101 protein-coding genes, 2 tRNA genes and 1 riboswitch (1 of these 104 only partly in view) are annotated in these 115,343 nt (G+C 66.5%); of the genes, 51 read left to right on the top strand and 52 right to left on the bottom strand.

Translation table 11 applies throughout. From position 1 onward, the window contains the following. From ACOOHP_RS20815 to ACOOHP_RS20790, 6 genes are all read left to right on the top strand, one after another. Positions 1–532 carry the final stretch of an ABC transporter substrate-binding protein gene (locus tag ACOOHP_RS20815; protein ID WP_420468389.1) on the top strand. Its footprint begins 869 nt before the window's first position, so the window shows 532 of its 1,401 coding nt (coding positions 870–1,401); its start codon lies off the left edge, out of view; it ends in the stop codon at positions 530–532. A gap of 181 nt (positions 533–713) precedes the next feature. Beyond that, positions 714–2,528: a hypothetical protein gene (locus ACOOHP_RS20810; protein WP_420468388.1), complete on the top strand. Its 1,815-nt coding sequence runs from the start codon at positions 714–716 to the stop codon at positions 2,526–2,528. Further along, a complete protein-coding gene (locus ACOOHP_RS20805; RefSeq protein ID WP_420468387.1) occupies positions 2,525–5,425 on the top strand; it encodes a tetratricopeptide repeat protein in 2,901 nt (966 codons plus the stop codon). Before ACOOHP_RS20810 ends, ACOOHP_RS20805 begins: the two co-directional genes overlap by 4 nt. Continuing rightward, positions 5,409–6,119: a tetratricopeptide repeat protein gene (locus ACOOHP_RS20800; RefSeq protein WP_420468386.1), complete on the top strand. Its 711-nt coding sequence runs from the start codon at positions 5,409–5,411 to the stop codon at positions 6,117–6,119. Before ACOOHP_RS20805 ends, ACOOHP_RS20800 begins: the two co-directional genes overlap by 17 nt. Continuing rightward, on the top strand, positions 6,116–6,430 hold the full coding sequence (locus ACOOHP_RS20795; RefSeq protein ID WP_420468385.1) for a hypothetical protein: 315 nt from the start codon (positions 6,116–6,118) through the stop codon (positions 6,428–6,430). Before ACOOHP_RS20800 ends, ACOOHP_RS20795 begins: the two co-directional genes overlap by 4 nt. 24 nt (positions 6,431–6,454) lie before the next feature. Further along, complete coding sequence (locus ACOOHP_RS20790; RefSeq protein ID WP_420468384.1) at positions 6,455–6,772, top strand: hypothetical protein; 318 nt, start codon at positions 6,455–6,457, stop codon at positions 6,770–6,772. 81 nt (positions 6,773–6,853) lie between these two features. On the opposite strand, the gene ACOOHP_RS20785 is transcribed toward ACOOHP_RS20790, so the two are convergent. From ACOOHP_RS20785 to ACOOHP_RS20760, 6 genes are all read right to left on the bottom strand, one after another. Next, a complete protein-coding gene (locus ACOOHP_RS20785) occupies positions 6,854–7,855 on the bottom strand; it encodes an FAD:protein FMN transferase (RefSeq protein ID WP_420468383.1) in 1,002 nt (333 codons plus the stop codon). A gap of 102 nt (positions 7,856–7,957) precedes the next feature. Beyond that, positions 7,958–8,215 (bottom strand): hypothetical protein, encoded by a 258-nt coding sequence (locus ACOOHP_RS20780; protein WP_420468382.1) that lies wholly within the window; start codon positions 8,213–8,215, stop codon positions 7,958–7,960. Between the two features lie 105 nt (positions 8,216–8,320). Further along, positions 8,321–9,187: a PepSY domain-containing protein gene (locus tag ACOOHP_RS20775; RefSeq protein WP_420468381.1), complete on the bottom strand. Its 867-nt coding sequence runs from the start codon at positions 9,185–9,187 to the stop codon at positions 8,321–8,323. 7 nt (positions 9,188–9,194) lie between these two features. Then, positions 9,195–9,731: an FMN-binding protein gene (locus tag ACOOHP_RS20770; protein WP_420468380.1), complete on the bottom strand. Its 537-nt coding sequence runs from the start codon at positions 9,729–9,731 to the stop codon at positions 9,195–9,197. 228 nt (positions 9,732–9,959) lie between these two features. Then, positions 9,960–10,430 (bottom strand): group I truncated hemoglobin, encoded by a 471-nt coding sequence (locus ACOOHP_RS20765; RefSeq protein ID WP_420468379.1) that lies wholly within the window; start codon positions 10,428–10,430, stop codon positions 9,960–9,962. 54 nt (positions 10,431–10,484) lie between these two features. Beyond that, on the bottom strand, positions 10,485–11,546 hold the full coding sequence (locus ACOOHP_RS20760; RefSeq protein ID WP_420468378.1) for a DUF3034 family protein: 1,062 nt from the start codon (positions 11,544–11,546) through the stop codon (positions 10,485–10,487). Positions 11,547–12,291: 745 nt separating this feature from the next. Between ACOOHP_RS20760 and ACOOHP_RS20755 the strand changes: the two genes are divergently transcribed. The 3 genes from ACOOHP_RS20755 (at position 12,292) to ACOOHP_RS20745 (ending at position 14,810) form a co-directional block, all read left to right on the top strand. Beyond that, positions 12,292–13,710: an OmpA family protein gene (locus ACOOHP_RS20755; protein ID WP_420468377.1), complete on the top strand. Its 1,419-nt coding sequence runs from the start codon at positions 12,292–12,294 to the stop codon at positions 13,708–13,710. A 303-nt stretch (positions 13,711–14,013) separates the two neighbouring features. After that, a complete protein-coding gene (locus tag ACOOHP_RS20750) occupies positions 14,014–14,316 on the top strand; it encodes a BON domain-containing protein (protein ID WP_420468376.1) in 303 nt (100 codons plus the stop codon). A 299-nt stretch (positions 14,317–14,615) separates the two neighbouring features. Continuing rightward, positions 14,616–14,810, top strand: coding sequence for a hypothetical protein (locus ACOOHP_RS20745; protein WP_420468375.1), 195 nt, complete (start codon positions 14,616–14,618; stop codon positions 14,808–14,810). Here ACOOHP_RS20745 and ACOOHP_RS20740 read toward each other — a convergent pair. Then, positions 14,791–15,708, bottom strand: coding sequence for a LysR family transcriptional regulator (locus ACOOHP_RS20740; RefSeq protein ID WP_420468374.1), 918 nt, complete (start codon positions 15,706–15,708; stop codon positions 14,791–14,793). The two genes, ACOOHP_RS20745 and ACOOHP_RS20740, sit on opposite strands and share 20 nt — an antisense overlap. An 89-nt stretch (positions 15,709–15,797) precedes the next feature. Here ACOOHP_RS20740 and ACOOHP_RS20735 point away from each other — a divergent pair, with 89 nt between their 5' ends. Together ACOOHP_RS20735 and ACOOHP_RS20730 are read left to right on the top strand one after the other, a co-directional pair. After that, positions 15,798–17,030, top strand: a complete 1,233-nt coding sequence (locus ACOOHP_RS20735) for an acyl-CoA dehydrogenase family protein (protein ID WP_420468373.1) — start codon at positions 15,798–15,800, stop codon at positions 17,028–17,030. 4 nt (positions 17,031–17,034) lie between these two features. Further along, positions 17,035–17,715, top strand: coding sequence for a histidine phosphatase family protein (locus ACOOHP_RS20730; protein ID WP_420468372.1), 681 nt, complete (start codon positions 17,035–17,037; stop codon positions 17,713–17,715). Here the strand turns inward: ACOOHP_RS20730 and ACOOHP_RS20725 are convergent. Next, positions 17,687–18,916 (bottom strand): diguanylate cyclase, encoded by a 1,230-nt coding sequence (locus tag ACOOHP_RS20725; protein WP_420468371.1) that lies wholly within the window; start codon positions 18,914–18,916, stop codon positions 17,687–17,689. The genes ACOOHP_RS20730 and ACOOHP_RS20725 overlap by 29 nt on opposite strands. A 355-nt stretch (positions 18,917–19,271) precedes the next feature. Between ACOOHP_RS20725 and ACOOHP_RS20720 the strand changes: the two genes are divergently transcribed. From ACOOHP_RS20720 to ACOOHP_RS20700, 5 genes are all read left to right on the top strand, one after another. Next, positions 19,272–20,303: a DUF6607 family protein gene (locus ACOOHP_RS20720; RefSeq protein ID WP_420468370.1), complete on the top strand. Its 1,032-nt coding sequence runs from the start codon at positions 19,272–19,274 to the stop codon at positions 20,301–20,303. Between the two features lie 371 nt (positions 20,304–20,674). After that, positions 20,675–22,837: a TonB-dependent siderophore receptor gene (locus tag ACOOHP_RS20715; RefSeq protein WP_420468369.1), complete on the top strand. Its 2,163-nt coding sequence runs from the start codon at positions 20,675–20,677 to the stop codon at positions 22,835–22,837. A gap of 2 nt (positions 22,838–22,839) precedes the next feature. After that, entirely contained in the window at positions 22,840–23,136 is a 297-nt protein-coding gene (locus ACOOHP_RS20710) for a hypothetical protein (RefSeq protein WP_420468368.1), read from the top strand. Continuing rightward, positions 23,133–25,049, top strand: coding sequence for a PepSY-associated TM helix domain-containing protein (locus ACOOHP_RS20705; protein ID WP_420468367.1), 1,917 nt, complete (start codon positions 23,133–23,135; stop codon positions 25,047–25,049). Before ACOOHP_RS20710 ends, ACOOHP_RS20705 begins: the two co-directional genes overlap by 4 nt. A gap of 72 nt (positions 25,050–25,121) precedes the next feature. Next, complete coding sequence (locus ACOOHP_RS20700; protein WP_420468366.1) at positions 25,122–25,511, top strand: gamma-glutamylcyclotransferase family protein; 390 nt, start codon at positions 25,122–25,124, stop codon at positions 25,509–25,511. On the opposite strand, the gene ACOOHP_RS20695 is transcribed toward ACOOHP_RS20700, so the two are convergent. The 5 genes from ACOOHP_RS20695 to ACOOHP_RS20675 all read right to left on the bottom strand — a co-directional run bounded on the left by ACOOHP_RS20695 (position 25,505) and on the right by ACOOHP_RS20675 (position 32,514). Then, positions 25,505–27,691: a TonB-dependent receptor family protein gene (locus tag ACOOHP_RS20695; RefSeq protein WP_420468365.1), complete on the bottom strand. Its 2,187-nt coding sequence runs from the start codon at positions 27,689–27,691 to the stop codon at positions 25,505–25,507. The genes ACOOHP_RS20700 and ACOOHP_RS20695 overlap by 7 nt on opposite strands. After that, the gene (locus ACOOHP_RS20690; protein ID WP_420468364.1) at positions 27,688–28,119 is read right to left on the bottom strand and encodes a thiol-disulfide oxidoreductase DCC family protein; all 432 of its coding nucleotides are present in this window, start codon (positions 28,117–28,119) and stop codon (positions 27,688–27,690) included. The genes ACOOHP_RS20695 and ACOOHP_RS20690 overlap by 4 nt, the downstream gene beginning before the upstream one ends. Then, positions 28,116–29,516, bottom strand: a complete 1,401-nt coding sequence (locus ACOOHP_RS20685) for an HTTM domain-containing protein (RefSeq protein WP_420468363.1) — start codon at positions 29,514–29,516, stop codon at positions 28,116–28,118. The genes ACOOHP_RS20690 and ACOOHP_RS20685 overlap by 4 nt, the downstream gene beginning before the upstream one ends. Positions 29,517–29,532: 16 nt before the next feature. Next, the gene (locus ACOOHP_RS20680; protein ID WP_420468362.1) at positions 29,533–30,804 is read right to left on the bottom strand and encodes an imelysin family protein; all 1,272 of its coding nucleotides are present in this window, start codon (positions 30,802–30,804) and stop codon (positions 29,533–29,535) included. A gap of 168 nt (positions 30,805–30,972) precedes the next feature. Then, positions 30,973–32,514 carry a hypothetical protein gene (locus ACOOHP_RS20675; protein WP_420468361.1) on the bottom strand — a complete coding sequence of 514 codons (1,542 nt, stop codon included), beginning with the start codon at positions 32,512–32,514 and terminating at the stop codon, positions 30,973–30,975. A 340-nt stretch (positions 32,515–32,854) separates the two neighbouring features. Here ACOOHP_RS20675 and ACOOHP_RS20670 point away from each other — a divergent pair, with 340 nt between their 5' ends. The 12 genes from ACOOHP_RS20670 (at position 32,855) to cobT (ending at position 45,117) form a co-directional block, all read left to right on the top strand. After that, positions 32,855–33,760, top strand: a complete 906-nt coding sequence (locus ACOOHP_RS20670) for an ROK family protein (protein WP_420468360.1) — start codon at positions 32,855–32,857, stop codon at positions 33,758–33,760. Positions 33,761–33,824: 64 nt separating this feature from the next. Continuing rightward, positions 33,825–34,637 (top strand): adenosylcobinamide-GDP ribazoletransferase, encoded by an 813-nt coding sequence (locus tag ACOOHP_RS20665; RefSeq protein WP_420468359.1) that lies wholly within the window; start codon positions 33,825–33,827, stop codon positions 34,635–34,637. Then, complete coding sequence (cobC, locus tag ACOOHP_RS20660; RefSeq protein WP_420468358.1) at positions 34,634–35,197, top strand: alpha-ribazole phosphatase family protein; 564 nt, start codon at positions 34,634–34,636, stop codon at positions 35,195–35,197. Before ACOOHP_RS20665 ends, cobC begins: the two co-directional genes overlap by 4 nt. Before the next feature lie 73 nt (positions 35,198–35,270). Beyond that, a riboswitch (cobalamin riboswitch) is annotated at positions 35,271–35,508 on the top strand. Positions 35,509–35,645: 137 nt separating this feature from the next. Then, positions 35,646–37,475 (top strand): TonB-dependent vitamin B12 receptor, encoded by a 1,830-nt coding sequence (gene btuB, locus ACOOHP_RS20655; protein ID WP_420468357.1) that lies wholly within the window; start codon positions 35,646–35,648, stop codon positions 37,473–37,475. Positions 37,476–37,538: 63 nt separating this feature from the next. After that, positions 37,539–38,114: a hypothetical protein gene (locus ACOOHP_RS20650; RefSeq protein WP_420468762.1), complete on the top strand. Its 576-nt coding sequence runs from the start codon at positions 37,539–37,541 to the stop codon at positions 38,112–38,114. Beyond that, positions 38,111–38,731: a cob(I)yrinic acid a,c-diamide adenosyltransferase gene (cobO, locus tag ACOOHP_RS20645; protein WP_420468356.1), complete on the top strand. Its 621-nt coding sequence runs from the start codon at positions 38,111–38,113 to the stop codon at positions 38,729–38,731. Before ACOOHP_RS20650 ends, cobO begins: the two co-directional genes overlap by 4 nt. Further along, the gene (locus tag ACOOHP_RS20640; RefSeq protein WP_420468355.1) at positions 38,728–40,020 is read left to right on the top strand and encodes a cobyrinate a,c-diamide synthase; all 1,293 of its coding nucleotides are present in this window, start codon (positions 38,728–38,730) and stop codon (positions 40,018–40,020) included. The genes cobO and ACOOHP_RS20640 overlap by 4 nt, the downstream gene beginning before the upstream one ends. Before the next feature lie 51 nt (positions 40,021–40,071). Further along, on the top strand, positions 40,072–41,007 hold the full coding sequence (gene cbiB, locus ACOOHP_RS20635) for an adenosylcobinamide-phosphate synthase CbiB (RefSeq protein WP_420468354.1): 936 nt from the start codon (positions 40,072–40,074) through the stop codon (positions 41,005–41,007). Next, positions 41,000–41,998, top strand: a complete 999-nt coding sequence (cobD, locus tag ACOOHP_RS20630) for a threonine-phosphate decarboxylase CobD (RefSeq protein WP_420468353.1) — start codon at positions 41,000–41,002, stop codon at positions 41,996–41,998. Before cbiB ends, cobD begins: the two co-directional genes overlap by 8 nt. 61 nt (positions 41,999–42,059) lie before the next feature. Then, positions 42,060–43,529, top strand: a complete 1,470-nt coding sequence (locus ACOOHP_RS20625) for a cobyric acid synthase (protein WP_420468352.1) — start codon at positions 42,060–42,062, stop codon at positions 43,527–43,529. Further along, entirely contained in the window at positions 43,526–44,059 is a 534-nt protein-coding gene (cobU, locus tag ACOOHP_RS20620) for a bifunctional adenosylcobinamide kinase/adenosylcobinamide-phosphate guanylyltransferase (RefSeq protein ID WP_420468351.1), read from the top strand. The genes ACOOHP_RS20625 and cobU overlap by 4 nt, the downstream gene beginning before the upstream one ends. Beyond that, the gene (cobT, locus tag ACOOHP_RS20615) at positions 44,056–45,117 is read left to right on the top strand and encodes a nicotinate-nucleotide--dimethylbenzimidazole phosphoribosyltransferase (protein WP_420468350.1); all 1,062 of its coding nucleotides are present in this window, start codon (positions 44,056–44,058) and stop codon (positions 45,115–45,117) included. Before cobU ends, cobT begins: the two co-directional genes overlap by 4 nt. A 13-nt stretch (positions 45,118–45,130) precedes the next feature. On the opposite strand, the gene ACOOHP_RS20610 is transcribed toward cobT, so the two are convergent. Continuing rightward, positions 45,131–45,508 (bottom strand): glycine zipper family protein, encoded by a 378-nt coding sequence (locus ACOOHP_RS20610; RefSeq protein WP_420468349.1) that lies wholly within the window; start codon positions 45,506–45,508, stop codon positions 45,131–45,133. Positions 45,509–45,974: 466 nt separating this feature from the next. Here ACOOHP_RS20610 and ACOOHP_RS20605 point away from each other — a divergent pair, with 466 nt between their 5' ends. Beyond that, on the top strand, positions 45,975–48,227 hold the full coding sequence (locus tag ACOOHP_RS20605) for an LTA synthase family protein (protein ID WP_420468348.1): 2,253 nt from the start codon (positions 45,975–45,977) through the stop codon (positions 48,225–48,227). Between the two features lie 262 nt (positions 48,228–48,489). Here the strand turns inward: ACOOHP_RS20605 and dcd are convergent, their stop codons facing one another. Together dcd and ACOOHP_RS20595 are read right to left on the bottom strand one after the other, a co-directional pair. Then, entirely contained in the window at positions 48,490–49,056 is a 567-nt protein-coding gene (gene dcd / locus ACOOHP_RS20600; RefSeq protein ID WP_420468347.1) for a dCTP deaminase, read from the bottom strand. A gap of 28 nt (positions 49,057–49,084) precedes the next feature. Further along, complete coding sequence (locus tag ACOOHP_RS20595) at positions 49,085–49,681, bottom strand: hypothetical protein (RefSeq protein WP_420468346.1); 597 nt, start codon at positions 49,679–49,681, stop codon at positions 49,085–49,087. 33 nt (positions 49,682–49,714) lie between these two features. Between ACOOHP_RS20595 and ACOOHP_RS20590 the strand changes: the two genes are divergently transcribed. Together ACOOHP_RS20590 and ACOOHP_RS20585 are read left to right on the top strand one after the other, a co-directional pair. Next, on the top strand, positions 49,715–50,641 hold the full coding sequence (locus ACOOHP_RS20590; protein WP_420468345.1) for a 2OG-Fe(II) oxygenase: 927 nt from the start codon (positions 49,715–49,717) through the stop codon (positions 50,639–50,641). 153 nt (positions 50,642–50,794) lie between these two features. After that, on the top strand, positions 50,795–52,105 hold the full coding sequence (locus ACOOHP_RS20585) for a hypothetical protein (RefSeq protein WP_420468344.1): 1,311 nt from the start codon (positions 50,795–50,797) through the stop codon (positions 52,103–52,105). Between the two features lie 116 nt (positions 52,106–52,221). Here the strand turns inward: ACOOHP_RS20585 and apbC are convergent, their stop codons facing one another. After that, entirely contained in the window at positions 52,222–53,304 is a 1,083-nt protein-coding gene (gene apbC, locus ACOOHP_RS20580; protein ID WP_420468343.1) for an iron-sulfur cluster carrier protein ApbC, read from the bottom strand. 104 nt (positions 53,305–53,408) lie between these two features. On the opposite strand from apbC, the gene ACOOHP_RS20575 reads away from it, so the two are divergent. The 5 genes from ACOOHP_RS20575 to clsB all read left to right on the top strand — a co-directional run bounded on the left by ACOOHP_RS20575 (position 53,409) and on the right by clsB (position 57,279). Continuing rightward, positions 53,409–53,867 carry a flavodoxin family protein gene (locus ACOOHP_RS20575; protein ID WP_420468342.1) on the top strand — a complete coding sequence of 153 codons (459 nt, stop codon included), beginning with the start codon at positions 53,409–53,411 and terminating at the stop codon, positions 53,865–53,867. Positions 53,868–53,956: 89 nt separating this feature from the next. Continuing rightward, complete coding sequence (locus tag ACOOHP_RS20570; protein ID WP_420468761.1) at positions 53,957–54,445, top strand: SET domain-containing protein; 489 nt, start codon at positions 53,957–53,959, stop codon at positions 54,443–54,445. Between the two features lie 80 nt (positions 54,446–54,525). After that, on the top strand, positions 54,526–55,212 hold the full coding sequence (locus ACOOHP_RS20565; RefSeq protein WP_420468341.1) for a TVP38/TMEM64 family protein: 687 nt from the start codon (positions 54,526–54,528) through the stop codon (positions 55,210–55,212). An 88-nt stretch (positions 55,213–55,300) separates the two neighbouring features. Continuing rightward, positions 55,301–56,014, top strand: a complete 714-nt coding sequence (locus ACOOHP_RS20560; protein WP_420468340.1) for an endonuclease/exonuclease/phosphatase family protein — start codon at positions 55,301–55,303, stop codon at positions 56,012–56,014. After that, on the top strand, positions 56,011–57,279 hold the full coding sequence (gene clsB / locus ACOOHP_RS20555) for a cardiolipin synthase ClsB (RefSeq protein ID WP_420468339.1): 1,269 nt from the start codon (positions 56,011–56,013) through the stop codon (positions 57,277–57,279). The genes ACOOHP_RS20560 and clsB overlap by 4 nt, the downstream gene beginning before the upstream one ends. Positions 57,280–57,303: 24 nt before the next feature. On the opposite strand, the gene ACOOHP_RS20550 is transcribed toward clsB, so the two are convergent. Further along, on the bottom strand, positions 57,304–57,753 hold the full coding sequence (locus ACOOHP_RS20550; protein WP_420468338.1) for an acyl-CoA thioesterase: 450 nt from the start codon (positions 57,751–57,753) through the stop codon (positions 57,304–57,306). A 302-nt stretch (positions 57,754–58,055) separates the two neighbouring features. Here ACOOHP_RS20550 and ACOOHP_RS20545 point away from each other — a divergent pair, with 302 nt between their 5' ends. Then, complete coding sequence (locus ACOOHP_RS20545; protein ID WP_420468337.1) at positions 58,056–60,227, top strand: molybdopterin-dependent oxidoreductase; 2,172 nt, start codon at positions 58,056–58,058, stop codon at positions 60,225–60,227. 82 nt (positions 60,228–60,309) lie between these two features. On the opposite strand, the gene ACOOHP_RS20540 is transcribed toward ACOOHP_RS20545, so the two are convergent. After that, positions 60,310–60,612, bottom strand: coding sequence for a hypothetical protein (locus tag ACOOHP_RS20540; protein ID WP_420468336.1), 303 nt, complete (start codon positions 60,610–60,612; stop codon positions 60,310–60,312). Positions 60,613–60,843: 231 nt separating this feature from the next. Then, positions 60,844–60,919, bottom strand: a tRNA-Ala gene (locus tag ACOOHP_RS20535). Between the two features lie 52 nt (positions 60,920–60,971). On the opposite strand from ACOOHP_RS20535, the gene ACOOHP_RS20530 reads away from it, so the two are divergent. Beyond that, positions 60,972–61,700: a TIGR04282 family arsenosugar biosynthesis glycosyltransferase gene (locus tag ACOOHP_RS20530; protein ID WP_420468335.1), complete on the top strand. Its 729-nt coding sequence runs from the start codon at positions 60,972–60,974 to the stop codon at positions 61,698–61,700. 24 nt (positions 61,701–61,724) lie between these two features. After that, positions 61,725–61,955, top strand: a complete 231-nt coding sequence (locus tag ACOOHP_RS20525; protein WP_420468334.1) for a hypothetical protein — start codon at positions 61,725–61,727, stop codon at positions 61,953–61,955. A gap of 21 nt (positions 61,956–61,976) precedes the next feature. Here ACOOHP_RS20525 and ACOOHP_RS20520 read toward each other — a convergent pair whose 3' ends face one another. Continuing rightward, entirely contained in the window at positions 61,977–62,672 is a 696-nt protein-coding gene (locus tag ACOOHP_RS20520) for an LOG family protein (RefSeq protein ID WP_420468333.1), read from the bottom strand. Between the two features lie 53 nt (positions 62,673–62,725). After that, a complete protein-coding gene (locus tag ACOOHP_RS20515; RefSeq protein ID WP_420468332.1) occupies positions 62,726–64,402 on the bottom strand; it encodes an AMP-binding protein in 1,677 nt (558 codons plus the stop codon). Between the two features lie 87 nt (positions 64,403–64,489). On the opposite strand from ACOOHP_RS20515, the gene ACOOHP_RS20510 reads away from it, so the two are divergent. The 5 genes from ACOOHP_RS20510 (at position 64,490) to ACOOHP_RS20490 (ending at position 68,402) form a co-directional block, all read left to right on the top strand. Then, positions 64,490–65,635: an acyl-CoA dehydrogenase family protein gene (locus ACOOHP_RS20510; protein WP_420468331.1), complete on the top strand. Its 1,146-nt coding sequence runs from the start codon at positions 64,490–64,492 to the stop codon at positions 65,633–65,635. Then, positions 65,632–65,784 carry an acyl-CoA dehydrogenase family protein gene (locus tag ACOOHP_RS20505; RefSeq protein ID WP_420468330.1) on the top strand — a complete coding sequence of 51 codons (153 nt, stop codon included), beginning with the start codon at positions 65,632–65,634 and terminating at the stop codon, positions 65,782–65,784. The genes ACOOHP_RS20510 and ACOOHP_RS20505 overlap by 4 nt, the downstream gene beginning before the upstream one ends. Beyond that, positions 65,781–66,005: a hypothetical protein gene (locus ACOOHP_RS20500; RefSeq protein ID WP_420468329.1), complete on the top strand. Its 225-nt coding sequence runs from the start codon at positions 65,781–65,783 to the stop codon at positions 66,003–66,005. The genes ACOOHP_RS20505 and ACOOHP_RS20500 overlap by 4 nt, the downstream gene beginning before the upstream one ends. 141 nt (positions 66,006–66,146) lie before the next feature. Next, positions 66,147–67,844, top strand: a complete 1,698-nt coding sequence (locus tag ACOOHP_RS20495; RefSeq protein ID WP_420468328.1) for an OmpA family protein — start codon at positions 66,147–66,149, stop codon at positions 67,842–67,844. 135 nt (positions 67,845–67,979) lie between these two features. After that, a complete protein-coding gene (locus ACOOHP_RS20490; RefSeq protein ID WP_420468327.1) occupies positions 67,980–68,402 on the top strand; it encodes an SRPBCC family protein in 423 nt (140 codons plus the stop codon). Between the two features lie 44 nt (positions 68,403–68,446). Here the strand turns inward: ACOOHP_RS20490 and ACOOHP_RS20485 are convergent, their stop codons facing one another. Together ACOOHP_RS20485 and ACOOHP_RS20480 are read right to left on the bottom strand one after the other, a co-directional pair. Then, a complete protein-coding gene (locus tag ACOOHP_RS20485) occupies positions 68,447–68,935 on the bottom strand; it encodes a DUF2505 domain-containing protein (protein ID WP_420468326.1) in 489 nt (162 codons plus the stop codon). A 68-nt stretch (positions 68,936–69,003) separates the two neighbouring features. Continuing rightward, positions 69,004–70,374, bottom strand: a complete 1,371-nt coding sequence (locus ACOOHP_RS20480; RefSeq protein ID WP_420468325.1) for a DUF1329 domain-containing protein — start codon at positions 70,372–70,374, stop codon at positions 69,004–69,006. A 162-nt stretch (positions 70,375–70,536) separates the two neighbouring features. On the opposite strand from ACOOHP_RS20480, the gene rfbA reads away from it, so the two are divergent. Further along, entirely contained in the window at positions 70,537–71,412 is an 876-nt protein-coding gene (rfbA, locus tag ACOOHP_RS20475; RefSeq protein WP_420468324.1) for a glucose-1-phosphate thymidylyltransferase RfbA, read from the top strand. Positions 71,413–71,425: 13 nt separating this feature from the next. Here rfbA and ACOOHP_RS20470 read toward each other — a convergent pair whose 3' ends face one another. From ACOOHP_RS20470 to ACOOHP_RS20460, 3 genes are read right to left on the bottom strand one after another with little or no spacing between them, the layout of a single operon-like run. Then, entirely contained in the window at positions 71,426–72,304 is an 879-nt protein-coding gene (locus ACOOHP_RS20470; RefSeq protein ID WP_420468323.1) for a CpsD/CapB family tyrosine-protein kinase, read from the bottom strand. After that, a complete protein-coding gene (locus ACOOHP_RS20465) occupies positions 72,301–73,695 on the bottom strand; it encodes a Wzz/FepE/Etk N-terminal domain-containing protein (RefSeq protein WP_420468322.1) in 1,395 nt (464 codons plus the stop codon). The genes ACOOHP_RS20470 and ACOOHP_RS20465 overlap by 4 nt, the downstream gene beginning before the upstream one ends. After that, positions 73,695–74,555 carry an SLBB domain-containing protein gene (locus ACOOHP_RS20460; protein ID WP_420468321.1) on the bottom strand — a complete coding sequence of 287 codons (861 nt, stop codon included), beginning with the start codon at positions 74,553–74,555 and terminating at the stop codon, positions 73,695–73,697. Before ACOOHP_RS20460 ends, ACOOHP_RS20465 begins: the two co-directional genes overlap by 1 nt. A gap of 190 nt (positions 74,556–74,745) precedes the next feature. Here ACOOHP_RS20460 and clpB point away from each other — a divergent pair, with 190 nt between their 5' ends. Further along, complete coding sequence (clpB, locus tag ACOOHP_RS20455; protein WP_420468320.1) at positions 74,746–77,352, top strand: ATP-dependent chaperone ClpB; 2,607 nt, start codon at positions 74,746–74,748, stop codon at positions 77,350–77,352. 204 nt (positions 77,353–77,556) lie between these two features. Here clpB and ACOOHP_RS20450 read toward each other — a convergent pair whose 3' ends face one another. The 3 genes from ACOOHP_RS20450 to ACOOHP_RS20440 are packed head-to-tail and all read right to left on the bottom strand — an operon-like array spanning position 77,557 to position 80,285. Further along, on the bottom strand, positions 77,557–78,471 hold the full coding sequence (locus ACOOHP_RS20450; RefSeq protein WP_420468319.1) for a phosphatase PAP2 family protein: 915 nt from the start codon (positions 78,469–78,471) through the stop codon (positions 77,557–77,559). 51 nt (positions 78,472–78,522) lie between these two features. Then, positions 78,523–79,332 (bottom strand): metallophosphoesterase family protein, encoded by an 810-nt coding sequence (locus tag ACOOHP_RS20445; protein WP_420468318.1) that lies wholly within the window; start codon positions 79,330–79,332, stop codon positions 78,523–78,525. Beyond that, the gene (locus tag ACOOHP_RS20440; RefSeq protein WP_420468317.1) at positions 79,329–80,285 is read right to left on the bottom strand and encodes a diacylglycerol/lipid kinase family protein; all 957 of its coding nucleotides are present in this window, start codon (positions 80,283–80,285) and stop codon (positions 79,329–79,331) included. The genes ACOOHP_RS20445 and ACOOHP_RS20440 overlap by 4 nt, the downstream gene beginning before the upstream one ends. 117 nt (positions 80,286–80,402) lie before the next feature. Here ACOOHP_RS20440 and ACOOHP_RS20435 point away from each other — a divergent pair, with 117 nt between their 5' ends. Further along, complete coding sequence (locus ACOOHP_RS20435) at positions 80,403–81,233, top strand: UDP-2,3-diacylglucosamine diphosphatase (RefSeq protein WP_420468316.1); 831 nt, start codon at positions 80,403–80,405, stop codon at positions 81,231–81,233. A 132-nt stretch (positions 81,234–81,365) separates the two neighbouring features. Here the strand turns inward: ACOOHP_RS20435 and ACOOHP_RS20430 are convergent, their stop codons facing one another. The 7 genes from ACOOHP_RS20430 to ACOOHP_RS20400 form a co-directional block, all read right to left on the bottom strand. Continuing rightward, positions 81,366–82,769, bottom strand: a complete 1,404-nt coding sequence (locus tag ACOOHP_RS20430; protein ID WP_420468315.1) for an aldehyde dehydrogenase family protein — start codon at positions 82,767–82,769, stop codon at positions 81,366–81,368. A 75-nt stretch (positions 82,770–82,844) separates the two neighbouring features. Continuing rightward, positions 82,845–83,474, bottom strand: coding sequence for a glutathione S-transferase family protein (locus tag ACOOHP_RS20425; protein ID WP_420468314.1), 630 nt, complete (start codon positions 83,472–83,474; stop codon positions 82,845–82,847). A 190-nt stretch (positions 83,475–83,664) separates the two neighbouring features. Continuing rightward, entirely contained in the window at positions 83,665–84,627 is a 963-nt protein-coding gene (locus ACOOHP_RS20420) for an IS5 family transposase (RefSeq protein WP_420464632.1), read from the bottom strand. Positions 84,628–84,730: 103 nt separating this feature from the next. Beyond that, complete coding sequence (locus ACOOHP_RS20415) at positions 84,731–86,002, bottom strand: 6-phosphofructokinase (protein WP_420468313.1); 1,272 nt, start codon at positions 86,000–86,002, stop codon at positions 84,731–84,733. Positions 86,003–86,472: 470 nt separating this feature from the next. Continuing rightward, entirely contained in the window at positions 86,473–88,470 is a 1,998-nt protein-coding gene (gene acs / locus ACOOHP_RS20410; protein WP_420468312.1) for an acetate--CoA ligase, read from the bottom strand. Between the two features lie 116 nt (positions 88,471–88,586). Then, the gene (locus ACOOHP_RS20405; protein ID WP_420468311.1) at positions 88,587–90,197 is read right to left on the bottom strand and encodes an MFS transporter; all 1,611 of its coding nucleotides are present in this window, start codon (positions 90,195–90,197) and stop codon (positions 88,587–88,589) included. 21 nt (positions 90,198–90,218) lie between these two features. Next, entirely contained in the window at positions 90,219–90,353 is a 135-nt protein-coding gene (locus ACOOHP_RS20400) for a hypothetical protein (RefSeq protein ID WP_420468310.1), read from the bottom strand. 72 nt (positions 90,354–90,425) lie between these two features. On the opposite strand from ACOOHP_RS20400, the gene ACOOHP_RS20395 reads away from it, so the two are divergent. From ACOOHP_RS20395 to ACOOHP_RS20385, 3 genes are all read left to right on the top strand, one after another. After that, positions 90,426–91,265: a 23S rRNA (adenine(2030)-N(6))-methyltransferase RlmJ gene (locus tag ACOOHP_RS20395; protein WP_420468309.1), complete on the top strand. Its 840-nt coding sequence runs from the start codon at positions 90,426–90,428 to the stop codon at positions 91,263–91,265. 180 nt (positions 91,266–91,445) lie between these two features. Next, positions 91,446–92,378 carry an aspartyl/asparaginyl beta-hydroxylase domain-containing protein gene (locus tag ACOOHP_RS20390; RefSeq protein WP_420468308.1) on the top strand — a complete coding sequence of 311 codons (933 nt, stop codon included), beginning with the start codon at positions 91,446–91,448 and terminating at the stop codon, positions 92,376–92,378. 149 nt (positions 92,379–92,527) lie between these two features. After that, positions 92,528–92,923, top strand: a complete 396-nt coding sequence (locus tag ACOOHP_RS20385) for a hypothetical protein (protein WP_420468307.1) — start codon at positions 92,528–92,530, stop codon at positions 92,921–92,923. A 138-nt stretch (positions 92,924–93,061) separates the two neighbouring features. Here the strand turns inward: ACOOHP_RS20385 and ACOOHP_RS20380 are convergent. From ACOOHP_RS20380 to ACOOHP_RS20310, 15 genes are all read right to left on the bottom strand, one after another. Next, positions 93,062–93,138: transfer RNA gene (locus ACOOHP_RS20380), tRNA-Pro, on the bottom strand. Between the two features lie 107 nt (positions 93,139–93,245). Beyond that, positions 93,246–93,662 carry a MerR family transcriptional regulator gene (locus tag ACOOHP_RS20375; RefSeq protein WP_420468306.1) on the bottom strand — a complete coding sequence of 139 codons (417 nt, stop codon included), beginning with the start codon at positions 93,660–93,662 and terminating at the stop codon, positions 93,246–93,248. Then, complete coding sequence (ihfA, locus tag ACOOHP_RS20370; protein WP_420468305.1) at positions 93,649–93,942, bottom strand: integration host factor subunit alpha; 294 nt, start codon at positions 93,940–93,942, stop codon at positions 93,649–93,651. Before ihfA ends, ACOOHP_RS20375 begins: the two co-directional genes overlap by 14 nt. 26 nt (positions 93,943–93,968) lie before the next feature. Further along, positions 93,969–96,335, bottom strand: a complete 2,367-nt coding sequence (pheT, locus tag ACOOHP_RS20365) for a phenylalanine--tRNA ligase subunit beta (RefSeq protein WP_420468304.1) — start codon at positions 96,333–96,335, stop codon at positions 93,969–93,971. 13 nt (positions 96,336–96,348) lie between these two features. After that, the gene (pheS, locus tag ACOOHP_RS20360; RefSeq protein ID WP_420468303.1) at positions 96,349–97,377 is read right to left on the bottom strand and encodes a phenylalanine--tRNA ligase subunit alpha; all 1,029 of its coding nucleotides are present in this window, start codon (positions 97,375–97,377) and stop codon (positions 96,349–96,351) included. 130 nt (positions 97,378–97,507) lie between these two features. Further along, positions 97,508–97,864, bottom strand: a complete 357-nt coding sequence (rplT, locus tag ACOOHP_RS20355; RefSeq protein ID WP_420468302.1) for a 50S ribosomal protein L20 — start codon at positions 97,862–97,864, stop codon at positions 97,508–97,510. A gap of 59 nt (positions 97,865–97,923) precedes the next feature. Continuing rightward, positions 97,924–98,121 carry a 50S ribosomal protein L35 gene (gene rpmI / locus ACOOHP_RS20350; RefSeq protein WP_420468301.1) on the bottom strand — a complete coding sequence of 66 codons (198 nt, stop codon included), beginning with the start codon at positions 98,119–98,121 and terminating at the stop codon, positions 97,924–97,926. A 189-nt stretch (positions 98,122–98,310) separates the two neighbouring features. Beyond that, on the bottom strand, positions 98,311–98,847 hold the full coding sequence (infC, locus tag ACOOHP_RS20345) for a translation initiation factor IF-3 (RefSeq protein ID WP_420468760.1): 537 nt from the start codon (positions 98,845–98,847) through the stop codon (positions 98,311–98,313). 204 nt (positions 98,848–99,051) lie between these two features. Beyond that, positions 99,052–100,428, bottom strand: a complete 1,377-nt coding sequence (locus tag ACOOHP_RS20340; protein ID WP_420468300.1) for a serine/threonine-protein kinase — start codon at positions 100,426–100,428, stop codon at positions 99,052–99,054. Between the two features lie 7 nt (positions 100,429–100,435). Next, on the bottom strand, positions 100,436–102,223 hold the full coding sequence (locus ACOOHP_RS20335; protein WP_420468759.1) for a caspase family protein: 1,788 nt from the start codon (positions 102,221–102,223) through the stop codon (positions 100,436–100,438). After that, a complete protein-coding gene (locus ACOOHP_RS20330; protein ID WP_420468299.1) occupies positions 102,223–105,783 on the bottom strand; it encodes a hypothetical protein in 3,561 nt (1,186 codons plus the stop codon). The genes ACOOHP_RS20335 and ACOOHP_RS20330 overlap by 1 nt, the downstream gene beginning before the upstream one ends. After that, entirely contained in the window at positions 105,773–107,239 is a 1,467-nt protein-coding gene (locus tag ACOOHP_RS20325; protein ID WP_420468298.1) for an autotransporter domain-containing protein, read from the bottom strand. The genes ACOOHP_RS20330 and ACOOHP_RS20325 overlap by 11 nt, the downstream gene beginning before the upstream one ends. Before the next feature lie 302 nt (positions 107,240–107,541). After that, positions 107,542–108,537 (bottom strand): YhdH/YhfP family quinone oxidoreductase, encoded by a 996-nt coding sequence (locus tag ACOOHP_RS20320; protein ID WP_420468297.1) that lies wholly within the window; start codon positions 108,535–108,537, stop codon positions 107,542–107,544. Between the two features lie 32 nt (positions 108,538–108,569). Next, entirely contained in the window at positions 108,570–109,640 is a 1,071-nt protein-coding gene (locus tag ACOOHP_RS20315) for an HD-GYP domain-containing protein (RefSeq protein WP_420468296.1), read from the bottom strand. A gap of 14 nt (positions 109,641–109,654) precedes the next feature. Further along, the gene (locus ACOOHP_RS20310) at positions 109,655–114,259 is read right to left on the bottom strand and encodes a response regulator (RefSeq protein WP_420468295.1); all 4,605 of its coding nucleotides are present in this window, start codon (positions 114,257–114,259) and stop codon (positions 109,655–109,657) included. A 102-nt stretch (positions 114,260–114,361) separates the two neighbouring features. Between ACOOHP_RS20310 and pdxH the strand changes: the two genes are divergently transcribed. Beyond that, the gene (gene pdxH, locus ACOOHP_RS20305) at positions 114,362–114,979 is read left to right on the top strand and encodes a pyridoxamine 5'-phosphate oxidase (protein WP_420468294.1); all 618 of its coding nucleotides are present in this window, start codon (positions 114,362–114,364) and stop codon (positions 114,977–114,979) included. Positions 114,980–115,343: the final 364 nt, after the last annotated feature.

Raw genomic sequence — 115,343 nt, 5'->3', positions numbered from 1 at the left:
GGCCGGGCGCTACCCGCAAACCCATCGTGCGGTGATCGTTGCGCTGATGCTCGCCCTGCGCGACCTCGCCACCCAGGACGTCGCCCGCGAACTGGCCGGCCTGCTGATCAAGCGCAAGGTACTGTCGGTGCCCGAAGCCTGGATCGAAAGCGCCTTGCAGGGGCCGGACGCAACCAGCGCACCGCGCTTCGCAGTCGGACTCAACGCATTCCCGAGGCGCTCGCAGATGATGTGGTGCGCGCTGCAGATGCTGCGCTGGCGCCAATGGGCGCGACCGGTTTCTCTGCAATCGGTGACCTCGCAGGTGTGCGACGGCCGCGCGTTCGAGGATGCCGCCAGCGCTCTGAGATTTCCGCTGCCGGCGGTGGATTCGGTACGCGAAGGCGCCGGACCGGTGGCACTGGGAATGGACGGCTCCACCATCGAGACCCGCTTCATCTCCGGTGGCGAACTCGATCCGGCGCACCCTGCGGCGTATCTGACCGAACGCGGCTGGATGCCCGAAGCGGCGGACGCCGCAGTGCGTGGTTAACCGGCGCATTCAGGGTGCCCGTCCGTGGCACGGCCTTTGCAGTTTTGAACTGAAGTTTCCCGGGTCATCGCAGACCTTCGCCTCGCGGCCACCGTCGTCCGCCCCATGGCAGTTCGCTCGCGTGTCGCTCCGGATACCGCCGGACCGGACACGACAAACCGCCCGCGTGGCAGGTCGTCCGATGCAGCTCATCCGTCCTTTCTTTCGCCTGCTTCAACCCGCGTTTCGACCCGCGGCGATCGCGTTGTCGATCGCGGTCGGCGCCAACGCGCTCTGCGTCCCCGCCGGAGCGGCGCTGCCGCCGGAATGGGTCGAGCAGGTGCTGGCGCTGGATCAAAGGGTCTACGCGCTCGAGCGCGACGCCCTGCCCTCGCAGCACATCGACTTCACCGTATTCGTCGGCAACCAGCGCGACGAGCTGCGACTGCGCCGGATCAAGCTGCGCATCGGCGATCAGGCGCCGGTGGCATACGATTACTCGCAGACCGAGTGGGAAGCGCTGGCAGCCGGCGGCGTGCACGCGGTGTGGAGCGGCAGGCTGGCGCCGGGCGAGCATCGTCTGCAAGTGGAGCTCTACGCGCGCGAACTCGATCCCACGCGCAACGACAAGCAGATCATTCATCGCATCGATCAAGCCGTCGCCGTCGGCCCCGCCACTGCGCTGGAATTGTCGTTGGCGCAGCGCCGTTTCGGTTCCAGCGAACTGCAGCAAGTGCCGTGGAGCGACACCGGCGTGCTGACATCGACCACTGAAAACAACGCACATCCTTGGCTGCGCGCCGGCCAGTTCTGGGTGAACGCGCAGAAACCCTACTTGGCCGCGCGGCAGTTCAGGCGTCTGCAGCTGCGCCACGCCGGTGCGCCGTGGTCTTCCGAGGCCAACGCACTGGCCGCCACCGCGGTGCGCGCACTGTCGTCTGCACCGGTTCCCGCGGCTGCGGAGCAGGCGGCAGTGGAACAGCTCAACGCCGCGCTGGCGACGCTAGCCAGCGGCAATGCACAGCCCCTGCAACTGCTCGCGGCGGCCGAGGCGCAGGGCGAAACCGCCTGGATGCGCCGCGATCACGCCAATCTTGCGCTGGGTTACCACGTGCTGGCCGGCGGCGATGGTGAGGGCGCACGCGCCTACCTGGCCCAGGTACGCAGCCCCGGCCCCTACGGCAATCTCGGTTTGCTGGGATTTGGCTGGTCGTTCGTGCAGGTCCCGGCAGAAACCGCAGCCGAGGACGGCGTTGCCGACGCGTCGCTGCTGCCGACCCGGCCACCACCGTCGTTCGTCACGGCGGCCCATGCTCCGCGTCTGCGCCACACCGAAGCGCGGCGCGAAGCCTTGCATCGGGCGCTGGTGCCCTGGACCGAGCTGGTCGGTCGCGACGCGATCGACCCGGCTGCGCAGGAAGGTGCACTGGCGCTGGCCTGGGCGCTGGAAGAACTCGACACCGGCGCTCAGGCGCAGGACTACTACCGCCGCGCCGCGACCCTGCTGGAGCGCGCCCGAACGCAGTTGCAGCAGGCGACGACTCAGGCGCGCAGCGGCGAGCTGGCGCAGATGGTGGCGGTCGGTATGGGCGACAGCACCGGCGGCTGGCGGCACTGGCTATCGGATCTGCTCTACGACGACGACACCCGCTATCTGATGTACCTGCTGCTGGAACCGGAGTTCGTCGAAGCGATGGATCGCTATCGCGGTCCGCGCGCCCTGCAGGAAGCATTGCTGGACAGCCGGCGACGGCTGCAGGGCCTGGGCACCGACGACCCTCGCGGCGCGGCGCTGGATGCCGAATTGCGCGCTGCGCTCGATCGTCACGCCGCGATCGAAGCGGCCGCGCGAACGCAGATGCAGAACGTGGCGCTGACGCTGCTGCAAGCCTGGTCGCTGCGCACCGAGCGCTATCTGGCAGAGGCCCGCTTCGCGCTGGCGCGCCAGTTCGACTACGGCCTGGAACCGGAAGTGGAACTCAAGCGTGAAGCTGCGGCGGCGGAGAAAGCCTCGTGAGCGCGCGGGCATGGAAGTCGGCCGCGGCCAGACGGATCTGCGCCTGTCTGGCGCCGCTATGGCTGATCGGGCTCAGTGGTTCCGCCGATGCCGCGCGCAACACTCCCTCCACCGTGGGGCAGATCGCGGAGAGCAACGGTCTTACCGAGGACGGCTGGTTTCGCGTGCGCACGCCGAGCATCCTGCGCGTGGAAGTCGGCGATCTGGTACCCGGCGACGCCCGTGCCGCCATCGAGCAGTACGACCTGCTGCTGCAACTGCCGCCTGCGGCCATCGAGCCCAACATGCGCGCCGAAGCCCTGCGACGCGCTTCCGATCTGCGCGTGCAGCTGGCCGATCAGGACAGCGCCGACGGCCAGGGCTTTCATGTCAGCGAGGTGCGCCGCGCCATCGCCGACTACCAGCGCCTGCTGCACGATCACCCCGGCTATCCGCACAATGATCGCGCGCTCTACCAGCTCGCTCGCGCGCATCAGCTGGTGCAGGAAACCGAACCCGCGATCATGGCGCTGACCACGCTGGGCACCCGGCATCCGCATTCGCAACGCGCTGCCGATGCCTGGTTCCGCGCCGGCGAGATGCTGTTCGTGCGCAAGCGCTTCGACGAGTCCGAGCGCGCCTATGCCGGCGTGCTGGCGCTGGGACCGCAGGCCGCCTACTACGAACTGGCGCAGTACAAATACGGCTGGTCGCTGTACAAGCGCTCGCAGTTCGAGCGGGCAGCGCAGGTGTTTCTGGCGATCCTGGATCGCGATCTGCCGGCCGGCATCCTGGAAGACGGCGCAGCGGCGCTGGCAGCGGTGGACCGCGACAAGTCGGACCGCGCGCAGGAGTCGCTGCGCATGGTGGCACTGTCGTTCGCGGCGCTCGGTGGCGGTCCTGCGCTGAACCGGCATCTGGCCGACGGCACACCCGGATCGGGGGTGTCGCGCATGGAAAGCCTGCTCTATGCCGAACTCGGGCAGGTGCTGCTGCAGCAAGAGCGCTACACCGAAGCCGCCGGCACTTATCTGGCTTTCACCGAACGGCACCCGGCGCACCCGCGCGCGCCCGAGTTTCACGCCCATGCCATCGGTGCCTTTCGCAGTGGCGGATTCGGCGCACTGGCCCTGGAAGCGCAGGGACGCTACGCAGAATGGTACGCGCCCGATGCCGGCTACTGGGCTCAGCGCGAGCCGGACACCGTGGTCCTGGCCGAGGTGCGTCGCTACCACGATGAGCTCGGCCGTCATCATCAGGCCATCGCGCAACAGGCTCGCGATCCCGCGGCCCGGCAGGCCGGCTATCTGCAGGCGGCGCAATGGTATCGACGCACCTTGCAGCGCTTTCCGCAGGATCCGCAGACGCCGCAGACCAGCCTGTTGCTGGCCGATGCGCTGCTCGAAGGCGGACGCACCGAAGACGCCGCGCGTCAGTACGAGGCCACCGCCTATGAATTGCCCGCGCACGCGCAGGCGCCGGTTGCCGCGTTTGCCGCGGTGCAGACCTGGCATCGCCAGCTGCAGGCCGCTCGGGGTCCTGCCCGCGATCAGGCCCAGGTCGCCGCCATTAATGCCGCGCTCAAGCTCGCCGAAACCTTCCCCGATCATCCGCAACGCGCGCAGGTGCTGATGGCGGCGGCCGAGGGCCAGTTCGCGCGCGGGCACGTCGAGGACGCCATCGCGACCTCGGAGCAGGTGCTGGCCGCGCCGGCCGCGCCCGAGCCGCAGCGCGCTGCGTTGAACCTGATTGGCGATGCGCATTTTTCCCAGGCCCGCTACGCGCAGGCCGAGACCGCGTATGCGCGGCTCGCTGGCACCGCCGGTGCCGGCGCCGGTGCGCGCCAACTGGCGGTCGAGCAGCTCGCCGCCAGCGTCTACAAGCAGGGCGAAGCGGCGCGCAACGACGGCGATCAGCTCGCCGCCGCCGGACATTTCGAGCGGGTGGCACAGGTGGCACCCGGCGCCAGCATCCGCGCAGCTGCCGACTACGACGCCGCCGCCGCCCTGCTGGTGCTGGAGGACTGGCCGCGCGCGGCCGTCGCGCTGGAACGCTTCCGCGAGTTCCATCCGCAGCACCGCCTGCTGGCAGACGCCGACAAGAAGCTGGCACTGGCGTACGAAAAGGGCGAACAGCCGGCGCGCGCGGCGGCGGTGTATCAACGCGTGGCGCAGCGTGCCGACGAACCGCCGGAAGTGCGCCGCGTCGCCGCCTGGACCGCCGCGACGCTATACGAGCAGGCCGGCATGGCGGCGCAATCCTTCAACGCTTATCTGGCCTATGTGAACGGCTACCCGCAGCCGCTGGACCCTGCGATGCAGGCCCGCTTGAAATTGTCGCAACTGGCGATGACCGCGCAGCGCGATCCGTCAGCCCACCAGTACTGGCTGCAGCAGATTGTGACCGCCGACAGCACCGAGGGCGGCGTGCGGTCGGACGCGGTGCAGCGCATTGCCGCACAAGCCAGCCTGGAGCTGGGACGCCTGCAAGCCGCGGCAGCAGCGCGGCTGGCCCTGCGCATGCCGCTGGAGCGCAGCCTTGCCGCGCGCAAGGCCGCCACCGAAACCTCGGTGCGCAGCCTGGAGCGCGCCGCCGCCTACGGCTACGCCGAGATCACCAGCGCCGCCACCTTCGAGCTGGCCACGGTTTACGCCGATTTCGGTCGCGCACTGATGCAGTCCGAGCGCCCGGCGCAACTGGCCGGCGACGCGCTGGAGCAGTACCACGTCCTGCTCGAAGAGCAGGCCTATCCGTTCGAGGAAAAGGCGATCCAGGCGCACGAAGTCAACCTGTCTCGCGTGCGCAAGGGGATATGGAACGACGCCATCGGCAGGAGCGTGGCGGCGCTCGGCCAACTCTCACCCGCCAAGTACGGCAAGCAGGAACGACGCGAGGCCTCGTATGACGAACTCCACTGAACACACCCCCGGCGTGATCCGTCGGGGACTGCGATCCCTTCTGATCGCCGTCGCGGCGCTGAGTCTGGCGGCCTGTGCCGCGCCCGGCCCGGCCAAGCGGGGCGGCGACCAGGTGCGCACCGCGGTACGCGCCGATGCCCCCGCAATTCGCAACGGCGCCGACGACTCCGCCGACGTCGCCGCCAAGGGAGACCCGGATCAGCGCTTCCAGCAGGCACTGGCGCTGATGAAGGCGCGCCAGATCGAGCCGGCACAGGCCGCATTTCTGGAGTTGTCGCGCGACTACCCGGAGTTCTCGGGGCCGCTGACCGATCTCGGCATTCTGTATGCGCAGGGCAGCCAGCTGTCGCTGGCGGTGGCAAGCCTCAGCCGCGCGGTCGCGCTCAAGCCGGATAACGAGATCGCGCACAACTGGCTGGGCACCCTGCATCGCGAGAACGGCGATTTCATGCGCGCCGAGCAGGCCTACCAGGCAGCCATTGCAGCCAAACCGGGTTATCCGCAGGCCCATCTGAATCTGGCGATCCTGTATGACGTCGCCCTGCACCGGCCGCAGCAGGCACTGCAGGGCTATCGCCAGTATCAGCATCTCAGCGGCGGCGACAGCCTGATCGTCGAAGCCTGGATCCGCGAGCTCGAAACCCGACTCGATGCCGCGGCGACCGCCACCGAAGTCGCCGGGGCCGCGCCGTGAAGATCAGCGTTGCGCGTCGCTGCGTGGCGCTGGCCGCAGCGGTGCTGGGCTGCATCGCCGCGGCACCCATTGCTGCCGACGATGCGTCGCCCGCGGCGACGGCCGGCACCACCGTCGTCGGCGAACAGGACGCCGCGGTCGGCCTGTTTCTGGCGCCGTGGAAGAACGAGTCGCGCAGCGAACTGGATCGTCCGCCCGGCTTGCTCGATCCCGACTTCGCGCCGGTGGACGCGGTCGGCTACGCAAGGTCCGCCGAGCACTACGCCAGCGGTCGTGCCTACCGCGCCGAACGCCTGCTGCGCGCTCGCTGATTTTTCCATCCACGAGCACCCGCCATGGCGAACTCGAAGTTCCCGTTACTTTCCGCCGCCTGCCTGACGCTCGGCATCGCAGGCCCCGCGCATGCCGCTTTCGACATTCTCGGCTGCGCCACACGCGCCAGAGAGGCGATCACGCCCAGCGACCCCCTGGACTGTCATGGGAAAGAGGGCGCATTCGAATCCACGTTGGTCGACCTGTACGGCCAGGGCTGGCGCCTGATCGATGCCGAATATTTTGCCGGTGACGAGCCGGTGTTCTACCTCGAGCGCGCCATCCCGGCTGTCGCCGTGCCCGCGCCGACGCAGAAAGACGACCCTGCCGAGCTCCCCTGACCTTGTCCGCGGCGGCCGCTCCCGGTGGATCGGCAGCTGGATTGCCGCCGCGGCGCTGCCCTCGTCAACTCCGGGTCCCGGTCAGCCCACCGAGCGGATCTGCGTGCCGTTTTCGGGGCGGATGCGCTTGGCCAGATGCGCGGTGGCCTCCACCTCGCCGTCCTCGTTGACTGCGAGCACATCGGCCAGACCCAGCTTGCGCGCCATCTGCGGCCAGTGCTGTCGTCCGGCGACATACAGGGCGGCGCCGGCGGCCTCGGCCAGGGTGCCGTCGGCGTGAACCACCGTCAGCGAGCGCAGTCCGCTCGCCGGGCAGCCGGTGGCGGGATCGAGAATATGCGCGTAACGCCGGCCGTCGACCTCGAAGTAGCGCTGATCGTCGCCGTGCGTGTTCACCGCTTCGTCGTGCGCCATCAGGGTAGCGACCAGCCGCGGCGATAGCGGATCGGAACGGGGATCGCGAATGCCGATGCGCCAGGGATTGTCTCCGCGCGCACCGCGCGCAGCCAGGTTGCCGCCGGCGTCGACCACCGCATCCGGGAAACCACGATCGCGCAGCACGTCCAGCGCGGCATCGACGATCCAGCCCTTGCCGATTCCGCCGAAGTCCCACCCGACGTCGGGCGCCGGCCCGTAGGTGGCGCCGCCGTCGTAGGCCGGCGCGGCGCGCAAGGCCTGCAGGTAGTGGCCGACCTGCGCGGGCTCCGGCGGCGTCTGGCGCATCGCCGCCAGATCGTGGAAGCCCCACAGTTGCACCAGTTGTGCGATGCGCGGTTCGTAAAGGCCGCCACTGGCACGACTGATCGCCCAGGCACGCCCGAACAGCACGCGCATGGCGACGGGGATCTCCGCCACCCCACCCTCCGCCAGCCGCCGATTGATCCGCGACAGCTCGCCGTTACCCCACGGCCACCAGTGCTTGCCGAACGTCTGCATCATGCGTTCGACTTCGGCGATGGCCTCGCCGGCCGCTTCGCGACGGCGGCGCGATCCCGGCGCGGACACGCTGACCGAAATCTGCGTGCCCATTGCAAAGAACCCCAGCTTGACCAGGGGCGAGGGCAAGGTCCGCCACATTTTCATCGCGACTTCTCTGCAGCTGGAACCGCGCTCATCGTCGGGGCTGGATGGCGACGGCGTTCATGCTTGCCGCATCCCGCGTGGCGATCCCTTGCCCGTCGTTTTTCAGGGGGCGAAATACTCGTCCTTGCACAGCTTGCCGTCGCCGTTGACGTCACGTGTCGCGAAGCGCTTGTCGAGCTGGCCACCGGGGGTGACTTCGGTCTTGTCCAGACAGCCGTCGCCGTCCTTGTCGACGCCGGGAACGGAGATCTGGTCCAGGGTGATCCGGCCGCTCTGCTCCTGGGCCTGGACCGGGCCTGCCATCCACATCAGCAGGGCGGTGACGATGGCGGAACCTGCAAGGGTCATGTTGCGTTTCATGGTGATGCTCCTTGACTGCATGGACCTACGAAAGAATCGGATCGAACCGCAGTTGCGCGAGCGCCTGGGTTCGGAGAGTTGCCGCCACGGCCCTGGACACGAAGCTCAGGGCTTGCGGCGTCGCTGCGTACGCCACCACATCCATACCCCGCTGACGGCCAGCCAGATCGCCGCAACGCCGACGGCGTTGATCACGTAAACACCGCCGCGACCGAAGATCGCGCCGCTGTGGGCGTCGACCAGAATGTGTTCGAGCGTCACGAACGGCCGCGAAAACGGCAGCAGGCGTTCGCGCTCGGTGGCCGGCAATTCGACCGCTTCCGACCATTGGACCTGCGCCGGGTCCACCGGCGACCAACTGTTGCCACCGTCGGTACTGGCAAAGGCGTCGAGGTCCTGAACCACCAGCGAGCCGGGCTGCGTCGGCAAGCTGCCGATGCGGCGTATCGACGTCAGCGGCAGGATCGGCGCGCGCAGTTCGTCGTAACGCGCGCCGTCTTCGGTCAGCACCGCGACATGCTGGGCGTCGGCGATGAAGATCAACGCCTGGCCTTCGATCGGTCCGGCCACCAGGCCCAGCGGCAGCTTGATCGGCGGCACCACCGGGTTGGCGTCCAGCACTGTGCCCTCGGGGGTCACCGCCATCCAGTGATCGGACGCCTGGAAGCCGGTGGTCGGCGGGGCCGGCTCCAGGCTGTACAACCACATCACCCAACTCCAGTAGATACGGTCGGTGTCGTAGCCCCAGCTCGGGCTCTGGTTGATGAGGATGCCACTCAGCCCCAGCCAGCCCATGAACAGGAAGGCGAACAAACCGGCACGGCGGTGCCAGTCGCGCAGAAACGGCGTCAGGTTGCTGCGCGTCTTGACCGCAGGCACCGGCTTGACCGGCGCGGCTTCAGGCGTTTGCGGCGCGGCGTCGGGCGCGCCGGGGCTGACGGCCTGGGAAGGGGCCATTTCGGTCTTGCTCATCGGCGGATCAGGACGCGATCTGGTCCAGCACCAGCGCCGTCCGCGCCATGCGCTGCATCATCTTCACCGAATAGGTGGCACCGGAGATGTTGTCGACACTGACGTTGAGCGACTCGCCCGCGATGCGTGCGCCCACCAGCTGTTGCAGGAACGAGGGCTGGCCGACCTGTTCGCCGCGCGACTCGCGATAGATCAGCACCTTGGCCTGTTCGATGGCGGCGTCGCGCACCACGAAACCACAGGTGGTCGGCTGATAACCATCCTTGCCCAGTTCGTCGAAGATCCACGCGGTGCGGCCGTCGGCGCGCCAGTAGCGCATGCGCTGCGGCAGCGGCTGGATCAGGCTGGGCACCGCACCGCCCACCGACACCGACTGCGCGACCGGCACATCGGGGCCGAACACTTCCTCCAGGAAAATTTCCGGCCGGATATTGAATTTCCAGAATTGCTCGATTCCGCCACCCACCTGCGCCGACAGGCGCGCGCTGATGCCGGCCAGCGGCAGGGCCAGCAGCGTTTGCAGCAGGCGTCGCCGCGAGGCCATCACGGGCGTCGATGCTTGCGCAATCAGCGCAACAGGAGATGCGGAAGGTTGGGGCCCTGCCATCCACTGGCGGACCCTGCTCGTCAGGGTTCGATTAGTTTTCATGGGGTCATCCGTCAGACAGGTTCGGTCTTGATGTCGGCCAGCCCGCAAACAGAATCGAACCGCTGGGTCGGCGGTCCGATCCTGCCCGTGGCTCGTCCTGGTCGCGGGCCGTACCGTTTCGCCTCAACGCGTGACGATGTCGTCGGTGAACGGGGCCAGGGCGGCAATCACCTGATTGCAGGCGAAGTAATGAATGTTCACCCGCTCGCAAGCGTTGTAGGCGGCCTCGACCACGGCGTTGAACTGCTCCATGTTGATGTTCAGATCCGCGTGCGCGGCGGCCATGCTGGCACCCTGATAGTTGTTGGGACCGCCCAGCACCATGGTTTCCAGCTGCGTGTTGAGAAAGATCTGGCGCTCGGGATTGCCGAACTCCTTGAACATCGGCGCGATGCGCTGATCCAGCAGAATGAAGTGGAACAGCGCCTTGGCCCATTCGTGTACGCCGGCCTCACCGCCGAAATCCTCCAGCGCGCTCGACGACAACCCGAAGATGGGATTGGTCTTCTCCTCGCCGGCGTGCGCGGGCAGCATCGCCGACAGCGCGAGCAGCCCTCCGGCCAGCAAGGGTGCAATCGTTTGCTTGCATGTCATAACAGTCTCCTTTCGATTTGCAGCGGGGAACAACGGGTGCGAGACAACGTTCGATCAGAACGTCAAATGGGTGGACAGATAGAAGCCGTGCTGGTCCGGGGTCAGCGTGATGTCACCGAGGATGGCGTAGGCCAGCACGAACGAAATGCGTTTGTTCGGTGCATAGGCGAAGAACAGATCCACCCAGTCGCTTTCCTTCTGGGTCAGGGTGTCTTCCAGTTGTTCCAGGTTGGTCAGGCCCAGGTTGTCCAGCACGTCCAGGGGCAGCGCCGCCAGGATTCCCTCAAGGTTGATCCCGTTGAGGTTGACGCCGACCTCGTCCAGCGCCTTGCCGTGCTGGGCGTACTCGATGCCGAACACGGTGTTCTTGGCCACCAGCTGGGCGATGGACATCTCGAAGCGGAACTCGCGACCATCATCACGCGGCCCGCCGAAACCGGTCAGGCCGGTCTGGTTGGCACGGGTATAGCGGCCGGTGAAATTGACCAGCGTGCTGAATGGGAAGAACACCTTGGTGGCGCTGACATAGGCCTCCCAGTCCTTGTGGTCCGCGGCCTGCAAGGTATGCAGGAGATCCTGGTTCTTGTTGTCCTTGTAGAACCCACCGATCGCCACCTGCGGAATCCAGCTGTCGGAGGTGTAGACCGCATCGCCGAACAGTCGCAGCTTGGCGCCATACACATCCATCTCGATGGTGGTGTTGAACGGTGCGATACCGGTGTTGTCGGTCACGGTCAGCAGGCTGGCGACCAGACCCACGGTGTCGAAGGTGCTGCCGGTGGGCAGCGTGCTGCGCGTGTAGGACAGCTCGAAGCGGTCGAAGAACCCGAAGGTGGCGCCGTAAGAGTTGAGGCTGTAGTTCGGCAGGTAAGCAAACGTGTAATGCAGACCGCCGTTGACACCGTCGCGCGTGCCGTAGCCGGAGATCGTCGCCCACGGCGTGATACCGCCGCCGCCCGCGCCATCGATGGTCACCACGCCGCCGGTCAGCAGCACCTTGCCGTCGTTGTAGAAGCCCGCGTTGGCGGTACCGCTGAACGCACCGGCGGCCATGATGGCCCCGGCCATCAGCACCCGTGCTGTAGTGGATCGCAGCTCTTTGGTGTTGCGTTTCATCGCCCCAACTCCTTGGTATTGATCTATCGAAGTGATTGATTGATTGAAGAAGCCGTTCATCCACGCCCTTAGTGCCTGCCGACCCCGATGTCAGCCGCGGGAAAAATCCAAAAAAAAATCCACGCGCCGGCTTGTGGTTCAAGCCAATCGCGTGGACTTTGGTGTCCGGCTGATCTAGCAGCACTGCTAAATCGGTTACCGCCGTGCGCCCGAATCGGAACGCACGAAAGTGACCGAGCAAATGCTGTGCCAACCGCGGCAGCGAATCGCTTCGGCCCGTCGCTATCGCGGGTGCGCAATAGCTAGAGCGTCACCTGACCATCGCAGGGCGCATCGTGTGCACGGCATGACCAGTGCCGCGGCCAACCCGCTCGCGTTCAGTGACGCACCGATTGGGGCGATTCGCCCCAATTCGGTGCTGCAGTGCGTCAATCAACGTGCAAGGCGGGGGCTCCGGCCACGCGCGGCGCCGAACGCACCGTCATTTCTGCATGCTCTATCCGCCACCCTCGCCAGTGCGTCCTTGGCACGCCTGTTGCTGCACAGTGGCGGGCGCTTCGCGAAGGGGCGCTGACCCACCGTCGTGCAATTCAAAGTTGTCTTGCGCGACTAACCAGGACATCGACGTCCATCCGATCTTGCGGTCGGGTGGATTTTTTTTGCCCTGAAGTCAGCAACACGCAAGCCGCCTGTTCGCCTGGAACGCGATGCCGCATTCCACAACCACGACTAACTAAGGGTTTTCATGGACAAGTTCCGTCTTGATGTTCGAATGGCGTTGCACTTGGGCGTAGTGGCGACCGCAGCGATCTGGGGCTCTGCGGCGGCACAGGAGGACAACCGCTTCTACGTCGCGCCGATGGCGACCTACGTGCTGTCGGACGACGCGCGTCACGCCGACGACGGCATTGGCGGCACCCTGGCCCTGGGCCTGCCGTTGTCCGCCTCGGCGGAGATCGAACTGCGCGGCACCTTCATCGACTACAAAGCCGAGGACGACGGCGGCGAAGATGTCGACATCACCGGCGGTGGATTCGGCGTCAACCTGTTCTTCAGCGGTCCCGGCGGTCCCTACATCCACGGCGATGTCATGGGTGGCGACACCACCTTGTTCAACCTGGGCCTGGGCTGGGACGTCGCCATCGGCAAGTCTTTCGGTATCCGCGCCGAAGCCCTCTGGCACACCGAATCCAACACCGACGACAACGGCCAGGAATTCAGGGAGCCGCTGTTCAATCTGGGCGTACGCATCCCGTTCGGGCGTGCCCCGGAACCGCCACCGCCGCCGGCACCGGCACCGGTCGTGGTGGTGCCGGTGCCGCCACCGCCGCCGGTCTGCAGCGACGGCCTGGATAACGACGGCGACGGCTTGATCGACTTCCCCGCGGACAAGGGTTGCACCTCGGCCGACGATGGCGACGAGACCGATCCTCCGCCGAAATGCGAGGCACCCGAACCGGGCGAGGCGGTGAATCTCGATGGCTGCGGTGTGGGAGACACGATCGTGCTGCGCGGCGTCAACTTCGACTTCGACAAGTCCACCCTGACGGTCAACGCCAAGAGCCTGCTCGACGGCGTGGCTGGCGCCCTGACCAAGCGGCCGGACATCAAGGTCGAGATCGGCGGACATACGGATGCCAAGGGTTCGGACTCGTACAACGCCAGCCTGTCGGACCGGCGCGCCAGGTCGGTCAAGACTTATCTGGTCGGATTGGGAATCGCGGCCGATCGCATGAGTACCAAGGGTTACGGGGAATCCAGCCCGGTGGCCGACAACGAGACCGACGAGGGCCGCGAACTCAATCGCCGGGTGGAGCTCAAGGTCACCGAATCGGCCGGCGGTGGGGTCAGCGTCGCACCGCCGGTACCCGGCAAGGCCGAGCCGCAGCCGGAGGCCGCAGCGCCGGCTCCGGCGTCGGCAGCGGCCAGCACGGTCACCATCAAGGGCTTCGCGTTCTCGCCCAAGCTGCTGACGGTGCCGGTGGGAACCACCGTGCAATGGACCAACGAAGACGGCTCCAGTCACCTGGTCAATTTTGCGGATCAGGCCAGCGACCGGCTTCGCCAGGGCGGCACCTACAGTCGCAGCTTCGACACGCCCGGAATCTACGCCTACGACTGCAGCATCCATCCCGACATGACCGGGACGGTCACCGTGCAATAAGCGCACTCGACCTCTCCTTCTCGAGCGCCTTCTTAACCCGCCCTCGCAAGGGGGCGGGTTCTTTCTCGTTGGCAGACGCCGGAGTCAGGCGCATCCAAAGCGTGGCCGACGGCGTAAACTGGGGCCAGCAGCAGGAACCAACGGCGCTTCCTGTTCAGTCCGGTACCACCGGCTCCCGGCAGCGTTGCCGGAATTCGTCACGCAGATCCTGTTCAGTCCGGTACCACCGGCTCCCGGCAGCGTTGCCGGAATTCGTCACGCAGACGATCACTTGATCGACCCCCCCTGATTGAGGAGTCCCCCATGAAACTGAACCCTGTCGTCCGTTCCACCCTGCTCGCCGCGCCCCTGCTGTTCGCCGGTGCGGCGTTTTCCGCCAGCGACAATGCCACCGGCGATGAGCTGATCACCGCCAAGGTCAAGACCGTACTGGCGCAGGACAAGCGCCTGCAGGTGCAGACGCCCATCGAAGTACAGACCCGCAACGGCGTGGTGTCCCTGGCCGGCGATGTGGAGACGCCAGCCATGGTCTATCGCGCGGTTGAAAAAGTACGCGCCGTCGAAGGCGTGCGCGAGGTCGATACGCACCATCTCGACGCACGCTGACCCGTAAACGCGCGGCACGCGCCGCGCCACCCCTGAGCCGTTCCGTTGCGCCGCGCCGCTTGCCCCGGCGCGGCTTTTCCATGCCCATCTCGACGATAGCCAGAGCAGCGTCGTGGGCCCAACCCGGGTTGCACCCGGGCTACTTCGGGTTCCGCTGGCCTTGCGACGTGGCGTGAGCGTCGCAATCGTCGTGTGGGACCGGCACGGCGTTTGCTTAAAACGGATCAAGGGTCAGCGTCGACCCCTCGTAGTGCGGCCACTGCTGTCCGCCTGACCCTACTTTCAGGCAGGTGACCCCCATGCAGGACGCTTCCTTGTTCATGTTCATCGACACCGCCATCTGCATCGTGGCCATGCTGTTGATGCTGGCGCTGCCCTTCCTGTTCCCGGAGTTCAGTTTGACGCATGCGTGGACGCGCCTGCGCCGGCATCTGCCAGGCGGCCGCGTCATGGACACTCCGCCGCGCAAGCGAGTCAGCGCCCATCCGCGCTGATCAACTCGCGAAAGCATCGGCGCAACCATTGGCTGGCGGGCGCGGACTCGGCCTGTCGATGCCAGTACAGGTGCAAGGCAATACTGGGAATCTGTAGCGGTAGCGCCAGGATGTGGAACCCCAGCGCCGGTCGCAGCAGTTCGGCGTGTCGCCGCGGCATGGTCAACAGCAGATCGGAAGCCGCCACCACCCGACAGGCCGCCTCGTAGTTCTGGCAGCGCAAGGCCACCTGCCGGCGCAGGCCCAGTCGGTCCAGAACGAAATCCTCGAAGGTCGGTCCGCTGCGACGCGACGACACCGCCACGTGCTCGGCAGCCAGATAGCGCTCGGTGTTCAGTCGCAACCGCCGGCCGCCCACTACGCAGTAGCGGTGCTGGATCAGCGGCTGGTGCATCACCTCGGCATCCACACTGCGCGGCACGTCGATGGCCAGGTCGATGCGCCCGGCAGCCAGGTCGGTGCGCAGTGCGGCACGGTCCAGCCGCACGCTGGCGACACTGGCCCGGGGCGCGCGGCGTCGCAACGCCGACACCAGGGCCGGCAGCACGATCGGCTCCAGTTCGTCCGGCATCGCCAGGGTGACCCGGCGCAGATCCTGTGCCGGATCGAACCGGTGGCCCGGCCGCAGCGCCGAATCCAGGCAGCCCAGCGCCTGCTGCACGGCCGGTGCCAGCGCATCGGCACGCGGCGTCGGCAGCACGCCGCGGCCCTGGCGCAGGAACAGCGGATCGCCCAGGCGCTGGCGCAGCCGGCCCAGCGCATGACTCACCGCGGACTGGCTCAAAGACAGCACCTCGGCGCTGCGGGTAAGGCTGCGCTCGCGATAGACAACGTCGAACACGCGGAAGAGATTCAAGTCCAGGCGATTCAACGCAATCTGCGCGTCCGGCTTATTCATGCACGATCTTCATAACGTCAGATGCAGATTCTTCACTTCATCAATTGTACGGCGACGCTTAGGATGGTGAAGATCACAGGAGAGCCCCCATGGATTTCGAACCCGGCGAGCGTTGCAAGGACTACGTCAAGCGCGTGCGCGCTTTCATGCAGGAACACATCCTGCCGGTCGAACAGCAACACTGGGCCGAGATTCACGACGCCCGCCACGGTGGCGACTGGCGCCTATGGAAGATTCCGCCGCGGGTGGAGCAACTCAAGGCAAAGGCGAGGGCAGCGGGCCTGTGGAACCTGTTTCTGCCCGATGCCGAGTGGGGCGCCGGTCTGTCGGTGCTGGAATATGCGCCCATCGCCGAGGAAACCGGCCGCAGCCTGATGGCGCCGGAAATCTTCAATTGTTCGGCGCCCGACACCGGCAACATGGAAGTGATCTGGCGCTACGGCTCGGACGAACAGAAGCTGACCTGGCTACGCCCGCTGCTGGACGGCGAGATCCGCTCGGTATTCTGCATGACCGAGCCGGACGTGGCCTCGTCCGATGCCACCAACATGCAGGCCACCGCCATCGTCGAGGGCGACACGGTGGTGCTCAATGGCAAGAAGTGGTGGAGCAGCGGCGTCGGCGATCCGCGTTGCAAGGTCGCCATCTTCATGGGCCGCACACCGGACGACAACCGCGACCGCAAGCACCAGCACTCCATGGTGCTGGTGCCGATGGACACGCCCGGCGTCGAGATCCAGCGCATGCTGCCGGTGCTGGGCGATTACGACGAACCGCACGGCCACGGCGAGGTGCATTTCAGCAACGTGCGCCTGCCGCTGAGCGCGATCATCTCCGGCCCCGGCATGGGCTTCGAGATCGCGCAGGGCCGCCTCGGGCCCGGTCGCATCCATCACTGCATGCGCGCCATCGGCGCGGCGGAGCAGTCGCTGGATCTCGCTATCGCGCGCGGCATGACGCGCGTGGCCTTCGGCAAGCCCATCCTCAACCTGGGCGGCAACCGCGAGCGCATCGCCGACGCCCGCATCGCCATCGACCAGGCGCGACTGCTGACCCTGTACGCAGCCTGGAAGATGGACAAGGTGGGGGCGCTGGCGGCGATGACGGAAATCTCCACCATCAAGGTCGCCGCGCCCTTGATGCTGCAACAGGTCGTCGACATGGCGATCCAGATCCACGGTGCCGCCGGCGTCTCGCGCGATTTCGTGCTGGCCGGCTTCAACGCCCAGGCGCGCATGCTGCGTCTGGCCGATGGCCCGGACGAGGTGCACCGCGGCGTGATTGCCCGCATCGAGCTGGCCAAGCGCGGCCACGGTCGCTGAGCGCATGGCGGTCATCTATCTGATCCGTCACGGCCAGGCGGCGTTTTCTTCGGCGGACTACGACCAGTTGACGCCGCTGGGCGAGGAACAGTCGCGCGTGTTCGGCGCAGCGATGCGCTTGCGCGTGCCCAAGCCCGACCACGTCGTCAGCGGCGGCATGAAGCGGCATCGGCAAACCGCCGCCGCCTGCCTGCAGGCGATGTCGCTGGACCCGGCCTGCGAATGCGACGACGGCTTCAACGAGTACGACCACGAGGACATCATCGACCGCCACATGGACCGCCGCGTGATGGTCGAAGTGGTGAAGGCGGCGCCGGATCGCCGTCGCGCGTTCGAGCAACTGTTCACTCAGGCCATGCGGCGCTGGCAGAGCGGCACCTGCGATGCCGACTACCGCGAAACCTGGAGCACGTTTCGCGGCCGCTGCCTGGCTGCCCTGGAACGAGTGTGCGCGCGCCTGCAGTCGGGCCAGAGTGCGTTGGTGTTCACCTCCGGTGGCGTCATCAGCGTGGTGGCGGAACAGCTGCTGTGCACATCGCCCGCCGAATACGCAGCCCTGAACTGGCGGCTGGTCAACGCCGGCATCACCAAGCTGGTCTATGGCAGCGGCGGGTTGAGCCTGGCCACGCTCAACGAGCACGGGTACTTCGAGGGCATCAATTCTCGCCTGTTGACCTATCGTTGAGGCTGGATGCCCCGACCATCACGCCGGTCTGCGTGATCAGGCGGTCGCGCCCCAACCGCTTGGCTTCGTACAGCAGGCGGTCGGCGCTGGCCACCATTTCCGACGCAATGGAAGCAGCGTCGTCTTGCGGCCACGGCGGCAGAACCTGCACGAAACCGCCGGAAGCACTGACCACGCCGCGGTCCCCGGCGTCGTCGCGCTCGATCGCCAACTGGCGCACACCGGCGCGCAAGGCCTCGGCCATCACCGTCGCAGTTTCCGGTCGCGCGTCAAACCATACTGCGACGAATTCTTCGCCGCCGATGCGGGCGCAGAAATCCTGCGGGCGGCGCATGGAGTCCTGCATCCAGCGCGCGATCCTGCGCAGGCATTCGTCGCCGGCCGGATGTCCGTAGCGGTCGTTGTAGGCCTTGAACAGATCGACATCGACCATCATCAGAGCCACACCCTTGCGGTCCCGCGCCGCCTCGCGCACCAGGCGCACCAGGGCGTCGTCGAAGTGACGCCGGTTGGGCAGCTGGGTCAGCGCGTCATGCGCCGCTTCGTTCTGCAGCAGACGCCGTTGCGCCCAGTTTTCGCGCGCGGAAGCTTCCAGCAGATAAGCCGCGGTGAGCGCCACGGCGAATTGCATCCACATGCCGATGACGTCGTAGATCGCCGCGGAGGAACTCTCGTGCACGCGCAACTGCGTCGCGGTCACGCCCAGCATCAACGCGAACGCCCAGGGCAACAGCAGGTAGAAGCGCAGCCGCCCGAGCAGACAGGCCGCGGAGATCGCCAGGGTGGCCACATCGTGCGGCACGCTGAAGCCGTGACGCACGCCGGCGACATACTCGGCGCACAGGCTGCCGCCGAAAATCAGCATGCCGGCGATCATCACCGGCGCCGCCAGCGGCCGCAGCGACGGCGCCAGATTGACCAGCAGGCCCAGCAGCAGAACCGGAATCTGCACGCCGAACTGCAGGGTCCGCGTGTAGGCGACGAAATCCGGCGGCGCTTGCAGCAGGGCTACGTCGTAGAGCGGCGTGGAGCCGATCATGACGATGCCGATGATCAGCATCGCCACTCTTGAAGACACCGAGCCGGCTTCGTAGTCGAGCCGGAACGCGCGTTCTTCCTCGCCCGAAAACCGCAGCCGCAAAAGCTCGCAGCGCTGCTGGGGCGACGATATCGAAGGCCGGCTTGGAGGCAGGGACGTCATGCTCGGATTGTTGTTCTTGCCGCGCTCTTATTGACTCATTTCATCATAAGCCTACGCGTTCAACTCAAGTCGCGCCGCGGCGACCGGCAACGTTTGACCGCCGCGCGGAACGCAACGTATGGTCGTCGGCCACGATTCGATCCTCGGCATCGCCCGCATACCCTTGCGCGGAGTGGTCGAACCGATTCTGCCCGCCGTCTCCATTTCTCGTACGTGACTCATGTCGTTCCTTCCTTCGCCGCGCCAGCGATCGCATCAGCCGCACACCCCTACCGGTATTTTTACCCACGGTCGCCCACGCTGTCCCGGCGTCGCTGCCGCTTGTCGCGCGCTGCTGCCTGCCGGAGCGATGCTGATGCTGAGCGCCTGCGCCGGCACCGCGCCGCGGGAGGTCACCGCGGTCGACGACGCCCGGGTGTCGGCGCACATCGCTGGCGCCGATAGCGATCTGGAGCGCGACCGCCGCGCCATACTCGCGATGACCGGCGAGTACGAGGTGACCTTCGCCTTCGAGGAAACCGCGGTGCTGCGTCCGGGCTACGCACGGGCAGCCCGACAGGACAGCGCCGGCTTCGAGACCGTGCTGGTGGTCAGGCAGAGCGACCGTCACATCGTGCTGCAGCATCTGCTGGTGTCGGCTGACGGCGAGCACGTCACCAAGCATTGGCGCCAGGACTGGACGTATCAAGCCCCTTCTCGTTTCGAGTTCACCGAACAGTTGACCTGGCGCGTGGTGCCGCTGGCCGACGAGTACAGCGCCGGCAACTGGACCCAGTGCGTGTACGAGGTCAACGACGCTCCACGCTATTGCGGCACCGGACGCTGGAACCACCGCCATGGGGTGTCGACCTGGACATCGGATCGCAGCTGGCGCCCATTGCCGCGTCGCGAGTACACCACGCGCAGCGACTACAACGCGCTCAATGTCGAGAACCGGCACACCATCACGCCCAGCGGCTGGACCCACGAACAGGACAACACCAAGACCCTGCGCGAAGGTGACGGCACCCAATACACCCTGGTACGCGAATTCGGCTTCAACGACTACCGGCGCATCGAGGGTTTCGATTTCGGACCGGCGTATCGCTACTGGGAAGCAACGCGCGACTACTGGGCCCGTGTGCGCCGGCAATGGGACCGCCGCTTCGCCGACGACCGCGGCGTACGCCTCAAGACCGGCATCGACGGCATGGCACTGATCGTGCCGCTGTTCGAGCTGGCCGAAGTTGCCGCCAAGGGATTGTCGGTTTCGGACACCCGCATCGCAGCGGCGTTCGACACCTGGGTCGCACCGCCGCCACCGGGCCGGGACCGCGCGTCCGAGCCCGCCATCCCCGCCGAAGCCGAGCCTGACCCGGTCGCGGACTCAGACGTTCCGCCGTACTGACCCGCGCCGCACCGCTACGGTCGGCGCAGGGGCCTGCACCTTCAGGGCCTGCAGGCCGTGCAATGCGATAGCCAGGGTGTGGGGACCGAACCGCCGGGGCCACGGCAATCCGGGCGCCGCGACACAGGCCGCGCTACAGAACCCGCGCGACGGGTCTTCGGTGCAGGGGCGCCAGAGAAAACCGAGCAGGCCGGCAGCCAGGTCCACGGGTTTCTCCCTTCGCCGGCCGGGACTATCGGTGCACGCGCGACGTCGACGCGAGAACCGCCGCGGCGGCAGCATCTTTATTTGCGAACAATTCTTGTTTACGATCCCGCCCGATCCACGGGCCAGCCATCGCCAGCTCCGCCGATGTTCCAGGGAGCCTGACGATGAAACCTTTGTTGCCACTGGCGGTCGCCGCCAGTCTTGTTGCACCGCCGCTCGCCGCACTGACCGCGCCCGGACCTTCGGCGCCGCAGACCATCACCGTCACCGGCGAGGCACCGGACTACACGGTCGAGGATTCCGGCGCCGCCACCCGCCTGCCGCTGAGCCTGCGCGAAACCCCGCAGTCGGTGACCGTGTTCACCCGCGAACGGCTCGAGGACCAGAACCTCACCTCGCTGCGCGACGTGCTCGACAACACCACCGGCGTCTATTCCTACGCCTACGACTCCGAGCGCGTGGTGTTCACCTCGCGTGGGTTTTTCATCGACAGCGTGCTGGTGGACGGCGTGCCGGCGGCCTCCAACTCCTCCACCGAATCGGCCGACGAGACCCTGGACACAGGCCTGTACGAGCGCATCGAGATCGTGCGCGGCGCCACCGGCCTGCTCACCGGCGCCGGCAGCCCCTCGGCCTCGGTCAACCTGGTGCGCAAGCGCGCCGACGCCCGTGCGCTGACGGCGTCCATCGACGCCACGGCGGGGTCCTGGGACGACCGCCGCGCGGTGCTCGACCTCGGCGGACCGCTGCTGGGCGACGGCGCGGTGCGCGGGCGCGTGGTCGGCGTCTACCAGCACCGCGAGTCCTACCAGGCCTTCTACGAGAACGAAAAACAGGTGCTGTACGGCATCGTCGATGCCGACCTGGGCGAGAACACCTTGCTCAGCCTGAGCCTGGACTACCAGGATGTGCAGCCCCAGGCCAACACCTGGGGTTCGTTCCCGCTGTTCCTGTCCGACGGTTCGCGCACCGACTGGAACCGCTCGGTGAGCACGGCGGCGGACTGGAGTTTCTGGAACAAGCGACGCCGTAGCGTGATCGCCGAGTTGCGCCACGACTTTGGCCCCGACTGGTCGCTGCGCGGCTCGCTGACCCGCCGTCGCGCCGACGATGACCTGGCCCTGTTCTACGTCTTCGGCTACCCGGACGTCGATGACGGCACCGGACTGGTGCCGTTCGCCTACCGCGAGATCGTGCAGACCGACCAGCGCGCGCTGGATCTCTACGTCAGCGGCCCGTTCGACCTGTTCGGCCGGCGGCACGAGCTGGTGGCGGGTTTCAACGGCTCCGAGATCGAGGTCGACGGCACCGAATTCGCACCGCCGGAAAGCGACGAGTTCGGGCGCGGCAATCTCGCCGACCCCGGCAACTTCTTCGAGTGGGATGCGAGCTACCCGATGCCCGCATTCGCCGCCACCGGCACGACCAGCACCGACCGCAAGACGCGCCAGCAGGGCCTGTACGCCGCCGCCCGTCTCAGCGTGCTCGACCCGCTGACGCTGGTCGCCGGCGCCCGCGTCAATCGTTGGAAGACCGACGACTTCTACGTCTACTCCGGCCCCGAGGCCTTCGTCCACGACCATCGCCAGACCACGCCCTACGCCGGCCTGATCTACGACCTCGACGCCACCTGGTCGGCCTTCGTCAGCTACACCGAGATCTTCGACCCGCAGAACAGCCAGAACCCGGACGGCCAGTTCCTCGATCCCATCACTGGCAAGAGCAGCGAGGTCGGCATCAAGGGCGAGCATTTCGGCGGGCGCTTCAACACCGCGCTGACCTTTTTCGACACCCGCCAGGACAATGTCGCGGTCCCCGCCATCGACGATCAGGGTCAGCCGATCTTCCTGCCCGACGGCATCACCCAGGCCTCGTTCGCCGTCGACGGCACGCAGACCCGCGGCTTCGAAGTCGAAGCCTCCGGCACGCCGATGCCGGGCTGGAACGCAAGCCTCGGCTGGTCGCGCTACCTGCTGGAAGACGGCGAGGGAAACTCGGTCAAGGGCTACATCCCGCGCACCCTGGTGCGCGTGTTCAGCACCTACACCCCGCGCGGCGCGCTGCACCGGGTGACGATGGGCGGCGGCGTCAACTGGCAGTCGGCCAGCGACCTCGACGTCGGCGCCCCGCAGGGCCTGGTCAACATCCGCCAGGGTTCGGTGCCGCTGCTCAGCCTGATGACGCGCTACCGCGTGAGCTCCGCGATGTCGGTGCAGGTCAACGGCAACAACCTGCTCGACCGCAAGTACTACGTGCTCGACGAGTACGGCAACCTCTACTTCGGCCCGCCGGCCAGCGTCGCCGCCAGCCTCAGCTACCAGTTCTGAGGATGACGCGCCTGATGAGACGCCTGGCGCTGTCGCGCGGGCTGCTGGCCGGACCCGTGGTGTTCGTCACCGCCGCGGCGGTGATGGCCGGCGGCGCGCTGTGGCTGCCGGCGGGCCGCGCGCAGATCGACCACATCGTGCTGCCGGTGGTGCTGTTCCCCGCCATCTGGGCGCTGCTGTTCTTCTACGCCAGCCTGGACCGGCAGCTGCTTCGCGCCTGGCTGCTGGTGGGCGCGGTGTTGGCGGTGCACCTCGGCGCCATCGCCTGGCATCTTCACGGCGCGGGGGTGCTGGCGTGATCCGCCTGTCCCAGGACCGTACCCGCACCCTGCTCGCGATCCACGGCTGGAGCGGCGTGCTGCTCGGCCTGCTGCTGTACACGGTGATCCTGACCGGCACCCTGGCGGTGTTCGCCGAGGAAATCGGCGACTGGGCCAGCCCGGCCGGTGACGAACACGCGGCGGTGCTGCCGTCCGGGCTCGATGCGCGGCTGCGCGAGCTGGCGGCCGAGGTTGATCCAAAATATCTCCACGAGGTGTCGATCTGGCCGCGCGCCGGCGGCCGGGTGCAGGTGTTCTTCCACGACCATGTGCCGGTGGCGGGCGAACCCTTCCCGCAGGACATCGGCGTGGAGTTCGACCTGCATCCGCAGACCTTGGCGGTGCTGGACCGGCGCCAGGGCTTCGGCACGCAGATCGACACCGTCGATGCGCCCAACGCCCTGGCCGACTTCCTGGTCGAGCTGCACGTCAGCCTGCATCTACCCGACCCCTGGGGCCTGCTGCTCACCGGCATCCTGGGCCTGGCGATGCTGGTGGCGGCGGTGACCGGGCTGGTCATCCACCGGCACCTGTTGAAGGAGCTGTTTACCGTGCGCCGCTGGCGCGACGCGCTGCTGGCGCGGCGCGACCTGCATGCCGTGGCCGGCACCTGGAACCTGCCGTTCGCCTTCATCCTGGCCTTCACCGGCAGCTATTTCAGCTTTGCCGGCGCCGTCGGCATCCCGCTGATGGCCGGCGTGGCCTTCGGCGGCGACCAGGTCGCGATGTTCGAAACCCTGATCGGCACGCCGCCGCCGGAAGACCCCACCCCTGCCCCACTGGCCGATCTCGACACCATGCTGGCCAATGCGCAGGTACGCGCGCAGGGGCCGGTCGCGTTCGTCCACATCGAGCACTGGAACCGCGCCGATGCGCAGGTCACGGTATTCGCGCGGCCGCGCGCCGGCGAGCTGCTGAGCCAGAACCTGGTCTATGCCGGCGTCGACGGCCGCTTCGTGCGCCAGAAACCGGGGCTGGGCCTGGTGCCGTCGGTGGGTGGCACCGCGATCGACCTGATGGGACCGCTGCACTTCGGCAACTTCGCCGGCCTGTGGTCCAAGGCCGCGTGGTTCGCGCTCGGCTTTGCCAGTTGCTACGTCACCCTCACCGGCCTGAACCTGTGGACCGCGCGTCGCGGCGCGCAGGACCGGCGCTGGAAGAGGCTGGCACGCGCGACCGCCTGGGTCGGCTACGGGTTGCCGCTGAGCCTGGCCTTCGCTGCCGCCGGTTATTTCCTCGGCCTGGCGTCGGGACTCGGCGCGCTGGAACTGCCGATGGCGCTGGCCCTGGCCGTCGGCGCGCTGCTGGCGCTGGTTCCGGTCCTGCGCTGCGACGACACCGCGCACGCGCGTTGCCTGCTGCTGGGGTTCTGTGCCGTGGCGCTGGGCATGCTGCCGCTGCTGCGCTGGGCCAGTGGCGGACCCGGCTGGCTGGCCGCGCTCGATGCCGGTCAGATCAAGGTGCCGACCATGGACCTGGTGCTGTTGTTCGGCGCCGTTCTGTGCGTGCGCGTCGCGCGCCGGTCCGGCGCTACCAGCATCGTGGACGCCGAACCGACGGCCGGACACCCTGCAACCGGAACCGCGCACGTGAGCGACGGTGCGGGCTCGCTGCTGATCGCGCTGCCAGCCGCGGTGACGAGCCTGGTGCTGCTGGGCTTTCTCGCCTGGCGCGACCCCAAACGCCTGCGCCTGCTGGCACGCCTGCACGGTCGGCCGCGACGGTCCGCTTGGCCGCAGGCGACCCGCCGCGCATTGGGCCTGGCCAGCCTGCTGCCGGGCCTGGCGCTGATGCTCACCGGACACTGGGCCGCCAGCCTGATCTGGATGAGCGCGGTGGGCGCCGGCGGCTGGGCGCTGTCGCTGCAGCTCGCGCCGCGCGCGCCGACGTAGCGCGCTCGCGCAGCACGCCGCGCGCACCGGCATCATGCGGGCTCGCCTGCAGGCCGCATCGTCGACGTCCTCATGCCCGAACACGTGTTCGTCTACGGCACCTTGCGCCGCCGCAGCACACACCCGAACGCCGCGCGGCTGGCTTCAGAAGCCGAGTGGATCGGGACCGGCTGGCTGCGCGGGCGGCTGCATGACGCGGGCGGCTATCCCGGCCTGCTCGTTGATCCGCAAGGCGAACCGATCGAGGGCGATCTCTACGCCCTGCGCGATGCACGGCACACCCTGGCCTGGTTGGATCACTACGAGGAATGCAGCCCCGCCTTCCCCGCGCCACAGGAATATCGGCGCGTGATCGAAACGGTGCTCGCCGAACCGGATCGACGACCGGTCGCGGCCTGGGTCTACCTCTACCGCTGGCCGAGCGCGACGCGGCCGCGCTGGCGCGGCGCCACCGATCAGTAGCGGTACACCACCCCGACCTGAATCGACTGCGGCTTGCCCGGGCGCGCGCCGAACGGACGCCGCGCGACCACGTATTCCTCGTCCAGCAGGTTATCAATGCGACCGTTGAGTTCGAGCCGCGGCAGCACCTGGTAGCGCGCGGCGAGATCGAACAGGACGTAGTCGTCCGAGCCCTCGCCGTCGGAAAACGATCCGCGCCCGGCGCGATCGCGCATGCGCGACAGATAGGACACCGACAGGTCCGCGCCCCACTTCGTGCCGGCGATGCCGAGCCGGGCATTGGCGCGGTGCTCGGGCAGGTAGGGCAGTTCGAATCCGGCCTCGACCGCGCCGAACTGCGGGTCGGTGGAGACGAAGGATTCGTTGAACTCGGCCTGGGTCCAGGTGTAGGTCAGGGCCATCGGCAGCGAAAGTGCCGGCGTCAGCGCGAATTGATGATTCCAGCCGGCCTCGAGTCCGTAGGCCTCGACTTCGCCGGCACTGGTCTGGCTGTCCAGATCCGCCGGATTGCAGCCGGACGAGAGCGTGCAGATCGCGGTGAGATTGCTGTAGTCGTTGTAGAAGCCGATCGCCTCGAAGCGGCCCGCCACGTTCTGCCAGCGCGCACCGGCCTCGTAGTTGACCGAGTCTTCGGGATCGTTCTCCACCGTGACCGACGGCGCCGCCGGCGAAAAGCCGCGATGCACGCCGGCCAGCAGGCGAAGGCCGGGATTGACCTCGTAGCTCACGCCCAGGCCGGGCAGCACCACGCTGTAGTCGTTGTCGCGCGAATTACCGGTGTTGCGGTCCTCGATCGTGGACTGGATCGCCTCCACCCGCACCCCCGGCACGAAAGTCCAGCGGCCATGGGTGATCTCGTCACGGACCCACACCGCGAAGGCCTCGGTGTCGGCGGTGTTGTTGGTGAGGATGGCGCGCGGCACGCCGTTGTTGACCAGCTGACCGCTGACCTGCTCGAAGCCGAACTCGTCGTGCAGGCGCTCGATCTCGTCGTAGTGGAAGCGCACGCCCACCTGCAGCAGATGCTGGACCTCGGTGCCGAACGACCAGTTCATCCCGCCCTGCACGCCGCCGAGCACGAACTGGCGATCGTTGGTACCGACGCGGATGTCGTCCGGCGAGCCGGCCACGCCGTCGGTGTCGTTGCCCTGCAGGACGCCGACGAACAGCTGGTTGAACGGCGTATCCGGGCTGGACAGCACCTCGCGGATATCGGCGCCGGCGAAGTTGTTGAACTTGCGCCAGGCGCGATCGAAGTTCTGCAGATAGCCGGTGAGATGAAGGTCACCGCCGAAGGCCGGCTGGCTCCAGCCGATGCGGCCGCCGGTCCAGTCCCATTCCATGCGATCCAGCGCGCTGGCGCCGTAGCGCCGGTCCGGATCGGCGCGAATGTCGTCCTGGGTCAGGCCCAGGTAAGTCTCATCGGACACCTCGTCGGCATAGCCCAGGCGCAGCTCCAGGGTGCCCGCGCCAACGCGCCACGCGCCCTTGGCCAGCAGCTCGTTCTTCTCGAAGCCGGTGTCGCCGCCGCCGTCGAGCTGCTTGAAGCCGTCGCTGCCCAGATGGATCACCTCGCCCATCAGGCCCATGCCGTCCCAGCGCGAACCGCCGCGCGCATGCACGCGGCGGTAGGCATCGCTGCCGCCAGCGACGTCGAGCATCGCCTCGGTCTTGCGCGGGATCGGCGCGGACACCAGGTTCACCGCGCCGCCGATGGTCTGCGGCCCGTGCTGGATCGAAGCCGGGCCCTTGAACACCTCCACGCCCACCATGCGCGAGGTCAGCGGAAAGAAATACGCCGCCGGTGCAGAGTACGGCGCCGGGCCGACCAGAATGCCGTCTTCCATCAGCGTGACCTTCTGGCTGCGGTCGGCGCTGGCACCGCGCAGGCCGATGTTGGGCCGCAGGCCGACGCCGTCTTCTTCGCGCACGTAGACACCGGGCACGAAGTTGAGCACCCGGTTGATGTCGTCGTAGCGGTACTTCTCCAGCGTTTCCTGGTCGACACGGTGCGCTGAACCGGTTACCCGGTCCGGATCCCCCCGCGACCCGAACACGGTGATTTGCGGCGGGTCGATGTCCGCCTCGGCAGGCTCAGCCTGCGGTGCGCTGTCCTGGCCCAGGACCGGCGGTGCCGCCAGGACAAGCAGCGCGGCAAGCGTAGAAATTCGAAGTTTCATGACGTGGGGGAAGAAGAAAGAGAGACCAACACGCGCGCACGCAAGGCCGGATCGGCGACCACGCAGCTTTCGGCCCGGCCCCACCAGCGGTAGCGGCGCGCGCCGACGTAGTCGTAGGCCGCATCGCGCAGAAATCGCGGGACCACGACGAACACGCGCAGCAGCGGCCACGGCCAGCGCAGCTCACGCAGCAGATGCAGCACCGCCGCGGTCTTGCGATACAGCCGACCGCGGTCGATCACCAGCACGCTGCCGAGATCACCGGCCGGCACGCCGAAATGCGCAAGCAGAGGTTGGGCGGCCTCGGACTGCAGCGCCGCCAGGCGATAGCGCGGCGCGCGTTCATGGCGCAGCAGCCAGCGCACGGTGCCGTTGCAGAACGCGCAGTCGCCGTCGAACAGCACCACGGCCAGATCGTCGGCGCTCACGGTCGCACCGCCAGACGCAGCGGACGGTGCAGCGGCGGCGGCTCGCTGGGCGCCGGCAGGATCCATTCGGCACGCGCCAGGCCGTCCTCGACCCGCGCCAGATCCGTGACCGGGTCGATCAGGCGCTGCGCGGCGCGACCGTTGAGCGACACCATGGAGTCGGCGTAAACCTGCACCGGACCCAGGCCGCGGGCGTCGAAGTCGTCGCGGATGTGGTGGGCGAGCTGCAGGATCATGTCCGGCTGCCCGGCCATCTCGCGGTACTGCTGCTCGGTGAGATAGGCGTGCGGCGACACCAGCATCCGCGTGCCGTCGGCAGTGACGACCTGATACTCCAGCGTGCCGGACTTTTCGCGCAGCATCACGCGCCAGGAAAAGCGCATGCCCTGCTCGTGCCAGATCACCGTGCCCGGATAGAACCACTGCCGCAGCGGCAGGAAGAACTGCACGGTGCAGAAGGCCAGCACCGCGGCGGCGAATGTCATGCCCAGCGGGGTCCAGCGCGTCGTGACCGCATCCCCTGTCGCAACCGCCGGCGCGGTCGGTGTCGGGGCCGGCAGGCGCAGCCGCGCCAGCAGGGTTCGCGGCCAGTCGGCGTCGAAGAACACCAGCACCGCGAACACCATGATGAAAGGGAACAGGCCGATGTTGAAGAACAGGTGGGTGAACCCGTGGAACACCAGGATCACGCCGAAGGCCAGCAGTCGCGTGCGTCGCCACAGCATGAAGCCGATGATGGTCACGTCGAACGCAAACGCGAACCAGGAAAACGCGTAGTGCACCCAACCCAGTTCCAGGAACGGCCCCAGCAGCGGCAGTCCGCTGTGCGGCGGCAGCCAGATGTTCAGCGGCTGGGCGTGCAGCAGCCAGTCGGATTCAAACTTGGCCCAGCCGGCGTAGAAGTACAGCAGGCCCACCTGGAAGCGCAGCCAGTACGTTTGCCAGGCCGGCAGGGTGGTGGCGCGCAACTTCGGCCGCAGCCAGGCATCCACCGACCACGCGCGGTGCGGCGACAGAAAGCACAGGATCAGCGTCAGCAGGCTGATGAAGTAGTAATGATTCAGATACGTCGTGACATCCATCAACTCGGCGTAGGTGAACAGGCACCAGAACGTGATGATGGCGACGCGGTAGAACGCGCCGATGGCGACCATGAAGGCCGTGACCGCGATGCCGGAATAAAGCAGATACAGGCCGGCCTGATCCGGCACCTGCACCCAGCCGAAGCCCCAGTACTTGAAGTGGAACGTCGGCTCCACATACAGCCGCTCGATCCAGCCGTTGCTCATGAAGCGCAGCGCGCCCACGCACATCAGCCCGCCGATCAGCATGCGGATGACGGCAAGCGCCGCGATGTCGCGCGGCGCGGTCAGTGCCTGCAGCAGGCGTTCCCGCATCACCACCTCACGCAGCTCAGTCGTTGTCGCCCGCCGCTGCACTCGGAACCGCCAGGCTCAGCGCCGACACGATCGGGCCACGGAAGGTGTCCATGGCGGTCTTCGACACCCCCAGCAGCGCGCAGGGCGGCAGGCCACTGGAGCTGGCGAAGGCATTCATGCATTCGGTGCGGTCGGTGATGCCCTCGACCGCGGCATCGAAGCCACCGTCGTTCTCGATGGCCTGGATCGCCGCCAGAAGCGCATCGACCTCGACGATGATCTCGGTGGCCAGATCCTCGCGGCCGATGCCCTCGAGCAGATCGTTCATACCGAACTCGCCGCCCACGCCGGTGAACAGGTCGCGAAAGGCCTGGTAGTTGGCGATCAGGTTCTGGCCGGTGCGCCGCGACAGACGCGACTCCAGGAATTCCGGGCAGGCCACCGGATCGGAACAATCCAGCCCGGTCGCGGGCAGCCCGGTCGGCAGCGCGATCTTGCGGTCCTTGCTGTTCTTCTCGGCGTAGAACAGCGCGATCGACACCGCGTTGAGCCCACTCTGCGGCGTCATGTACACCGCACTGCCGTCACCGGCGGTGCTCCACTGCGCGATGAAGTTGCCCCCGTCGGGCTCCCAGCGGTTACGCAAACTGGTGGCGACCTGCGACATCCAGTCTGCCAGCCGCTCGACATGGGCGGCACGCTCGGCCGCGTCCGGCTGGGCCGCGCATTCGGCCGGCGGCGCATCGGTAAACAGGAGTTGTTCCAGCGCACCCAGGCCGGTGAGATTGATCGCAGTACTGCCGTCTACCACTGCGCCGGTATCGGCCGCCGATTCCAGGCCGCAGGTGTTCAGCGTCAGCGGCCACGAATAGATCAGGTCCCTGAAGTCCTGGCCGCCCGCCACCATGTCCGGGTTCGTCGAACGTCCGGCCGGACCCACCTGCAGCACCTCGTTGCGCTGCCAGGAGTCCATCGCCGCATCCCAGGCGGCGCGGGCGGCATCGCGGGCATCGGCGCTGGCCGGGGTGTCCGCGTAGGCTGCAGCTGCGATGTTCAGCGCCGCCGCCCGATCGTCGAAATCACGCAGGGCGGGCAGGATGATCTGCTCGCCGATGTCCTTGAGCACCTCGCGACGGCAATCGTCGCCGGTGCATTCGGTGCCGACCGGCGGGTCGACCGGATCGGGGGCACCGCCGCCGCCTCCACCGCCACCGCATGCAGCCAGGCCCAGCGCCGCAGCCAGCAAGCCGACACGCCCGCGGCGCAGCCAGAAAGGACCGGAGGTGAACCGCGCTTGAGCTTCCATCGTCATCACTCTTGAAAACAAAAAAGCAGTCCGGTCAGGACTGCGGGGAAATCCAACGGGAATCAAAACCTGTCGACCGGCGGACAACCCGCCGGTCGACAAGGAGCAACCTGCAGTGCGTCATTATGATGCGAAGCAGACGCACTCTCATATCGCTTGTCCAGCTTTTCAGTCCGCCGCGACCTTCAACACCACCAGACGCGCACCATTGGCGTTGCTGTTGGTGCTCAGCGCCACGCGCTTGCCGTCGGCCGACAGCGCGGCGCCAAAGAACTGGCTGTCCACGGTGTCGCTGGTCAGTTCGACGATGCCGTCGCCGAACACGCTGGTGTCAGGCTGGCCGTCGGCGGTCATCACCACCGCTGCCGGCACGCCGCCAAAGCGACCGACGTGGATGCTGCGGTCGTCCGGCAGGACCACCAGATGACGGCCACGGTCTTCGCTGGTCGGAAAGCCCTTGCCCTCGCTCTGAACGGCCAACTGACCGGTGTTGCCCCAACTCGTATCGACATCGGTGGCGGTGCCGGCGAGCACGCGGAAGGCTACGATGTCCGGTGCCAGCGTGGTCTCGTAACCCAGCGAGGAACCGGTCACAGAGCCGGTGGACGTCGCCGCACCATAGCCCGTCGTCACGAAGGAACCGCTGCTCTGCGGCAGGGCCGCGTAGCACTCTGCGAAGCCGCCATCATCCTTGTAGGGATTGAACGCCACGATGCCCGGCGCGGCCGCCACCAAATCCGGTTCGGAGCTGAAGCCACCGAAGGTGGTGTCGAGTTCACCGGTGTTGGTCAGGCGGATCAGGATCACGTGATTGCCCAGACCCTCACCGAGGTTGGTGTAGCCGGCGGACATGATCTTGCCGTCGGCTTCCACCAGTCCGCGACGCGCGTTGTCGCCCAGCGTGCCGGTGCTGTGGAAGGTGTGCGGTTCGCCGCCATTGAACGTTGCATCCGGCACGGCGCCGGTGGCGGTGATGTCCAGGCGGGTCACGAAGCGATCGTTGTCGGTACGGCTGGCGTCATTGGGACCGGCCGAACCGAGACCGAACACCACCACGCGGTCGCCGGACACGCTCTTGTCGGTCTGCACGTCCCAGGCGGTATCGCTGGGGAATGCGGCCGGCGCACCGGGGAAGTCGCCGTTGTCGGCATTGGCCCAGCCGAATGCCACCTCGACCTTACCGTCGGCGTCGCCCCAACCCGCTGCGGGCGTGCCGTCCGGTGCGATACGGAACAGGTACACCGACTGCCCGCCACCGTCGTCAGCGGCCTGCACGGTCACCACCACGTCGCCGCTCTGCAGCTCGGCCACGCCCAGCGATTGTTCGTTTTGCGCTGCCGAGACGTCCAGTTCGACGAAGCCGTCGTCACCGAAGCTGGTGTCCGGCGAGCCGTTCGCATTGAAACGGGCAACCACGCCCAAACGGCTGGCTTCATCCATGCCCACGAAGCCGGATGCGTAGATCTTGCCGGCGTTCGGGGCGACCGTGGCGTAGGTCAGGCCGCGTAGATCGTTGGCCATCGTGGTGATGCGATCAGCCGCCACCGACACCGCGCTGGCGCCGCCCGCACCGTCCTGACCGTCCTGCCCCGCGGGGCCTTCGGGACCCGCAGGACCCGTCGCGCCGTCGTCGCCGTTATCGCAACCGGTAACCGCGAACGCCATGCCCGCGACGATCGCGAGCGCCTTGAAACCTGCCATTGCCTTCATTGCTTACTGCCTCCCTGTTTCAGAACATTGAACGTGCCCGCACCGATTCCAGCGCGTGTCGACGGGCTGACGGTAACCAAGATGACATATTTCTAAATCGTTGTCATTCTCATTGTGGTTCTAATGCCGACCTGCGACCAAGGCGACAATTCGCCCGGCGCCTCGGCTCTCACAGGCCGGTGGATCAAGCGCCGCTGCTGGTTCGCGAACATCGCCGTGTGTCCGGCGCGTGCGCGGTCGCGGAGCATCGCAGCGGGCTTTCAGCCAGAGATTTACCCTGCCGACGGGCAGCAATCGGGACCAGGATCGGTCGACCCATCGACAAGCGTTACGTGCAGGCATGTTGAGAATCGGAATAGACCTCGGCGGTACCAAGATCGAGGGCGTGGTGATGGACGCCGAATCGCGCATCCTCGACCGCCGCCGCATCGCCACGCCGGCTGACGACTACGAGGGCCAGGTGCGCGCGCTGGTTGCGCTGGTGAGCGAACTCGAAGCCGCGCAGCCCGCCACGTCCCTGCCGGTGGGCATCGGGCATCCCGGCGCGATCTCGCCGGCCAGCGGCCTGATCAAGAACGCCAACTCGGTGTGCCTCAACGGCCGTCCGCTGCAACAGGACATCGAAGCCGCACTGGGTCGCAAGGTGCGCATGGCCAACGACGCCGATTGTCTGGCGGTGAGCGAACAGGCCGACGGCGCAGCCGCCGGTTTCCGCAATGTGTTCGCGGTGATCCTGGGCACCGGCGTTGGCGGCGGGCTGGTGATCGACGGCAAGCTGCTGCGCGGCCCCAATGCCATTGCCGGCGAGTGGGGCCACAACCCCCTGCCCTGGCCGCGCGCGGAGTGGGGCGAGATTCCTGGGCCACCGCACTGGGACGGCCGCTGCGGGGCCATCGAGGCCTGGCTGTCCGGGCCGGGGCTGGCGCGCGATCATGCTCGCGTGACCGGTCAGAACCTGAGCGGTGAAGAACTCGTGGCGCGGGCCGAACAGGGCGATGCGCAATGCGATGCCAGCCTGGCGCACTACGAGGACCGGCTGGCGCGCTCGCTGGCCAGCGTCATCAATCTGATCGATCCCGAGGTGATCGTGCTCGGCGGCGGCCTGTCGCGCATCCAGCGCCTGTATCGCAACGTGCCCGAGCTTTGGTCGGCCTGGGTGTTTTCCGATCGCGTCGATACACGGCTGTTGCCGGCGCATCACGGAGATTCCAGCGGTGTGCGCGGCGCGGCTTGGCTGTGGAACTAACCCACCGCCTTTGCGAGATTCGCGAGTACAGACACCGCCCATGCAAAGCAAACCCACCTGATTGATGAGCACGAGCGAACCTCCCGATCATCCGCTGCGCCGCGAACTGCGCCGCTTGCTGATTGCGCTGGGCTACTTCACCCGCGTGCCGATTCCAGCGTGGGTCGGCTGGTCGGCGCAGGGCTTGAATCGCGCGGCGCGCTATTTCCCGCTGATCGGGGTTCTCGTCGGCAGTGTCGCCGCGCTGGTGCTGTACGCCGCGTCCGCGCTGTGGCCTGCGGCGCTGGCGGTGCCGATATCGATGGCCGCCAGCATATTGCTGACCGGAGCCTTTCACGAAGACGGGCTGGCCGATGCGGCGGATGGTTTTGGTGGCGGCTACGACCCGCAGCGCGTGCTCGCGCTCATGCAGGACTCGCGCATCGGCAGCTACGGCGCCATCGCGCTGATCCTGGTGCTGCTGGGCAAATTCTCCGCGCTGCTGGCCCTGGCCGAACACGGTCTGGCGCTGGCCGCGGCGGTGGTGGTTTCGGCGCACGCTGCGTCGCGCGCCTGCGCGCTCGGTGTGATGGCGGTGCTGCCCTATGTGCGCATGGAGGGCGACGCCAAGGCCAGGCCGGTGGCCGAAGGCATCGGCCGCAGCGATTGGATCATCGGCCTGGTCCTGGGCGCAGCCCCGCTGGCGCTGGTCGCGGCGATGCACCTGATGCCCCTGCGCTCGGTGCTGCTGGCGATTCTGGCGACGCTGGCGGTTCTGGTCATGGCGGCGCGCTACTTTCGCCGTCGCATCAGCGGATACACCGGCGACTGCCTGGGTGCGACGCAGCAATTGGCAGAGCTGGCGTTCTATTTCGCCGCCTGCGTGCAGTTGGCGTGACCTCGCTGTGGCTGATCCGGCATCCACCCGTGGCCCTGCCCGCGGGCATCTGCTACGGCGTCTCCGATGTGCCCGCCATCGCGTTGACGCCCGACCGGATCGCGGCGATGCGCGCATCGCTTCCCGTGGCTACGCGCATCGTCAGCAGTCCGCTGTCGCGATGCCGCGCCTTGGCGTGCGCGCTGGCGCGCCCAGACGAGCCGCCGATCCTCGACGCACGCCTGCGCGAGATGGACTTCGGCGACTGGGAGCTGCAGCCCTTCGTGCACATCGAGCGCGACCTGATCGACGCCTGGGCCGCGGCGCCCTGGGACTTCCTTCCACCCGGCGGCGAGTGCGCCGAAGACATGCGCCGACGCGTGCTGAGCGCGTTGCAGGAACATCTGGCTCACGCACCCGATGCACTGGCGCTGGTCGCGCACGGCGGTCCGCTGCGGGTGATCATGGGTCAGCTGCTGCGGCTGCCGCGCGAACAATGGCTGGCGCTGCCCTGCGACCCCGGATCGCTGACGCGGCTGCAGCTCGACGACACCGGCGCGCGCCTGCTGCAGTCGGACTGATCATCGCCCCGATGCGGTCCGGTGAACGCCCAATTCGGACGGCGGCGTGTTGCCGTCAATGCGCACGCGGCATTACAGTAAACGCGCTTCAGGTGTCCTGGGTGGTGCGAACCGTCCAGGGTTAAACGGGAAGTCGGTGCGCGCTTCGCTCGATGCGAATCGCAATGCCGACACTGCCCCCGCAACGGTAAGCGAGCTGGACGCGGCATCACGCCACTGTGCGCTGTTCATGGCATGGGAAGGCGCCGCATCCGGGATCTGACCGATCCCACTCGCGAGTCCGGAGACCGGCCTGAAACATCCGATGGCTCGCGGTGGGCGATGCCGGACGTGACAGGCCCGGTCCGTGCATCTGGTGACACCGCCCTGTTCCGTCCGGACTCCGACTCCTCGATCCGTCTCCACCCCGATTCACGTCGCGTGGGGCGACGCATGAGGAGATGCACCCGTGAAACCTTTGACGCTGATCGCACTGGCCTGCCTGGCCGGCACCGCCGTATCCGCTCCCCTGGCCGCCGACCGACATCCGGCGGCACCCGCAACCGAGAACATCGTCGTCACCGCCTCGCGAGGCGCCGAGGCGCTGACCGACACCCTGGCGCCGGTGACCGTAATCACCCGCGATGACATCGAGCGCCTGCAGTCGCAGGACCTGCCGGATTTGCTGATCGGCCTGCCCGGGGTGAATTTCGCCAGCAACGGCGGCCCGGGAAAGTCCGGCTCGCTGTTTCTGCGCGGCACCGAATCCGATCATGTGATGGTGCTGATCGACGGCATCAAGGTCGGCTCGGCCACCTCGGGCAGCACGCCGCTGGAACAGATTCCGGTGGACCAGATCGAGCGCATCGAGATCGTCCGCGGACCACGCTCCAGCCTGTACGGCTCCGAGGCCATCGGCGGCGTGATCCAGATCTTCACCCGACGCGGCTCGCGTAAAGACCAGACACCTTCCTTCGCGATGGGCGGCGGTTCGCGCGGCGACAGCCGCATGGAAGCCGGCCTGCGCGGCGGCAGCGGCGATACCTGGTACAGCCTGAGCGCCAGCGGCCGGACCACCGAAGGCGTGGACGTGCGGCCCAGCCTGGGCGAGCCCGACCGCGATGGCTATCGCAACCTGGCCGGGTCGCTGCGCGCCGGGCACACCTTCGAAAACGGTGCCGAGGTTTCCGCCAGCCTGCTGCACGCTGAAGGCGACAACGACTACGACGGCAGCTCGCAGAACCAGAGCGAAACCCGCAACCAGGTGATCGGCCTGAGCGCCTCGCTGGACCCGAGCGCACGCTGGCATAGCCGTGTCAGCGCCGGGCACAGCCTGGACGAATCGGACAATTTTCTCGACGGTGTTTTCGTCAGCCAGTTCGACACGCAGCGCGACACCCTGTCGTGGCAGAACGACGTGCAGATGCATCCGGAGCACCAACTGCGCGTGGGGCTGGACTACCAGAACGATCGCATCGACAGCACCACCGCCTATGCCGAAACCGAGCGTGACAACCGAGGGGTGTTTGCCGTGTACCAGGGCAGCCGCGATGCGCACGACCTCCAGCTCAGCCTGCGCGAGGACGACAACGAGCAGTTCGGCCGCAACGCCACCGGCGGCGCGTCGTACGGCTATCGCTTCGCCAACGGACTGCGCGCGGTGGCCACCTACGGCACCGCGTTCAAGGCGCCGACCTTCAACGAACTGTACTTCCCCAATTTCGGCAGCCCCGATCTGGACCCCGAAGAAGCGCGCCACGTGGAAGTCTCCCTGGCGGCCAGCACGGCCGGGTATGCGTGGGCGCTGAACGCGTTCCAGACCCGGGTCGACGATCTCATCGCCTTCGACGCGGACCTGGAGGCGCCGGCCAACATCGACCGCGCCCGCATCGAAGGTCTGGAAGCGCAGCTCGGCACCACCTGGCAGGACCTGAAGCTGCAAACCTACCTGACCTGGTTGCGCCCGGAGAATGACGCCGGCGGCGCCAACGACGGCAACACCCTGCCGCGCCGGCGCCCACGCAGCGCACGCCTGGATGCCGACTACGAGCATCGCCGCTTCAGCGCCGGTCTGACCTTGTTCGGCGCATCCAGGGGCTACGACAACATCGCCAACACCACGCGCCTGCCCGGCTACGCCACGCTCAACCTGCGACTGGGCTGGCAGGTGTTGCCGCAATGGCTGTTGCAACTCGAAGGCCGCAACGTGCTCGACAAGGACTACGAGACCGCCGCGACCTACGCCACCTATGGCGCATCGGTGATGGCCACCGTGCGCTACACGCCGTCCCGCTCTTGATCCACCCGAGGCCACCCCATGAACCTGTTCCAGAACCTTGCCACCGATTCAACCTCCAACCGCCTGCTCAGCCTGAGCCGCCCGACCCAATGGGCGCTGCTGGGCCTGCTTGCGGCACTGATGATCCTTACGCGCGGACAGCACTTCGCCAGCGTCGACGCCATCCCCAGCGCGTCGTGGGCGGTGTTCTTCCTCGCCGGTGCGGTGCTGCGACCGGCCTGGGTCTTCCCCGCCCTGTTCCTGCTGGCCTTCAGCCTGGATGTCTCTGCCATCGGCTGGGCCGGCGTCAGCGATCACTGCTTCACGCCCGCCTACGCGGCGCTGATTCCGGCCTATGGCTCGCTGTGGATGGCCGGCCAGTTGTATGCGCGCTGGCATCGCGATGTGCCCGCCACCGTGCTGCCGCTGGCGCTGAGCGTGGCGGGTGGCGCCGTGGTCTGTTATCTGTTTTCCGGCGGCGGCTTCTATTTCTTCTCGGGCCGCGAGGCCGATCCGACCTGGTCGGGCTTTGTGCCGCGCATCGTCGAATACCTGCCGCGGTACCTTGGCACCCTGAGCCTGTATGTCGGTGTGGCCGCTGCCATCTACGCCGCGCAATTCAGGTTCGGCGCGGCCGCCGCGGCGTCGCATCGCCCATGAGCGAGTCGGTGGCCGATCGCGAACGCGATGCCCGCCACCGCCTGCGCATGCAGCGCAAGAAGGTGGTCGTCGACGGCCGGATTGCCGCGGCTGATCGCGAGCGCGGGGTGCTGCTGGTGCTCACCGGCAATGGCAAGGGCAAGAGTTCGTCCGCCTTCGGCATGGTGGCGCGCGCGCTGGGTCACGGTATGAAAGTCGGCGTGGTGCAGTTCATCAAGGGTCGATTCGCCACCGGCGAAGAAGCCTTCTTCCGCCGCTTTCCCGATGAGCTGGACTACCACGTCATGGGCCAGGGCTACACCTGGGAAACCCAGGACCGCGAACGCGATGTGCGTGCGGCCGCAGCGGCCTGGGAGGTGGCGCGCCGCATGCTGTCCGACCGTCGCTATGAACTGGTGGTGCTGGACGAGCTCAACATCGCACTCAAGCATCGCTATCTGGACGTCCTCCGCGTGGTGGACGATCTGCGCGCGCGGCCGCCGCTGCAGCACGTGGTGGTCACCGGTCGCGCCGCGCCGCCCGAGATCGTCGCGGCGGCCGACACGGTGACCGAGATGAATGGGGTCAAGCATGCGTTCGAGCAAGGCATCCGCGCACAGAAAGGCATCGAACTGTGAGCACGCCCGAGTGCCGTGCGCTGCTGGTATCGGCACCCGCTTCGGGCCAGGGCAAGACCACCGTCACCGCGGCACTGGCCCGCCGCGCGCGACAGGCCGGCCTGCGGGTGCGCGTGTTCAAGGTCGGACCGGACTTCATCGATCCGATGATCCTGCAGCAGGCCAGCGGCGCGCCGGTGCAGCAGCTCGACCTGTGGATGGTCGGCGAGCAGGATTGCCAACGGCTGCTGTCCGAAGCGGCGCAGGCCTCGGACCTGATTCTCATCGAAGGCGTCATGGGCCTGTATGACGGCGACCCGTCCAGCGCCGACCTTGCGCAGCGCTTCGGGGTGCCGGTGCTCGCGGTGATCGACGGCTCGGCGATGGCGCAGACCTTCGGCGCTCTGGCGCTGGGCCTGTCGACTTATCAGCCCGAACTGCCCTTTCACGGCGTGGTCGCCAATCGTGTCGGCAGCGCACGCCACGCGCAGATGCTGGCGCAAAGTCTGCCGGCGCCCCTGCACTGGCTGGGCGCGCTGTCGCGCGATTCGGCGCAGGCGCTGCCGGAGCGTCACCTCGGGCTGGTCCAGGCAGCGGAGATCGCCGATCTCGACACGCGCATCGATGCGGCTGCCGCTGCCCTTGGCGACGCGGTGGACCTGCAGGCAATCCCGCGCGTGCCGTTCCCGGCCGTGGCGATCACACCCATCCCCGAGTTGCTGGCGGGCCGGCGCATCGCAGTGTCACGTGACGCCGCGTTCTCGTTCCTTTACGCAGCCAACCTCGATTGCCTGCGCGCGCTGGGTGCGCAGATCGAATTCTTCTCGCCCTTGCGCGATACCGCGCTGCCGGCGGTGGACGCGGTGTATCTCACCGGGGGCTATCCCGAGTTGCACGCTGCCGCACTGGCGGCCAACACCGCGATGCACGCGGCGTTGCGCGCGCATCACCAGGCGGGCAAGCCGCTGCTGGCTGAATGCGGTGGCATGATGAGCCTGTTCGAAACCCTTACCGACGGCAACGGCGACACTCACGCGATGGCCGGCCTGCTGCCGGGACACACGCGCATGCAGCCGCGCTTTCAGGCGCTGGGCCTGCAGGCCATCGACACCGACAGCGGCGAGTTGCGCGGACACAGCTTTCACTATTCGCGCCTGCAAACGTCGCTGCAGCCGACATCCCTGGGCCGCAATCCCAACGCGGGTCCCACCGCAGAAGCGGTCTATCGCGTCGGCGCGCTGAGCGCCTCGTACATCCATTTCTACTTCGCCTCCAATCCGCTGGCCGCGGCGCGGCTGTTCCTGCCGTGACGCAGCCATCGCGCATGCGGACTGCGAACAGTGCGGCAGGTTTGAGCTGAAGTGATCGCGCTGATCGCCACCCTTGCGGTCCTCGCGGATCTGCTCTTGGGCGAACCGCGACGCGCGCATCCGCTGGTGGGCTTTGGGCGCACTGCGCAGCACATCGAGCGCGCGCTGCACGGTGGCACAGATCGCACCGCGACCCTGCGCGGCGTGCTCGCGCTGATGCTCGCGGTGATCCCGCCGACCGCGCTGTGCGCCGCCCTGCTGGCGCTGCTGGGCGAGATGCCGGCGGTGGTCGCGGCCATCGAGATTGCCGTGCTCTGCTTCGTCCTCGGCCATCGCAGCCTGCGCGAACACGCGGGCGCCGTGCGATCCGCCTTGCGCCTCGCCGACCTGCCGCTGGCGTGTCGTCGCGTCGGTGACATGGTCAGCCGTGACACCGGCGAAATGGACGGCCCGCGCATCGTTGCCGCCACCGTCGAGTCGGTGCTGGAGAACGGATCCGACGCAGTCTTCGGCGCCTTGTTCTGGTTTGCGGTCGCCGGTGCGCCGGGCGCGCTGGCCTATCGGCTGGTGAACACACTGGACGCCATGTGGGGCTATCGCACGCCGCGTTACCAACATTTCGGCTGGGCGGCGGCGAGACTGGACGATGGGCTCAACTGGATGCCCGCACGGCTGACGGCACTGAGCTACGCCCTGCTGGGTTCGAGCCGCAGCGCGTGGCACTGCTGGCGCTCGCAAGCGCCGTTATGGGACAGCCCCAACGGCGGCCCGGTGATGGCCGCCGGCGCCGGCGCGCTGCAGATTCGGCTCGGCGGCACTGCCACTTATCACGGCATTTCCAAGACGCGCCCTGCGCTGGGCATGGGGGCCGAGCCCGGCATCGCCGACATCGAACGCAGCCTGCGTCTGGTGTCGCACGGCCTGCTGTTGTGGCTCGCCGCGTTGTGGCTCATCTCCTTGGGTCTTGCGGTGGTGATCGATGCTTGAGCATGGCGGCAACCGGACCGCGGCGGCGCGACGCTACGGCATTGCGGCGACCGATTGGCTGGACCTGTCGACCGGCATCAGTCCCTGGTCATGGCTGGACCCGCAGGCGCCACCACCGAGTCGCGAGAGCTGGACGCGACTGCCGGAGGAAGAAGACGGCCTGCACGCCGCCGCTCGCACCTGCTACGGCGCGCCGGCCTTGCCGGTGGCCGGCTCGCAGGCCGCACTGCAGGCCTTGCCGCTGCTGCGTGCGCCGGGTCGGGTCGGCCTCTTTCATCCTTCCTACGCCGAGCACGCGGAACGCTGGCGAGGTGCCGGACATACGCTGGTGACGCTGCCCTCCGGCCTGCAACATCCGCCGCTTGAATCGCTGGACGTGATGGTGGTGGTCAACCCCAACAATCCCGATGGCCGGCGCTACGCGCGCCACACTCTGCTGGCCTGGCATGAACGCCTGCAGGCACGCGGCGGCTGGCTGGTGGTGGACGAGGCCTTTGTCGACGCCGAACCCGAACTGAGCCTGGCCGACTGCAGCACGCGGCCGGGTCTGGTGGTGCTGCGCTCGTTGGGAAAATTCTTTGGCCTGGCCGGCGCCCGGGTGGGCTTCGTGTTGTGCGAAGCACGGCTGCAGACACACCTGCGCGAGCACCTGGGCCCCTGGGCGCTCGCCGGGCCGAGCCGCGAAATCGCCTGTCGCGCGCTGCAAGACCGCTTGTGGCAGCGCGATCAGCGCCGACGCCTGCATGCCGCCAGCCAATTGTTGCGCGCTCTGCTGCAGCGCGCCGGGCTGCAACCAGACGGCGCCTGCGCGCTGTTCCAGTGGGTGCGCAGCGAGCGCGCTGAGCAACTGCAGGAGGCGCTGGCGGCGCAGGGCATTCTCGTACGCCGCTACCGCGATCCGGCCGGCTTGCGCTTCGGGCTACCGGGCCCGGAGGCGGACTGGCAGCGGCTGGAAGCCGGGCTCGCCTCTGTGCAGGTGCACTGCAGATGAACCCCGCAACTGATCGAGGCGCCCGGCGCACACTGGCAGGCTCCTATCTGCAGGCCCCGCCATGACGTCCGCCACCCTGATGGTCCAGGGCACCACCTCCGATGCCGGCAAGACCACCCTGGTCGCCGGCCTGTGCCGCGTGCTCAAGCGTCGCGGCGTCGCGGTGGCGCCGTTCAAGCCGCAGAACATGGCGCTCAATTCGGCGGTGACGGCAGACGGCGGCGAGATCGGTCGGGCGCAGGCGCTGCAGGCACAGGCGGCGGGCATCGCACCCACCACCGACATGAATCCGGTGCTGCTCAAGCCCAACTCCGACATCGGCGCCCAGGTCATTGTCCACGGCCGGGCGGTGACCGATCTCGATGCGCGCGGCTACCACGACTACAAGCGCGTGGCGATGCAGGCGGTGCTGGCCTCGCACGCGCGGCTGTGTGCGCGCTACCAGGCCATCGTCGTGGAGGGCGCCGGTTCGCCGGCGGAGATCAACCTGCGCGCTCACGACATTGCCAACATGGGATTTGCCGAGGCAGTGGACTGCCCGGTGGTCCTGATCGCGGATATCGACCGCGGCGGCGTGTTCGCCCATCTGGTCGGCACCCTGGCGCTGCTCAGCGCCAGTGAACGGGCCCGCGTGCGCGGCTTTGTCATCAACCGCTTTCGCGGCGACATCGCCCTGCTGGAGCCCGGCCTGCGCTGGCTGGAAGACCGCACCGGCACGCCGGTGCTGGGCGTGCTGCCCTATCTTCACAGCCTGCATCTGGACGCCGAAGACGCCATTGCCCGCGACGTGCCGGCGCAGCACGGCGAACTGAAGGTGGTGGTGCCGGTGTTGCCGCGCATCAGCAACCACACCGACTTCGATGCGCTGCGCCGCCACCCGCAGGTCGACTTCCACTTTGTCGGCCCTGGCCAGACACCGCCACCCGCCGACCTGGTGATCCTGCCCGGCTCGAAATCGGCGCGCGCCGATCTGGCCCATCTGCGCGCACAGGGTTGGGAGGCTTATCTGCAACGGCATCTGCGCTACGGCGGCAAGCTCATCGGCGTCTGCGGAGGGCTGCAGATGCTGGGTCGGACGCTGTCCGATCCGCAGGGCATCGAGGGAAGACCCGGCGACAGCGAAGGTTTCGGCTGGCTGGACCTGTACACCGAGCTGCGGCCGCACAAGCAATTGCGCACGGTCAGCGGCCACCTGCTGCTGTCGAGCCCGGGCGTGCCCGTCGAGGGTTACGAGATTCACTGCGGGGTCAGCAGTGGCCCGGCGCTGGCGCGGCCGGCGCTGCGACTGCAGGACCGCGACGATGGCGCGGTGTCCGTCGACGGCGCCATCTTCGGCAGCTACGTGCACGGTCTGTTCGACACCCCGCAAGCCCTGAGCGCGGTACTGCAATGGGCCGGCCTGCGCCAGGTCCAGACCCTGGATGTGGCGGCGCAGCGCGAGGCCGCGCTGGACCGTCTTGCCGATACGTTGGAACAGCACCTGGATCTCGACGCGGTGATCGGGCTGCTGCAACCACGGGAAACGACATGACCGCAGCTTCCATCCTGATTCTGGGCGGCGTGCGCTCGGGCAAGAGCCGCCTGGCGGAGCGCATCGCCAGCGACAGCGGCTTGCCGGTGACCTACGTCGCCACAGCAACCGCGGGTGACGATGCCGAGATGCAGCAGCGCATCGCTCAGCATCGAAGCCGCCGTCCAGCGAACTGGCACACCGTGGAGGAACCCACCCAGCTTGCCCGCCGCTTGCGTGAGAATTGCGCGCCGCAACACTGCGTGATCGTGGACTGCCTGACGCTGTGGCTCACCAACCTGCTGTGCAGCGCAGACCCGGCGCTCCTGCGCGGACAAGTCGACGAGCTGGTCGAAACGCTGCCGCGGCTGCCCGGCACGCTGATTCTGGTCGGCAACGAAACCGGCCTGGGGGTGGTGCCGCTGGGCGCCCTGAGCCGCCAGTTCGTGGATGAGGCCGGCGAACTGCACCAGCGGCTGGCGGAACGTTGCGAGCAGGTGATCTTCACCGTGGCGGGACTGGCGCAGGTCCTCAAGGGTGTGCAGCGGTGAGCGCGGCAGCCGCCTGGTGGCAGCACGCAGTCGCCGCACCCGACGCCGCCGCGATGCAAGCCGCGCGGCGACGCCAGGCCCAGCTGACCAAGCCAGCCGGATCGCTGGGTGCGCTGGAGACGCTGGCGATCCGTCTGGCCGGCCTGCAAGGCCGCGCCTGCCCGCGACTCGATCATGTGCACATCAGCGTGTTCGCCGCCGACCACGGCGTCGCGGCTGAAAACGTCTCCGCGTTTCCGCAGGCGGTGACGGCGCAGATGATCGATAACTTCGCTGCCGGCGGCGGTGCCATCAACGTGCTGGCGCGCCAACTCGGCGCGAGTCTGGAAGTGATCGACCTCGGCACCGTGGCGCCGTCGCGCGGTGGAGACATCGTGCGCCGCGAGCACATCGCGCCCGCCACCGCCAACCTTGCGCAACAGCCCGCCATGAGCATGGTGCAACTGCAACGTGGTCTGGCCAGCGGTCGCAACGCCGTCGAGCGCGCGACGGTCGCCGGCGCGCAGCTTTTCATCGGCGGCGAGATGGGCATCGCCAACACCACCGCGGCCACCGCGCTGACCTGCCAGCTATTGAACTTGGCGCCGGCCCAACTGACCGGCCCCGGTACCGGTCTGGACGCGTCCGGCGTCGCGCACAAGACCCGGGTGATCGAAACCGCGTTGCGCTTGCACGGCCCTGCCTGCACCACGCCGCTGGAAGCCCTGCGCCGACTCGGCGGCTTTGAGATCGCCGCCCTGACGGGCGCGCTGATCGCCGCCGCGCAGCGTCGATTGCCGGTGCTGGTGGACGGTTACATTGTCGGCGTGTCGGCACTGGTCGCGACCCGACTCGTCGAGCGCGTCGGCGACTGGCTGATCCATTCGCACCGCTCTGCCGAGCCCGGACACCGTTCTGTGCTCGCGGCGCTGGACGCGCGACCCCTGCTCGACCTGGACCTGCGCCTGGGAGAAGGCAGCGGTGCTGCCATCGCCGTGCCGCTGCTGCGCCTGGCCTGCGCACTGCATGGCGAGATGGCGACTTTTTCCGACGCTCAGGTCGCAACCGGAAACGCCTGACCCTGTCGCTCGGCTAGTTCAGCACCCGATATCCGCGCCCACGCAGACAATTACGCAGCACCTGACCTTTCTCGCTATCGCCGCGCACCGCGCCCTTGGCACCGCCGACCACGCCGCCAGCGCCGGCGCCACGCGCCACGTCGCTGCTGTTGCCGAAGATCGCGCCCAGCGCGGCGCCGACCGCTGCGCCAAAACCGGCACTCTTGGCGACCTGCCCACCGGTGTTGACCTGTCCCGCGTAGGTCTGGCACTCGGCGTAGTCCTGATCGTAGCGGCTCATGTCGACACCCTTGGTGTCGACGATGACGCGATTGCTTGCGCACCCGGCAACGCCCAAGGCAATCAGGAACGCCGCAAACGCGGGTCGCCATATCTGCTTGTTGGTGCTCATGGCTGAATCTCTCGCACACGTGAATTAAGCCTAAGGTTAGCGCGTCGAAATGGCGTCTGCCGGCATGCAAGCTGAACCGGCAGGGCCGTCACCAGGGCGTCGTACGTAGCCGCGCTGCGCTCAGCGATCGGGACGGCGACTGGGCGCCGGCTGGTGCGAACCGGCGCGCGCAGGGGCCGGGGTTCAGCTTCACCGCATCAACATCCGTTGGCGAGTGGCCGGCCCCGGCATGAGTTCCGTGGGCGTTCCCGATATCGATCCGGGGAGCGTCGACGTTGTCGGGTTGCCGGATCAAGTCAATCTGGGCCGGGTGATCGCCCGCCCGGCGTCACCGATCTTGCCGCCTTGGCGCGCCGCTCGGAAAATTCCCTCTTTGCGGTGTCCATAACGCTGACGCCCGCAAACGGGCGAGCCTGAATACCGGAATCAAGACCGTACCGAACTGGAGGAATCGAAGGATGGCTGGGTGGATGTCGATCGGAAACGCACGGTGATCGATCGGGCTGCAGTGCTGTTGCGGCCCTGGGCGGTTGCGTTCGCAGGGCTGCTGCTGATGCGGGCGCTGCTGCTGGCCCAGAGCTCGGTGCCGGCCCAACAGCCGGCCCTGATACTGCTGGCCGACGCCATGACCGCACTGGCCCTGGTCCTGCTCCGACCGGTCGCGCTGCCCAGCCCCTGGCCGATCGTCGTCTACGCGCCCCTGATCGCGCTGGTGTATCACCTGGCCGGCACGCATGCGGAAATTCACGGCAGCTTCTTTCGACTGGCCCACTTCATCCAGGCGCTGGATGGCGAGTTTCTGTCATCGACCCTGTCATGGCATTTCTTCGGCTACTTTCCGCTGTACCTGACGGTCGCGTCGGGATGGCTGTTTGCACTGACGCGCAGCGTCCCATCGTCCTTGCAACCCTCGAAGTTGCGGCGCCGGCCGACCGCAGTCCTGCTGCTCGGCCTGCTCGCCGGTTACTACCTGCTGACACCGAGCCCGACGCACCCGAGCAACAACCCGTTGCTAGCGACTGCCGTGCAGATTCCCGGCGCTTTCTGGCGCGCGTCCGCTCGCGATGAGGAAAGCATTCTGGTGGTGCCGGATGCGGAAACCGACCCGGTGTTCTTTCTGCGCGATCAGTCCGGCCAGGCTCGTTCGGCACGCCCGAACGTGCTGCTGATCCTGGTCGAGGGCCTGTCCGGCGCCTACCTGCCGTCGGTGGCGAGGCACCACGGCCTGGCACCGGATCTGGCGCTGCCCGAACTGGACCGGCAATTACAGCAGTACGGTTTCCAGGTGTTCCCCAATGCCGTGTCCATGCAACGGCAGACCCACCGCGGCACTTATTCGGCCCTGTGCGGCGACTATCCCCGGATCACCACCAGCGTGCCGAAAATGACGCTGGTCGCCAGCGCCGGCGCCCCGATCGAATGCCTGCCGCGCGTGCTGAAGGACGCCGGCTATCGGACCGCCTACGTTCAGGCCGCGCCGTTGTCGTTCATGGACAAGGACGTGTTCATGCCACTGGCGGGATTCGAGGAGGTGGTCGGGCGCGCCGAACTGGATGCGCTCGGGGTTCCGTCGGAAGGCTGGGGAGCCGATGACGGCGTGTTCCTGGGCGCGGCCTTCGAGCAGATCCGCGCACTGCAGGCTGGTAATCGGCCCTGGTTCGCCACGCTGCTCAACGTTGCCACCCACCACCCGTTCACCCATGACGAGGTGGACACCGGGCCTGATGCGGTCCTGATTCGCCGCACCCGGGCGTTCGAGTTGCTGACCCAGGCCCTGGCCGAACTGCTGCGCAAGCTGCAACAGGAAGGTGTCCTCGACAACACACTGGTCATCGTCAGCTCGGACGAGGCTGGCGGCTTTCAGCAGGAAGGCAACCTGCGCGAAATGCTGCCGAACAATTTCGGGATGATGGCGCTGCGCATGCCCGGCAAGGGTCAATGGCCGCAGCTGGCGCCGGCCGAAACCCTGGTGGCGCACATGGACGTTGCCGTCACCGTGCTGGATCTGCTGGGGCTGGACGATGTCAGCAACATGATCGGCAGCAGCATGCTGCACAACCCGCATCGTCGACCCCGGGGGCTGCTGTTCGGCGACACCTACAGCGCGCGCTCCTATTTTCTCTACGACCATGGCGAGCTGGTTGCTTGCGACGAAACCCTGTTGCGTTGCCAGACATGGCATTTCGACCCGAAGCGCATGTTCGGGACCTTGGTGGCGGCCGACACGACCGCTCGCCTGGGCCTGTCGGCGCGCAACCGGATCGTCGGTGAAGCGTCGCTGATCAGGGATGTCGGCGTGGCAACCGTCGACCGATACCGCGTCGCGCCCGGCACCATCACCCGCCGCCGCGCGTATCTCGGCGGTCAAAAAATGCCGATCACCGATGGCGACGTGCTGGAGGTGACGGTGGAAGCCCAGGCTCTGCCAGAAGATGAAAGCACTCTACGCGAAGGCAACCTGCGCGTGGTGATGCTCGATGGCGGCAATGGCGATCTGCTGGAGGAACGCGAGATCCGGGTTCAGGGCACCTATCCGCTGACCACCAAACTGCTGCTGCCGGCGCCGAAGCGACCCGTGAAAGTGGACGTCGATCTGCACTGGGAGCCTGACGACGACCGCGACGAACTGGCGGTGCGCTCGCTGGACGTGCGCCGCAAGCCCGATCCTGCTGCGCGTCGGGACGAGCCGCCAGCGCCCGCTACGGCAGAACGGGACTGACTCCGGCCAGAAGCTGCAATTCGCAGCGCGAGGGATCGACGGCAAGGCGAGCGACGAGATCGCGGCTCGCGGCGCAGACCGTCGTGAACGCTACAGTGTGGAAAAAGCACTTGCCACGGATTTCACGGATGACACAGATCGAAAATCAGCGACTCGCCAGCGCCGATCAAGGCACCCTAACGCTGAAGCAAAGATTGCCAGCCGATTTATGTTTTGATCGGTGTTTATCCGTGAAATCCGTGGCTAATCGCCGTTTTTAGATTCAGGTCTTGGGCAAGGTCACGCCTCTCTGACCCTGATACTTGCCGCCGCGATCCTTATAGCTGGTCCCGCAGACCTCGTCGGATTCCAGGAACAGCATCTGCGCAATGCCTTCGTTGGCGTAGATCTTCGCGGGCAGCGGCGTGGTGTTGGAGAACTCCAGGGTGACGTGACCTTCCCACTCCGGCTCCAGCGGGGTGACGTTGACGATGATGCCGCAGCGCGCGTAGGTGCTCTTGCCCAGGCAGATGGTGAGCACGCTGCGCGGGATGCGGAAATATTCCACCGTGCGCGCCAGCGCAAACGAGTTGGGCGGAATGACGCAGCACGGCCCCTTGAAGTCCACGAAGCTGCCGGAATCGAAGGCCTTGGGATCGACGATGGTGGAGTTGATGTTGGTGAAGATCTTGAATTCGTCGGCGCAGCGCACGTCGTAGCCGTAGCTGCTGGTGCCGTAGCTGACGATGCGATGGCCGTCCGCCGCGGTGCGTACCTGACCAGGCTCGAAGGGCTCGATCATGCCCTGCTCGGCCATCCGGCGTATCCAATGGTCAGACTTGATGCTCATCGAGATCCTTGCAGCGTGAAGGTTTCCGTTACGGAATGATTGCGGCAGATTGCACGTACATCAGTTCGCAGGCGCCCCGCCCGCGGTCGCTTCGTGTGAGCGAGGTGGACCAGCGCCAACCGTCTGCGCCGATGGCGTCCACCAGCAGCCCCTGCAGCCGCACCACCTGGCCGGGGCGCATTCTATCCAGACTGCGTGCCACGCTCGCGTCGGCGGGGATCAGGTGCATGTTGGCGGCGGAGTCGAGTATTTCCTGCGGGGGTGCCGGCGGTGTCTGCCAGCGCAGGCTGAAGTAACGGCCGGACTGGCGGATCTGCATCGCATCCAGCACTTCGGTGCGCGACATGACGCCCCAGCCCAGCGCGAAATCCACCGGCGACAGCGCTGCTTCGCGGCCGAACCTGTACGCGCGCCGACTCAGCAGGCGCGCAGTGATGTCGTAGTGCGCGCGGCGCTGCAGCTCGTAACCGCCATGCACGATGGCGCTGGCTGCACTCGGTGATTGCGCCGGCACACTCGCGACCCGCTCGCCAGGAGGTTGTTCCACGGGCCGGCCCTGCCACCACTGCCAGCCTCCAAAAGCGGCCAGCAACAGCAGCAACCACAAGCGCCGATCATGCATCATGTCGCATCAACAATCGTCAGAGGAACGTCTCAGGTGGATGGGCAAGACCGCGCACTGGCCGCAGCCGCGCAAGCATCTTCGCAGGATGAAGACCACACCACGGTGACCCTGACGCTGCTGCTGGATGGCGGACATCGCCAGCAGGTGGTGACGCGGCTGGACGACCCCGGCCTCGACACCCTGCTGCAGCAACTCACCTTGCACGATGGTGTCACGCGCCTGCTGCAGATTCCGGTGGATGCCGGCGCTGCCATGTTGTGCGTGCGCAGCGATCGGGTGATCGCGTTTACCACCCAGCCGCCCCTCCAGGTGGAACCCGACGCGGTAGCTGCGCCCGCTTCGGCGCCGACCGTATCCGCAGCGGGCGCCGAGGTCGAAGCGTCGAAGATCCTCATCCACGACAACTTCCTGCCGGCCGACCAGCATCGGCGTCTGATCGCCTACGCGCTGGCCAACGAGAAACGATTCGTCGAGACATCCACCTCAACTAACGACCGCAGCTACCGTCAGTCGGTGGTGTTGCACGAGTTTCCGGAGTTTGCCGAGCTGTTCCGCACCCGCATCCGCGCGATGCTGCCGCAGATTGCCGCCGCGCTGCCTTGCGCCGCGCTGGGCGAAACCGTCGAGGCGCAGATGACGTCGCACAACGACGGCGACTACTACAAGGTGCATAACGACAACGGCAGCGCAGACACCGCCAAGCGCGAACTGACCTTCGTCTATTACTTCAATCGGCAGCCCAAGGCCTACCAGGGCGGCGCGCTGCGGGTCTTCGATACGGTGGTTCGCAACGGCTACTACGTGGCCGCCCCCAGCGACCGCCTGGTGGAGCCGCTGGATAATCGCATCGTGTTCTTCATGTCGCGCTACCAGCACGAGGTCACCCCGGTCGCGTGTCCGAGCCGGCTGTTCGCCGACGGCCGCTTCACCGTCAACGGCTGGATCCACAAGCGCCTCTGATTGCGGCGAAAGCCGCTGTATCCCCCACGTTCACGGGATACCCGCCCCTGCCTTCGCTGCGCACACTGCGGGCAGCCATACCGGTTGTCCGCGGATTGGCGCGCACGCGCGCAGGACGCGCGCAAACCCTTTGACCAACGCGTGGGAGATCAGATGCGATTCAAATCGATGAGTGCCGGTGCAGGCAAAAGCCTGCAGGGCGCCCTGATGGTGACGGTGCTGAGTTCGGCGCTGGCCGCCTGCGGCGGCTCCAGCAACGGGTCGGATGGCAGTGCGGCGCCCAGCCCCAGCCCGACTCCGACCACCCCAAGCCCCTCGCCGGATCCAACTCCCGCGCCGACGCCGGACCCGACGCCCGCACCAACGCCGGACCCGACGCCGACACCCACTCCAACCCCGATCCCGGACCCCACGCCGAGCCCTACGCCGGACCCCACGCCGACGCCCACACCCGACCCGACGCCCACGCCGGATCCGACCCCGAGTCCCACCCCAGACCCGACGCCAACACCGACGCCCGATCCCACACCGAGTCCGACGCCCACTCCAGACCCGGCGCCCAGCCCCACGCCGGCTGACGAGCGCAACGTGGTTCTGGGCGCTGAGGCGCAGGCGACCGTGGACCTGTCCACGCCGGCCAAGGCGGCGCAATACGTGGCGACCGTTCTGGTCGCCAGCGAGACCGCGTCCGATCAAGGCGACGAAAGCAGCGCCGCATCGGCAGGCGCCTCCTCGGCGTCCGCCAAGGCGGTCATGAGCTGCGCCGGCGGCGGCAGCGTCGACAGCACCAGCGTCGGCATGCCCCCTGCTCCCACCACCAACACCTCGGTGTACAACCAGTGCGTGATCGAAGGCGGCGGCCTGAGCACCCTGTTCGACGGCACCATCCAATCGACCAGCAGCGTCGTCGGCTTTCCGATCCCGTCACAGCTATCGCTGGACATCGCCTTTGGCGTCGGCGACGAGACCTATCTGGTCGAGACCCTGGCCCCGGCCGACGAGCGCTTCCGCACCTTGCTGCTCGGCGAGTTCGAACTCGACACCACCTTGTCGGCCACCACCTTCCAACCCACCGAAGCGACCGGCACCGGCCGCTTCGAAGGTGCCAGCATCAATCTCGCGCGACCGGACGCACCGCGCGCGGATTACCGCCTGGGCAATGCGTCGACGCCGTACACCTTCCAGATCGCGTTCGACGCGCAGGGCGAACGCGGCAGCATCGCCTTCAGCGGCCCGTATCAGGTGTCCAGTCCCTGTGGCAGCGGCAGCGGAACCATCGCCACGCCGACGCCGCTGGTGACCAATGGCGAGGGCGACATCCTGTCCGGCCAGATGACCATCAGCAGCGGGGCAGGCAACGCGACCTACACCTTCTCCAGCGGCTCGGTCACGGTCTCTACTGCCGGCGGCACGCAGACCTACACGCGCGACGAACTGGCCAATCTGTGCACCTTGTTCGACTGAGCGCCTGACGATTTGACGGGCGGTGGGATGCGCCTGCAGTTGCAGCTTGAACCACGCGCCGGTGGCTTCAAGGTGCCACCGCAGTGCGCATCCCACCTCAACCCGGCAACGCCTTCTCAGTCGTCAGCGATGCTGATCTGCGGGAAGTCCTCGCCCAGCCCGCCATGGGCCAGACGCGCTGCTGCGCGGCGTGCGATGTCACGATAGATCGCCGACATCTGCGACTCCGGTTCGGCCGCCACCGTGGGCCTGCCGCCGTCGGCCTGTTCGCGGATACGGCCGTCCAGCGGGATGCGTCCCAGCACCTCCACACCGTACTGCTCGCTCATGCGGTCGCCGCCACCGGCACCGAAAATTTCGCTGCGATGCCCGCAGTTGGGGCAGCAGAAGAAACTCATGTTCTCCACCAGCCCCAGGATCGGCACTTCGACCTTGCGAAACATCTGCAGGCCTTTCCTGGCGTCGATGAGGGCGATGTCCTGCGGCGTGGTCACCACCACCGCGCCGGACACGGGTATGCGCTGCGACAGGGTGAGCTGAATGTCGCCGGTGCCCGGCGGCAGGTCCACGATGAGATAGTCCAGATCCTGCCAGCGGGTTTCGAACACCAGTTGCATCAAGCCCTGCGTGGCCATCGGGCCGCGCCAGATCATCGGCTGATCCTCGTCGATCAGAAAGCCGATGCTCATTGCCTGCAGGCCCAGCGCTTCGATCGGCAGCATGACCTTGCCGTCCGGCGAACGCGGCTTTTCGGTGGTCCCCAGCATGCGCGGCTGGCTAGGCCCATAAATGTCCGCATCCAGAATGCCGACGCGGGCGCCTTCCGCCAGCAGCGCCAGCGCCAGATTGACGGACACGGTGGACTTCCCCACGCCGCCCTTGCCGGAGGCCACCGCGATCACGTTCCTGACGCCCGCGATGGGCTGCAACTGACCCTGCACCGACTGGCTGCGAATGCTCCAGCCAACCTGTACCTGCGCCTCTACCCCTAGCTTGGTGCGCAAGGTGCCGCGGATGGATTCGCCCAATTGCTCGCGATAACCCGCCGCCGGAAAGCCCAGTTCGATCTGCACCTGCGCGATGCCGTTGCGAACCTGCACCTCGCGTATCACCTCGGCCTCCAGCAGACTCTTGCCGATCACCGGATCAAGGTGATCCTGCAGGGCGGCACGGATGGCGTCGGGTGTGAGATCGGACATCGCAGCGAAACTCGTTGGCGAAAGGGTCGGGCAGTCTAAGCCCTGGGGCGGGACGGCCCAACCCGCGCACTGGCCATTACCGTCCAGTCGTGAAGAATATCCCGATGAAACACCTGCTCATCGTCTACAGCACCCAGACCGGGCGCACCCGGCAACTGGCCGACGCGGCCTGCCAGGGTGCCGCCGAACTGGCCGACGAAGTGGAACTGCGCTGCCTGCGGGCAGGCGAAGCCGACTTGGACGATCTGCTGTGGGCACACGGCCTGCTGATCGGCTCGCCGGAGAATTTCGGATATCTGTCCGGCGCGGTGAAGGATTTCCTGGATCGCACCTACTATCCGGCCGAGGGCAAAACTGTGGGGCTGCCATACGCGATGTTCGTATCGGCCGGCAACGACGGTAGCGGCGCGGTGCGCGCACTGGAACGAATCGCCAGCGGCTATCAGTGGAAGCGCGTGGCAGAGCCGCTGATCTGCAAGGGCGAGCTCGAATCTGATTCCCTGGCGGCGGCACGCGAGCTGGGCCAGACCTTGGCGGCAGGTATTGCGTTCAGTGTGTTCTGAGTCGCCGCGCGTCGACCGCGGGCATGTCCGGAGTGCATCGGCACGACAGGTGCAAGACAATCCACGCCCCCTCTTTGCTTGACCTCTCTATGCTGCGTTCCATTACCGTCCGGCGTTCGCCGATCCACGGCAACGGCGTTTTTGCCGCCCGCAAGCTTCCCGCAGGACACCGCGTCATCCAGTATCGAGGCAAAGTGGTCTCGCACGATGAGGCCGATGCGCTGTACGACGGCAGCGTGGAATCCGGCCACACGTTCCTGTTCACGCTCAACGAAAGCTACATCGTCGACGCCAACCGTCGTGGCAACGATGCCCGCTGGATCAATCACAGTTGCGATCCCAACTGCCAGGCGGTGATCGAAGAACACCCGAGCGCAGACCCGGCCAAGGACCGCATCTTCATTGAAACGCTCCGACCCGTAGCCCGTGGTGAAGAACTGACCTACGACTACGGCATCAAGCTTGAAATCCGCCACACCGCGAGACTCAAAGCCTTATGGGCCTGCCGCTGCGGCAAGCCCACCTGCACCGGCACTATGCTCAAGGCCAAGCGCCGGGCACGTAGCGTGCGGGACTGAGTCCTGCATATTCGAATCCAAAGCGGCCATCCGATGACCTCTGCCTGCTGTCACCCTCGAATCCGGAGCGCACTGCGCGCGTGATCGGCTCACGCACGCACAAGGGGCTCTTCTGGATCACCGCTGCGCTCGTTGTGGTGGCGGGCCTGCTCGCGCTGTGGCGTTTCACGCCGCTCGGCGAATGGACCCAACCCGAGCGCATTGCCGCGCAGCTGTCCGCGCTGGCGGGCTCACCCTGGGCCCCGCTGAGCCTGGGCCTGCTGTATCTGGTGGCGGCGCCGCTGCTGTTTCCCATCATCGCGCTCAATCTGGCGGTGATCCTGGCGCTGGGCCCGGTGTATGGGGTCGCCTACGCCATGTACGGGACGCTGTTGTCCGGACTGGCGGCATTCCTGGTCGGGCGCCGCTTTGGACCGCGGCCGCTGCAGGGACTGAACAGCGAGCGGCTGAACAAGGCCCTGAAGATCATTCGCAGCAGCGGCCTGCCAGGCATGATCATGCTGCGCATGGTGCCGGTGGCACCCTATCCGGTGGTGAACCTGATGCTTGGCGCTGGCGGCGTCGGGGTATGGACGTTCCTGATCGGAACGGTGTGCGGGGTGCTGCCGTTTCTCATCGCGATGGGGGTGCTGGGCTTCCAGCTTCGCGAAGTCGTTCAGGAACCGGACGCCATGGGTGTGGGGATACTGATAGGGCTGCTGGCGGCCTTCGCGATGCTGGCGTGGTGGATCAAGCGTCGACTCTCGGCGCGTCTGGCAGAGACCTGAATCCATCGCGCGCTGCTCGCCGGCAGCCGCCAACGCCTACTCGAACCCAGCGCTGCGGGAGGGTCGCATCAAGATACTGACGCTCAACATGCACAAGGGATTTTCGGCCCTGAACCGTCGTTTTGTCCTGCACGAGCTGCGCGAAGCCATCGGTGCATCGCATGCGGACGTGGTGTTGTTGCAGGAAGTCCTGGGCGAGCACAAGGAGCACTCGACCCGCTGGGAGCGCTGGCCGGAGCACAGCCAGTACGAGTTCCTGGCCGACACTCTTTGGTCGGCATACGCCTATGGCAAGAACGCGGTCTATCCCGCCGGACATCACGGCAACGCGCTGCTGTCGAAGTTTCCGATCGCGCATCACGACAACCACGACGTGTCGGTCTACAAGCACGAAAAGCGCGGCCTGCTGCACTGTGTGCTGGCGGTCCCCGACTGGCCGCAGCCACTGCATTGCATCTGCGTGCATCTGGGACTGTTCGAGCGCCACCGGCGCGAGCAACTGCAGATGATGCGTGCGGTGATGCGCGAACAGGTGCCGGCCGACGCGCCCTTGCTCGTTGGCGGCGACTTCAACGACTGGCGCGAAAGCGCACATGACGTGCTGGCCGACAGCGGCCTGCGAGAGGTGTTCATCACCGCATTCGGACGCGCGGCGCGCACGTTTCCTGTGCGTCTGCCGCTGCTGCGGCTGGACCGGATCTACGTACGCAATGTCGCCGCACAGCAGCCGCAGGTGCTGACCGGGCCGCCGTGGAGCCGGCTGTCCGATCACGCGCCGATGATGGTGGATCTGCAGCTGTGAACGGGCGCCAGTGGACCCGCGGCAACCGGATCGAGTTGCTGGAAAACGGCGAGGAATACTTTCCCAGCGTGTTCGACGCCATCGCCGGTGCCGCGCGCGAAGTGATGGTCGAAACCTTCATCTGGAAGGACGATCGCGTCGGGCGCGAGCTGCATGGCGCGTTGATTGCGGCGGCCAGACGCGGGGTGTCGGTGGACATCGCCGTGGACGGCTACGGTTCGGCGGGCCTGGTGACGCCGCCCGGGCAGGAATTTGTCGCTTCTCTTGCCGAGGCCGGGGTGCGCCTGCACGTGTACTGCCCGCTGCCGCCGATCATGGGTCTGCAAACCAATCTGTTCCGGCGCCTGCACCGCAAACTGGTGGTGGTGGACGGACGCATCGCCTATGTCGGTGGCATCAACTACTCCGACGAGCACATGCGTTACCACGGCGACAAGTCCAAGCAGGACTATGCGGTCAAGGTCAGCGGGCCGGTGGTGAACGATATCCACGACTTCTGCAGTGCTGCGCTGGAGGACAGCGGCCGACCGCGTCGTCGTCGCAGCTTGCGCGGCCTGCTGCGCTGGTTGCCGCGTGGCTGGAACACCCCGCGCTCCGACGCGCAGGTGCTGTTCGTCACCCGCGACAATCACGACCATCGCACGGCGATCGAGGCCATGTATCGCCTGGGTCTGCGCAACGCCCAGCGCGACGTCATCCTGATGAATGCGTACTTCTTTCCGGGCTATCGGTTCCTGCGCGCGCTGCGCCAGGCGGTGCAGCGCGGCGTGCGCGTGCGTCTGGTGCTGCAAGGAGAGCCGGACAAGGCTTACGTAAAATTCGCGGGCGCCACGCTGTACGACCACCTGCTCAACGTCGGCGTGGAAATCTGGGAGTTCATGGAACGGCCGGCGCACGCCAAGATCGCGGTGATGGACGAGCACTGGGCCACGGTCGGTTCCAGCAACCTGGACCCGTTCAGCCTGTCGCTGAACCTGGAGGCCAATCTGTTCATCCGCGACCGCGCGTTCGCCGCCACGATGCGCGAACGCATCGAAAACCTTCTACAGGATCACTGCCGCCGGGTCACTCGTGAGGAGGTGGCACACCGGCACCCGATCTGGCACCTCTGGCGCTGGGTCGGCTATCACCTGTTACGTCACTTTCCCCGGCTGGCGGGGCTGGTGCCGGTGCTGACACCGAGACTGGCGACGCTGGACCGACCGGACCACGATGTCGCCACTGCTGCCGACGTGCTCGAACGCTTGCGCGCCGAGCGCAAATAGTGCTCGGGCGCCGCCACCCGCGGGTCAGGCCCGCGGCAGATGTCCGGCGTGATCGACGCGGACACCGGGCGCGCCCCGTTGCAGGCGCTCGCGCATGTCCGGCGGCACCGCTTTCTTGCTCAGCGTGGCGTGGTCCACCAGCACGTAGACGGTTTCGGCGCTGCACAACACCAGCGCCTGTCCCGCCACCCGAAATTCGCAGCTCAAAGCGAACGAGGTGTTGCCGACCCGCTGGGTCTCGACTGTGGCTTCCAGAACATCGTCGTAGTGCGCGGGTGCGCGCCACTCCTTGACCTGCCTGACCAGCTGAAAGTCCAGCTCCGCAGACTGCATCTGGTCGCCGTAGCCCAGCGCACGCAGAAACTCGGTGATCGCCAGATCGACGTAATCGCCATAGCGTGCGTTGAACACGACTTTTTGCGCATCGCATTCGCCGTAACGCACGCGCAGGTAGTAGTGGAAAGCTTCGGTCATGCCGGTTGCTCGCAAGAAAGCCTGCGTCATTGTGGCGTCAAAGCATGCGGCGTAGCATCAGATGACTTCGCGTACCCAGACGTTGGTTCAGGGAGGAAGCCATGACCTTGTGTCCCGTCGCGCTGGCAGCCGGCTGCCGCAGCTGTCTGCTATTCAGAATCTGTCCCGCAAAAGGTTTGATCGGCGACTACAAGAAAGACGACGAGCGGTCCAAGTCCGGACCCTCGAAATCGAACCCGCCCAAGCTCTGAACGCAGACGGCGTCGCAGCCTGTCGTAAACCGTCCGCCCAGGGAGAATCGCGTGTCAGAAGCCCGCACGCACTATGGCGCCTGCAATCTTTGCGAGGCCATCTGCGGCCTTGAGTTCAAGGTGCAGGATCAGCGCATCGTTGCGGTGCGCGGCGACGCCGCCGATCCGTTCTCGCGCGGGCACGTGTGCCCCAAGGCGGTCGCGCTCAAGGATCTGCACGAGGATCCGGACCGCCTGCGCCGGCCCTTGCGCCGCACCGACGCGGGCTGGAAGGAGATCGCCTGGGACGAGGCGTACGCGCTGGCGGCACGGCAGCTCTACGCCGTCCGGCAAGCCCATGGTGCCAACAGCGTGGCGGTGTATCAGGGCAATCCTTCGGTGCACAACTACGGCAATCTCACCCATGCGCAGAATTTCCTGGGCCTGCTGAAGACGCGCAATCGCTACTCGGCGACATCGGTGGACCAGTTGCCGCACCAGTTGGTGGCCTACTGGATGTTCGGCCACCAGTTGCTGCTGCCGATCCCCGACATCGACCGCACCCAGCACTTCCTGGTGCTCGGCGCCAATCCCATGGCATCCAACGGCAGCCTGATGACAGTGCCGGATTTTCGCGGCCGCCTGAAGGCGCTGCAGACACGCGGCGGTCGCATGGTGGTCATCGATCCGCGTCGCAGCGAAACCGCGGCGGTGGCCGACGAACATCACTTCATCCGGCCCGGCAGCGACGCTGCGCTGCTGCTCGCGCTGCTGCAAGTGCTGTTCGAAGAGGATCGAGTCCGGCCCGGGCGGCTGCTCGAATTCACCCGTGGAGTGGACGCGATCCGAACTGTGGTGGAGCCGTTCACGCCCGAGTCCGTCGCTGCCATCACCGGCATCGCGCCCGGCACCATCCGCCGCATTGCGCGCGAGTTTTCGGACTCGCCAGCGGCCGTCGCGTACGGACGCATGGGCGTGTCCACCCAGGCCTACGGCAGCCTGTGTCAGTGGGCGATCAATCTGCTGAATCTGCTCAGCGGCAATCTGGATCGCGCGGGCGGTGCCCTGTTCACGAGCCCGGCGGTGGATCTGCTCAAGGGCCAGACCAACCCGGGGCACTACAACCTGTGGCAATCGCGGGTGCGTGGCCTGCCCGAGTTCAGCGGCGAACTGCCGGTGGCGGCCCTGGCCGAGGAGATGCTCGCGCCCGGCGACGGGCAGATACGCGCACTGGTCACCGTGGCCGGCAATCCGGTGTTGTCCACGCCCAGCGGCCGTCGGCTCGAACACGCGCTCGGCGGCCTCGAGTTCATGGTTGCGGTCGACTTCTACCTCAACGAGACCACCCGCCATGCGCACCTGATTCTGCCGCCCACCTGCGCCGTCGAGCACGATCATTACGACCTGATCTTCCATCATCTGGCAGTACGCAACACCGCACGCTGGTCGCCGCCGCTGTTCGAAAAGCCGGAACACGCACGGCACGACTGGCAGATCTTCAACGGACTAGCCCGCGCCTATCGCAGGCAGCTCGATGCCGGGCAGGCGCCGGGACTGCGCCGGCAGCTCGGCAAGCTTCCCGCGCTGGCCAAGCAAAGGCTCAGGCCCGATCAGCTGATCGACCTGGGCCTGCGCCTGGGGCCTTACGGTGCCTGGGCACGCAAGCCGCAGCGCCTGTCGCTGCGCCGTCTCAAACAGCATCCGCACGGCCTCGATCTGGGCCCGCTCCAGCCCGCGCTGCCGGCGCGCCTGTTCACCGCCGACCGGCGCGTCCGCTGTGACATCCCCGAACTGCTTGCCGACGTCGACCGCCTGCGCGCCCACCTGGTGCAGCCCGGCCCACCCGGCGAACTGCGGCTGATCGGTCGGCGCCATCTGCGCAGCAACAATTCCTGGATGCACAACGCCGAGCGCCTGGTGAAAGGCAAAGATCGTTGCCTGCTGCTGATCCATCCCGACGACGCGCAGCGCCATGCCTTGAGCGACGGCGACCTCGCGCAGGTGCACAGTCGCGTCGGCAGTCTGCAGGTGCGGGTGCAGATCAGCGCCGCCATGATGCCCGGTGTGGTGTCGCTGCCCCACGGTTGGGGCCATCATCGCGACGGCACGCGCCTGCACATCGCGCAGGCCCACGCAGGGGTGAGCCTGAACGACCTGACCGATCAGCTCGAAACCGACCCCGTCTCCGGCAATGCAGCGCTCAACGGGCTCGCGGTGCGGTTGACGACCGCGGCCATCGCCTGAGCTGGGCGGTTCGGCAATCGAAGCACCGGATGCCATCGATCGAAGATCGGCCGCTCGCCCGCACCACGAGCTCGCCGCACGGTCAGCGACATCCGTCCGCCTTCTGCCCCAGGCACTGCTCGATGCGCACCACCTCGCCGTAGGCATCGGCCTGGATCACCACCGTGCGCTTGTTGTAGCCGTCGAATCGGTAGAACAGCAATTGCCCGTCGGGACCGCCGAATTCGTTGACCAGGGACGTGGTCGAGGTGGGTGGCCCCGCCGCAGCCAGCACACCCTCCACGCTCATCCCGGTCTTGATGATCTGGCCCTCCAGTCGAACCGACTGGGCATGCGCAGTCGACAGCATCAAAAACGCCGCCGCGGCCGCAACGAGTCTGTTCATGGGCTCACTCCAGTTCGCCTCGATACCGGGGTCGGCGCACCGCACGCCGGACGATCAAGCACCTGCCATGGCAGCGGACAGTGCCTTGAATGGCGTTGGTCCTGCCGATGACTTCCCATGATCCGCCGGGCTCGCACCGGCTAGCAATCGTCGGTCAGAGGAACACCGGACCGAAAGAACCCCGCTTTCGCGGGGTTCTCCGACTTCTGCGCACTTGCATGCGCCATGTAATGGTGGAGCAGAGGAGGATCGAACTCCCGACCTTCGCATTGCGAACGCGACGCTCTCCCAGCTGAGCTACTGCCCCGTGCGGGGGCGCGAGTATAACCACCGCTCCGGGCCTGCGGTAGTCTGACGCGGTGTCGGCTCGCCCCCCTTTTGTCTCGACTACCGACGGCGACCTTGGCGTCCCGGTCCTGGTCTTTGCGCGTGCCCCCGTCGCGGGGCAGTGCAAGACGCGGCTGATCCCGGCTTATGGCGCCCTGGGCGCGGTGCGCATCCATCGCGCGCTGCTGCAACGCAGTGTGGCCGTCGCCCTGAACGCCGGTTGCGGGCCGGTGCAGCTGTGGTCGGCCTCCCGCGGCCGGCATCCCGTGCTGCAGAGTCTGGCGCGCGGGGCGACCGGCGGTCTGCGGCATCAGTGTGCGGGCGATCTGGGCCGGCGCATGGCTCAGGCCCTGAACTCGGCGCTGCGGGCCGGATATCGTGCGGCCCTGCTGATCGGCACCGACACGGTTGAGCTCAGCGCCGAAGATTTGCGCGGCGCTGCCCACCGCCTGCTCGACGGTGCCGATGCGGTGCTGCAGCCGGCGACCGACGGCGGCTACGTGATGATCGGCACGCGGCGCGCGCTACCCGGCGTGCTGCGAGGGATCGAATGGAGCTCCGGACGCGAACTGGACCAGACCTGCGCCCGTCTGCGGCAGCACGGTTGGCGGATCACGCTGCAGCCGCCCAGGGCGGACATCGATCATCCGGCCGACGTGCGACGGGCACGCCGGCAGGGCTGGGACTGGCGCCAGGAGGCCGTGCTGCCCGCCGCCCCTTCCCGCCCGACTCAAAGCCTGCTACAAGGCGCGCCGTCGTAACGTGATTGGTGCCCGCTCCCGACCATGGCCCGAAAGCCGAAGCAGAAGCCGCAAGCCGAAGCCCCCAAAAGCTTCGATGAATCCGTGCCGTTCGATGCCGACGACGCGGGAGACGATACCGGTCCGGCTGAGCCCGACGTGCCGGATATCGCGCCCCAGACCAAGCTGCGCGACTGGCGCGATGTCGAGCGCTACAAGGAAATGCGCGAGTTGCGCAAGGTCGTGGGCGACGACCTCGACATGGACCTGGACTGAAATCCGGTCGATCGCGCGCAATCAGTCCGGCAGGCCGGGCAGCAGCAGATCCATCGCTTCCTGCGGCGTGTCGGCGTAGCCGTAGAGCCTGAGATCGGCCGGGTTGATCAGGCCGCGACGCGCCAGCGCCTCGAAATTGAATACCTCGGTCCAGAACGCGCGGTCGTACAGCACGATCGGCATCGGCGCAGATTTGCCGGTCTGGGTCAGGGTCAGCAGTTCGAACAACTCGTCCATGGTTCCGAAGCCGCCCGGAAAGATCACGGCTGCACGCGCCAGATTCATGAACCAGAACTTGCGCATGAAGAAGTAGTGAAACACCACTGCGCGCGCGGGATCAACGTACGGATTGGCGCCCTCTTCATGCGGCAGTGAAATGTTCAAACCGATGTTGAGCTGGGCATCGACCCGCGCTGCGCCCTGATGGGCGGCCTGCATGATGCCGGGGCCGCCGCCGGTGACGATGCTGTAGCGATCCTGCGGCGCGTGGCGTTCGGTGGTCCAGCGCGCGATCAGCTCGGCGAGATCGGCGGCGCCCTGGTAGGCCGGATCGTCCTGGGGCAGGCGCGCCGATCCGAACAGAATGACGCCGCGCTTGATCGCCATGTCGCGAAAGCGCCGCTCAGTGTCCAGGTACTCGCACAGGATGCGTACCGCGCGTGCTTCCGGACTCTTGAGGAATTCCGGGTTGAGGTAGGACTTGGGAACGGCGTTCATTTGTATTTTCTTATGGGTCGGAGCGCAGTCTGCGCACGATGCAGCAAGCGCGCTCAGGCGTCCCAGACCACCGGCGACTTGGCCGCCACCCAGCGGTCCACCCTCGGCTCGTAATGCGCCTCGACCACATTGCGCTTGACCTTCAGCGTAGGGGTGACGAAACCACTGTCCACCGTCCAGGCGTCGCCGCTGACGGCTATAAAATCCAGCCGCTCGTGCGCGTCCAGCTGCTGGTTGACCGCGGCCAGATGCGCCTGCAGCGAGTCGGTCACCGCGGCGCGCTGAGTGGCATCCTTACCGCACGCGGCGAGCACGTCCGGCGGCAGGATCACCACCGCGAACGGCTGGCCCAGATTCGCGCCCATGACACAGCAGGCCTCGACCTTGGGGTTCGCCGCCAGGCGATTTTCGATGGGCGCCGGCGCCACGTACTTGCCCTTGGAGGTCTTGAAAAGCTCCTTCACCCGACCGGTGATGCGCAGGCGCCCCTGTTCGTCGAGCTGGCCGCGATCACCGGTGCGCAGCCAGCCGTCCTCGGTCATTGCTTCGCGGGTCTTCTCGGGCTCCCGGAAATAGCCCTGCATCACCGCGCCGCTGCGCATCTGCACTTCGCCGTCCGCGGCCAGGCGACTTTCCACGCCCACGTAAGGCAGTCCGACATACCCGGCCTTGGGGTCGCCGGGCACAGTTGAATGCGAGATACCGCAGTTCTCGGTCATGCCGTAGACCTCGATGATCTCCAGACCCAGGCGCGCATACCAGCGCAGCAGATCCGGCGGCATCGGCGCCGCGCCACCGGCAGCCAGTTGGCATTGATCCAGCCCCAGGCCCGCCAGAATCTTGCGCTTGATGATGCGGTTGAGCAGGGGAATGCGCAGCAGGCGCTCCAGCTTCTCGCGCGGCATCTTGGCGTGGACGCCCTGCTGGAATTTGACCCACAGCCGCGGCACCGAAAAAAACATGGTGGGCCGGGCGCGCTGCAGGTCGGCGGCAAACGTCTCCAGCGACTCGGCAAAGAAGATGTGCGCGCCCATCTTCATCGACAGCACCTCCACCGCATTGCGCTCGGCGATGTGTGACAGCGGCAGGTAGGACAGAAGCCGCGCCCCGGAGCCGAGTTTGAAGCGCTCGTTGGCCGACACCGTGGCGCTGGCAAAATTTCCAAAAGCGTGCATCACGCCTTTCGGCATGCCGGTGGTGCCGGAGGTGTAGATGATGGTGGCCAGATCGTCTGCCGCGCGCAGCGGATTGCCGGCCAGCGGCGCGGTTTTCGCGACGATGTCGTCCCAGTGGGCACAGGACTCCTCGGGCGATAGCGGCAGGCGGATGCGCTCGATGCCCTCGGGCAGGCCGCTGCGCATGGACATCCAGTCGTCGAGCTTGCCGATGAATACCGCGCGCGCCTCGCTGTGGTCCAGGATCTGGCGCACGCTGGCCGCCGTCAGCGTCGGGTACAGGGGCACCGACACGTAGCCGGACATCCAGATTGCAAGATCCGCGATGACCCAGTGCGCGCTGTTCTTGCCGATGATGGCGATGCGCGACCCCGACTCCCAGCCAAACGACTGCAGGTGCGCTGCCATGCGCCGCGCCTGCTCGCCCACCTGCTTCCAGTTCAGCTCCACCACCTGCCCGCCACCGGTCGGCTGGGTGAAGTAGATCTGGTCGGGGTGCTCGCGCTCCTGACGATAGAAACACTGCAGCGGCAGGTCTTGTTCGGCAACCGTCATGGCGGACTCGCTTCGGGTGGGCTTGATCGCATGCTAACGGACGACTAGCGTGGCCGTCAGCCCTTCATCTACCAGACGGTAATCCTGATGACATATCTCAATCCCTTTTACGACAAGGATCACGAAGCCTTTCGCACGCAGGTGAGACGCTTTGTGGAAAAAGAGATTTCACCCAATGTCGAGGCCTGGGAAAACGCCGGCCACTTACCGCGGGAGTTGCATCTGCGCGCGGCCGAGGCCGGGGTGCTGCAGGTCGGCTTTCCCGAGCGCTGTGGCGGCATCGAGGTGCCGGATCTGTTCTACGCCAATGTGCTCACCGAGGAGCTGGCCCGCAGCGGTAGCGGCGGCGTCATTGCCAGCCTGATGAGTCACGGCATCGGCACCCCGCCGATCTGTCACGTGGGCACGCCGGCGCAACAGGAGCGCTTTGCGCGGCCGGTACTGGAGGGACGCAGGATCGCCGCGCTCGCCATCACCGAACCCAGCGGCGGATCGGACGTCGCCAATCTCAAAACCCGCGCGGTCCGCGACGGCGATCACTACGTCGTCAACGGCAGCAAGACCTTCATCACCTCCGGCATGCGTGCCGACTTTCTGACCGCGGCGGTGCGCACCGGCGAGCCCGGCATGAACGGCGTGTCGCTGCTGGTGATCGAGGGCGACACGCCGGGCCTGACGCGCACGCCGCTGGACAAGATGGGCTGGCGCTGCTCCGACACCGCGACGCTGTACTTCGAGGACTGTCGTGTGCCGGTGGATAACCTGATTGGCCGCGAGAATCAGGGCTTCATGGCCATCATGCTCAACTTCAATCAAGAGCGGATCATGCTGGCGGCACAGGCCTACGCGTTCGCCAAGGTCTGCTACGAAGATGCCCTGGACTACGCGCGTGCCCGGGAGACCTTCGGCAAGGCCTTGATCCGCCATCAGGTGATCCGCCACAAGCTGGTGGACATGCGCATGCGCCTGGAGGCGGTCAAGGCCAACCTGGATGTCGTCACCTGGCGGGTATCCCAGCGGCAGACGCCCATCGCAGAGGTCTGCATGCTCAAAAACCTGGCCTGCACTCATCTCGAATGGATCGCCAACGAGGCGATGCAGGTTTTCGGCGGCGCGGGCTACTTGCGCGGTGCACGGGTGGAGCGGATCTACCGCGAAACCAAGGTCCTCACCATCGGCGGCGGCTCGCTGGAGATCATGAAAGACCTGGCGGCGCGGCAGCTCGGATATTGATCGCGGTAGACGCCCGCTCCCGCACCCACGCTCGCGCCAGCGCTCGCGACACCGTGTCGCGGGCGTACCGCGAAACCAAGGTCCTCACCATCGGCGGCGGCTCGCTGGAGATCATGAAAGACCTGGCGGCGCGGCAGCTCGGATATTGATCGCGGTAGACGCCCGCTCCCGCACCCACGCTCGCGCCAGCGCTCGCGACACCGTGTCGCGGGCGTACCGCGAAACCAAGGTCCTCACCATCGGCGGCGGCTCGCTGGAGATCATGAAAGACCTGGCGGCGCGGCAGCCTGGAACGGGAGGCCCCGATATTCAGGTTCGACAAAAATTTCTGCTTGCTAATTTCAAACAAGTCAGTAAATTAGGGCATTAACTTAAAGTCGTTTGAACGCTGACCTGTAACACGGCATCCGCTACACTCGCGCACAGACTGGATTCACTCAACAAAAACCGCTTCTCAGGGGGCTGTATGGCTGCTATTGGCAATCGCGTTCGAGATGCGCTGATCAAAAGCGTGATCGGCGTCAGCATGATGGGCTTGTCCGGTGTCGTGGCAGCGCAATCGCAGCCCGGCTGGTATTTCGGACTGGAAGGGTTCTATTCGGATGTCGAGGACATCGACGGCACGCTAAACGTCACCACGCCCGAAACCGGAACGCCCAACACCTGCATTCTGCCCATCGACCTGCTGGGTCTGGACTTGGAAGCGCTTGGCCTGTGCGTGATCGGCTCCAACGAGGTCACCACGCCAGGCACGTCGACGCTGTTCAATTCCAGCATCGCGATGGACGACGGCTTCGGCGGAGGGTTCTCGTTCGGTTATCTCTTCGATGGCGGCCTGCGCCCTGAACTGAATCTTCGCTATGCCGAGAACGACGTCAAATCGTTCTTCACCAACGGTATCGAGTCGGGCTCCAACAACGCGTCGCTCAAATCTCTGCGCCTGATGGCCAATGTCTGGTACGACATCGACCTCGGCAATTTCGCGCCCTATTTCGGCGGCGGTATCGGCATGCAGAACACCGAGCTGGCCAGCTCCGGTACCGATGCCGACGACGACACCGTGGCGTATCAGGCCGGTGGCGGTATCGCCTACTGGTTCGGCAACTTCACCGCACTGTCGCTGGACTATCGTTTCATCTCGGCCGAGGAGCCTTCCTTCGGCGTGACCGATGCGCTCACCGGCGTGCGCACCGAACGCGAGGGCGAATACAAGGCTCATAACATCGGCGCCAGCTTCCGCTATGCCTTCGGCGGCCAGTTCGCCGACTCCGACGGCGACGGCGTGATCGATCGCAAGGACAAATGCCCCAACACGCCGGAGGGCGTGCAGGTCTACTCGGATGGCTGCCCGATCGACCTGGACCAGGATGGCGTGCCCGACTACCTGGACAAGTGCCCCAATACTCCGCCCGGCTCGCCGGTGGACAGCAACGGCTGTCCCATCGACTCCGACGGCGACGGCGTACCCGACCACCTCGACGAATGCCCCGGAACCCCGGCCGGCGTGGCGGTGGATGGCAAGGGCTGCCCAGTCGATGCCGACGGTGACGGCGTACCCGACTATCTGGACAAGTGCCCCGAAACCGCCCCAGGCACCGCAGTGGACGCCGCAGGCTGCCCCATCGCCGATAGCGATGGCGACGGCATCCCCGATCACCTCGACAAGTGCCCGAACTCCGATCCGAGCATCAAGGTCGGCCCGGACGGCTGCCCGCTGGACAGCGATGGCGACGGCATTCCCGACCACCTCGATGAGTGCCCGCGGACCCCGCCCGGTCTGAAGGTGCTGCCCAACGGCTGCGCGCTGGTCGGAGACTGCCGCACCCCGCGCGCCGGTGAAGCGGTAGATGCCAACGGTTGCGCGCTGGACCAGCGCTTCATCCTGCGCGGCGTCAAGTTCGAATTCGACTCCGACAAACTCACCGTCGGTGCACAGAGCATCCTCAATGACGTCGCCGACACCTTGGCTGCGTATCCGGACGTGTCGGTGGAGGTGCAAGGCCACACCGATTCGCTCGGCACCGATGCCTATAACCTAGGCCTGTCCGAGCGTCGCGCCATCGCGGTCAAACGTTACCTGACCGGCCGTGGCGTCAACGGCGATCGCATGCGACCGCAGGGTTACGGCGAGTCCGCGCCGATCGCCGACAACAACACCGAGGAAGGCCAGGAAGAGAATCGTCGCGTGGAGTTCCGCGTGACCCCCTGATCGGCCCGCGTCCGATCCCAAAAGCCCGGCGGCGACCCCGTCGGGCTTTTTGTTGCCTGCGGCGGGGTCTGCCATATCTTTTACAGGCCGGCTGAACCTTGCACACTGAGGCTCCAAACCAAGAGGAGATACGCCATGGGATACGCTGCACAAACAGCGAAAACGCTTGCCCTGTCACGTCAGAAGGTTTTCGCCCATCTGGTGGATTTTGGCGGCGTCGGCAAACTGCTGCCAGACGATGTGGAGTCGGTGCAGTTGCGTGGTGAAGGGATCGGATCGGTGCGCAGCATCCGTCTCAAGGGCGCCGACGGCGCGCTCGAAGAACGACTCGAAGCCGCGGTGGACGAGCACGTGATGTCGTACTCGCTGATCGTCAACACTGTGCTGCCGGTGGAGAATTACCACGCCGTGGTCGTGCTCACCGACGCGCCGGGCGGCGGATGTCACATCCAGTGGAGCAGCAACTGGGTTGCCAAAGGCGCACCCGAGGCCGAAGTCCGCGCCATGCTGGAAGGGCTCTACGGAAAGCTCATCGACGGCATCGAACGCGTCGGTTAGCGGCGCTGAGCCGCTGTGCTGTGCTGCGCCAGCGCAGCGGCAGCTCAGTAATCCAGAATGATCCGGCGCGACACTTCCATGTCGCGCCGGGATTTGAGTTTGATGTCCTCGGCCAGCGCGGCGGCAATTCTGCCACCCACCAGCGGGATGCGACAGTCGACCGACCACGACTGGATGTTGACTCCACGACCCTGCTCGTCCACTACTTTCATGTCGGCGCCGACCTTGACCGGCGCGCCGCTGATGACGATGTCCAGTCGCCCGGTGCGCGTAGCCGGATCCCAGGTATCGCGCTGAGTGAGCTTGACGGTACTGCCGAGTATCTTCCTGGCCACCTCCGGGATCGGCGCATCCGAATTCATCACCAGTCGATACTCCACCACGAAGCACTCCGCGGTGCTGCTGTGCTCCAGCAATTCGCACTCCAAAGCACCAACCGCCTCGTACTTGCGGTCGAAGAACGCGCGGTCGGTGTACATGCGCATGACCGTCTCAGCGGGCTGCTCAAAGGTGTGGCGCTCTTCGAACTTCATCACGGATCTCGCACAAGAGACCGCCGGCACAAGGCCGGCGGCGTAACGCTGCTTCTGTAGATGCGGTCCTATTTGGTGGACGACTTCTGCACCGAGGCGGAAGTGAAGTAATCGCTCGGGAAGGTGGTCAACAGGTCGTAGGGCTTGTCCTCGTTGATCGCCGCAGTGATGAAGTAGCGACCGGAGTTGAAGTGATAGATGACTTCAGGAATGGTCGACGAAGCCTGAATGTTGTGGGCGAAAATCAGATGACCTTCCTGGAACTGGTAGAGCTGATCGCGGTTGTCGTAGGCGTCCACTGCCACGATGTTCCAGCCATCCTCGTCGATGTAGAACACGCGCTTCTTGAAGGTGTGGCTGGTGCCCGGACGGATATTGGACTCCACCACCCAGACGCGGTGCAGTTCGTAGCGAGGCAGATCCTGGTTCAGATGGCGGGGCTTGACCAGATCCTTGTACTGGATGGTGTTGCCGGCGATCTTGTTGGAGTTGTAGGCGACGTACATCTCGCGCTTGCCGAGCAGCTTCCAGTCGTAACGTTCGAGCACGCCGTTGAACATGTCGACCTGATCGTAGAACTGGTGACCGTCGGTCCCCTCGTAGGGGTTGTCGCAGCACACGGTGGGCGCGCGACGGATACGTTTGAGGCCGGGCGAGTACAGCCAGGCTTGCCGGCCTCCGGCACCGGTCCCGGCTTTCTCGTGCACCAGGATGTAGGTGCCGGCCAGACGCGGCGGCGCCACGGTCTTCGACAGATACCGCAGGAACTCGCCGGAGTCCTTGGTCAGCGGCACCGGATTCTTGATCGAGGCATAGCCGAAGGTCACGTCCTCCACGATCTTGGTCAACTGATAATCGCCGCTGGTCTGCACGATCATCTGGTTGTTGTAGCGGGTGGCGTTCTCGCCGCGCCACTTGAGCTTGTGATTCCACATGGGCTCGGCGCCTGTCTGCGGAATCGGGAACGGAAAGCCCTGCTTGCAGTTGTCCGGCGAGTCGACGCCGATCATCTCGCAGCTCGTCGCATTCTCCTTGGTGGCGGCATAGATCTCGTCCGGCCACGACACCACACGGTGACTGGGATAGACGTTCATCTTGTACGTGTCGAACGTTTCCAGCAGGTACTGGTGCCCGCGGGTGAGCTTGTCGCGATACTCCTCAAGGTTGGCCTTGGTGATGGCAAACAGCGGCTTCTCGCCGTCGATCTTGGGATCGTTGGGGTATTCGCCGGACAGCGGCCCCCGACGCGCAGCGGGTGTCCATTCGGGAATGGTGCCATCGGCGTTGCCGGCCTTCTCCGCACCCACCGGGGTCAGCGTCTCGCCCAGCTTGGCCGCTTCTTCCGGCGGGACCTTGGCCGACAGCGGCGCGCTCGAACAAAGCGCAAACACAACGGCCCAGCCGGCTATCCACTGCTGTCTCATCAGCTTGCTCCTCATCGATAAATCCGTGGTCCGGACGGCGCCGGACGTTCGTTCAATTGCAATTCTACCCGCGTTCGGCGCGCACGGCGCTCGCCCGGCCGATCCATGGTCGATACGAAATCGACCACAAGTATGCTTTCATCGGAGATCACCACGAAGCGCACGGGTACCCCTTCGATGAAAGGCATCATCCTGGCCGGCGGATCCGGCACCCGCCTGCACCCGCTGACGACTGTGGTGTCCAAGCAGCTGCTGCCGGTTTACGACAAACCGATGATCTATTACCCGCTCGGCACGCTGATGCTGGCAGGCATCCGCGAGGTGCTGGTGATCTCCACGCCGCGCGACACCCCGCAGTTCGAAGCCCTGCTCGGGGATGGCCAGCGCTGGGGTCTGCACATCAGCTATGCGGTGCAACCGGCACCCGAGGGTCTGGCGCAGGCTTTCCTGATCGGAAGGTCGTTTGTCTCCGACAGCCCCTGCGCGCTGATCCTGGGCGACAACCTGTTCTTCGGCCATGATCTCGCCGAGCGATTGCAGCGCGCCGCCGGCCGCCGCCACGGCGCCACCGTATTCGCCTATCCGGTGCAGGACCCAGAGCGTTACGGGGTGGTCGAGTTCGACCGCAACGGATGCGCCATCGGCATCGAGGAAAAGCCAACCCATCCACGCAGCCGTTATGCCGTCACCGGCTTGTATTTCTACGACGCCCAGGTCGTCGCCGTGGCGCAAACCGTCCGCCCCTCGGCGCGCGGCGAACTCGAGATCACCGACGTCAATGCCCATTACCTAGCCGAAGGGACGCTCAGCGTGGAGAAAATGGGGCGCGGCGATGCCTGGCTCGACACCGGCACCTTGGAGTCGCTGATCGACGCCGGCCAGTTCGTGCAAACCCTGGAAAAGCGCCAGGGACTCAAGCTGTGCTGCCCGGAAGAAATCGCCTGGCGTCAGGGCTGGATCGACGATGCTCAACTGACCGCATTGGCCCAGCCGCTGCGCAAGAGCACCTACGGTGAATATTTACTGCGGCTGCTGGACGATCCGGTTTACTGAGCCCTCACACGGCTCAGAAATTGTTCAGTACCGCGCCTACCACGGTCGCCCGGGCGGACCCCAGGCGCTGGATCATGTCGCGCATTGGCGCCATGCGGGATTGGTGCTTGCGCGACACCACCAGCACCCGCCCGGCGTAGGTCGCCACCGCCAGTCCGTCGGAGTAAAGCGAGGTCGGTGGCGTGTCCAGGATGATGTGGCGATGCCGCCGTTTCCAGCCGAGCAGCAGTTCGCCCAGTATCGGATCGGATAACAGCTCCAGCGGCGTTGCGGCCTTGGAGCCGGCGGTGAGCAGCGAAAGGCTCGGCAGCCCGATCACGGGCTGCAAGGTCGGTGCCCGGCCCTGCGCCAGCGCCTGCGCCAGGCCTTCATGGTTATTCGCCCCGAACAGATGGTGCTGCCCTGCCTTGCGCAGATCGCTGTCGACCAGCAGGGTCGACTGTCCCAACTGCGCAAACGAAACCGCCAGCTCCGCCGCCAGCCGCGATCTGCCGTCGCCCGACGCAGCGCTCATCACCACCAGCACGTTGGCCTCGCCTGTCGGCGCTCTGACCAGCAATTCGGTACGCAGCGCGCGGATGTTCTCGGCAAAGGAATCGAAAGGGTCCTGCGCGCTCGTCAATGCGGTCGCAGGACGTACCGCGTGGGTCGGCTGGGCCCGTTCGACCGGATTTCCCGACAGCACCGCATCAAGATCGGCCTGCGCGATCAGCCCCAGGCGCATCGCCGCCTCGATGAAGCCCAGGCCCAACTGGTCCTGTACCAGAGCAACCCGGCGCAAGTCGTCCTTGCTCAGCCCGCCACGGCGGGCCAAGGCCGCGGACAGATCCGAAGGCTCCGGTGGCGGCTTTTCCGCAGCCGCTTCCCGCGCTGGCGGCGACGGCGTGTTCAAGCCCGGCGCAGCTCGATCAGCACCGGCAGGCCCAGATCGCTTTCCAGGTCTTCGCGGCAGCGCACCCGCCGGTTGAGTAGCTCGTAGAGCAGGCATCCGCCGCCCGCCAGCATTCCGCCCAATCCCACCGCCAGAATGATCTTCTTGCGGCCGCCGGGCATGTGCTTGGTCGGCGGCGTGGCGCGATTGATGATGTTGACGTTGTTGGCGGCCATCTGAGTGCCGAACTGGGCACGCTCGAACGAATCCATCGCCGCCTGATACACCTTGGTTGCCGAGTCCAGGCCCTGCAACAGACTGGAGCCCTCGTCCTGCAGTTTTCGCGTGCTCATGACCTTGCCGCGCTGTGCCTCCAGCTGTCGCCGCAGATCCGCCTCGACCGCTGCCAGCGCCTCCACCTCGGCACGTCCGCTGCTCACCTGGACCTGCATCTCGCGATCGAGCTGCTCGCGCAATTGCAGGCTTTCGGCACGCAGCGCCACCATCGATGGGTGTCGCGGACCCAGGCTCTCGGCCAGCTCGGAGGTCTCGGCTTCCTTGGCCTGCAACTGCGCCTTGAGGCTTTGCACCAGTGGCGAGCTGACCACCGCGGCGTCGCCCTGGCGCACGCGCCGCAGGCGGAGCTCGGCGTCCTGCCGTCGTGCCGAGGCCTCGCTCAGCCGGCGCTCCATGTCGGCCAGGCGCGCGCCTTCGGAGTCCACACCACCCAGGCTGACCAAGCCGGTGCGCTGACGGAATTCGGCCACCTTGGTCTGCGCGGCCTCGACATTGGCGCGCAGGGTCTCGATCTGCTCGCTATAGCGCGCAATACGCTGCTTGACCGGTTCCACAATCTGCCGCAACTGCGTGTCCACGTAGGAGTCGGCGACGGCATTGGCAATGGTGGCGGCCATCACCGGATTGCGGTCTTGCGCATACAGATAGATGAAGCGTGTGCCCTGCCCCGGGTAGATGCTCAGTCGGGTATTGAGCACGGTCGCAGCATGGCGCTTGACGCTCTCGGGCGAGCCATCGCCGCTGTAGCCGGCCAGGAAATCCTTGTTCTCGTGCAGGCGCAGACTCTCCACCACCGTCCCCAGTGTGGAGGGCTCGCGCATCAGTTCGATCTGCGTGGAGATGAACCCCCAGCTGTTGGAGTCCGCCAGTTCGCCGGCGGAAATAGAATCGTTGCTGGCGAAGGCCACGAACAGCGTTGTCCTCGCCTGGTAATTCTTGGGGATGACGTACTTGACCAGCCCGATGGCGATCACCCCGAACAGGAAAGGCACCGCGACCAGCACGTAGCGATACGCCCACAGAATCACCCACAATTGCTTGAGCGACATCACCGGCGCGAATAGATCGCGATCGCGCGGCGAGTCCTGTGCGGCGTAGAGGTCGAGCGCGCTCATCAGAACAAGCGCTCCTTGACGTTAATCACGTCGTCGGCCTGGATGGCGTCGTCTAAGTCCAGCGACAGGGTCTGCAGTTCGCCGTCGGCGGTCTTGCGTTTGACCTCGATACGGCGGCTCGACCCCCGTGGCGTCAGGCCCCCGGCCATGGAGATCGCCTCGATCGCGGTGAGGTGCGGACGCAGGACGTAGGAGTTGGGCGAACGCACCTCGCCGTAGATGTAGAACAGGCGCGCCCGCGGCACGATCAGCGTATCGCCTGCACGCAGCTCCGCAATCGGCCCCGAACCGGTTTCGAACACGCCGGCGAGATCGATTTCAAGACGCTGCGTGTCCTCGCCTGCCCGCCGCAGCACGAACACTTTCTGGGCGCCGACTTCCTTGATTCCCCCCGCCTGCGCCAAAGCGTCGAGTACGGTGGTGCGGGTATCGATGGGATAGCGCCCGGGCTTGACCACCTCGCCAAGGACGCTGATCTGCTGGCTACGCAAACCCGCAAGCACGATGTTGACCTGCGGGTCGACCAAGAACTGGCCCTGCCGGTAGGCCGTCGCCACCCGTTCGGAAGCCTGCGAAGGTGACAGACCGGCGACCTGGATCGGTCCGGCCAGGGGTACGTCGATCTCGCCACGATCCGAGACGTAGACCGTGGTAGTCAGCTCCGGGCGACCGAACACGTTCACCGTCACCACATCACCCGGTGCCAGGCTCACGGTCGCCGGATCTGCAACGACTGGTGTGGGCTTCTGCAACGCAGGTCCCGGGCTTTGGGCCGCGGTTGTCATCGCCAGGGCGGGCAGCAGCGCAAGTGCCAGCATGCGGCCTATCCACAGCGGGAGCATTGCGCGTGATCGGCTCATCGGCAATCCAGTGCTCCAGGCCCTATCGAACGGATTTTCCTGGAGGGTGGGCAGAATAACAGATGGTTCAGGAGGCTCGACCCCTGGCCGTGGGCGCTGCGAGCCCTGCGGGCGCTGCGGGCGCTGCCGCGCACCTTGAATCGGGCACTGGCGGCGCCATCAACAGCCCATTGCCATTTCGAGTTCACCCATGCGTGCCGACAAGCTCACCAGTCGTTTTCAGGAGGCCCTGGCCGAGGCGCAAAGCCTGGCACTGGGCCGCGATCATGCCGCCATCGAACCGATTCACGTGTTGTCCGCGCTGCTCGCGCAGGACGGCGGCAGCGTGCTTCCTCTGCTGCAGACCGCCGGCGTCAATTCGGATCTGTTGCGCTCGCGCCTGGCGCAGGCGCTGGAACGGCTGCCGCGGCTCGGTCAGGCCACGGGCGACATCCAGGTGTCGCAGGATTTGACCCGACTGCTCAATCTGACCGACAAGCTGGCGCAGCAGCGCGGCGACCAGTTCATCTCCTCGGAGCTTTTCGTCCTGGCAGCGACCCAAGACAAGGGCGCTGCAGGCGAGGCGCTGCGGGCGGCCGGGGCGCGCAAGGAAATGGTCGAACAGGCCATCGAGCGCGTGCGCGGCGGTCAGAAAATGGACTCGGCCAATGCCGAGGACCAGCGCCAGGCGCTGGAGAAGTACACCATCGATCTCACCGAGCGCGCACGCAAGAGCAAGCTCGACCCGGTGATCGGCCGCGACGAGGAAATCCGCCGGGTCATCCAGGTGCTGTCTCGGCGCACCAAGAACAACCCGGCGCTGATCGGCGAACCGGGCGTGGGCAAGACCGCCATCGCCGAAGGGCTGGCCCAGCGCATCGTCAACGGCGAGGTGCCGGAGTCGCTCAAGAACAAGCGCCTGCTGACGCTCGATCTTGGCTCGCTCATCGCCGGCGCGAAGTACCGCGGCGAGTTCGAGGAGCGTCTCAAGGCCGTCCTGACCGACCTCGCGAAAACCGAGGGCCAGGTGATCCTGTTCATCGACGAGATCCACACCCTGGTCGGCGCGGGCAAGGCCGAGGGCGCGATGGACGCCGGCAACATGCTCAAGCCTGCGCTCGCGCGCGGCGAGCTGCACTGCATCGGCGCGACCACGCTCGATGAGTATCGCAAGTACATCGAGAAGGACGCCGCGCTCGAACGCCGCTTCCAGAAGGTGTTCGTCGGCGAGCCGAGCGTGGAGGACACCATCGCGATCCTGCGCGGGCTCAAGGAGCGCTACGAGGTCCACCACGGCGTGGACATCACCGACGGTGCGCTGATCGCGGCGGCCAAGCTGTCGCATCGCTACATCACCGATCGCAATCTGCCGGACAAGGCCATCGACCTGATGGACGAGGCCGCCTCGCGCATCCGTATCGAGATCGATTCCAAGCCGGAGGCGCTGGACCGCCTCGATCGTCGCCTGATCCAGCTCAAGATCCAGCGCGAAGCGCTGAAGAAGGAAGAGGACGAGGGTGCCAGGCGCTCGCTCGCCGAGCTGGAAAAGGACATCGCGAAGCTCGAACGCGAGTACAGCGATCTGGAAGAGCGCTGGAAGGCCGAGAAGGCCAGCGTCGCCGGCAGCGCGAGCGTGAAGGAAGAACTGGAGCGTGCCCGCGCGGATATGGAAGCGGCGCGCCGCGCAGGCGATCTCGCGCGCATGGCTGAACTTCAGTACGGCCGGATTCCCGAGCTGGAACGCCGCCTCGCGGCCTCGCCCGCCGATGCGCCGAAGCCCGAGGGCAAGCCCGGCGAGCAGAAGCTGCTGCGCACCAGTGTCGGCGAGGAAGAGATCGCGGACATCGTCGCGCGCTGGACCGGCATCCCGGTATCCAAGCTCATGGAGGGCGAGCGCGAAAAGCTGCTGCGCATGGAAGATGCGCTGCACGAGCGCGTGGTCGGCCAGGACGAGGCTGTGACCGCGGTGGCCAATGCGATCCGCCGCTCACGCGCCGGCTTGTCCGATCCGAATCGCCCGATCGGCTCCTTCCTGTTTCTCGGTCCCACCGGCGTGGGCAAGACCGAGTTGTGCAAGGCACTCGCGGCCTTCCTGTTCGATACCGACGAGGCGATGGTGCGCATCGACATGTCCGAGTACGGGGAGCGCCACAGCGTCGCGCGCCTGATCGGCGCGCCGCCGGGCTATGTCGGCTACGAAGAGGGCGGCCAGCTCACCGAGTCCGTGCGTCGCCGCCCCTACTCCGTCGTGCTGCTCGACGAGGTCGAGAAGGCGCACCCGGAAGTGTTCAACGTGCTGCTGCAGGTGCTCGACGACGGCCGCCTCACCGACGGCCAGGGTCGCACGGTGGACTTCCGCAACGCGGTGATTGTGATGACGTCGAACCTCGGCTCGCAGCTGATCCAGGACATGCTGGGCAAGGACGGCACCCGCTTCGATTACGCCGCCATCAAGGAGGGCGTGATGACCGTGGTCGGCACGCATTTCCGGCCCGAGTTCATCAACCGCATCGACGAGGCCGTGGTGTTCAGCCCGCTGGGCTCGACGCAGATCCGCAGCATCGCGCGCGTGCAGACCGAGCGTGTGGCGCAGCGCTTGCGCGAACGAAGTATCGAATTGTCGTTCGGCGATCAGGCACTGGACCTGCTGGCCCAGGCTGGTTACGACCCGGTATACGGCGCGCGGCCGCTCAAGCGCGCGATCCAGGCGCTGGTTGAAAACCCGCTGGCGCGGTCGATACTCGACGGTCGCTTCGGCGCCGGCGATCGAGTACAGGTGCGGGTTGACGAGGGAGCGCTGAGGTTCGAACGCGGCTGACCGTAGGGCTGGCGCCACCGCCTCGCGTCGGCACTCGTTCGCGCAATTCTTGCCGCGGTGGCGCCGGTCGGGAGCACGTCATCGGGCAGGGCTGCGATCCGCGGCCCGGCTCGTGTGGCTGGCTACGCAGCCGCACAGAAGCATCGGCCTGCGCGAGTCTGGCCTCACAGGCAGTCGCGCGACGAGGATTCCCCCTTACGGTCGTCACCCGCCGCCCGCAGGACCACGATCAGCCACCGCCAGGGCGCGCCGATGCGCGCGGATGAGGCGCGCGGCGGCAATGCAGACCACCAGCCAGCCCGCGGCGACGACAAACCCTGCCAGTACGTCGCTGAAGTAATGAACCTGCAGCACCACGCGGCTGTAACCGACCGACAGCACCACCGCCGCCGTGCTCAGAGCGATCGGCACATGCCATAGCCCGGGCGTGGCGCGGATCAGCAGATAAGCCAGCATGCCGTACACCGCCATGGCGCCGGAGGCGTGGCCGCTGGGAAAACTGTAGCCATGCGCCAGCGCCACGCCGTGGTCGTGCAACGGCCGGTCGCGCGCAAAAATCCATTTCAAGAGGCGCGTCATCAGCCCGTTGCCGGCGACGGCTGCAATCCAGGTCACCGCCAGCAGTCGCCGGCGGCGCCACAGCAGCAGCGCAGCCACACCGATGCAGATAACGGTCTGCACCTCCACGTCGGCCAGGCGTGTGATCCGCGCAAAGCCCTGCAGCAGCTCGGGTGATGCGCTGGCCGCCAGTTCGGCGGCCAGCGCGCGATCGAAGCGCCCCATGCCCTCGTCGATGCCGATCTCGTCGGCCAGGGCGAAGAATGTCGTGGCGGCTCCCAGCGCCAGCGCGAAACCGAACAGCAGATCCAGCAGCAGGTAACCGCCGGCGGTCGCCGCCGGCGCCTCGATACGCCCCAGTGCGGGGAACCGCTGCAGCAACGAACGCAGCCGCGGATGTCGCGCCAGCCGCTGCCAGCGATACAGCAGGCTGCGCCACAACGGCTGGCGCAGCCGCTGCAGCACCAGGCTGAGCAGCCAGACCAACAGCATCAGCGGCAACACCGCGGCGATCAGCACTTCGACGGGGTGTGCCGCCACCCAGCGGGCAAGGTCTTGCATGCCGCGATGGTCGCCGAGCCACGACAGACCCGACAAGGGCGCAGGTACCGATCAGCTGCGTTGTACCGCCAGATCGTCGCGCTGCACACATTCGAAGTGCCCGGTGGCTACCGTGTGGTCCCAGCGCTCCACCACGCAGCGCGGCGGCAAACCACCGGCGTAACGCAGAAGATTGACCGAGTTGGGCGCTTCGGCCCGCACGCGCGCAGATACCGCGGTGCCAGCTTGCACGCACCAGGCGCGTCGTTTCAGCGCCGCGAAGCGCTGCTGCAGCGGCCGTACGAACGGCAGATGGATGTGCCCGCCCATGAGCAGATCGGCGCCCGCTTCAACCCAGGTCTGAGCGGCCTCGGCGTGACCGTGCAGCAGGTCGTGCTCGTCCTGCGCGCGCGGCACGTCCACCGGCTGATGGGTCACGACCACCCGTAATTGCCGGGGCTGCGCCTGTCGCAGCCGTGAGGCGACGCGCTCCACCTGCGCTGGCGAGACCTCGCCATCGCAGTGGCGTCGACGACGCGTGGTCTTGACCGCGATCGCCAACAAGTCGGGAGTGTCCAGCACCGGCTCCAGCTGGTGTCCGAACGCGCGACGGAAACCGGCATACGGATCGAACAGGCGTCTCCACAGGTTGAATAATGGAATGTCGTGATTCCCGGGCAGCGCCAGCACCTGCGGGATCGCCAGCTCGCGCACGAAGCGTTGCGCGGCGTCGAATTGCGCACGACGTGCCCGCTGGGTGATGTCGCCGGACAACACCAGCACCCCGGGTTGCTGCTGCCGCACCAGCTCGCACAGCGCCTGCAGTATCTGAGGGCGTTCGGTGCCGAAGTGCGGATCCGAAATCTGCAGCAGCACGTTCATGCCGCATCCGGCTCCGGCAACGGCTGCGGCAGCGGCTTGAGCAGCATCAGCGGCGTGTCCGCCACCGCGAAGCGCAGCGGCGCACCCAGGGTCAGGATTTCGCCGTCCACTGCGACCTTGATGCGGCGGCGACGACCCACCGCCACGGTCAGGTCGCGGGTGGGCAGGCGCAAGATATTCTCGGTCTCGCCCAGGCGACCGAGCGCGCCGCGCATCGCCAGACCCAGCAAGGCCACGGTGCCGATCGCGCGCACCACCAGCGCCACCAGCCGGCCCTGCTCCACCAGCGGCGCCTCGTCCACGCCCAGACGATCCAGTTGCAGGCGGTTGTTGCCGACGAACAGAGAAGGCGTGCGCACCGATCGCATGCGCCCGTCCTGGTCAAGGCGCAGGCGCAGCTGCCGATGTTCGCGGAACAGGCTGCGCAGGCCGGCTCCTGCGGCGACCAGGCGGCTGCGACCCAGTTGCGCCTTGAAGGCTTCGCGGTCTTCCAGCAGGTTGGAATACAGGCCCAGGCTGGCGTTGACGAGGAACACGTGATCGTTGACCTTGCCGGCCTGTACCGGCTGCGGCAACCCCCGGATCAGCACCTGCGCGGCCTCGGCAGGCTCCAGCGGAATACCGTGGGTGCGCGCGAACAGGTTGAATGTGCCGAGCGGGATCACGCCAAACACGCAACCGCTGCCGAGCACGGCCTGAGCGACACCATTGATGGTGCCGTCGCCGCCGGCCGCCACCACCACACCGTTGCAATCCTGCGCCTGCCGCACCGCGCGGCGGGCCGCATCGACGATGGTCTGGCTGCCTTCGGGCGAAATAAAACGGTGCGCACGGCCGGCCTGTTCGAAGACCTCGCGCAATGCGTCAACCGTGCGCTCGGTGTCCCGGTTGCCGGAGCGGACGTTGATGACGATGAACAGGGGCGGATTCGGATCGATCGGTTCGGTGGGCATCGCCCAGCATAAGCGAGCGCAGCTGTCACGAGACGGTCATACCGGCTTCACAATCGCTTCAAGGCGCCCCTCCATGCTCATCGAATGACCAATGACGACATCGAGGAGGCCTAGACCGTGGCCAGGAAGAACGAAAGCAAGCTCAAGAAGTACCGCACCATCTGGATTTCCGACGTCCATCTGGGCACGCCCGGCTGCAAGGCCGAACATCTGGTGGACTTCCTCAAGCACACCGAGTGCGAGAACCTCTACCTGGTCGGCGACATCATCGACGGCTGGAAACTGCAGGGCGCGTGGTTCTGGCCGCAGGAGCACACCAACGTCGTGCGCAAGGTGCTCACCAAGGCCAAGCGCGGCACCAAGATCTGGTACGTCACCGGCAATCACGACGAGTTCCTGCGCAAGTTCGTCGGCTTCGGCCTGGCCATCGGCAATCTGCGCGTGGTCAACGAACACGTGCACCACACCGCCGACGGCCATCGCCTGCTGGTCACTCACGGCGACGCCTTCGACGTCATCACCCGTTACCACCGCTGGATTGCGCTCATCGGCGACACCGCCTACGACCTGACGATGCGCGCCAACCACCGCTTCAACCAGCTGCGACGCCTGCTGGGCATGCGCTACTGGTCGCTGTCGGCATTTGCCAAGAACAGCGTGAAGAACGCCGTCAACATCGTGTCGGAATTCGAGGAAAGCGTGGCGCGCGAATGCCGCCGCCGCGGCCTCGACGGCGTGGTCTGCGGCCACATCCATCACGCCGAGATTCGCGACATCGATGGCGTGCAATACCTCAACAGCGGCGACTGGGTGGAAAGCTGCACCGCCCTGGCCGAAGATTTCAACGGCCGTATCCAGGTCATCCGCTGGGTGCAGGTGGACCACCTGCACGATTCGCCCAAGGTCACGCCGCTCAAGCGCGCGGCGGTGCGCAAGGCAGCCGCCTGAGCCGAATCGCGGGGCGCCCTGGCGCGGAACCTCGTCAGCGTCTTTGCCGCCACGCGGCGAGCTCCACTTACGTCGCCCGACAAAAGAAGAAGGCGGCCCGCGGGCCGCCTTCCTCATTTCAACGAATAACGCTTACTTGGCGATGTTGATCACCTGGATCTGGGTGAACTCGGCCAGGCCTTCTTCCGAGAATTCCACACCCATGCCCGACTGCTTGGCGCCGCCGAAGGGCACGTTGGGGGTGATATCCATGTGCTTGTTGACCCAGGCGGTACCGGTTTCCAGGCGTGCGGCGTAGCCACCAGCGCGCTTGGCATCCTTGCCCCAGACCGAACCACCCAGGCCGAAAGTCGACGCATTGGCGCGCTTGAGCGCATCTTCCGGATCGCTGTACTTGATCACCGGCAGGATCGGGCCGAACTGCTCTTCGTCGACGATTCGATCGCCATCGGTGACGTCGCGCACGATGGTGGGACGGATGAAGTAGCCGCCGCCGTCATCGACCTGGCCACCGGCCACGATCTTGCCGCTCTTGCGCGCTTCGTCCACCAGTCCGCGCACCTTGTCGAACTGCATCTTGTTCTGCAGCGGCCCGATCTGGATGCCCTCTTCCAGGCCATTGCCGACCACCGCCGCGTTGGCGTGCTTGACCAGCTCGCCGACCATTTCGTCGTAGATCGACTCGTGCACGTACAGGCGCTTGATCGCCAGGCACACCTGGCCGTTGTTGGCGAACGCACCGCCGAAGATGGCCGCAGCCGATTCCTTGGGGTCGACGTCGTCGAGCACGATGGCGGCGTCGTTGCCACCCAGTTCCAGGGTGATGCGCTTGACCGTATCGGCGGCGCTGGCCATGACCTTCTTGCCGGTGGCGGTGGAGCCGGTGAACGACACCTTGCGCACGTCCGGATGCGCGGTGAGCACGCCGCCCAGGTCGTTGGCGTCGGTGACCACGTTGAACACGCCCGGCGGCAGGATGCCGTTGATGATCTCGGCCAGCAGCAGGGTGGTGAGCGGCGTGGTCGGCGCCGGCTTGGCCACCATGGTGTTGCCGGTGAGCAGCGCCGGGCCGAGCTTGCCGCACAGCAGCAGGATGGGGAAATTCCACGGGATGATGGCGGCCACCACGCCGAGCGGGCGACGGTGCTGCTCGACGCGGCGCACGTCGGTGTCCTCGATGACCTTGGACAGGGAATCCAGGCTGGCAAAGTAGCGGATGAACGCGGCGGCGCCACCGATCTCCACGCGCGCGTCGGCCAGCGGCTTGCCCTGCTCGGTGGTCAGCTGCTCGGCGAGCTTTTCGATGTTGGCTTCCATCGCCTCGGCCAGCCGCACCAGGGCGCCGCGACGCTCCTCGACCGGGGTGGTCGACCAGGCCGGGAACGCGGTCTTGGCCGCGGCCACCGCGGCATTGGCCTGGTCGACACTGCCGCGCGGCGACTGCGCGCAGACCTTGCCGGTAGCGGGGTTGATGACGTCCATGGTGCTGGCGCCGTCGACCAGTTGGCCGCCGATCAAGAGCTTGTACTGATTCATGAGATTCTCCATTGGAAGCGCCGAGTTTTGTCGGCCTATATGTGTCGCGAGACGCGAATCCTGCGGGCGTCCGCTTCAGGCCTTGGCACTGGGTCGGGACGATACGGAACCGTACCACTTACGCGCGTTGGGATGCGAGTCCGACAAGCCCAGCTTGACCCAACCGGCGAAGTCCACCACGCACAGCGCGGTGATGTCGGCGATGCTGAACGTGTCGCCGGCAATATATGGACCCTGCGACAGCACCCGCTCCAGCTGATCGAAGAATCGCAGCAGTCCGGCGCGGCCACGCTCGGCGAGCTGCGGGATGGCCGGTACCCCGGTCACTCCAGGGATGCCACGATCAGCGAACCCCGGGGTGGAATTGCGAAAAGCCTCGGCGCCGCAGAGGAAGCCGTCCATTTCCATGTGCCGGGTGCGCGAGGCGATCACCGCGCGCGACTTGGCGTCGTGGCCCATCAGCGGCGGATCGGGGTACAGCTCCTCCAGGTAGCGGCAGATCGGCACGGTTTCGTCGATACAGGTACCGTCGTCCAGTTGCAGCACCGGCACCACGCCGCGCGGATTGATCTTGAGGAACTCCGGCTTGAGGTTCTCGCCGTTGAGCAGGTCCACCTGCGCGGTGTCGATCTGGATGCCCTTTTCCGCCATGAAGATGCGGACGCGGCGCGGGCTGGGGGCAATGGTGCAATCGTAGAATTTCATGCGTGGATACCGGGTGGATGAACAGACGTCCATGCTGCAACAGTGTAGGAGCCCCTGCAGCTAGGGATTCTCTGATTTACCTGGTGACTGGCGCCCCAAGCCGATAAGAAATCCGAATTATGGGTGCTTGGATCGCCTCGGATGCCTCGTTTCTTGGCCTTTCGGCCTCAATCGCTGTGCAGCAGGCGGATTACGCCTGCTGCAGCTTCATCAATTGAGCGCGCGCCAGGTACAGGTTGGCCAGCGCGCAGGTCACCTGCAGCCGGTGCAGGTTCTTCGCCAGACCGCGGTAGCGGACCTTGGTAAAACCGAAGCGCAGCTTGATCACCGCAAAGACGTGCTCGACCTTGGCGCGCACCTTGGACTTGGTCCGGTTCTTCGCCCGCTCTGATTCGTCGATGACGCCCTTGAGACGGTAGCGCCGGTTGGTGAAATCCAGCGCCTGCGGGGCCTTCTCACGAATGACGCTGCCCTGACCGCGATACGCCTGATCACCCCACACCCGCGTCTCCTGGCCGTGCAGCAGTTCCGGCAATACCCGGCAGTCGGCCACGTTCGCCGCCGTGGCTTGTACCGAATGAATCAGCCGGGTCCGGCTGTCGACACCCACGTGCGCCTTCATGCCGAAGTACCACTGGTTGCCTTTCTTGGTCTGGTGCATCTCGGGATCGCGCTGCTGTTGCTGATTCTTGGTCGAACTCGGCGCGCCAATGATCGTGGCATCCACGATCGTCCCTTTGCTGATCTTGAAGCCCTGCTCCTGAAGGTAGCGCTGGACCTGGTCAAACAGCGGCTTGCCCAGGGTGTTGCGCTCCAGCAGGTGGCGGAACTTGCAGATCGTGGTTTCGTCCGGCGGCGCCTCCAGGCCCAGGTCAATCCCCGCAAAACGGCGCATCGACGCCGAGTCGTACAAGGCCTCCTCGGCCGCCGGGTCCGACAGATCGAACCACTGCTGCAGAAAGTAGATCCGCAGCATCCGCTCCAGTGCTATCGGTGGCCGTCCGCCGCTGCCGGTATCCTTGAAGTAATACGGCTCGATCACCTCGCACAGCGAGGACCACGGCATCACCGAGTCCATCTGCTCCAGGAAGCGCGCCCGCTTGGTCGTGCGCGCGTACTTCTCAAATCCACTGCCCAGGCTCTGTTGCTTCATCAAAGTCATCCGTCTGTCCGTTCCAGATTGAAACGCAAACAGCGTGCAACTTCGAGAGGTAAATCAGAGAATCCCTAGGTCGTGCCCTTCCGGGTGATCCGGATCAGGTCCCGGACTGCCAGTCGAAGGTTTTGCCGGTGCGCGCCGGCACCGCTTGCAACTTCAAGCGCGCGAACTGCGGCAGCCCGTTGCGAAAAGGCGGGGGCTCTTCGCCCTCGATCAGCGGCAGCAGGTATTTCCTGCAGGCCGCGGTGATGTGAAAACCGTCCTCGCGGATGAATTCGCTGGGCATCTTGCGCTCGACGTTGGCGACTTCGGTCAGCGCCACTTCGGCCAGCGACCACGCGTAGGGCTGGTCCGCGGTACGCACGATCGACACCATCACCCCACCACGCCCTTGCGCCGCAATTTCCACCGCCGCGCGACCGACCGCATAGGCCTGATCCAGGTCCACCTTGGAGGCGACGTGGCGGGCGGAGCGCATCAGGTAGTCCGACTGCGCGTAATGAACCTTGCAGCGCAATGCCGCCTTGATCTTGTCCGCCAGCAGCGGCGCCACGCCGCCGAGCTGGGCGTGCCCGAAGGCGTCGCGCCCGCCGGCTTCGGCCAGGAACTCGCCCCCCGCCGTGCGCAGGCCCTCGCTGACGACCATGGCGCAGTGCCCGTAGTGGCGCACGTTGTGGGCCACCGCGGCTAGGAAGCGTGCCTCGTCAAAGGCCACTTCCGGGAACAGGATCAGCTGCGGCGCATCGCCGACGGACTCGGCTGCCAGCCCGCCGGCAGCGGCGGTCCAGCCGGCATGGCGGCCCATCACCTCCAGGATGAACACCTGGGTCGAGGTGCGCGCCATGGACGCCAGATCCACCCCGGCTTCCCGGATCGACACCGCGGTGTACTTGGCCACGCTGCCGAAACCCGGACAGCAGTCCGTGTGCGGCAGGTCGTTGTCCATGGTCTTGGGGATGTGAATGGCCTGCAGCGGATAACCGAGCTGTTGGCTGATTCGACCCACCTTGAGGCAGGTATCGGCGGAATCGCCACCGCCGTTGTAGAAAAAGATGCCGATATCGTGGGCGCGAAATACCTCGATCAGGCGTTCGTAATGCGCGCGATGTTTCTCCAGCGACCCCAGCTTGTAGCGGCAGGAGCCGAAGGCGCCGCCGGGGGTATGGCGCAACGCCGCGACCGTCTCCACCGACTCGGCACCGGTGTCGACCAGTTCCTCGGCCAGCACGCCGACGATGCCGTCGCGTGCGGCGAACAGCTTGCCGATCCGGTCCGGCGCAGCGCGGGCAGCCTCGATGACGCCCTGCGCGGAGGCGTTGATGACGGCGGTGACACCGCCGGACTGCGCGTACAAGGCGTTGCGGGGCATGGGGTTCCTTGACGTACGGACGCGTTGCTCGGGTGCGCAGAGCCTACGCCGCACGCGGCACGATGCGAACCCTTCAGAGCCAGCTGGCGCGCGGCGGGTTCCCTGCGCCGTCGATGCAAGGTCGCGTGCAGAATGCAGGACCACGCAAATCCGCGGCCGGCACGACGCGGCGACGATTGCCGCTATTCAACGCGACCGGCGCAGTGTATGAAGAGGCGTGCGCTCGATTTCCGGGCGTGTCGACCGGAGTAGCGCCATGGCCAAGGGTATGAACGCCAAGAAGAACGAGAAGAAAAAACCGTTGAAGACGGCCAAGGAGAAGAAAGCGGAGAAGAAGGAAAAGAAGGGCAAGTAGCCGACACCGGACCGCCGTCTGTCCCCGATGAAGGCGGCCGTTGGCCGCCTTCATCGTTTTCGCTCAGATCACCCGCCGGAGCTCAAACACGCCAGACTGCAAACCCGCCCTGCCCTCAGGCCTTGCCCTGCAACTGCGACACGATGCCAGGGTTTTCCAGCGTGGAGACGTCCTGGGTGATCTCTTCGCCCTTGGCGATGGAGCGCAGCAGCCGCCGCATGATCTTGCCGCTGCGGGTCTTCGGAAGATTGTCCGCAAAGCGGATGTCGTCGGGCTTGGCCAGCGCGCCGATCTCCTTGCCGACGTGCGCGCGCAGTTCCTTGATCAGCGCTTCGGCCGCGTCGCCCTGCGGGCGTGCGCCCTTGCAGGTGACAAAGGCGAAAACGCTTTCCCCCTTGACCTCGTGCGGACGCCCCACCACGGCGGCTTCCGCCACGCGCGGATGGCTGACCAGCGCGCTTTCGATTTCCATGGTGCCCAGACGGTGGCCGGAGACGTTCAGCACGTCGTCGATACGGCCCATGATCCAGTAATAGCCGTCCTTGTCGCGGTGCGTGCTGTCGCCTGCGACATACAACCATGGCTTGGCGCCGCCGCCAGCGGTGTCAGCTTGCTTGCCCGGAAACTGGCCGTAGTAGGTCTTGATGTAGCGCTCGTTGTCGCCCCATATGGTGCGCAGCATCGACGGCCAGGGTTGGGTGATCACCAGATATCCACCCGCCTCGGTACCCTTGACCGGCTCGCCGGCTTCGTCGACGACATCCGCGAAGATGCCGGGCAGCGGCTGCGTGCAGGAGCCCGGCTTGGTGGGGGTTGCGCCAGGAATCGGACTCATCATGATGGCGCCGGTTTCGGTCTGCCACCAGGTATCGACGATCGGCAGCTTCTCCTTGCCGATGACGCGGTGGTACCACATCCAGGCCTCGGGATTGATCGGCTCGCCGACGCTGCCGAGCAGGCGCAGCTTCGAAAGATCGTACTTCGCCGGCCAATGATCGCCCAGCTTCATCAGCGCGCGGATCGCCGTCGGCGCGGTGTAGAAAATGGTGACGCCGTGTTCCTGCGCGATCTTCCAGAAACGCCCCGCGTCCGGAACCGTCGGCGCCCCTTCGTAGATCAGGATGGTGGCGCCGTTGGATAGGGGGCCGTAGCAGACATAGCTGTGGCCGGTGATCCAGCCGACGTCCGCGGTGCACCAGAATACGTCGGAATCCTGCAGGTCGAACACCCACTGGCTGGTCATGTGCGCCCCCAGCAGATATCCGCCGGTGGAGTGCTGAATACCCTTGGGCTTGCCGGTGGAGCCGCTGGTGTAGAGCACGAACAGCGGGTGCTCGGACTCGACCCACTCGGGGTCGCATTGCTCGGACTGCGTCACGGTCAGTTCGTGCCACCAAAGATCGCGCCCGGCCTGGAACGCCACCTCGTGCCCGGTACGCCGATAAACGACGACTTTCTCCAAGGTCTTGCAGCCGGAGTCGAGTGCATCGTCCACCGCCTTCTTGAGCTCGACGATATTGCCGCCGCGGGTGCCGCCGTCGGCGGTGATCACCAGCCGGGCGCCGGCGTCTTCGATGCGATCGCGCAAAGAGCCTGCGGAGAAGCCCCCGAACACGATCGAGTGGATCGCGCCGATGCGCGCGCATGCCTGCATGGCAATCACCGCTTCGGGCGTGTGCGGCATGTAGATCACCACGCGATCGCCCTTGACGATACCCAGCGACTTCAGCCCGTTGGCGAGCTTGCACACCTCGGTGTGCAGTTGCCGGTAGGTCCAGTTGCGGGCATCGCCTTTCTCGCCCTCGAAGCGGATGGCGATCTTGTCGCCGTGCTTGGCCAGGTGCCGGTCCAGGCAGTTGGCCGAGGCATTGGTACGGCCATCCGAGAACCAGCGGTAGTTCGGGGCGTCGCTGTCGTCGAGCACGGTCTCGAACGGTGTTTGCCACGCCAGCTCCTTGCGTGCGAGTTCGGCCCAGAAGCCGACCGGATCCTTGGCCGCCAGCTCCTTGAGCGCCGCCAGCGAATCGGCGTTGAGCCGCGCCTTGCCGGCAAATTCCGCGGACGGCGGGAACAGGCGCGCCTCGGTCAGCACGGACTGGATATCACTGCTCATCGATGCTCCTCCATTCGAATGTCTGCTGCGGCGGAATATAGGCCACGACGCTCGCCGTCACGCCACCACCGCGGGTGGTTTTGCACACAGCGTGCCGGCTTTCGACCGCACCGCGTTCAGTTCAGCGAGCGGTGGTCGCTGTCGCGCAGGAACAGCACGCCCACCACCACCGTCATCAGCGCCACGCCGATGGGATACCACAGTCCGAAGTAGATGTTTCCGGAGGCCGCAACCATGGCGGTGGCCAGCAAAGGCAGCATGCCGCCGAACCAACCGTTGCCGATGTGGTACGGCAGGCTCATCGATGTGTATCGGATCTGGGTCGGAAACAGTTCCACCAACCACGCTGCGATAGGCCCGTAGACCATGGTGGCGTAAAGCACCAGGATGGTCATCAGCAGCAGGGTCACCGGGTAGTTGACGCGCTCCGGATCGGCCGTTGTCGGGTAACCGCTTTCGGCCAGCACCGATTTGTAGGCCGCCTCGTCCCAGCCCTCCAGCACCACGTCGCCGATGCGGGTCACCACCGTGGCCTGTCCTTCCGCGGGTCGCGATTCGAACGACAGGCCCGACTTGGTAAGGAAATCCTTGGCTTTGTCGCAGTCGCTGAAGCGCGTCCCCGGTAGCACGAAGATATGGAAGCTGCAGTCGCTCGCCGACACGCTGATGGGCGTCCGTTCGATGTACTCGGCAAGGGCGGGATTCACGGTGTGGGTCAGGGCCTGGAAGATCGGGATGTAGGTCAGTGCAGCCAGCAGGCATCCTCCGAGGATGATCTTGAGCCGACCGATGCGATCCGACAGCGCCCCGAACACGATGAAGAACGGCGCGGCGATCAGCAGCGATACCGACAGCAGGATGTAGGTGACCAGGTAATCCAGCTTGAGCGTGATGGTCAAAAAGAACAGCACGTAGAACTGGCCCGTGTACCAGACCACGCCCTGCCCAGCCGTACCGCCGAGCAGAGAAAGCAGCACGTACTTGTTGTTCGGATAGCGCAGAAAGCTGTCGGTGAGCGGGCTTTTTGAACCGCGTCCCTCCGCCTTCATCTTCTGGAACAAAGGCGACTCGTTGAGCTTCAGGCGGATATAGACCGAAACCACCAGCAGCGCGATCGACACAAGAAAGGGAATGCGCCAGCCCCATTCGGCAAAGCTTTCCTTATCGAGCAACAGGCGGCAGCCGCCGATGATCAGCAATGACAGGAAGAAACCGATGGTGGCGGTGAGCTGGATCCAGCTGGTCGCGTACCCGCGCCTGTGGTCCGGCGCATGCTCCGCCACGTAGGTTGCGGCGCCTCCGTATTCCCCGCCCAGCGCCAGACCCTGCAGCAGGCGCAGAGTCACCAGGATGATCGGTGCAGCGATCCCGATCGCCTCGTAGGTCGGCAGAAAGCCGACCGCCGCGGTGGCCACGCCCATGACCACGATGGTGATCAGAAAGGTGTACTTGCGCCCCACGATATCGCCGAGCCGCCCAAACACCAGCGCGCCGAAAGGACGCACCAGAAACCCTGCAGCGTAAGTAGCAAATGCCGACAACAGCGCCGCAGTCTCGTTGCCGGGCGGAAAGAACAGCGCGGCAAAGAACGGCGCCAAAGTGGCGTAGAGGAAAAAGTCGTACCACTCGAACACCGTGCCCAACGACGAGGCAAGGATCACCCGGCGCTGTTCGGTTCTCTCGACCGGCGCGGCGGACTGGCTGACGCTGTCAGCGCTGGCACTCATGCACGACTCCCAGATAGTGATTTATTGGCTTGCGGCGATCCCGGAATCCGCGCCACGGATCGCATCGTCGGCCAGACGCGCCGTGCCGGTACCGCTCGCGGCCGCCGCAAGGCTGGCACAACAAGCTTCCGCGAGGCCGGCGTGGAATTCAATCATGGCAACACCCCGCTGCCGCGACCGCCGTGTGCGCGTGGCATTCTGCCCCTCCGACCCGACCGCGCGTTCTGCATGCACTACCGTCACCTGTTCCACGCGGGCAATTTCGCCGATGTGTTCAAGCACGTGCTGCTGGTGGGTCTGCTGCAGGCACTCAGCCGCAAGGACAAGCCCTGGTGTTATCTGGACACACACGCCGGTGCCGGCAGCTACAACCTGGCGTCGCGTGATGCCGGGCGTACCGGAGAGTGGCAGCAGGGCATCGGCAAGTTGCGGGCCGACATGGGTACGCCCCCCACGGCGCGTCGCTACCTGGAACTGGTTGGCTGGCAGGACGGGCGCCCCGAGTTGGAGCACACCCGCCCCTACCCGGGCTCGCCGCGCCTGGCCAGCCTGCTGGCGCGTGCCGGCGATCGCGTGGTGTGCTGCGAGCGCATGCCCGAGATCGCCGAACAGCTCCGAGTGCATGCGCCGGGCGCGGTGGTGCACCTGCGCGACGGCTACGAGGCGCACAGCCTGCTGCCGCCGGCGGAAAAACGCGGACTGGTCCTGATCGACCCGCCGTTCGAGGCGCGCGACGAGTTCGATCGCATCGCCGCCTTCATGCGCAGCGCGCAGCAACGCTTTGCCGCCGGCATCCAGGCGGCGTGGTTTCCGCAGAAAAATGCGCACGAAGCGCAGCGCTTCGCCCGGCGCGCGGTGCGCGACACGCGGCAAGACGCTTTGCTGTGTCTGTTGGATACCGGCGTCGCGTCGGCAGGACACCTCCACGCCTGCGGCCTGCTGATCGTCAATCCACCCTACGGTTTCGCCGCCGATGCCGCCGCCGTGTTGGCCTGGCTGACGCCTCGACTGGCGCTCGGTCCCAAGGCGTACTACCGGATCGAGCCGATGGCAGCAACTGGCCGCTGAGACCCGTTTCGCAGCGCCGGTCGCAGCGTTAGAATCCGCGCCGCCGGCCCGGCTGAGAGCACCCTATCGTCGCGCGCACCGGCAGCGCCGACACGAGAAAAATAGAACGATTGCGGATCGGCGCGGCGCGCACGGCCAGGACCCGGGCGCAGACCGGCGCGGGCCGCGCGAGGAGATCGCATGACCCTGACCGCGCCGATGCTGGCATCGCCCAAATGGCTGATCGCCCTGCTGTGGTTTGCCTGCGTGGCCGCCTACGTGCACTGGCGCGGCAGGGTCCGCCACACCTTCTGGCGTCAGTTGGCCGATCACTCCACCCTGGTGGCGCCGCTGAACGTGCTGATCTACGCGTTCTCGAGGACGCCGCGCGTACCCATCCTCGACCCCCGCAGCTTCCCCGAACTGAACCTGCTGCGCGACCATTGGGAGATCATCCGCGACGAGGCGCGCGCGCTGTACGGCATCGGCGCGATCGGCAAGTCGGACGATCTCAACGATCTCGGCTTCAACTCGTTCTTCAAGAACGGCTGGGGCCGGTTCTACTTTCACTGGTACGGCAGCTTCCTGCCCTCGGCGCGGGAATTGTGCCCGCGGACCTGCGCGCTGCTGGAACAGACCCCCAGCGTGAAGGCCGCCATGTTCGCGCTGCTGGAGCCGGGAGGCAGGCTGCCGCGGCACCGCGATCCCTGGGCAGGCTCGCTGCGCTACCACCTGGGGCTGATCACGCCCAACCACGATGCCTGCCGCATCGTGGTCGACGGCGAAGTGCGCAGCTGGCGCGATGGCGAAGATCTGATGTTCGACGAAACCTACATCCACACCGCCGAGAACTTCACCGACCGTCACCGCATCATCCTGTTCTGCGACGTCGAGCGTCCGCTCAACAACCCGCTGGCGCGCCTCTACAACCGCATGGTCGGCCGTACGCTGGCCGCGGCGTCGGCCTCGCGCAACCGTCCCGGAGAGCCGTTGGGCATGCTCAACTACGGCTTCAAGCACGTCTACGCCTTGCGCCGTTTCGGCAAGCGGCTCAAGGCCCGGAATCGGCGGCTTTACTACGCGTTCAAGTACACCCTGCTGCTGGGCCTGGGGTACTGGATGTTCGGATCTTGATCGCGGACCGCACTCGCCTACGGGATCGCCCGCGTAGCTTCCAGCAGCGACGGCCGTCCCTGACGGTACCGCCACGACGGACAGCCGGCGCGCACAGCACATGAGCGCCCGGAAGTAGCGTGCGCCGGGTTCGGGTTAGTCTCGGTCCCATGAACGACGAACCGCACCCGGACGACGACGGCCGCCTGTGGTCGCTCGACGGCCACTACTTCAATGCCGCCACCCTGCGCGATCTGCTGGACACCCACGCCGATCTGGAGGCAGGCGACGTCGTGTTCGTCGGCCGACCTGCCGCGGTGCAGCCGCTGACCTATGTCAACGCGCGCTCCATCGTCAAACAACTGTCGGAACACGCGCGTGACGACTGTGGCGAGGCCGCCGAAGACTGGCCTCGGGTCGGCGCCGGGGCCGAACGCGAACTCGACCACTTCCTGGCCGACTGGATCCAGCGCCATTGCCCGGTGGATTTCAACCGCATGGGCGACGTCACCGAGCATCTGATCAGCGAGGCCGATATCGACCGCACGAAATCCGCGCGCGGCTGAGTAATTGGTCGGGGCGAGAGGGCGACAGCCCGGTCGCCGAAGGTGAGCCAGAGCCACAGTGTGGCTCTGGCAGGGCGGGAGCGCCCGAGGCCATGCCGAGGGCCGGAATCCGACCGGCGGGACACTCGAAAAAAGAATTGGTCGGGGCGAGAGGATTTGAACCTCCGACCACTTCCACCCCAAGGAAGTGCGCTACCAGGCTGCGCTACGCCCCGACTGTGAGCCTGCCGACGATATCGACAAGACGCCGCTCGCGCGATCCGGACAAGTGGAGCGGCCAACGGGGGCGCGATCATAGCCTGCGCGCCCCGGCCTGCAAAGCTCAGCGCAGCAATTTGAGCAGCGATTCCAGCTCGTCGCGCACCTGGCGTATCTCGCGGCTGCGCGAGTCGACCGCCACCGCTGTCGTATTGGTCGCCGCAACGGTATCCGCCGCGGCGCCATCGTCGGGCACGCTGCCGGCTGTCCGCGGCTGATCCTTGAGGCGCTGCCGCGCACCACCGATGGTGAATCCCTGCTCGTAGAGCAAGCTGCGGATGCGGCGCACCATCACCACGTCATCGTGCTGGTAATAGCGGCGGTTGCCGCGCCGCTTGACCGGCTTGAGTTGGGGGAATTCTTGTTCCCAGTATCGCAGCACGTGCGCCTTGACCTGACACAGTTCCGACACCTCGCCGATGGCGAAGTAGCGCTTGCGCGGAATCTCCGGCAGCGGGGCGGGCAGTTCAGCGGCCTGCATCGAGTTCCACCCTGAGTCGCAGCTTCTGTCCGGGTCGGAACGTCACCACGCGTCGGGCGGAGATGGGAATCTCTTCGCCGGTCTTGGGGTTGCGTCCGGGGCGCTGATTCTTGCTGCGCAGCTCGAAGTTGCCGAAGCCGGACAGCTTGACCTCTTCTCCGGCTTCGAGGCGCCCGCGAATCTCCTCGAAGAACAGATCGACGAACTCCTTGGCCTCACGCTTGTTGAGACCCAGTTCGTCGAACAGTGCTTCCGACAGCTCGGCCTTGGTCAATGCCACGTTTATGCGCCCCTGCCCTTATGACATCAGCTCCGCAGCGATGCCCCCAATTCCGTGGCTGCCCGCGTCTGGATGGCGGCGACAGCCGTGTCGATTTCCGTGTCCGTTAGGGTGCGCGAGTAATCTTGGAAAATCAAGCCTAAAGCCATGCTTTTGAAGGTAGTCCCGAGGTTGGCGCCGCGATACACGTCGAACAGCCTCACCTCGCGCAGAATCTCCGGCGCAGCGGCCTGCACGATACTGCGCAACTGCGCCAGCGAAACCGCTTCGGGCACCACCAGCGCCAGATCCCGTCGCGAGGCCGGGAATTCGGCCACGGCCCGCGCTCGCGGCAGGGTCTGGCGTTGCAACGCCGCGCCGTCCAGTTCGAACACGACGGCCGAAGCCGGCAGGTCGAGCTTGGTGATCAGCGCGGGGTGCAGCTCGCCGATCCAGCCCAGCGGCCGACCGTCCAGGCTGATCAGCGCCGAGCGTCCCGGATGCAGAGCGGCGTGCTGCGCGGCACGGTACTCGAACGCACGCCCTCCGGCGCCGAGCGCGTCCACGTCAGCCTTGATGTCGAAGAAATCCACCGCGCGCGCGGGCATCGACCACTGCTCCGGGAACGCCGCGCCCGCGGCCAGGCCGGCCAGCCGCGGCGATTCGACGATTTCGCCACCTTCGCGGGCGAAGCACACGCCGGCCTCGAACAGGCGCAGGCGTGGCGCCTGACGCGCGTGGTTGTGACGCCAGGCATCGATCAGGCCGCACCACAGGGTGGCGCGCATCTGGCCCAGGTTATCGGCAAGCGGATTGTCCAGTGCAATCGACTCCACCTGCGGCGCCAGCAGCGACTGCACCTGGCGATCGGCGAAAGCCAGCGAGACGATCTCCTGCCAGCCGCGCGCCACCAGGCTGCGCTTGAGTTCGGCACTGCTGCGCAGGGTCTCGCTGGGGCGTCCCGGGGCCAGATGAGCGGCGTATGGCCGCGCGGGAATCCGGTCGTAGCCGTACAGCCGGGCGACCTCCTCGATCAGGTCGGGCTCGATGCGCAGGTCGTAGCGCCACGAAGGCACCTGCGCGGTCCAGGTCCCGCCCACTTCGTTGCGGGTGGAAATGTGCAGACGGGACAGCAGGGCTTCGACTTCCTTGGCAGGAATGTCATGACCCAGCAGCTTGTTGAGCCTTGCATGGCGCAGGCTCAGCCGCACGGGCTCGGTCTGTGCGCGGCCACTGAAACTGATAGGACCGGCCTCGCCGCCGCATAACTGCAGGGTCAGTTCGGTCGCGCGTTCCAGTGCCGGACGTTGCAGGTCGGGATCGACGCCGCGTTCGAAGCGGTACAACGCATCGGAGGCCAGCTTGTGGCGGCGGCCGGTGCCCGCCACCGCGTTCATTGCAAAGCAGGCGCTTTCGAAGAACACGCGTGAGGTGGAGGACGACACCGCCGTGGACGAGCCGCCCATGACGCCGGCCAGCGCCACGGGTCCGCTGTCGTCGCAAATCAGCAACTCGCGATGCTGCAGCGTGAGCTCCTGGTCGTTGAGCAGAGTCAGGGTTTCACCGGCCTGCGCGCGCCGCACCTTGACCGCGCCCGACAGCCGCGCGCCATCGAAGGCGTGCATGGGCTGCCCCATTTCCAGCATCACGTAATTGGTGATGTCCACCAGCGGTTGAATGGCGCGGAGACCACTGCGGCGCAGGCGCTCGCGCATCCAGTCCGGCGTGCGGGCGCGGGCATCGAGGTCGTACACCACACGGCCGGCATAAGCACTACAGTCGGTCAGACTCTCGATTTCCACCGGATGCCGATGCTCGCCGACCACCGTCGCCGGCTTGACCCGGGGCCGGTTGAAGTTGACGCCGAACAAGGCCGCCACTTCGCGTGCCAGACCCACCACCGAGAAACAATCGCCGCGATTGGGGGTGATTTCCAGATTCAGGATGCGATCATCCAGCCCCAGATGTTGTTCGATCGGAGCGCCCAGCGGCGCATCTGCGTCCAGCTCCAACAATCCGTCGGACTTCTCGGCCAGACCCAGCTCGGCCGCCGAGCACAGCATGCCGCCGGACTCCACCCCGCGCAGGCTGGACACCTTGATCTCGAACCCGCCCGGCAGCCGTGCACCGGGCAGCGCCACCGGCGCCACCATCCCCTTACGGGCGTTGGCGGCGCCGCAGACGATGCGGTGGCGACCGGCCGCACCGGCCTCGACTTCGCATACGCGCAGACGCTCGGCATTGGGATGCGCTTCGATGGCACTAATCCGTCCGATCACGACGCCCTGCGGCAGCTCCGCCACGACCGGCTCGATCTCCAGTTCCAGGCCGCCCATGACCAGGCGATCGGCGATCTGCTCGATGCTCGCCTGCGGATTGACCCACTCGCGCAGCCACTGTTCGCTGAGTTTCATCTTGGACTCCGGATCAGGCGAACTGGCGCAGAAAGCGCAGGTCGTTGTTGAAGAACAAGCGCAGATCGTCGACCCCGTAGCGCAGCATGGTCAGACGCTCCACGCCCATGCCGAAGGCATAGCCGGTGTACTTTTCGGGATCGATCCCCACGGCTTCGAACACCTTCGGATGCACCATGCCGCAGCCCAGCAGCTCCAGCCAACGGCCAGGGTGATCAGGCCCCTTGGACGGATCGCGCCAGCGCATATGCACGTCGGCGCCGGGCTCCACGAAGGGGAAATACGAAGGCCGGAACAGCGCTTCGACGTCCTGCTCGAAAAAGCGCGACAGGAAAGTCTGCAAGTCGTACTTCAGATCCGAGAAGCGCACGTTTTCGGCCACGTACAAACCTTCGACCTGATGGAACATCGGGCTGTGGGTGCGATCCGAATCGACGCGATACACGCGGCCCGGGCAGATGATGCGAATCGGCGGGGTGCGGCCCGCAGCGACCACCGCCTGCATGGTGCGAATCTGCACCGGACTGGTGTGAGTGCGCAGCACGCGCGCGCCATTGTCAACGTAAAAGGTGTCCTGCATCGCCCGCGCGGGATGCAGCTCGGGGATATTGAGCGCGCCGAAATTGTGGAAGTCGTCCTCGATCTCGGGGCCGTCCATGGTTTCGAACCCGAGCTCGTTGAACAGGCGCTCGATGCGCTGCAAGGTGCGGGTCAGCGGATGTAACCCGCCAACGCCGTCGCCTCGACCGGGCAGGGTCACGTCGATCGTTTCGCTGGCCAGGCGCGCGGCCAGCTCGGCCTGGAGCAACTGCGTGGAACGATGCTGGATGGCGGCAGCGATCAGATCCTTGACCTTGTTTACGCGATCGCCAAAGGCCTTGCGCTCGTCCGGGGCCATTGCGCCGAGCTGCTTCAACAACTCGGTCACACGACCCTTCTTGCCCAGATAATTGACGCGCAGTTGTTCCAGCGCGCGGCTTTCGGCAGCGGCAGCAATTTCCGCCAATGCGGCGTGCTGGATCGCCTCCAGTGTGTCGCTCATGCATCCCCCATGGCAGACGTCCGAAAACGTCGCTGGTCAAACAAAAAAGGGAAGCAGCGCAGCGCGCAGCTTCCCTTCGTTCGCTTCAGGCCGGCCCGCGACCAAGCACGCGGGCCGCCACGCGGATCGCTCAAGCCAGGGCTGCTTTCGCCTGCGCCACCAGCGCCGCAAACGCCGGCTTGTCGTGGATGGCGATGTCGGACAGCACCTTGCGGTCCAGCGCCACGCCAGCCTTGTTCATGCCATCGATGAAGCGGCTGTACGACAGCCCCAGCTCGTTGGTGGCGGCGTTGATGCGCTGGATCCACAAGGCGCGGAACTCGCGCTTCTTGACCCGACGATCACGGTAGGCGTATTGCCCGGACTTGATGACCTGCTGCTTGGCGGCGCGGTAAGTGCGCGACTTGGCGCCCTGGTAGCCCTTGGCCTTCTTCAGCAGTTTCTTGTGACGTGCGCGGGCGGTAACGCCCCTTTTGACTCGTGCCATGTCTTAAACCCTCAATCCTGAATTCTTGAACGTGTGAAATGTGTCGTGGTCGCAAAGCGTCACGAATACGGCAGCATCTTGTTCACTTCACGTACGTCGGAATCGTTGACCTGGGTCACCCCGCGCAGCTGACGGATGCGCTTGCCCGTCATCTTGGTCAGGATATGGCGCTTGTGCGCGTGGCTGCGCTTGAAACCGCCCTTGGCGGTGCGCTTGAAGCGCTTGGCGGCGCTCTTGATGGTTTTCAGCTTGGGCATGTTCGCTCCTTCCCGGTCGATCCGGGTCTTGAATGGCCGGCGTCACAACCCTGCCCAGGGCGCTGACCGGGCCCGCGAAGAATCGCGGGACTTTGATTACAACCATTGCTCTTCGGTTGTAGATCGGGCTTCAGCCCGACTTGGCGGCACGGCTGTCGGGCTGAAGCCCGACCTACCGTCGCCCTACATCTAGCGCTTCTTTGCCCCCAGGACCATCACAGCCTGGCGGCCTTCCATCTTGGGGTGCTGCTCGACCACGGCCAACTCGACCAGATCGCCCTTGACCCGATCCATGACCTTCATGCCCAGGTCCTGGTGAGCCATTTCACGTCCGCGATAGCGGATGGTGACCTTGACCTTGTCACCCTCTTCCAGAAAGCGCGTCATGTTGCGCAGCTTGGTCTGGTAATCGGCTTCTTCGGTCGTCGGCCGGAACTTCACTTCCTTGACCTCGATCTGCTTCTGCTTGCGCTTGGCAGCGTGCTGGGCCTTGTCCTTCTGATACAGGTACTTGCCGTAGTCCATGATCTTGCAGACCGGCGGATCGGCGTTCGGCGACACCTCCACCAGATCAAGCTCCAGATCCGCGGCCTTGGCAATGGCGTCGCGCGTCATCATGACGCCTACCTGTTCGCCATCAGCGCCGATCACGCGCACTTTGAGGGCGGTGATCTGCTCGTTGCGCCGGTCGTCACGTTCTTGGGCGATGCTGCACTCTCCTGCCAGTCGTCAAACTGCCCGCGCTGAGGTGCGGCGGACAGGCAAACAAAGCCCGCGCCGGGGTGCCTGCGAAACAGTTTTTCGTTTCGTGAGGTGGCCAAGGCGGGCTTTGGGGACGCGAATCATAGGCAAGCAGGGCGCAAAGCTCAAGATTCAGGGCCGTCGCCCTGAATTGCGTCGCCTGGCGCGATCAGATGCAGCCATCGTGGTTTACGGTCCGGAACCACTCAGCCGCTCGGCGACCGGCGCATACCGACGCAGATACTCGCTTTTGCGCGCCAGCGCGTCGGCCAATTGCGCTTGACGGCCGGCGTCGTCGCTGCTCAGCCTCAACAATGCGTCAGCGGCCCGATCAAGACCCGCCGCGGCCTCCCGATTGCGCGGATGCAGGGCATAGGCCTCGGCATAGAGTTCCAGCGACGACCAGGCGGCGAACTCGGCACCCTCGCGTTCAAAAAATGCCCACTCCCCTGCTCCGTCGTCCAGCAACTGGCGCACCCGCTGTCGGGTTTCCGCTGGCAGGTCCTGAAATGCGACGTCCGGCCCGGCCTGCCGGTAGTTCACATAGCCCATGCCGCCGGCGACCAGGACCACGCTGACCCCCGCGGCGATGGCCAGATTGCGCAGCGCCGCACTGCGGAAGAACCGCTTCAGAAACTCCGAGGCATCCCGGGGTCGCGGCTTGCGATCAAACGCCAGGCAACGCTCCAGGACGCGCCACTGGTGCGGCGGCAACCCGCGGATTCGCGCCGGCACCAAGCCTTGCTCGCGCGCGCGGCGTGCGTTCTCTCGATTGAACGGGTGGCGCCCGCTGAGCAGTTCGTAGGCGATGATGCCCAGCGCATAGAGGTCATCCGAGGCGTCCGGATCACCGCCGGACATCATGTCTTCGGTCGCATACGAGGGCGTATAAGCGCCGAGCTTGCCGGGGTCGAAGTCGTCCTGTGCCGCCGCGCTACTGCTGGGCAAGGTGCGTGCGATGCCGAAGTCCAGGATCTTGGGGATACCGTCTTCGGTAAAAAAAATATTGGCGGGCTTCAGGTCGCAGTGAACCACGCCGCGCCGATGCGCATACGCCAGGCCTTCGGCGATGCCCTTGACGATCTGCAGCGCCGGCTTGAGGCCTAGTCCCGCGTCGCGCGCCTCGAACAGCACCTCGTTCAGCGGCCGACCCAGCAGCATCTCCATGACCAGATAAGTCCAGCCATCGGCCTGATCGAAGTCGTACACCGTGGCGATATTGGGATGTGCCAGGGCCTGGGCCTTGCTGGCCTCGCGCTGCAAAGCGGTGAAGGCGACCGAATGTCCGCGCAGTTCGCGGTTGAGGAGCTTGATGGCGACGTGGTGGCGCGGATCACCGGCCTCGCGCTTGAGCCGGTCCACTGCCCCGAACACCACGCCCATCCCACCGGCGCCCAGTCGCCGGGTCAGCTCGAAGCGATCACGCAGCACCGACCCCGGCCCCAGTTCGGCGCGCACAGCAAGTGCAGGCGTATCGCACACCGTGGCGGCAACCGTGGTGTTGCCTGTACCTGTGAGCACGGTGGTGGCGTCCGCAAGTGGACGCGGCGTTTCAGGCTCGGTCATGCCTGCCCTACCCGCCCGCAGCCCGGCCGATTCCTGCCAGCGCGGTAGGCACGAAGAAGAATTCTCCGACCTCGTGTCCGGCGCCCTTGATGGACTTGAACTCCGGCTGCTGGGCTTGCTGCTTCTGCGCCTCGCTGCCCCGAACGCGATCCACGATGCCGCTGAACAACTGTTGACTGGCCAGGATGCCGCGATTGCTCTGCAGCGCGTCCAGGAATGCCCGTGCGAACACCGAATGCCCGTCACCCCCGCCGTCCAGCACCGGCTGGTCGCCGCCAGAGGCGATCAGCAGGCGCGCGCGTTTGGGCAGCTTGAACTTGATGTACTCGGCGCTGTAGCCGCTCTTGCCGTCAGCAAACAGATAACTGGGGTCGGGCGACAACAGCCCGGCGTAGCAGGAATCCGCCACGATCAGCACGCGTCTGGCCGGTAGCCGCGCGATGTGGGCGGTGATCTGCTCGTTGGGTATCCAGAAGGTGTCCTTGGGCGGCGGCTCGGAGTTCACCGGCAGCCAGTAGCCGGTCTCCATACGGTGCGTCTGCAGACGCACGCCGTGACCGGCGTAATAGATCAACAAATTATCCTCCGGCCTGAGGACCTTGTTCAGCTCGTTGAGCGCCTGCAGCATGGCGATATCACCGGAATCCTGCAGCACCTGCACGGTGAATCCGTACTGTTCGCGCAACACGCTGGCCACGCGCTCGGCGTCGTTGCCCGGCGTCTGCAGCTTGGTCATCAACTGGTAGTCCTGGTTGCCGATCACCAGCGCGTAATAGCGACCGAAGCTGACGCCGTCGAGCACGCGTGCGACCGCAGCGGCGTCGATCTGGCTGGTCGCTTCGACCGTACCCGGCGTACGCAACAGCGGCTCATCGGCACCGGCATCGGCATCGGCAGCCGGCAACGCCGCGACCTGGGCGCGAAGCGCGTCGAGCTCGCGGCGACTAGCGTCTCGATCAGCCTGCAAACTTTCGATCAGCTTCCGCATAACGGCGAGATCGGCTTGCTCGAGAGCGTCAAGATTTCCGATCGACGACACCCTGCGCTTTTGATCAGGCTGTCTCTCATCGTTCGCGCGGGCCATCTCGCGCTCACTGGCTTTCTGATCGGCGCGTGCCAGCTCTTCTCCTTGCCGGACTATTTGGGTTTGCATCAGCGCGAGTTGCGCATCCTTGTCCTCAAGCCGCTGCTCGACCGCGGCCACTTGGGTGCTCAGCTCCTCGCGCAACTGCTGCTGTTCTCGCAATGCCGCGGACCGGTAGATGAGCGCGTCTTCCTTCAAGCCCCAGGACTGGCGATACAGATTCAAGGCGCGCAGACGGTCCTGCGGCACGCCCAAACCCTGCTCGTACATGGACCCGAGATTGAACTGGGCGCTGGCGTTGCCCTGCTCTGCGGCTTTGCCGTACCACAGGACGGCGGCCTCGAAGTCGGGTTCACCGCCGAGGCCGCGCTCGAAAATCTCGCCGACCTGGTTCTGCGCCTCGGCATCGCCGCCCTGCGCCGCGTCCATCCAAACGCGCAGCGCGGTCTGCAGATTGGCGCGATCAAACGCCACGTACTCGCCGCCGCGCAGACGGCAGTCGCTGGCGGTGGTCATGGTCGGGCGACGCGGCGACAGGTAAGTGCGGCTGCCGAGCTGGCGCACCTGCCCCGGCAGCAGGCAGTCGACGATCTCCAGATCGGCGCGCGAGAACTTCTCGATCTCCGCCTCGGTCTGCGCCAGCACCACACCGGGCGGCAGCAGCAAGGCTGCGAGCAGCACCCCGGTTCGACCGCGCAGGCGGGTCGGCATCACGGACAGGCCTGACCGTCGGCGGTGTCGCGACCCGCGGCGCCGGTGTAGTACGCGCCTTCCTCGACCCAGGCCTGGATCGCCGCATACAGCGCGGCGTCGCCAGCGGTGACCGAGCCGCGGTGCGGCACCAGTACCTGCGGCTTGGTGAACATGAGGCTGGCCAGGAAATCGCCCGGCGCCACCAGCAGCGCGCCGTTTTCGTTGGTGCCGGACTTGTAGCCGGCGTCACCGGCACGCAGCGAGCACCAGGCGTCCTTCTCGCTGGCGGTGGTGGGAATGGCCCAGCTCGGGTCGGGATTCTCGGTGGGGGCGTGGCAGCCGCTGGCATTGCAACCCGCCGCCCCCGGGGAAGCCACCATGGCGGCGGCCACCGGCGCGAAGCCGTTCTGGCCGGTGATGCCGATGGTGACCGTGCCGTCGGCGCACACCGTGGGCGCATCGATCCTGCACACGCGATAGACCAGGGAATCGTCCGGCCCCACGCGACGCCCCTCGAACACGCTGGTGACGGCCGGCGGCGGCGTGTAGGCGATCAGGCAGGGATCGGCCGCGGTGGCCGCCGCGCAACTCGCGGACAGCAGCGCGCTACCGGACGAACCGGCCGGCCCCGGCAATGATGGGGTGGCCAGCACGTCGAAGCGCAGGGCCAGTTGCGGGGTGACGCCGCTGACCGCATCGCTGAGATCGAACACGTTGCTGCCGGTTTCCAGATTCCCTTGACTGTTGGCAGCGACGTCGCCGAACACGGCGTTGGCCACCAGCGCCTCGGCCACCGCGGTGGCGCGGATCAGGCCCTCGGCAACATCGCCGTCGGCATCGCTCAAGGCGTAGCGCACCTCGCCGGTGCCTGGCGCAGCGGTGCTCAGTACCAGCACCTGATCGGCGCCGACACTGGCGCTGACCGCACCGCTGGTGGCCACCACGCTGACCTGCGTCGGCAGGTCGCCAGCCGCCACCGCCTGCGCCAACACGTCCACTGTCGTCGGCTCGCCAACCACCAGGGTGAGGTCCAGCGGCGCCGCGGCCTGCGGCAGCAGGTTATCCACCACCAGGGTGAACTCGGCGCGATCCGCACTGCTGCCGCCGGCAGCCTGCACGTCCAGCGCCACCCGGTAGCTGCCGGCGACGTCCGGCACCAGCGCCGCTTGGTTCGAGCTGGCGCCGGCAAGCTGAGTGGCGCTGCCAGTGGGTACCGACAGCAAGGTCCACGTCACCTCGGCGGCGAATTCGCTGCAGGCCGACGACAGGTTCAGCACCTGGTTGCGCGGCACCGCATTGGCAGTGACCTCATCCAGCCCGTTGGCGCAGGCCAGGGCCTGGCCGGGGAGTCGATCAGGCTGTTCGCCGATGGACTCGGCAAGCTGGCTTCCGGCCGACGGCGCGCCGCCCACCGACTGCCACAGGCGATCAGCGGTCAGGCGCGCGCCGGGCATCGAGCCCTCACCGAACAAGGTACTGGTCAGCGCCGGGTCCTGGCGGAACGAACTGGCACTGGAGAAGCGCGGGTCGCTGCCGGAAACCGCAGTGTCATTGACGCGCTGCACGTGACAGGCGCGGCAGTGGCGCGCGAACACATCGTTGTACAGCGCGATGTCGGCGTCCGAACCCGACCAGCCGGCCGGCACGTTGTCGGCGCTGTCCTCGATGAACAGCGGCGAGGACAGATCCTGGCCATACCATTTCTGCACCAGTTCGCAGGGACCGGCGTAGTTGTCGAAGCAGGTGAACAGATCGTTGACGCTGCGGTGGCCATAGGTGTGATAGGCACCCAGGTTGAGCTTGCGGAACTCGGCCTCCTGCTGCGCGCGCGTCAGGCTGGCGCGCAACGCATCGTTGAGACCCGGCTCGGGCACGATGGCCGGCGCCTCGCGCGTATCGACGAACAGGAAGGACTGCAGGTCCCAGGGCATGAAGGTGGCGCCGACATTGGCGTCGGTGCCGGCGTAGGTCTGCAGCGGATCGTCGAGGTCGGGCAGCGCCGGTGCGCCGCCGTGGCAGGTGGTACAGGAGCCGGGCACGTATTTCTCGCCGCGGCCGTCGAAGTTGGCGCTGAGCACACGCACGAACCCGGCCTGGCGGTCGCCTGCCGAGGGATCGGGTGCGTAGGTGTAGAACGTGGCGTTACCCGGCTGCGTCGGGTCGGTGTCCTCGATGTACTCCATCGCCACCGCCAGGAAGGCGCCCACCTTCTTCGCCGCGGCTTCCACCGTCGGATAGTTGATGACCACCGCGGCGGTATGCGCGGTGCTGACGCCATCGGCATCGCAGTCGCGCGTGCGCATGTACATGTCGCGACCGAAGCCGAGATCGAAGTTATTGGTGTAGACCGCATGCGCATCAGCGCCGTAATCGTCGGCGTCGGGATCGAAGCAGTTCAGGACCAGCCAGTCTTCCAGCGTGGTCTTGCGGCTCTGCGGATCGATGGCGGCGTAATACGCGCGCGCGGTGTCCTTGTTCTCGATACCACCGCCGACCAGGCGCAGGATCTCGACGGTGTCGGCGTCCACGGTCAGGACCGTGGGGGCACCGCTGCCGTCGTTCGACGCGGGCGCCAGCAGCGGCTGGCCGTTGCGCTCCTCGGCCAGGATCAGGCGCGCGGAAGACTGCAAGCTGGGGCTGGCGAGGCTGGCGACGAGTTCGATCTCGGCTTCGTCGACCCGACCCGGGTCGGGCAGGCAGCCGATCAGATCGTCCACGTCCGGGTCGCGCAGATTGGCCTGGTACAGGCGCGTGACCAGATCCGCGTTGAAGCCGGGCACGGTGAAGGTGAAACGTGGATTGCGGTAGTCATCCGCCGCTTCGCTCGCCACCACGTTGCCCTGCGTGTCGCGCGGGTCCGGGCCAGCGTTCCATGCCCCTGCGCGCACCTGGAGCTGATCGTCGGACAGCGCCGCCGGAGCGTTGCACGACGTCAGGCGACGGCTGTCCTCCATGGTCAGCAAGTCGAATTCCGCAATCTTGCGCGCGCGGTCCAGCGCCGAATACGTCACCCGCGCCTTGAGGCGCAGTTCGAACGTGCCCACCGCGGTTGCGGGCTGGTCGGTGGCGGCCACCAGGGTGAAGCGGGCAGCTCGGCCGCGGTATTGCAGATAGTCGTCGGTGTCCAGCGCCGGCACCGGGCGCAAGGTGGCCTCGGCGGTCGAGGACGTACCACCGCCATCGGTCACCGTCAGCCGGTAGCGCAGCGGCTCGCCAGCCGGCGTGGCCGGCGGCACCACCACCGCGATGGCGTCAGCGCCGCGCACGGTAAAAGCCGCCGACTGCGCGGCATCGTTCATCGGCTCGATCTGGTAGGCGACGATGGGCAGGGTCTGGAACTCGCTGGCACGGCCGCTGAGCAGCACCTCGGAGCCACCGCGCACGTCGATGGCGATGTCGCCGTTCTGGATGTCGCCGCCGGCGTAGCCGACCGCGGTGAACACCGCTTTGGGTGGCGGCGAACCTTGTTCGCCGACGTCGCTCAGACCACCGCAGCCGGCCAGCAGACCCACGCCGAACAGCGCGGTAATCCAACCCGAAGCCTTGTGCGCTCTGCGCCACGCGAACTCAGAATTCATGGCGAACTCCCACGGTCAGCGTTTCATCGTCGAAGTCATCGAGACCGACGACCTGTTCGTATTGGCCGTAGCCCTGCCAGCCACGCGGCAGCACCACCGAGGCACCCAGCGCGAACGCGCCGAAGGTATCGTCCAGCTCCTCGGTGGGAATGCGCACGGCAACCCGGGCGGCGGCCTCCTGCTCCGGCACCAGCGCGGCATATTCGGCGACGATGTCACGCGAATCGGTATCGAAGCTGTTGCTGAGCTGCACGCGCGCGAACGGCACCACCACGCCGAACGACGGCGTCAACACGTATTGCACACGCAGCCCCAGCGCGGTCTCCAGCGGACTCAGGGTCTGGTCGCGGATGGAGGTCTGGAAGCCGTCGGCGTCACGCCCGCCTTCGTCGAAGCCGTCGATCTCGATGCGCTGGTACTGCAGCTTGGCAAACGGCCCGAGCATGAATGCGCCGCGACGCCAGTCGTATCCGGCGTCCACGTTGAGCGTGTAGCCGGTGCTGTCGGAATCGCTCAGCGCGGTGGCGTTGACCGCCGCCACGCTGGGATTGAACGAGGGGTAGATCACCCGCCGGGTCATGTCGAATTCCAGAAACTGCAGTCCGGCCGAGGCCGCCACGTAGCCGATGTCGGTCTCGTACAGCGCATAACCGAGCAGGCTGAAGCCGTCGGCCTCCAGGCGCGCGTCGACAATGCTGGCCGACGAGTCGAAGTCGCTGCGCTTGCGCGTGTGCCCGCCCATGGCGCCGAACACCCAGTTCGCAGTGGCACGGTAATCGGCACCGAAGGTGGTATCGCGGCCATCGAAGTCATAGGCGTCCTCGACACCGCCGGCGAAGGTGGTGTCCTCGCGCCGGCCATAACCGAACGCATGATCGGCGTACACGCTCCAGCTGCCGACCCCGAGCATGGTGTCGCTGTCTGCCAGGCCGGTCGCCTCGGTGCTGGCAACCATCATCTCGCGAGGCGCGAACGCGCCGGCCACGCGCGTAGTACGTGCGCCACGCCGCAGCGCCGCGATGCGGTTGGACAACGCACCTGCCTGGCTACGACCGAAGGCGCTGGCCTGCGCACCCTGCACCGCGAACTCCTCGGCCGCGGTCCAGCGTAGTGCAAAGCCCAGGCCTTCGGTGTCGAGCTTGAGGCTGTAGGTGGTGGGGCCGTTGCCGCCGTTGATCTCGTTGGCGGTGTGCACCAGTTCGCGCACGTTCTCCCAGACGCCGAAGACATTGCCGGTGCAGTCAGCGTGATCGCCACTGGCGACGTCGTTGCAGGCGAACTGTTCCTGCAACTGTCGGTACACCTGCGCGTTGAACTGCGCCGACTCCAGTTCCAGTTGGCTGGTGAACTGCGCCAGGATGCGTGGATCGTCGAGCTGTGCCTGCAGCGGCGCTGCAACTGAGCCCAGCAGCGCCACCATCAACCACGCGCGAACCCTTTTTGGATGCTGATTCATCGTCGTCCCCGAAGCACGCCGCGTCAGCTGCGCGACCTGAGTCCATTATGGACCTGCGTTCGACGATGACCAGTCCGGTCGAAACGCCCGCTGTGAAGCGCCGCACGCTCGCGCCGTGCTTTTGGGGGGCGGGGACGCCGACTCAAGAATCACGCAAAGACGCAAAGAAGCGCAGAGACGCAAAATTCAGGCTTCGTAGCCTGGAACGATCCGCTAGCGAATTCCGGGTCGCGTGCAGATCGGACCCAAGCCCGGAGTTCGCTGCGCTCATTCCAGGCTACGGTTTGCCACGGTTTGTCGCGTCAGCCGCCGATCTTCACCACGTAGCGGCCCTGCACCGTCGAAGCCATCAACTCATCGCAGGCGGCGGGGACCTCGTCGAGCGTCAGCGTCCGGCGCACGATGCGGTCCAGGTTTCGCGGTTTCCAATCGCCCGCAAGTTGCTTCCATACGTCCAGGCGCCAGGCGCGCGGCACATCCACCGAATTGATGCCCAGCAACGACACGCCGCGCAGGATGAACGGCATGACGGTGGTGTTGAGCTCGAAGCTCTGCGCCAGACCGATGCTGGCGATAGTGCCCCACTGTTTGATGTTGCGCGTCAGGCCCGCCAGGGTTTCACCGCCGAGATTGTCCACCGCGCCGCCGAAGCGCGCGGCTTCCAATGGCTTCTTGCCCAGGTCCAGCGCGGCGCGATCCAGGATCTCGTCGGCGCCGAGCTGCTTGAGATAGTCCTCGGCGTCAGCTTTCTTGCCGGTCAGTGCCACCACTTCAAAACCCGCCGACTTGAGGATCTGGATGGCGATGGACCCCACGCCGCCGGTGGGGCCGGTGACCACGATGGGGCCCATGTCCGGGCGCTGATGATTCTCCAGCATGCGCTTGACCCCCAACCCGGCAGTGAAGCCGGCGGTGCCCAGGGCCATGGCCTCGAACAGGCTCAAGCCCGCTGGCAGCGGTACCACCGCATCGGCCGGCACCCGCGCCATCTCGGCCAGGCCGCCGTCGAGCAACTCGCCGATGTTGCAGCCGGTGACCAGCACCGCGTCGCCAGGCCGATAGGCGGGATCGCTGCTGGACTCGACGGTGCCGGACAAATCGATGCCGGCCACGCGCGGCATCGCACGCATGATGCGGCTCTTGCCGGTGACCGCCAGTGCATCCTTGAAGTTGAGGCAGGAGTACGCCACGCGGATCACCACCTCGCCGGCGGTCAGGTCGTCCAGGCTCAGGCGCTCGAAACGGTGCTGCAAGGTCTTTTCAATCTGGTGGACGCGCAGTGCTCGAAAGTCTGTCATGTCGGCTCGTAGTTTCGAATGGGGCCGAAACTCTATCCCAGCGCGGCGTCGCTGTACCGCTTGCGCACGACCTCGAACTCCGGCAGCACCTGCGGCAACCGGTCCACCAGCGCCGGATCGAAGTGCTTGCCGCGGTCGCGGCGGATGTGCTCCAGCGCCTCTTCCACCGACCATGCGCGCTTGTAGGGGCGGATGCTGGTCAACGCATCGAACACGTCGGCCAGAGCGGCGATACGCCCGACCAGCGGGATCTGTTCGCCCTTGAGGCCAAGCGGATACCCGGAGCCGTCCCATTTCTCGTGGTGCGACATGGCAACGGTGCGCGCCATGTCCAGCAACGCGGAATCGGTCTGACCCAGAATCTGTCCGCCGAACTCCACATGCTGTTTCATCAGCTCCCATTCCTCCGGTGTCAGGCGCCCGGGCTTCTTGAGGATGTGATCCGGCACGCCGATCTTGCCGACATCGTGCATGGGCGCGGCGTGCAGCAGCAGTTCGGCATCGGATGCGCTCATGCCGGCAGCAAGGCCAAGCAGACGCGAGTAGTGACTCATGCGGATCACATGCAGGCCGGTATCGTCGTCCTTGAATTCCGCCGCCTTGCCCAGACAGCGCACCACCGCCAAGCGCGTGCGTTCCAGCTCCGAGGTTCGCTCGCGCACCTGGCGTTCCAGCTCGCGCTGCTGATCGGCCAACGCCAGGTGCGTCGCCACCCGCGCCAGCACCAGCGGCGGGCTGACCGGCTTGATGATGTAGTCGACACAGCCGGCTGCGAAGCCCTGCGCCTCGTCGTCGATCTCGCTCATGGCGGTGACGAAGATCACCGGGATGTTGCGGGTGCGCGGATCGAGCTTGAGCCGGCGACACACTTCCAGCCCGTCCAGCTCCGGCATCATGATGTCGAGCAGGATCAGGTCGGGCGCCACATCGCCGCGGGCGATGGCCAGCGCACGCGCGCCGCTGGTTGCGGCCCGCACCCGGTAGAGGCTGCGCAGAATGCCGGACAGCACCTCGATGTTCTGCGGCACATCGTCCACCACCAGCACCGACGCCGCGTCCTGCGGGGACGACGTCTGCTCCAGCGTGGCGACTGCGGGTTCCATCGATCGTCCTGGTGTCATCGCGGTCTTGGTTGCTCCGGGACCAAGTCTGCCAGCACCGGCAACAACTCGCTGGCGCGGGCAAAATCGTATTCGTCGAGCGCCCGTTGCAGCGCACGCACGGCCTTGGTCGCTGCCGGGGCGGTCAGCTGTCGTGCCAAGGCCTCGGCGGTCTCCACCGCCTCGGTGTCGTCGCCGGCCAGCTGCCGTCGCAGCTGATTCAGCAGTGCACCCTGTTCGACGTCACCGGGCCGACCCGGTGCGGCGTGCGCCTGCGCCGCCTGCGCCGCCTGCGCCGCATCGAACCAGGTTCGCAGGCCATCAACCACGCCGCGCAGTTCGGTGTCGAAGCGCGCCAGCGCGGTGTCGACATCGCCCGCCCGGCGCAGCACATATTCGAGTTCCGCCGCAATCAGCGCCAGATTGCGCGCGCCGATAGTGCCGGCAAGCGCCTTGAGCGAATGCGCTTCGCGCTGCGCGGTGTCGCTGTCGCCGGCATGCCAGGCGCGACCGATCCGCGCGGTGGCGTCGGCTTCGCGCTGCAGGAACTGCGCGAGCAGGCGGCGGTAGCGGTCGATGTCGCCGAGCCGGCGCAGGCCCTCGAGCGCGTCGAGCTGCGCGACGTTGGGCAGCGTGGCGATGTCGATGGGCGCCGCTGCCGCGCTCCACGACGGTTCTTCGGCGATCGACGCCGGTTGCCGGCCCGACCAGCGCCGCAGCATGTCGAACAGATCTTCAACCTCAAAGGGCTTGGACAGGTGATCATCCGTGCCGGCGTCGTAACAGGCTTGGCGATCGACCGGATCGTCGCTGGCCGTCATCGCAATCACCGGCAGCTCCTTGAAGCGCGGATCGCTGCGCAACCGTCGCGTCGCCTCCAGGCCATCCATCACCGGCATGCGCAAATCCATCAGCACCAGGTCGAAATGCGACCGTTCCAGAATCTCCAGCGCCGCCGCGCCGTGGTCGGCACAGGTCACCTCGATACCGACCGACTGCAGTACCTCCAGCGCCACCTGTCGAATCAGTTCGTGGTCCTCGACCAGCAGCACACGCAGACCGTCCAGCCCCTGGTTGCTCGTCGGCGCCCGTGGCGCCACCGCGTCGGGGAGTTGCGGACGCGCGGTCAGCGCCAGCAGTGTCTGGTGCAGTTTCCACGGGTCGACCGGCTTGAACGCAAAACCGTCCACCGCTGTCGTCGCCTCGTCCGGCACCTGCGCCGACACCGCCAGAATGTGCCAGCCGGCCGCATCGGCGCGGGCGCTGAGTTGCCGACGCAATTGCGCCACGCCGCCGTCGGTGAGCTTTTGCGGATCCACCAGCAACACCGCGGCGGTCCCGGGCGGCGCCTGCCCGTCCAGCGCGGCGGCGGCGTCCACGTGGGTCTGCACGGTCCAGCCCAGTTCGCTCAGGCAATTTTCCAGGTAATGCCGCGCACGATCGTTGGGTTCGACGATCAGCACGCGCAGCCCGGCGTCGTCCGGCGCCAGCAGGCGTTCGCGCGGCAGGCGGCCGCGACAACCGAAACCGATATCGAAATGAAAGCGGCTGCCTTGGCCCGGTTCGCTGTGCACGCCGATGTTCCCGCCCATCAGCTCCACCAGCTGGCGACAGATCGACAAGCCCAGACCGGTGCCGCCGTGACGCCGGGTGATGGACGCGTCGGCCTGTTCGAACGAGCGGAACAAACGGGTCTGCTGGTCCTTGCTCAGGCCGATGCCGGTGTCGCGCACCTCCGCACGCAGACGGCAGCGGCCGCCTTCCTGCTGGTCGATACGCAGGCGTACTTCGACTTCTCCTGCCTCGGTGAACTTGACCGCATTGCTGACCAGATTGATCAGGATCTGGCCCAGACGCAGGGGATCGCCGATCAGACGCGGCGGATACAGCGGCCGGTCGACGATCAACTCCAGCTGTTTCTCGGCGGCCCGAGCGCCGACGACCGCGCAGAGGTTGTCGAGCACGCTGTCCAGCTCGAAATCGATGTGTTCCAGATGCAGCTTGCCGGCCTCGATCTTGGACAGGTCCAGGATGTGCTCGATCAGGCCCAGCAAGGTCTGGCCTGCCGATTGGATCTTGGTCAGATAGTCGCGCTGCCGGGGATTCAGATCCGCCGTCTGCGCCAGATGCGACAGACCCAGAATGGCGTTCATGGGGGTGCGGATCTCGTGACTGATGTTGGCCAGGAACTCGCCCTTGGCGCGTGACGCCCTCTCCGCCGTCTCGCGCGCCGCGGCCAGCTCTTCCAGGGTTTCGCGCAGCTCGCGCGTCCGCGCTTCCACGCGCTGCTCGAGGGTGGCATTGAGACTGCGCAGCGCGCGCTCGGCCTGCTGTTCGCGCTCGGCACTCATGGCGCGACTGACCACGTCAGCCAGGGCGCCGGCATAAAAGGTCTCCTCGTCGCGCCAGCGCCGCGGGCTGCCCACATGCTCGCAGCAGAGTACGCCGACGGTCTTGCCTCCATGCCGGATCGGCGTGTCCAGCATGGAGACGATGCCGACCTCGCGCAGATACGTTTCGAACAGTTCCGAGGTGTTCGGGTCGGACACCGCATCGTGCGCCACCACGAAGCGCAGGCGCTCGACAGCGTCGAAGTAGCGCGGATAGCGGTCGCGCTCCATGCGTGGCGGCAGCTCGGCATCCGCCTGTTCCTGATCGATCAGGCACAGACAGACGATGCCGGCACGCTCGTCATCCCAGAACCAGATGCTGCTGCGGCGCACCGAAAGACCCTTGCAGGCCGCCGTCGCCACCAGATGAAACGCGGCGTCCAGATCGCCCAGGTCGATGGCCGAACTGCGCGACAGCTGCATCAGTTGCTGCTCGCGCTGACCGAGCTCCAGATTGAGCCGGCGCAGTTCTTCCTGCAGACGCATCTGCTCGGAGATATCCAGACTCATGCCGCCGACGGCGACCACACGGTCGTCGTCGATCAGCGGAAATTTCACCATCAGCAGATAGCGCGGACCTTCGGGCCGTTGCAGCACCTCGACGAAATTGGCGCTGCGGCGGGTTTCGATCACCCGGCGGTCGTAGCCATGCATGGCCTCGGTCAGGCGCTTGGGCAACACGTCTTCAAGCTTGCGCCCCAGCAGTTCGCCGGCCGGCAGTTCGAACACGCGGCGAAAGGATTCGTTGGCGAACTGATACACCCCGTCCAGGTCGCGCGCCCAGATCGCCGCGGGCGAGTTTTCCAGCACCGCACGCAATTGCAACGAGGTGGTGGACAGTGCCCGCGCCAGATCCACCCGCATGCGTTCGAGCGCGCGCTCGATGGATTTGCGTTCGGTGATATCGGACAGATACCCGCTAGCCACCACGTGGCCGTCGGACAGGCGCCGCGGCACCGATTCGGCGCGCAGCCAGAACTGGCGGCCGGCCGGCGTGGTCAGGCGGAACTCGTACTCCCAGCGTTCCAACGTGCGTACCGCATTGCGCAGGGTGTGCAGCAGTCCGGGGTGGTCCTCCGGATCGAGCATCTCGGTCCAGCCCGCGGCACGGTCCTGAAGCAGGCTGCGCGGGTCCAGTCCCATGTCGTAGATCAGCTGGCCGCTGACAAATTCCAGCCGCAACCGGCCCTCGCCGTCGGCCCGTACCTGGAACACCGCACCGGCGATGGAGTCGGCCATTTCCTGCAACCGCGTGTTGGCACTACGCACCTCGTCCTGGCTGATTTCCAGCCGTTTGGCCACCGCCCGCGCCTGCTGTTCGGCGTCGCGCCGGCGCCGCACTTCGCGACGCATCAGCAGCGCCCAGTAACCCATGGCCATCAGGATCGCCAGCATCGCGACCAGACCGCCCAGGGCCTTGTTGCGCACGTCCTGCGGGTCCAGTCCCACCTCGAGCTTGACGTTGAACCAGCGCGTCTGGATCTCGCGATGTTCGGCCGGGGTGATCGACTGCAGCGCACGCGACAACAGGCCGGCCAGCGGGGCGCGATCGCGCGGCACCATGAAGTGAACCTTGGCGGTATCGACCGGATTGGCGCCGGCGATCTTGAGATTGGTCAGCCCGTGCCGCTGAATCAGGTAGGTTGCGATCGGCACCGGTGCCACCGACGCCTCCGCGACGCCGCTGGAGACCGCTTTGAGCGCCTCCAGGTAGGTCGGCTCGAACAGCACGCTCATGCGCGGCAGCCGCTCCACCAGCAGGCGCGAATTGGCGTAGCCGCTGACCAGTGCCACCCGCATGCCGAGCAGATCGTCGGCGTCGAGCACGCGCTTTTCCTCCGCCCTGGCCACGATCACCGAAGCGATCTCTGCGTAGGGGTCGGTGAACAGAAAGCGGTCCTCGCGCTCCGGGGTGCGCGCCACCGAGGCGAACAGATCGAACTCGCCCTCAACGCCGCGTGCGTAGGTTTCGCGCCAGCTCAGACCGAGCTGCGGCTCGATCCGCACGCCCAGCCGCGCCGCCACCAGCGCCACGTAATCGGCCACCATGCCGCGGTACTCGCCGGCGTCGTCGACGTACTCGATGGGTGCGTATTCGGGATCGATGCCCAGTCGCAGCACCGGGTGCTGCTGCAGCCAGGCCTGTTCGTCGGCGCTGAGCGTCAGGGTCTGCGCCGGGACCGTCGTCGCCAGAAGTAGCCAGCACAGCAGGGCGGCGAGCAGTCTGGACACGGTGTCGACAAAATTCCGCAAAGGGGCCACGCGATTGTGCACAGCGCGCGCGCGACCAGCCACTGCCCGCATGCGGTGGCCCGCCTGAGGCAGAATCGCGTCATGCAATACACCCGCAATCCGCCGCTCGATACCGTCGGCCTGCCCGCCGATCCGATGGCACTGCTCGACAACTGGATCGCCGAAGCCCGCGCCGTCGGCATGATCGAGCCGACCGCGATGGCGCTTGCCACCGCCGACCCGTCGGGACGGCCTTCGGTTCGCATCGTGCTGTTCAAGGGCTTTGCCGAGGACGGTCTGTGCTTCTATACCGACTATCGCGGTCGCAAGGCGCAGGAATTGGCGCGCAATCCCGGCGTCGCCGCGACCTTCTGGTGGGACCGTCTGGAGCGCCAGGTGCGCGTGGAAGGTCGGGCCGAAACCCTGCCGGCAGCACACAACCAGGCCTACTTCGCGACCCGCCCGCGCGAATCCCAGCTCGGGGCGCTGACTTCGCACCAGTCGCAGGTGGTCGCCTCGCGCGAAGAACTGGACCGGCGCCTGGCCGCCAACGCGGCGCGCTGGGAAGGTCAGCCTCTGGCCTGTCCAGAGCACTGGGGTGGTTACGTCATCCGGCCGCAGGCGGTGGAATTCTGGCAAGGCCGGATCGGCCGCCTGCACGACCGCCTGCGTTACCGGCGTACCGATGCTGGCTGGCTGATCGAGCGGCTGGAACCCTGAACCTAAAAACAGCGATCAGCCACGGATCACACGGATAGACACTGACAAACGCGGGTCGAAACACAAACCTGCCGAGCATCGTGGCTTCACCGAGCGGGCGACTCGATCGCCGCTGGCAAGTCGCCGATTTTCAGTCCGCGTCGTCCGTGAAATCCGTGGCAAATGCCTTTTCAAGGCTGAACCAAGCCGCGTCGCGGCCGGGACGCGCCGGCCGCAGCGCCTGGACCGCCTGTCCTAGCCCACATTTCTCACAGGTCGCCGGAGAATCCCTTGCCTATTCCCCTCCTCACTGCATTCTTCAAGCTTGCTCCAGAAACAGACTGTCGGCGGATTCTCCGACTGGATCGGCGCTGGCCTGTCTGCG

This window comes from Panacagrimonas sp. (assembly GCF_965216805.1).
Taxonomy (GTDB): domain Bacteria; phylum Pseudomonadota; class Gammaproteobacteria; order Nevskiales; family Nevskiaceae; genus Panacagrimonas.
This window is presented reverse-complemented; position numbering and strand designations above follow the sequence as displayed.

Excerpts from the sequence above, each read along its gene's own strand:
- ACOOHP_RS20810 (WP_420468388.1), top strand. The coding sequence starts at position 714 with ATGCAGCTCATCCGTCCTTTCTTTCGCCTGCTTCAACCCGCGTTTCGA.
- ACOOHP_RS20800 (WP_420468386.1), top strand. The coding sequence starts at position 5,409 with ATGACGAACTCCACTGAACACACCCCCGGCGTGATCCGTCGGGGACTG.
- ACOOHP_RS20790 (WP_420468384.1), top strand. The coding sequence starts at position 6,455 with ATGGCGAACTCGAAGTTCCCGTTACTTTCCGCCGCCTGCCTGACGCTC.
- ACOOHP_RS20785 (WP_420468383.1), bottom strand. The coding sequence starts at position 7,855 with ATGAAAATGTGGCGGACCTTGCCCTCGCCCCTGGTCAAGCTGGGGTTC.
- ACOOHP_RS20780 (WP_420468382.1), bottom strand. The coding sequence starts at position 8,215 with ATGAAACGCAACATGACCCTTGCAGGTTCCGCCATCGTCACCGCCCTG.
- ACOOHP_RS20775 (WP_420468381.1), bottom strand. The coding sequence starts at position 9,187 with ATGAGCAAGACCGAAATGGCCCCTTCCCAGGCCGTCAGCCCCGGCGCG.
- ACOOHP_RS20770 (WP_420468380.1), bottom strand. The coding sequence starts at position 9,731 with ATGGCCTCGCGGCGACGCCTGCTGCAAACGCTGCTGGCCCTGCCGCTG.
- ACOOHP_RS20765 (WP_420468379.1), bottom strand. The coding sequence starts at position 10,430 with ATGACATGCAAGCAAACGATTGCACCCTTGCTGGCCGGAGGGCTGCTC.
- ACOOHP_RS20760 (WP_420468378.1), bottom strand. The coding sequence starts at position 11,546 with ATGAAACGCAACACCAAAGAGCTGCGATCCACTACAGCACGGGTGCTG.
- ACOOHP_RS20755 (WP_420468377.1), top strand. The coding sequence starts at position 12,292 with ATGGACAAGTTCCGTCTTGATGTTCGAATGGCGTTGCACTTGGGCGTA.
- ACOOHP_RS20750 (WP_420468376.1), top strand. The coding sequence starts at position 14,014 with ATGAAACTGAACCCTGTCGTCCGTTCCACCCTGCTCGCCGCGCCCCTG.
- ACOOHP_RS20745 (WP_420468375.1), top strand. The coding sequence starts at position 14,616 with ATGCAGGACGCTTCCTTGTTCATGTTCATCGACACCGCCATCTGCATC.
- ACOOHP_RS20740 (WP_420468374.1), bottom strand. The coding sequence starts at position 15,708 with ATGAATAAGCCGGACGCGCAGATTGCGTTGAATCGCCTGGACTTGAAT.
- ACOOHP_RS20735 (WP_420468373.1), top strand. The coding sequence starts at position 15,798 with ATGGATTTCGAACCCGGCGAGCGTTGCAAGGACTACGTCAAGCGCGTG.
- ACOOHP_RS20730 (WP_420468372.1), top strand. The coding sequence starts at position 17,035 with ATGGCGGTCATCTATCTGATCCGTCACGGCCAGGCGGCGTTTTCTTCG.
- ACOOHP_RS20725 (WP_420468371.1), bottom strand. The coding sequence starts at position 18,916 with ATGACGTCCCTGCCTCCAAGCCGGCCTTCGATATCGTCGCCCCAGCAG.
- ACOOHP_RS20720 (WP_420468370.1), top strand. The coding sequence starts at position 19,272 with ATGCTGAGCGCCTGCGCCGGCACCGCGCCGCGGGAGGTCACCGCGGTC.
- ACOOHP_RS20715 (WP_420468369.1), top strand. The coding sequence starts at position 20,675 with ATGAAACCTTTGTTGCCACTGGCGGTCGCCGCCAGTCTTGTTGCACCG.
- ACOOHP_RS20710 (WP_420468368.1), top strand. The coding sequence starts at position 22,840 with ATGACGCGCCTGATGAGACGCCTGGCGCTGTCGCGCGGGCTGCTGGCC.
- ACOOHP_RS20700 (WP_420468366.1), top strand. The coding sequence starts at position 25,122 with ATGCCCGAACACGTGTTCGTCTACGGCACCTTGCGCCGCCGCAGCACA.
- ACOOHP_RS20695 (WP_420468365.1), bottom strand. The coding sequence starts at position 27,691 with ATGAAACTTCGAATTTCTACGCTTGCCGCGCTGCTTGTCCTGGCGGCA.
- ACOOHP_RS20685 (WP_420468363.1), bottom strand. The coding sequence starts at position 29,516 with ATGCGGGAACGCCTGCTGCAGGCACTGACCGCGCCGCGCGACATCGCG.
- ACOOHP_RS20680 (WP_420468362.1), bottom strand. The coding sequence starts at position 30,804 with ATGGAAGCTCAAGCGCGGTTCACCTCCGGTCCTTTCTGGCTGCGCCGC.
- ACOOHP_RS20675 (WP_420468361.1), bottom strand. The coding sequence starts at position 32,514 with ATGAAGGCAATGGCAGGTTTCAAGGCGCTCGCGATCGTCGCGGGCATG.
- ACOOHP_RS20670 (WP_420468360.1), top strand. The coding sequence starts at position 32,855 with ATGTTGAGAATCGGAATAGACCTCGGCGGTACCAAGATCGAGGGCGTG.
- ACOOHP_RS20665 (WP_420468359.1), top strand. The coding sequence starts at position 33,825 with ATGAGCACGAGCGAACCTCCCGATCATCCGCTGCGCCGCGAACTGCGC.
- cobO (WP_420468356.1), top strand. The coding sequence starts at position 38,111 with ATGAGCGAGTCGGTGGCCGATCGCGAACGCGATGCCCGCCACCGCCTG.
- cobD (WP_420468353.1), top strand. The coding sequence starts at position 41,000 with ATGCTTGAGCATGGCGGCAACCGGACCGCGGCGGCGCGACGCTACGGC.
- ACOOHP_RS20625 (WP_420468352.1), top strand. The coding sequence starts at position 42,060 with ATGACGTCCGCCACCCTGATGGTCCAGGGCACCACCTCCGATGCCGGC.
- cobU (WP_420468351.1), top strand. The coding sequence starts at position 43,526 with ATGACCGCAGCTTCCATCCTGATTCTGGGCGGCGTGCGCTCGGGCAAG.
- ACOOHP_RS20610 (WP_420468349.1), bottom strand. The coding sequence starts at position 45,508 with ATGAGCACCAACAAGCAGATATGGCGACCCGCGTTTGCGGCGTTCCTG.
- dcd (WP_420468347.1), bottom strand. The coding sequence starts at position 49,056 with ATGAGCATCAAGTCTGACCATTGGATACGCCGGATGGCCGAGCAGGGC.
- ACOOHP_RS20595 (WP_420468346.1), bottom strand. The coding sequence starts at position 49,681 with ATGATGCATGATCGGCGCTTGTGGTTGCTGCTGTTGCTGGCCGCTTTT.
- ACOOHP_RS20585 (WP_420468344.1), top strand. The coding sequence starts at position 50,795 with ATGCGATTCAAATCGATGAGTGCCGGTGCAGGCAAAAGCCTGCAGGGC.
- apbC (WP_420468343.1), bottom strand. The coding sequence starts at position 53,304 with ATGTCCGATCTCACACCCGACGCCATCCGTGCCGCCCTGCAGGATCAC.
- ACOOHP_RS20575 (WP_420468342.1), top strand. The coding sequence starts at position 53,409 with ATGAAACACCTGCTCATCGTCTACAGCACCCAGACCGGGCGCACCCGG.
- ACOOHP_RS20570 (WP_420468761.1), top strand. The coding sequence starts at position 53,957 with ATGCTGCGTTCCATTACCGTCCGGCGTTCGCCGATCCACGGCAACGGC.
- ACOOHP_RS20560 (WP_420468340.1), top strand. The coding sequence starts at position 55,301 with ATGCACAAGGGATTTTCGGCCCTGAACCGTCGTTTTGTCCTGCACGAG.
- ACOOHP_RS20550 (WP_420468338.1), bottom strand. The coding sequence starts at position 57,753 with ATGACCGAAGCTTTCCACTACTACCTGCGCGTGCGTTACGGCGAATGC.
- ACOOHP_RS20540 (WP_420468336.1), bottom strand. The coding sequence starts at position 60,612 with ATGAACAGACTCGTTGCGGCCGCGGCGGCGTTTTTGATGCTGTCGACT.
- ACOOHP_RS20525 (WP_420468334.1), top strand. The coding sequence starts at position 61,725 with ATGGCCCGAAAGCCGAAGCAGAAGCCGCAAGCCGAAGCCCCCAAAAGC.
- ACOOHP_RS20520 (WP_420468333.1), bottom strand. The coding sequence starts at position 62,672 with ATGAACGCCGTTCCCAAGTCCTACCTCAACCCGGAATTCCTCAAGAGT.
- ACOOHP_RS20515 (WP_420468332.1), bottom strand. The coding sequence starts at position 64,402 with ATGACGGTTGCCGAACAAGACCTGCCGCTGCAGTGTTTCTATCGTCAG.
- ACOOHP_RS20510 (WP_420468331.1), top strand. The coding sequence starts at position 64,490 with ATGACATATCTCAATCCCTTTTACGACAAGGATCACGAAGCCTTTCGC.
- ACOOHP_RS20490 (WP_420468327.1), top strand. The coding sequence starts at position 67,980 with ATGGGATACGCTGCACAAACAGCGAAAACGCTTGCCCTGTCACGTCAG.
- ACOOHP_RS20485 (WP_420468326.1), bottom strand. The coding sequence starts at position 68,935 with ATGAAGTTCGAAGAGCGCCACACCTTTGAGCAGCCCGCTGAGACGGTC.
- ACOOHP_RS20480 (WP_420468325.1), bottom strand. The coding sequence starts at position 70,374 with ATGAGGAGCAAGCTGATGAGACAGCAGTGGATAGCCGGCTGGGCCGTT.
- rfbA (WP_420468324.1), top strand. The coding sequence starts at position 70,537 with ATGAAAGGCATCATCCTGGCCGGCGGATCCGGCACCCGCCTGCACCCG.
- ACOOHP_RS20465 (WP_420468322.1), bottom strand. The coding sequence starts at position 73,695 with ATGAGCGCGCTCGACCTCTACGCCGCACAGGACTCGCCGCGCGATCGC.
- ACOOHP_RS20460 (WP_420468321.1), bottom strand. The coding sequence starts at position 74,555 with ATGAGCCGATCACGCGCAATGCTCCCGCTGTGGATAGGCCGCATGCTG.
- clpB (WP_420468320.1), top strand. The coding sequence starts at position 74,746 with ATGCGTGCCGACAAGCTCACCAGTCGTTTTCAGGAGGCCCTGGCCGAG.
- ACOOHP_RS20450 (WP_420468319.1), bottom strand. The coding sequence starts at position 78,471 with ATGCAAGACCTTGCCCGCTGGGTGGCGGCACACCCCGTCGAAGTGCTG.
- ACOOHP_RS20445 (WP_420468318.1), bottom strand. The coding sequence starts at position 79,332 with ATGAACGTGCTGCTGCAGATTTCGGATCCGCACTTCGGCACCGAACGC.
- ACOOHP_RS20440 (WP_420468317.1), bottom strand. The coding sequence starts at position 80,285 with ATGCCCACCGAACCGATCGATCCGAATCCGCCCCTGTTCATCGTCATC.
- ACOOHP_RS20430 (WP_420468315.1), bottom strand. The coding sequence starts at position 82,769 with ATGAATCAGTACAAGCTCTTGATCGGCGGCCAACTGGTCGACGGCGCC.
- ACOOHP_RS20425 (WP_420468314.1), bottom strand. The coding sequence starts at position 83,474 with ATGAAATTCTACGATTGCACCATTGCCCCCAGCCCGCGCCGCGTCCGC.
- ACOOHP_RS20420 (WP_420464632.1), bottom strand. The coding sequence starts at position 84,627 with ATGAAGCAACAGAGCCTGGGCAGTGGATTTGAGAAGTACGCGCGCACG.
- ACOOHP_RS20415 (WP_420468313.1), bottom strand. The coding sequence starts at position 86,002 with ATGCCCCGCAACGCCTTGTACGCGCAGTCCGGCGGTGTCACCGCCGTC.
- acs (WP_420468312.1), bottom strand. The coding sequence starts at position 88,470 with ATGAGCAGTGATATCCAGTCCGTGCTGACCGAGGCGCGCCTGTTCCCG.
- ACOOHP_RS20405 (WP_420468311.1), bottom strand. The coding sequence starts at position 90,197 with ATGAGTGCCAGCGCTGACAGCGTCAGCCAGTCCGCCGCGCCGGTCGAG.
- ACOOHP_RS20400 (WP_420468310.1), bottom strand. The coding sequence starts at position 90,353 with ATGATTGAATTCCACGCCGGCCTCGCGGAAGCTTGTTGTGCCAGCCTT.
- ACOOHP_RS20395 (WP_420468309.1), top strand. The coding sequence starts at position 90,426 with ATGCACTACCGTCACCTGTTCCACGCGGGCAATTTCGCCGATGTGTTC.
- ACOOHP_RS20390 (WP_420468308.1), top strand. The coding sequence starts at position 91,446 with ATGACCCTGACCGCGCCGATGCTGGCATCGCCCAAATGGCTGATCGCC.
- ACOOHP_RS20385 (WP_420468307.1), top strand. The coding sequence starts at position 92,528 with ATGAACGACGAACCGCACCCGGACGACGACGGCCGCCTGTGGTCGCTC.
- ACOOHP_RS20375 (WP_420468306.1), bottom strand. The coding sequence starts at position 93,662 with ATGCAGGCCGCTGAACTGCCCGCCCCGCTGCCGGAGATTCCGCGCAAG.
- pheT (WP_420468304.1), bottom strand. The coding sequence starts at position 96,335 with ATGAAACTCAGCGAACAGTGGCTGCGCGAGTGGGTCAATCCGCAGGCG.
- pheS (WP_420468303.1), bottom strand. The coding sequence starts at position 97,377 with ATGAGCGACACACTGGAGGCGATCCAGCACGCCGCATTGGCGGAAATT.
- rplT (WP_420468302.1), bottom strand. The coding sequence starts at position 97,864 with ATGGCACGAGTCAAAAGGGGCGTTACCGCCCGCGCACGTCACAAGAAA.
- rpmI (WP_420468301.1), bottom strand. The coding sequence starts at position 98,121 with ATGCCCAAGCTGAAAACCATCAAGAGCGCCGCCAAGCGCTTCAAGCGC.
- ACOOHP_RS20340 (WP_420468300.1), bottom strand. The coding sequence starts at position 100,428 with ATGACCGAGCCTGAAACGCCGCGTCCACTTGCGGACGCCACCACCGTG.
- ACOOHP_RS20335 (WP_420468759.1), bottom strand. The coding sequence starts at position 102,223 with ATGCCGACCCGCCTGCGCGGTCGAACCGGGGTGCTGCTCGCAGCCTTG.
- ACOOHP_RS20330 (WP_420468299.1), bottom strand. The coding sequence starts at position 105,783 with ATGAATTCTGAGTTCGCGTGGCGCAGAGCGCACAAGGCTTCGGGTTGG.
- ACOOHP_RS20325 (WP_420468298.1), bottom strand. The coding sequence starts at position 107,239 with ATGAATCAGCATCCAAAAAGGGTTCGCGCGTGGTTGATGGTGGCGCTG.
- ACOOHP_RS20320 (WP_420468297.1), bottom strand. The coding sequence starts at position 108,537 with ATGACAGACTTTCGAGCACTGCGCGTCCACCAGATTGAAAAGACCTTG.
- ACOOHP_RS20315 (WP_420468296.1), bottom strand. The coding sequence starts at position 109,640 with ATGGAACCCGCAGTCGCCACGCTGGAGCAGACGTCGTCCCCGCAGGAC.
- pdxH (WP_420468294.1), top strand. The coding sequence starts at position 114,362 with ATGCAATACACCCGCAATCCGCCGCTCGATACCGTCGGCCTGCCCGCC.